We start from the raw sequence: 113,791 nt of genomic DNA, 5'->3' as shown, positions 1-113,791 counted from the left end.
GAGTCTTTTATGAATTATCTGCCACTGGCACTGACACTGCTGCTCAGCCCCGTCTTCGCCGCCGAGGCACCTTCAGCATCGAACGCCTCACCCGATGACACGCCGCTGATCCTCAACGGCTGCGTCCTCGCCCCTCACAGCAAATGCCCGAACGCCCAACTGCGCGGCGCCGACCTGAGCAATCAGGACCTGCGCAAGATCGACCTGTCGGGCGCCGACCTGCGCGAGGCCAATCTGCGCCACGCCCAACTGGACCTCGCCAACCTGGAGAAGGCCGACTTGCGCGGCGCCAATCTGACCCGTGCCAGCCTGCAACAAAGCAACCTGCGCCTTGCCCAGTTGCAGGGCGCGACGCTGATCGCCGCGCAAGGCTGGGGCTTGTTCGCCCAGGGCGCGAATTTCGAGAAGGCCGACTTGTCAGGCGCTTACCTGGAATTTGCGCGGCTGTCAGGGGCCCAGCTGCATGGCGCCTCGCTCAAGGCGGCGGATCTTGAAATGAGCTGGTTGAGCAAGGCCGACCTCAAAGGCGCGTCACTGGCCGATGCCAATCTGCAAGAAGCCAAGCTGGGCGAAAGCAACCTGGAAAACGCCGACCTGCGCGGCAGCCGCCAGCATTACGCGAATTTCCAGGACAGCAACATGCAGGGGTGCAAGGGTTGTCCGACGACGTGGAAGTGAGCGGCGGCTGCGCAGCCATCGCGAGCAAGCTCGCGCCTACCTGCCCCATCAAGCGGCCCAGCGAACTCGCTCGCGATGGGCGGCAACGCCGCCCAACACCTGCTCGCCCTACCGCCTGGTCGAGCGGACCACGTTCTGCTGAAACCCACCCGCTGCGGCGCTGACTTCAAGCAGGCACACAACAGGCTCAGCGCGCGACCTTGAGCAGCCCCAGGGCAATCGCCAGGTGCACCAGTTCAGCCTGGCAGCTCACCTGCAGTTTGCTCTTGAGCAAGGTCAGGTGGTTGGCTACGGTCTTGCGGCTGATGCACAGCTGCTCGGCGATCAGCCCTGCGGCGCTGCCCCTGGCCAGCATCAGGAAGATTTCCGTCTCGCGCTGGGTCAGGCCCTGCAGACGCCGGTCGGCCGATCGCACGGGCTCGCAGGCCAGCGCCGTGGCCAGGGACTGCTCGATGTAGGGGTGCCCGGCCAAGGTGCGCCCCACGGCCTCCACCAGCACCGCAGGCTGCACCTGCTTGGACAGAAACCCACACGCCCCCGCCGCCAGCGCCTGACGCACCAGGCCCAACGCGCAGTGCTCGCTGAAAAACAGCACGCGCACCTGGGGCAGGCGCTGGCGCAGGCGGCGAGTGGTTTCCAGGCCGCTGATGCCAGGCAGGTCGAAATCCATGATCACCAGGCCCGGCACCTGAACCTGCACCTCGGCCAGCGCCGCCTCGCCGCTGCCTACTTGCAACACGGGCAGGTCCGGCCAGGCCTGGGCCAAGGTCTGGACCAGGCCCACACGCAGCAACGGATGATCGTCGACCAGCAAGATACTCATGGGCGTGCTCCGCCTGCGCCAGGACCTTCAGTGTGAAAGCGCCTGCGCCGCAGCCCTGTACGACTTTGGTAGCGGTTTTCATCTCGATGGTCGCATTCACAAATGCGTTGTCTGAAGGTCCTGATAGGCTCATAACTCAGGCGAGAACGCGCGGCATACAGGCGTTCCGACCTTGCGCGCCAGTACACTCCAATAAAAACAAGGTGCACAGCCATGTACAAAATTCTCATTGCCGACGATCACCCGCTGTTTCGCGAAGCCATCCACAACGTCATCGCCGACGGTTTTCCCGGCAGCGAAGTCATGGAAACGGCCGATCTGGACAGTGCCCTGGTCGTGACCCAGTGCCACGACGACCTCGACCTGATCCTGCTCGACCTCAACATGCCCGGCATGCATGGCCTGGGCGGGCTGATGAACCTGCGTAACGAAGCACCCACCATCCCTGTGGTGATCGTGTCGGCCGAGCAGGACAAGCACGTGGTGCTGCAAGCCATCACCTATGGGGCGGTGGGCTTCATTACCAAGTCCTCACCGCGCGCGCAGATGACCGAGGCCATCGAGCAGATTCTCAATGGCAACGTCTACCTGCCGCCCGACATCATCCGCACGCAAAAGCCCGGCACACGCCGCGCGGTCAACGAGCACCCGACATTCGCACCGCAGCTGCTGCAGGCGCTGACGCGCAAGCAACTGCTGGTGCTGGAGCGCATGACCAAGGGCGAATCGAACAAGCAGATCGCTTACAACCTCGACATCGCCGAGACCACGGTCAAGGCACATGTGTCGGCGATCTTGCGCAAACTCAACGTGCACAATCGGGTTCAGGCCATTCTCAGCGCAGGCGATATCGACTTCAGCGCCTACCTTCGCCGTTGAAAGAGGTAGGAAAAACTCCGCCAAAGCCATTGAATACGCTTCGCAAGGTGCAGTAAGCTCGGACCCCATCACGGAGAGCATCATGCAGACACCTTCACACATTCACAGCCTTGCCAGCGACCGCGTTCAGCGTTCGGCGGCGATCGGCTGCGTGTCTGTCTCCAGCTATTACTTCGGGTATTGGTTTAGCCACTAGGCGCCGCTGATACCCACACGGCGCCCACTTTCGAGGGCCGCCGAACATGAGAATACTCAAACCCCCGGTCGGCTTCCCGACCGGGGGTTTTGCGTTTCAAGGCTCTGGTTTTCCACTCAATCACTCAGGACACCGACATGAACCACTTCAACTATTACCGCACCTGCACTGCTGCCTGGCGATTTAGCCAATGCCGTTCGGGCCAGCCTGCCGCCTCCGATCGGTTCTGCTCCGGTGGCACGCCTGCGCCCTTGACGACGCTGCGTCGATCATCGCGAACAACCTGTCGAACACCCATCTAGTGCCGACGCCGCGGGCTTGACCCCGCCGTCCGCCGAAGGAAGCTCATCATGCACAGTGCCACCCTTGCCCTGCCCCTGAACCCCGTTCACGCCCAGCCTCAGCCACCGGCCGCCAACACCGCCCTCAGCCGCCGCCTGCCCAGCACCCATCAGCTCAAGCAGCAACTGCCCTTGCGCAGTGCCCTCGCCGTGCAGGTCAGCCAGCACCGCAGCGCCGTGCGCGCCATCCTCGACGGCCGCGACCCGCGCCTGCTGGTGATCGTCGGCCCATGCTCGCTGCACGATCCGCGCGCCGCGCTGGAATACGCCGACCGCTTGCAGGCGTTGGCCGCCGAGGTCGATGACCACCTGCTGCTGGTGATGCGCGCCTACGTTGAAAAACCGCGCACCACCGTCGGCTGGAAGGGCCTGGCCTACGACCCGCACCTGGACGGCAGTGATGACATGCAGGCCGGCCTGAGCCTGTGCCGCGCGCTGATGCTGGGCCTGCTGGAACGCGGCCTGCCACTGGCCACCGAGGTGCTGCAGCCACTGGCCGCGGGCTACTTCGATGACCTGTTGAGCTGGGCAGCCGTTGGTGCGCGCACCACCGAGTCGCAGATTCACCGCGAGCTGGTCAGCGGCCTTGGCCTGCCAGTGGGCTTCAAGAACGGCACCGACGGCGGCGTGGCGATCGCCTGCGACGCCATGCGCAGCGCCGCCCACAGCCATCGGCACTTCGGCATCGACGCCCAGGGCCACCCGGCGATCGTGGAAACCCTCGGCAACCCTGACACCCACCTGGTGCTGCGCGGCGGCCACAGCGGTCCCAACTACAGCGCCGAACACCTGGTCCAGGCGCGCCAGGGCCTGAACAAAGCCGGGCTGGCGGCTCGGCTGGTGGTTGATTGCAGCCATGCCAACAGCAGCAAGGACCCGGCGCGCCAGCCGGCGGTGTTCGATGACGTGCTGCGCCAACGCCTGGAGGGTGACCGCTCGGTGGTAGGGATGATGCTCGAGGGGCATCTGTTCGACGGCGCCCAGGCGCTGGGCAAGGGGCCGCTGGACTACGGCGTGTCGATTACCGATGGTTGTCTGGGTTGGGCAGCCACCGAGCGGCTGCTGCGCACGGCGGCTGAACGTCTGGCAGGGTGAGGCTGCGCTGTTTTCGTCGCAGCCCGTGGCGCGGCTGAAGCCAATACAGACGTCGTGCGCACGCCCCCCAGTCGCGAGGGTCGCAATCGCGTCAGACCGCGCGATACGCGGTGCATGGAGTGGGGCGGCGCTGCCGCCCTTCGCGACCGAAGTCGCTTTTACAGGACCCTGTGAATCTCAGGCAACACGCAGCCCACAATGCAGGAGCGAGCTTGCTCGCGATGGCCGGCGCAGCCGGCCCGGAGAAACCACGGCGCTGCTGAAGCCCTGGGACCGTGAACCTCACCCACCCCCGACCAGCTTGCTGACACTGGTAATCGCGCCATTCCAGACCATTTCGTAATGGTGCGACTGCACGATCGAGCGCACCGGGCGTGGCGTCAGCAGCGCCCAGCAGGTGCGGCCCGGCGCGCGCACCGAGTGGTAGCGCAGGCCCGGGGCCCCTGCCTTCAGCGCGTCCTTGCCGAGCAGCCGTGAGGCGCTGTAGTCATCGCCTGCGTAAATCGCGTGTGTCATCGGCAACGCCGTGGCGTCGAGCATGTGCGTCTCGATGAACTGGCACACCAGCCCCCGAAACACGAAGCGCTCATAGTTCAGCCCATGGACCTTGCTCCAATAGGCCTGCTGGTGATGGCGCACCTCGGCAACCGCCGTGTCCATGGTGTCGGCCAGGTAAAGGATGCCGAAGCTGCCGTCACCGAAGCGCGAGCCATTCGGGTTGACGTGGGTGAAGGGCGCCGTGGCATATGCACAGCCTTGAATCCCGAACGGAATCTGCTCACGTGCAATCAGCGCCAGGCTGCCCACTTCGGCCTGCAAACGCGGATTGGTCAGCGCCTGGACCGCATACAGCACCTCGAACTCATGGGCACTGGCCACATCGTCGAACAGGGCGATGGGCGGAAACTTCGAGTTGACCAGCCGGTGGGCCTTGAGGCATTCATCGCCCGCCCGCGGCTGCAACTGGCTCGCCCTCACCACTGCGCACCGCGCAGCCCGTCGATGTGGCGAAAGGTTTCATAGAGGTGGATGAACGAGCCTTCGGCCATGACCTGCAGCGGTGTGCGGCCGGCAAAGAAAAGGTTGTCATTGGCCATACGCGCGAAACCGTAAACGTTGTCGGGGTTATCGAACAGCGTGCGCAGGCTGGCATGGATGTTGAGGACCAGGCTAGTGCGCGCGAGCTGGTCGTCATCCAGGCTGACCGCACGCTGGGGATCCTTGGCGCGGCTGCAGGTGCTGCGGGAAATGCGCAGGATGCTTTCGATCTGGCGTGGGCTGGCCTGCCATTTTTCCAGGATGTTGACGGCCGCGCGCAGTGCGATGGCGTGGGTATTGTTCGATGCGCTAAGCGGTGCGCTGACGGCATGGCCCATGGACGCTCACTCCCGATGCTTGATCTCAAGAGTAGAAACTATCCAGGTTTAGTCTTGAGATCAACCGGCTTCAGACAGACGCAACCGATGGATGAGGGTACGCACGGCCCATCGGGCGTGCCCCCGCATGGGAAGACAATCCCCCCGAAACTGGGTTAGGCTTGCCCTTTATCAAAAGGAGTCTCCCCCATGGCCAAAGCCACCGCCCGCCACATCCTCGTCTCCAGCGAAGAAAAATGTAACGAGCTGAAGGCTCAGATCGAAGCTGGTGCCGATTTCGCGCAGGTTGCCAAAGACAACTCCAGCTGCCCGTCCAGCCGCCAAGGCGGTGACCTGGGCTCGTTCGGCCCAGGCCAGATGGTCAAGGAATTCGACACCGTGGTCTTCAGCGCCCCGGTGAACACCGTTCAGGGCCCGGTGAAAACCCAGTTCGGCTACCACCTGCTGGAAGTGACCAGCCGCCAGGACTGAACCTGAATTGGCCCGCCGCTTTTCTTAACGGCGGGCCTGGCAGCGTTGCAAGCGTCCGCTTGCAGCCTGCCTGTTCAGCGCAGTGGCCCTGCCCGCCTACGCTGACCACCAGCCACGCCCTCACCGTCTACGGCCAAGCGCCGCGCCACCCCGCCTCCTTCAGCCATTTCGACTACGCCAACACTGAAGCCCCAAGGGCGGCAGCCTGCGGCGTTCCGCGCCGAGTCTCGGTCGGTTCGACCCTATCCTTCAATGTGTGGCTGGGCTTTACCGCTTTTTTGCCCTGGCGCTGACTCTCGCGCTACCGGTGTTCATCGGCGATGGGTTGCGCGATCCGCGCGATGCGCGGCGGGTGTGGGCGCTGCGCATCGCGGGGCTCCGGCATTGACGGACGCTGCGATGGCCTGCTCATGGGTAGAGGTCCAGGCCATGCTCGACCGTGCGCTGAAAGCGGCTCAATCCTCCAGCGGTTTGGGCGGCGCCGAAGGTTTGCCTGGTTTGGCCGGCTTGGCCTGTTTTGCGCCGGGTTTGTCAGGCGTCGGCGCCGCGGCAGCGGCAGCCGGCTCAGGCGCGGTGATGGCTTTCTCGCTGGCAGGCAGTTCGTCCACGGCCTTGAAGATGGCCTGCGGCTCGAGCGGTTCGGCACTGTCGCCGTCCTTGAGGACATGCCGCTCGCCGTCCTTGCCCACCAGAATCACCCGTGTGCCCTTGCTGGCACCCAGCTTGAGTTCGCGGATCAGCGCCATGGTCGCTTGTTGTTCAAGGTTCTTGTCGTCACGCATGCCGATCATGTTGGCCACGCTGTAGAGCACCAGCGCGCGTTCCTTGAAACCGGCCTCGGTGGCCGGGTCCTTGATGGCCTGGCTCAGACCGCGCAGCGTCGGGTCGGCCGAGCTGGGCGCGATCACCACCAACGGTCGCGCCTTGCCCAACTCCCTGGCCAAGGGCGCGTCGCTGTCGGCGGCGAACAACGGGCTGGCAGCGCAGAGCAAGGTGGCGAGGGTCAGGGACCTGACAAGCATGAGCATCTCCTTGTTGAATCGAGTCACGACGGATCGCCTGGGCAGTCCGGATCGGTGAACCTGCACTGCCCGCAGCGACCACGAATGCCATCAGGGTAACGTCCGCTATCCACTCGGGCCTACAAAAAAATCAGGAAAATTCCGTACTCAACAGCAGCATAGCCCAAGGTGCCTGCATGCAGGTCCCCCGGGCCGGGCTGCGGTGGGTCTATTGCGGGGGCTGCGCGGCGAGGATTTCTTCGGTGAGGGTGGTGAACATGCTCAGGCGCCCCGCCTCACGTTCATCGCGCACCGTGTTCATCTGCCTGAGGTAATCGCCCTCGGCACTGGCGCCCGCTTCGGCCTGATCCATCAGTGCTTCCATGCGCGCCTGGAATGGGGCATCGAAGGCCTGCAAACGGTCGCCATAACGCTGCTCCAGCCAGGTCCGCCAGAAGTCGCGTTGCGCCAGCGACCGCGCCAAGGTGCCGGGTTGTTCAGCGGCAAGCACCGCTGCATGGGCTTGTGCAAGCCGCGCATTGTCGACGCCGGCCACCGCGCGAAAGAGCATGTCCTGGGGCTGCGCAGGCAGGTCCAGGTCTTCGCGCAAGCCTACGCGATACGCCAGCAACACTTCGATCTGATCGGGGTCGGCGCCCTGGGCGCGGCGCGCGGCGATGTCCGCCAAAGCAATGCGCTCCACCTCGTCCAGCCGCCATAATTGGCGCCCCAGGTGGATCAACGCCAGTTGCTCGGAGCCGGCGCCGGCGCGCGCCGTCAGCCGCGCTTTCCAGACCAGCATGTGCAGTTCCAGGCTACTGAAGCACAGCGTTGCGCTGTCTTGACAGGTCAGCGGCAGATTGGCCAGCTCGAACAGCGCTTCGCCCAGATCCGGATGGGCGTGGATCATTTCGAGCATCGTCCTTACCCGCTGCCCTAATGCGGCCTCAGGGTGTTGAAAGTCAGCGCTGCGTTGTAGCCGCTGCAGCAGGTCGAACAGGCCCGCAGCGCCGTCGCGCCCCCTGACCTCCTCCCAGAGCGCCGTGTGCCGCACCTCGGCGCCGGCGGTCTGCGTGGCCAGCCAGGCATCACGCACCTCGATCGGCGAGGTGCCTGGAGTACGGGTTGGCGTGCGAGAGGGATGGTCGACGAAGGCGTCCAGGCGTGCCCAGGTCTCTGCGTCGAAGGGGTTGCCATCGAGCCGGATAGCGCGGGCGAGGTACCGGGGGGTATGGAAAAACCGCTGCGGCAGCGTGGCGATGCGGTTGCCCCGTAGGTCAGCGCTCATCAGGTCAAGCCGGTCCAGCAGCTCTGTGGGGAAACTGGGCAGCTCAGTGTTGCGCAGGTCGAGCAGGCGCAAACGGCTGATGCCCTCGAACGAGAGGCTTCTGCCCAGCGGATTGTTCGACAAGTCGAGCACGCGCACCCGCTCGAGCCGCGACAGCACGCTCGCCTGCTCGGCGTCGAGCATGATCGAGTTGTCATTGAGTGCCAGCTCTTGGAGCCGCGCAAGCCGGTCGAGGTCCTGCGGCAAACGGCGCAGCGCGTTGCGGCCAAGCTCCAGCACGCGCAGGTTGGGAAAGCGCACGAGGAACTCGGCACCGACTTCCGTCAAGCCGACACCGCACAGCGAAAGGATGTCGATATGGTCGAAATGAATACTCTCGGGAAGCGTCGGCAAGCTTGGCAAGTGGATGCCTTGCAAGCGCAAGCGGTACACCGGAGCCTGCAAGGTGCCTTGAAAGGCGCGCGGGGTCATGCGTCGCCAGGCCCGCAGCAGGTGCTCCGCGAAGCGGCTGCGGTCGGTACGCGACAACAGCCCGTTGCCTGCATTGGTCCAGCGCCGCAAGTGGCTTTCCAGCTGGCGCATTTCATTGCGCAGCTCCAGCACAACCTGCTCCACCTCCCGGCCACTGGTACGAATCTGCTGGGCCCACTGTTCGACCTCTTCATCGCGCATCAACGGGTAGAGGCGGCGCATCTGCGCGCCCAGGCTGCGCGGTGCCCGGCCCCGGCTGCGGCCACTGAGCGGGTAGCCAAGACGGCCGTCGGCCAGACGTGTCGGCACACGGAACCAGCCTTGGTCCGGGCGCTGCCCCAGCCACTGCGCCAGGTGTTGGCGGTCAACCGCAGCCTGCCGTGCGACCAGCACGCGCAGGTTGTGCGCAAACGGCTCGCCTACTCCGAGCGCCGCTCGGTCAGCGTCTCGATAGCCTGCAGCGAGGGTTTCGAACAACGCCCCAGGCGCCGCCGTGAGGCGTGCGCCTTGCCCATCGAACAGCTCGAAGCCGGCGGTGCCGCATACCAGGTCGAGCTGGCGCGCCCCGGCCGCCTGCTCGCTGACCCACACAGGCGCCGAACTGCGGCTGAGCTCGAACAGCCGCCAGGCCCACGGCTGGCCAGCGCCTGGCAAGCGTCCACCCAGGAGGATGGCCAGCCGCGCCTGATCGATGCCTTGTACGGTGTCGATGAACAGACCTTCATAGGCCCTGGCCACGCGCTGGCGGCGCAGGGTTCGCTGTGCTGCAGTGGACAGCGCCTGCGGAACGCGCCCAGTGGCCAGCCACTGCTCACGGCCGGACGGGCTACTGGCCTCGACCAGCGCCTCGGCGCAGCGACGGCTGAGCCCTGGAAAGTCACGCAGCAGCAGCCGCGCATGGGCCGACTCGCCACCGTGCAGTGCCCGGTCTACGTGTTCGAGTAACGTACGGCGGTGGCTCCACACCTGCTCGGCCAGCGCTTGGTCAGTCAGGCCGACCGCCTCGGGCACGGCGCGCACCTGCTGCAGCAAAGGGGTGTCAGTGACCGTCTGGCCGCCGCGCAGTTGCCTCACCAAGCGGCGAACCCTCGCCTCGAGCGCCACCCGCTGAGCGGTATCGAGCAGCAACGCATCGGCAGCGATACCGTGCACATGCAGGGCGCGCAGTTCATCCGCATCGGTGTCGGTGGCCTGCAAGACCAGGTCGATGGCCTCATCGTCCAATGCCGTGGTGGTCAGCGACAGGCGCCGGAACAGGTAATAAGAGTCCTGCCACTGCCCGGGGTCCTCGTACCACAGCCGCCAGGCGCCCGCGCCGTTGTGGGTCAGTGGATGCAGCACGCCATCCGCGCTGCGCAGCTGCCAGGGCTGGCTGTCGTCGACGCGGCTCACGGCATAATGCGCGCCGTCCAGCTCGATCCAGCGCTGCTCGCCGAGCCGGTAGAGGCCTTCAGCATCGCGCACCGCCTGGGCTGGCAGTGCAACGCGCAACGTGTCAAGCGCCGGCAGGCCGAGGCGCACCTGACCGTTGGGCAAGGTCAGCGGTACCAGCTCATCGACCACCCGCGAACGGTTCCAGGCGTTGGCCACCGCCACGCTACCCGCGCCCACCACGGCCAGCGTGGCGATTTGCGCGGCCACATTGAACAGATGCTCCAGGGCCTCGCCGTGTTCACCTTCGCGCCAGGCCTGCACGCCCTGGAAGGTCTCATCGAGAATGTCCCAAGCGGTGACCGCCAGCAGCGCCGCACCGACCGCCGGCACGAACAGTGCGGCCAGGTTCAGCAAGGTCCAGCCTTCGGTTGCCAGGCGTCGAGCGTGTTCGCGCTGTACCTGCTGGTCGATGACGGCCACGGGTGTGGCGATCAGGCTGGCATCGTCCTTGATCTGCGCGATCTGCATCCGGGCCAGGCAGTCGAACACCGGGGCCTCGCAGGCCAGCAAACGCTCGTCGAGGCTGATGTTGCCCAGGTCTCCGATCCCCTCATAGCCGTCGATCACTGCGCTAAAGAAGCCCTGCGCATCACGACGCCGCACGAAACGGCTGAAGAAGCGCTGGTAATCGGCGGTGCGCAGCCGGCGACCGAGATCGTTGGCGAAACGGCGCAAGCTGGGGTAGCTGCGCAGCGGACTGTGCGGGTCATCGGGGATGTAGACCACCACGGTGTGCAATGACGAGCCATCGGACTGCACGGGGGTGTTGCGGCTGTCGATCACCAGGATGCGCTCGAGGGTGTAGCCCAGCAGACGCAATCGCCCGGCCTGTGGATCGCCCTCGGTGCGAGGTGAACTGCGCAGTTCGCAGAAACGTTCGAGCAGGTGCAGCGTCGGTGCGTCCAATACCCCTTTGATCGCGGCGCGATGGGCGTCTGCGAGCAAGGCGCAACGCAGGTGGTTGGCCAGCACCGAGCACGGCGTTCGGCCTTGCGGTAGCACAGGTTCGAGCACGGCGCTCAGGTGCTGCTGATAGCGAGCGCCCAGATCCAACCTGCGGCAAAAGGCCGCAAAAGCGGCCGGCGTCGGCAAGGGTGCGTCACTGCGGGGCGTGCGCTCCAGGCGATTGCCCACCAGCATGCCACCCGGCTCGGCTTGCTCAGCCGTGAAATTGGTCAGTGCTGCTTCCAGCAGGGGGCGGTTGCGATAGACCGGCACAGTGACCGGGTAGCCAATGGGCTGCGAGGTCACGACCGGCTCGCGCTCGCCCTTGCGCCAACTCACGGTGATCTCGTCCACCGTGGGCAGATGTGTCTGCAGCGCCTGCTGCAGCAACGGCCGGCAATAGGCGTCGATGCCTTGCACCTGCGCCAGCACCTGCTGGCAACGCTCGCGCCAGTACAGGCTTTGCGAACACGCCTCATGCAGCGCGTGCAGTTGTACTGTGCTGGCCGCGCGCAGCCACTGCGGCATGGCCGCACTGATCAGTTGATCGTGGTAGGCCGCGAGCTGGGTGCTGTTGGGGTGGGTGTCGTCGTGCATGGTCCTGCCTCGTCTGGGAAAGAGCGGCAGGGTAAAGGCGGCGCCTGGCGGCCTGGGGGTGCTTATATACGGTTAGAAGAGCGGCATCTGCCGATCAATCAAGGCGGCAAAATTACCATTGACGAAGGGCAGGATGGCATCGGCCACCGGCTGCAGCTGGCGGTCGAGGTAATGGTCGTAATCGATGGGTGATTGCCGGTTCTCCAACGGCTCGGGGCCAGCCACGGTCATCACATAGCTGATCCAGCCCCCGCCCTTGTAGTACTGGCGTGGCCGCCGAAGGCTGGCGCTGTGCTCATCGGCCAGGCGCGCGGCGCGGACATGCGGCGGGACGTTGCGCTGGTAGTCGCCGAGCGGCCTGCGCAGGCGCTTGCGATACACCAGCAAAGCATCCTGCTCGCCCGCCAACGTGCTGCGCACGTACTCGCGCACATAATCGCGATAGGGCTCATCGCGGAAAATCCGTCCGTACAAGCCCTGCTGGAACTGCTGGGCCAGCGGTGACCAGTCGGTGCGTACCGACTCCAGGCCCTTGTAGATCACTTCGAACTGGCCATCGTCGCGCTGCACGAGGCCGGCGTAGCGCTTTTTGCTGCCCTCGTCGGCGCCGCGGATGGTGGGCATCAGGAAACGCTGGTAATGGGTTTCGAACTGCAGTTCCAGGGCACTGTCCAGGCCTTGAGTCTCGGCCAGGTGCTGGCGCCACCATTGGTTGACCTCGCCCGCCAGCGAGCGCCCGATGGCGGCGGCCGCTTCCTGGCTGTGCGCACGTTTGAGCCAGACGAAGGTAGAGTCGGTGTCGCCGTAGATCACGTCATAGCCACGCGCTTCGACCAACGTGCGGGTCTGGCGCATGATCTGGTGCCCGCGCAGGGTGATCGAGGAGGCCAGGCGTGCATCGAAGAAGCGACAGCCATTGGCGCCGAGCACGCCATAAAAGGCGTTCATGATGATCTTCAGCGCCTGCGACAACGGCGCGTTGCCCTCGCGCTTGGCCTGTTCGCGGCCCTGCCATACCCGTTCGACCATGGCCGGCAGGCAGTGCCGGGTGCGCGAGAAGCGCGCGCCGCAAAACCCCTCCACCGAGTGCTCGTCATCAGGCTGGCGCAAACCTTCGATCAGCCCCACCGGGTCGATGAAGAAGGTGCGGATGATCGAGGGGTACAGGCTCTTGTAGTCCAGCACCAGCACCGAGCTGTACAGCCCCGGGCGCGAGTCCATGACGAAACCGCCGGGGCTGGCGTCGTCGGGGCGGCTGCCCTGATTCGGTGCGACGAACCCCTGGCGGTGCATCAGCGGCAGATACAAGTGCGAGAACGCGGCCACCGAACCACCACTGCGGTCAGCCGGCAAGCCCGTGACGCTGGCCCGTTCCAGCAGAAACGCCAGCAGCCCGGTGTGGGCAAAGATCCGCGTGACCAGCTCGCAGTCCTTGAGGTTGTAGCGGGCCAGCGCCGGTTTGTCTTCGGCGAACATGCGGTTGATTTCGCCCATGCGCTGGTAGGGCGTGGCAATCGCCTTGCCTTCGCCCAGCAAGGTCTGGGCGACGTTTTCCAAGCTGAAAGATGGGAAATTCCAGGTCGCCGAGCGCAGCCCTTCGATGCCATCGATCAGCAAGCGCCCGGCAGCGGCAGCAAAGAAATGACTACGGCTGTCGTGCTCGCGCAAGGTCATCGGCTGGCCGTCGCGGCCCAGGTACAGCGGCACCTGATGCTTGGCCGCCTGCACATGCAGCACGCGCAGGTCGAACTGCACCACGTTCCAGCCAATGATCGCATCGGGGTCGTGGCGGGCCAGCCAGTCGTTGAGGCAGGTGATCAGTTCGCCACGGCTGGCGCAGTACTGCAGGTCGAAATCCTGCTGTTGCGCCGGCCCGTTGACCGGGCCGAGCATGTACACCTGGCGCTGACCGCAGCCCTCCACGGCGATGCTGTATAGCTCGCCGCGCTCGGTGGTTTCGATGTCGAGCGAGGCCAGGCGCAAGGTTGGGCGATACTCGGGGGCGGGCTTGAGCTGGGCGTTGCACAGCACACCGTCAGCGTTGGCCTCGCCGCTGAAGGACACGCCGGCGGTGATGAAACGCTCCATCAGGTAACGGTCCGGCGGCTTGATGTCGGCCTCGAACACCTCGACCCCCGCCGCGCGCAAGCGCTTTTCCAGTTGCAGCAACTGACGGTAATGCAAGCAGTACAGACCCAGCACCGGCCGCTGCTCGAAGTCGCGCAGCGCCAGGGCACGCAACTCGACCCCCGCCTCCCCGGCGATCACCGCCAGGGCCGGCTCGCGCGCCACCTCGGCGATGAACGCCACCGCCGGCTGTGGCGCCAGGCGCAGGCAGCGTGGACCATGGTCGGTCGCGACCCAGAACTCGACCACGGTGCCGTGCGCGCCGTCGTACCAGTGCCGGGTGAGGAGAAAGCCTTGCTGTAACGCCAAGGTGTGGGCCTCGATAAATGGGGTGCAGCGCGAAGGGCGAGCGGCGCCTGAACAGCGCGCTCCGTTGTGCAAGCCGCCGGGCTGGCGCAACGGGGCCGACTGTGCCGACCGCGCGAGCTGTGTAGCGCGCTTGCGCTTGCGCAGTCAGCGGCAACAGGACGACACCAGCCTGGTCCAGCCTGGTCGCTCGAGCAAAGGTTGCCGGCCGCCCTAGCGCTTGGCACTGCGCACGCCTGCAGGGAAAAGCTGCCAGTGTACAGCGCTGCAGCGCCTCACTGCACCGGCAGGAAGTTCATCAGCAGCAGGCTCTGCGCATAGTTCAGGCCAATGCGCCGGTAACGTTCGTCGAGCATCTGCGCCAGCAGGTCGAGCCGGGCGACGATCTTGCCGAACTCCACGGCGAAGCTGAGGTTGCTGCCCGCCTCGGAAATCTCGTTGGAGAACAGCAGCAGGACGCCGTTGGCATCCTGGCGCTGGCTGAGCATCCAGGTGGCCTTTTCGATGTTGCGCGCCGCGTTGTTGACGAACAGCGGGTCGATGGCATCGGTGATGTAGAACTCGGTGCGCCCGCCGTGGGCGGTGACCAGCATGCTGCCGATGGCATAGATGAAGGCGCCGACCCGATCCCCGCGAAACGCCGGGTCCAGGGCGTAGCTAAGCGCTGCCAAGTCCCGCCGCTGACCCAGTTGCGGCAGCGGCTGGCGCTGCTCGATGGCGAGGCGGATCTGCCGTTCGGCGGTGGCGGCGTCGAGGTAGCCCGACTGCTTCCACTGGTTCGGGTTGCGCTGGTAGAGCTTGTTCATCAGCAGGTAGAGGCTTTCCAGGTTGTCATGCATCGACAAGGTGGCCATGCGGTCGACACTGGTCTGGAACAGTTCGCTGGGCTTGCCGTCGCCGAGCTGCTGAACGATGTCGCGACCCTGCTCATGGGTGCAACCGGCCATCACTGACAAGACGCCCAACAGCAGCAGGCGTGAAAGGGAAAAGGGTCTGCGAGCAACCATCGGCACCGGGTCGAAGTCTGGCGGCCGCGCCGGGGGTGGCGTGGCCTGGCCAGACATAGAGCCTGAATCTTGAAAAAAGTGCAGCGCGCCATCCATCGGCCCCAGGCCGCTCGCCAGTTCTGCAAGGCGCCCCTCCTCCATCGCGGCGGGCTTGAGCGCCGGAGCGGCCGTTTGCACGGGGGCGTGTGCGACCTGAGATGCGCAGGGGTCCGTGCTGGCCGATTGTGATAGCCGATTGTGCTGGCCGATTGTGCGCAGCGTTGCGTCGGTCAGCGGCCAGGCCTGCAGAGTGGCCGGCGGGCCCTCACAGTGGAGGCTGCATGGGCGCTTCACGTGCAACCCTGCTCTTACCGGCCCTCCCCGCCAGCTCGCGCTACTCGCCCTGCAGATCCCATCCTGGCGCCACGCGATCGGCGTGCTGCAACAGCGCCAGCACCTGCGCATGCAACGCTGGATCACCACAGGCCACCACACAGCCGCCGTGCTGCGCCGAGCCGCCGTCCCAGGCGGTCATCACCCCGCCCGCGCCTTCGATGATCGGCATCAAGGCCTGCACGTCATACGGTTGCAGGCTGGCCTCGACGATCACGTCGACAAAGCCGCTGGCCAGCATGCAGTAGGCGTAGCAGTCGCCTCCATAGCGCAGCATCCGCGCCTTGCCGGCGACCCGCTCGAATGCCGCTTTCTGCTTGGCGTTCTCGAACATGTCGGGGGTGGTGCACATCAGCGAGGCGGCGCCGAGATCAGCGCAGGCACGGGTTTTCAATGGGCGGTCACCGAGCCAGGCGGCGTCACCGGTGCCGATGAAGCGCTCGCCGGTGAACGGCTGGTTCATCACCCCGAGCACCGGGCGCTCACCGTCGTTCAGCGCGATCAGCGTGCCCCACAGCGGCAGACCGGTAATGAAGGCGCGAGTGCCATCGATGGGGTCGAGCACCCACGTCAATGGGCTGCTGCCTCTGGCCACGCCATGTTCTTCACCGAGAATGCCGTGGGACGGGTAGCGCGCCTGGATCAGCGTACGCATGGCATCTTCGGCGGCTTTGTCCGCGACGGTGACCGGGTCGTAGATTCGCCCGCCCTTGTCCTCGACCGACAGGCTGGCGCGGAAGTACGGCTCGATTGCCGCGGCAGCCGCATCGGCCAGGGTCAGGGCAAAGGCGCGGAATTCGCCCATCTGTTCGGCGTTCAAGGGCATGGCGGCGGGGCCTCAGGTGCAGGAAAGGGGCTGGCATGATACCGCACGCCCTGCCCCCACGCAGCCACGCTGCGGTCAGCGAATCTGGTGCTTGTGCAGCAGCCGGTAGAAGGTCGGTCGCGACACGCCGAGCACCTTCGCGGCAACGCTGAGGTTGTCACTGTGGCGGTTGAGCACATCGCACAGAGCCTGGCGTTCTGCGCGGTGCTTGTAGTCTTCCAATGTGCCGAACAGCTGCACGTCCTGCTCAGCGGCTTCCAGGCCGAGGTCCTGCGCCTCGATCTGCCGCCCTTCGGCCAGCACCAGTCCGCGGCGTACCCGATTGGCCAGCTCGCGCACGTTGCCTGGCCAATCGTGGTGGCCCATGGCCGACAGCGCGCTGTCGCTGAACGAGCGCGGTCGGCGGCCGGTTTCCAGGCTGTAGAAGTGGGCAAAGTGGCTGGCCAGCATCGACAGGTCGCCATGCCGGTCGCGCAGCGGCGCGGTTGCGACCTGCAGCACGTTCAGGCGGTAATAGAGGTCTTCACGAAAGCGCCCGCGCTCGATGGCCTTTTCCAGATCAACGTGGGTGGCTGCCAGGACCCGCACATCCACCGCAATCGGCTGGCTGCCGCCGACCCGTTCGATGTGTTTCTCCTGTAGAAAGCGCAGCAGATTGGCCTGCAGTTCGAGCGGCAGGTCGCCAATTTCATCGAGAAACAGCGTGCCGCCATGGGCCGCTTCGATGCGCCCGACCTTGCGCTGGTGCGCGCCGGTGAAAGCGCCCTTTTCATGGCCGAACAGTTCGGATTGGATCAGGTGCTCCGGAATCGCCCCACAGTTGATGGCCACGAACGGTTTGTCGCTGCGCTGCGACTGCCGATGCAGGGTTTTGGCCACCAGCTCCTTGCCGGTGCCGCTTTCGCCGCGGATCAGCACCGGTGACTCGGTGGGCGCCAGTTTGCCGAGCAGCTTGCGCAGCTCACGAATCGGGCGGCTATCCCCGAGCAGCTCATGGTCAGGCAGGTCTAAGGTCGGCGCGCCCTTGCCGCGCAGCCGCGCCATGCCGAACGCGCGGCCCAGGGTGACCTGCACGCGCGACACATCGAAGGGCAGCGTGTGGAAATCGAAAAACCACTCGCAAACGAAGTCGCCGACGTTCTGTGTGCGCAGCTCCTCGGCGCTGAGCACGGCGATCCATTCAGTGTTGCTACGCTTGATGAGGTCTTTCACCGCGTCCGGATGGCGCAGGTGCGAGCCCTGCAGGCGCAGCACGCCAATGTCGCAAGGGTGTTCCAGGGCCGTGGCCAGGGTCGAGCTGCTCACCTCCCACCCTGCGCTGCGCAGGCCAGGGAGCAGGCGGTGACAGTCATCACAGGGGTCAACGATGAGCAAGCGGCGCAGCGGCGCAGGTTCTGACATGACTGTTCCTTGGCGTCAAATAATAGTTTTCCGAATGGAAACAGATAGTTGCGACGCCGGAAGTAAAGGTAGCAACTGGTGTGCAAACACCCATGACCGTCTGTCTGCCAATTTCCCGTCGATTTCACTTGTTCCGGAATTTTATAGCGCAACTGACGTCACACGGCCGTGCTTATAAAACGCCGCCCATTACAGGCAAAAAAAGTTTTCACAAATGTGTGACTCATTCACTACCGGCGGGCATCAGTACAAGTAACCCCGCGTGGCAGCGTCTTTTACTGGACTGCCGTGCGGACCTACTTTCGCAGTACAGGAATCTAGAGAGAGCTACCCATGAACGCCCCGCTCCGTGTCAACGAAGCACTGCTGATCGCCGACCACGCTTTCGAGCCCTTCCAGTGTGTAGCCTGGGATGCGCCAAATGGAACTGGAGAGCTGAGCCTGGCGGTGATCGACCGGACCAACACGCGTATCGGCAGCAAACAAGTGTCGTCGCGTACCTATTCCGACCCTGCCCAATGGGCCAGCCTGATCGAAGAAGTACGTGCTGAACTGAACGACAAGGGTTATGACCTGCAGCCATGGTCGATGCCTAAGTAACGGTTTCTGTTGGCCGTTAAGCAATTATCAAATCCGCCCGCTCGAGCATTGATGCACGCGGGTGGATTTTTTATCGAAGCCTCCCTTTCTTTATTTGAACCTTACATGACGCATGTATAAGCGCCGTGCGAGGTTTCCATCACGTCTGCTATGCACCGCAAGAGTGATGAACATCACGGTATGGAGTTTTACAACATGGACGCTATTACCTGCACGTGCCTTGAAGAGGTTCGCCAACATATCGACCGCATCGACTGCGACCTAGTGGCACTGCTGGCCGAACGGGGCGGCTTTGTTACTCAAGCCGCCGCTTTCAAGAAGACCACCGACGATGTACGCGCCCCGGCGCGGGTCGAGCAGGTGATTGCCAAGGTGCGGGCGCTGGCCGAGGCCAGTGGTGCATCGCCGACGGTGGTCGAGGCCGTGTACCGGGCGATGATCGCCGCGTTCATCGAGGATGAGCTGAACACCCACGCCGCGCTGAGCACCACCGCCTGAGGATGTGACAGCTTCAGCAGCCCCAGCCCAGCGACCTGCGCTGCGACTGACGTCACGCTGCCGGCGCCGTCGGGGCTAGCCGGAGGGCCGGGCAGCGACGCGTACCGCCCGATAAAAACGCGTTTTCAGCCCCCGACCCCCGGCAGCATCAGGCCTCATTCGTGTCGCCCATCGACCTTTCCGGGCCTTGTGACAGAATTTTTCCATTCCCTTCCAGTCCATTAGACTCACCTCCACGCCTCAACGACCCGCGCAGACCACGTCATGGACAAGTACGCCCCCCGCCAGTGGCAAGAGCATGAACGACCGGTGCTGCCCGGCTCGCCGTCCACGCCGTTGCACGCACCGAGCAAGCGGCTGGCCTATGGCATCGTCGGCCTGCTGGTGGCAATCACCGGCGGGCTGGGCAATGCGCTGGTCACCGCCAACCTGGTGTTTCTGCAAGGCGCGCTGGGCGCAACCACCGCCGAGATGGCCTGGCTGCCGGCCGCCTATGTGATGACCAACGTGTCGATGAACCTGCTGCTGGTGAAATTTCGTCAGGAGTTCGGCCTGCGTGCGTTCACCGAAGTGTTCCTGGTGCTCTACGCGCTGGTGACCTTCGCCCACCTGTTCGTCAATGACCTGAATTCCGCCGTGGCGGTGCGTGCGGCCCACGGCATGGTGGGTGCGGCGCTGAGCTCGCTGGGGCTGTACTACATGATCCAGGCGTTTCCGGCCAAATGGCGGTTGCGTGCCATGGTGCTGGGCCTGGGCGCTTCACAGCTGGCCTTGCCGCTGGCGCGGGTGTTCTCCGAAGACCTGCTGCAGATCGCCGAATGGCGCGGTCTGTACCTGTTTGAGCTGGGGCTGGCGGTCACCGCACTGGGCTGCGTGCTGATGCTGAAGTTGCCGCCCGGCGACCGCTTCAAGACTTTCGAGCCACTGGACTTTCTGACGTTCTCGCTGATGGCCGGCGGCACCGCGCTGCTCTGCGCCGCGCTGTCGCTGGGGCGCATCGAGTGGTGGCTGGAAACGCCATGGATCGGCATCGCTCTGGCCGCCTCCATTGCGCTGATCTGCAGTGGCCTGGCGATCGAGCACAACCGCCGCAACCCGTTGCTGATGACCCGCTGGCTGGGCAGCGCGGCGGTGATCCGCCTGGCGCTGTGCGTGATCCTGATTCGCATGGTCACCTCCGAGCAGTCCACCGGCGCGGTGGGCTTTTTGCAGGCGCTGAACATGGGCAGTGAGCAGATGCGCTCGCTGTACGCAATCATGCTGCTCGGCGCAGTGGCGGGGCTGGCCACCAGCGCGCTGACCATCAACCCCTCGCACCTGATCTGGCCGTTGTTCATCTCGGTCGCGGCCATGGCGGCGGGCGCCTTCATGGACAGTACTTCAAGCAACCTCACGCGCCCGGCGCAGATGTACGTCAGCCAGTTCCTGCTGGCCTTTGGCGGCACCTTCTTCCTCGGCCCGTGCATGGTCTTGGGCATCAGCCACGTGCGCGCCAACCCGCGCAACCTGGTGAGCTTTTCCGTGCTGTTCGGGATCTGCAACAACCTCGGCGGGCTGATCGGCGCGGCGCTGCTGGGCACGTTTCAGATCTGGCGCGAGAAATTCCATTCCAGCCAGATCACCGAGCGCCTCAGCGCCTTCGACCCGCTGGTGGCGGCACGTGTGCAAAGTGGCGGTGCCAGTTATGCCGGGCAGCTCGCCGATCCGGGGCTGCGCACCGAGATCGGTACGCGCTTGCTGGCCAACGCCGCCACCCGCGAAGCCAATGTGCTGGCCTACAACGATGTGTTCATGCTGATCGGGGGCATCGCCCTGTTGACCATGGCGTGGATTTTCCTGCGCAGCCTGTGGGTCTGGTACTCGGCCCGCCGCACGCCTTCCTCCTCTTCCACTGCCGGTGCCTCGACCCAATGACCCAGGAAACCCCTTCGACCACCACCACCGCCCTGGCCGAAACCCCGGAGGGCAAAGCGCCGCCCAGCGAGCCGGAAAACCCCTCCGGCACGCGCCGCGTGCGCCTGCTGTCGACCCTGGTGTTCGCCGCCATCGCCTTGGCCGGTGTGCTGCTGGTGCTCTATGCCTGGCGCCTGCCGCCGTTCAGCAGCCCTATCGAGAGCACCGAGAACGCGTTGGTCAAGGGTCAGGTGACGACCATTGGCCCACAACTGGCCGGCTACATCGTCGAGGTGCCGGTGCACGACTTCCAGTTCGTCAAGGCCGGCGATCTGCTGGTGCGTCTGGACGACCGCATCTACCGTCAGCGCCTGGCCCAGGCCATTGCCCAACAGCAGCAACAGGAAGCGGCCCTGGCCAACAACCTGCAGCAGCGCCACAGCGCCGAAGCCACCATCGCCCAGCGCCAGGCAGCGATCAACGACGCCGCCGCCCAGCGCGACAAGGCCAAGGCCGACCTGCGCCGCAATCAGGCTCTGGTCAGCGATGGCTCGGTGTCGCGCCGTGAGTTCGACATCACCCGCGCCGCCGCCGCGCAGGCGCAGGCCAGTGTGGCCCAGGCCCAGGCAGCCCTGGAAATCGCCCGGCAAGACCTGCAATCGGTGATCGTCAACCGAGGTTCCTTGGAAGCGGCCGTGGAGAACGCCAAGGCCAGCGTCAACCTGGCGCGCATCGATCTGGACAATACCCGCGTCATAGCCCCGCGCGACGGCCAGCTGGGCCAGATCGGCACGCGCCTGGGTGCGTACGTGAATTCCGGTGCGCAACTGATGGCGCTGGTGCCTGACACTCTGTGGGTGATCGCCAACCTGAAGGAAACGCAGATGGCCGATGTGCGCATTGGCCAGAAGGTCAGCTTCACCGTCGATGCCCTCAACCACCGCAAGCTGACGGGCCATGTCGAGCAGATCGCCCCAGCCACTGGCTCGGAATTCGCACTGCTGCAGGCCGACAACGCCACCGGCAACTTCGTCAAGATCGCCCAGCGCATTCCGGTGCGCATCACGGTCGACGCCGACCAGGCCGACGCCAAGCGCCTGCGCCCCGGCATGTCGGTGGTGGTGAGCATCGACACGGCGCAGTAACGGGTGGGTCTCGCGTCAAAGGAATGACTATAATGCGAGCCCTTTTTCTGACCCCATTGTGACCATGATCAAGCTGTTATCTGCGTTAACCCTTACGTTTGCTGTCGCTTTCCCCACTTTCGCCAGCCCGCCCGATACGTTCACCCAAGCCAAGGTGGTGGCCAAGGAAAAGGTCTACCTCGACCAGGCCAGCAGCGCCACGGGTGATTTGTACTGCGGCTGCAAGTGGCAATGGGTGGGCAAGTCCGGCGGACGGATCGACCCGGCTTCGTGCGGCTACACCACCCGTAAACAGGCCAATCGCGCCGAGCGCACCGAGTGGGAACATATCGTCCCGGCCTGGACCTTCGGCCACCAGCGCCAATGCTGGCAGAACGGCGGACGCAAGCAATGTGTCGATAACGACCCGGTGTTCCGCGCCATGGAAGCCGACCTGTTCAACCTCTACCCTGCGGTAGGCGAAGTGAACGGCGACCGCAGCAACTTCAACTACGGCATGACCTCGGGCGTGGCCCCGCAGTACGGTCAGTGCAAGACCCGCATCGACTTTCAGCAGCGCACCGCAGAGCCGCGCGACGAGGTCAAAGGCCTGGTGGCGCGCACCACGTTCTACATGTTCGATCGCTACAAACTGAACATGTCCAACCAGCAGCAACGCCTGCTGATGGCCTGGGACAAACAGTTCCCGGTCAATGCCTGGGAGAAGGAGCGTGACCGCCGCATCAGCGCGATCATGGGCCACGGCAACCCGTTCGTGAGCGGTGCGCGGCAGTGGAGCCAGGGTTACAAGCCGGTGGGCGATGGCGTGGGGGCAACGGTTGCCAGCACAGCGAAAGCCTCGGCCAGCGCCGTTGCCGGCAAACCCTCGGGTTCAGCCGGTGGCACCATCGTCGGCAACCGCAACAGCCACGTGTATCACCTGCCCACTGGCTGCCCGAGCTACTCGCAGGTCGGCGCCAAGAACCGCATCAGCTTCGAGTCCGAAGCGCAGGCGCAGGCCGAGGGTTATCGCAAGGCCGGTAACTGCCGCTGATCGAGGTATCCGGAAGTCGTTGACCCCTACACCCTGTGGAGCGGCTATTGCCGCGATGGGCGGCAAAGCCGCCCAGGGCTGCGACCCCTGTTTACCCGTAATCTTGGGTGCCTGAATCAGGCCGGCTGCGCCGGCCATCGCGGCAATAGCCGCCTGCAGGACCGTGTGCGTTCCAGGTGATACGCACGTGCGAGCGGCCAGCCCGGCGTTTCGGTCAATCGCAATGGGCTCATAGGACGCCCGAAGGAGTGCAACGGGCATCAACGGACTGGCGTTACCTCTGAAGCGCCGCGTCCTTGCCAAGGGACTGCACCTGCCAGGCGGCCAGTGGCAGCGGCGGCCGCTGATCGAAGATCCGCTGCCATAACAGCCCCAGCATTTGCCGGTCGAACATGGCGCGGGCACTGTTGCCCGGCCAGCGCGACGGCTGCACTGGCTGCCACTGGCCCTGCGCATCACGCCGGGCCATGAGGAAGCGGAAGTTGTAGTCGCTCGGCATGCCCATGCGCAGGTCGCTGACCACCAGCGCATCGCCAATGATGTCGTAGCGCAGCCAGTCGCCAGTAAACCAGCGCAAACGTTCGTGCAGCGGCACGCCCGCCAGGGGTTGCGCGGCGTCCAGGTGCAAGGCCTGGCGCTGCATTTCCGGGGGCGCCGTGTCCAGCAGGCTGCTCACCCCTTCGTAGTAGTGGCCGTCCGGGGTCTTGGCCATCACCCGCCAGAGCAGGGTATTGAACGCCATCGGCACGGCGCGCACGTGGCTGTGGGCAATCCCTTGGGCGTCCAGGGCTGCGGCAAAGCGCTGCTCACTCACCAGGCGCCCGGCAATCCCGCAACCCAGGTACAAGGTGCTGAACACCAGCGCGGCGGCGAGCCAGCGCCGCGCACCCTCGCCCACCCCGCGCACGCCGGCATAGACCACCGTCAGCAGCAGCGGCACGCTGTACAGCGGATCGATGATGAACACCCCCGCCCAACTCTGCGGCGTGACCTGCAGCGGCCAGAGCAGCTGGGTCCCGTAGACGGTGAAGGCATCGAGCAATGGATGGGTCACCAGCACCAGCCAGAACGTCAACATCAGCCGTGGCCAGCGATAGCCGTGGTCGGGCCAACGCCATCGGGCCAGCGCCGTGACCAGGGTCGAGAGCGCCAACCCCAGCGCGGTCAGCACGAACAGTGAGTGGGAAAAACCGCGGTGGTAGGTCATTTGCGACACGGGGTCGGCGTAGTGCACGAACACATCGAGGTCCGGCACGGTGGCCAGCACGGCGCCATAGACCAGCGCGCGGCGGCCCTGAATACGGCCCAGCAGCGAGCCTTGCAATGCAGCGCCCAGCAGGGCTTGGGTGATCGAATCCATGGAGCGACAGTTCCTGAAGAGACGGCGGGCACGCTACTGGGATCAGGCGCCGATGGCAAAATTCCACGCCAAGTGCGGGATCGGTGAATCGGCGCGCCTGCCCAAGCAGGCGAGGTGCAGAGCACAGCAGGGGCGGCACGCAACGCACTGAGGCGCTGCCTCGAGGGATGCACATCCCGGTCCCCGCACCCGTACAGGGCGTAATGTGCGGTGCCTGGTGCCTGGTGCCTGGTGCCTGGTGCATCCGAGCGTCGAGGGCCACGGGCTCGCCGTACGGCGGTGAACAGGCACAGGGCAATCTCGCGGTCTTGGCGCAGTTGCCGCGGCCCCGGCCAGCGCTGCGGTGGAACTCCCAGGCGAGCCGCGTCCTCTGAACCCACGACACCTTGATGAGTTCTGGCGACCCGCCCTTGCGCACACCTCTGCGCCAGCGCGCGCGCCGCCTGCCTGGGAGCTTCGCCCTGATGAACGACGCCAACCTGATCCAAGCCAGCCATGGCACTCCCTGGCACCAATGGCAGCACTGCGCGCACCTGGCCCGCGCCGCGTGGATCGACCCGCAGCAACTGTGCCCGCCAGGCCGGCGTCTGGTGCTGGTGGCGCCGCATCCGGACGATGAAGTGCTGATGGCTGGCGGGCTGCTGACCAGCTTCCATGGCCGTGAAGACGACCTGCTGCTGATCTCGGCCACTGACGGCGAAGGCAGCCACCCGGGGTCCGAGGCGTGGAGCGAGCGACGCCTGCGCCATCAGCGGCCACTGGAAAGCCGGCATGCCCTGCAGGCGCTGAACCTTGACCTCAACCGCCTCGACTGGCGACGCCTGAACCTCAAGGACGGCGGCGTGCAACGCGATGAAGCCTACCTGGTCAACCACTTGAGCCAGTTGCTCAAGCCCGATGACATCCTGATGGTGCCGTGGCGCGGCGACGGCCACACCGATCACGAAGCTGTCGGCCGCGCCGGCGCGCAAGCCGCCCAGGCCCGTGGTGCGCAGCTGCTCGAAGTGCCGGTCTGGGCCTGGCATTGGGCTGGCCCAGACGATACCCGCCTGCCGTGGGAACGCGCCCGGCGCATCCCGCTCGACGAAGCAAGCCTGGCGCGCAAACGCCAAGCCATTCAGGCCCACACCAGCCAGCTCAGCGAAGACGACGGCCGCCCGCCCGTCGTGCCGGCGCATTTGTTGGAGTGTGTGTTGCAGCCGTTCGAGTTGGTCTTTGTGTGAAGTGCCTGGCTCAGCCCGGGACGACGCAGGCCAATCCAGTCAATCAAGCCGAATGAAATCCGCTGGGGGCGCCTTGCGGCGCATCGCGGCTAACCGGCGCCCCGCCCCCCGCTAGCGTTCACGGCGCTTTACCCACCCCTCGCATCGCGCGCTTGATCCGGCATCACCACCTGATTCAGGTCGATAGGGCGGAAATCCGGCTTGGCCCCCAGCCGGGCATTGAAACGTGCATTGAAGGTAAACGGGTCCTGGGTCGGGACATCCAGCGGCTGGCCGTACATCGCCGTCACCCCCGTGCGCTCGTAGCCCATCAGCAACAGCAGCGTGGGGAAGATGTTGTAGTGGCTCGAAGCGTTACGGTTCTGTGCCAGGTGGGCTTTCCAGTCGAGCGTGTGCAGGCCCTCTCCTTGCAGCACCAGCAGCGGCACCAGGCCTTCCTCGGCCATGGGGTCGCTGTCGCAGTGCGTGTTCAGGCCGGGATTGCCGCGCTCGTGCAGGTCCTGGCCGTGATCGGAGGTGTAGATCAGCACGGTATTGCTCAGGTCGCCCTGGCTGAGCAGCCGGTTGAAGAATTCCCCCACGTTCCACAGCAGCGTGTTGCGGTAGGCGTTGCGATAGCGCAGCCAGTCTTGCGTGCCGCCGTCGAAGCCCGTGCGATCGCCCGTGTCGCCGACGTTGGCGAACTGTCCACGCGGCAACGCCGGGGTGTAATGCATGAAGGCGTCCGGGTATTTGTCATGCACCGGGAAATGCGCCCCCACCTTGTTGATGACGATCAGTTGCGGCGTCGGGCTCTTCAGTAGCGCCACCAGTTGCGCGACGCCGGCCATGTCGCGCTGCTGTACCGGGGCGTCATCGAATTGCACGAACTGGTCGATGTCGCGCTGCTCGGTGGCGGTCATCAGGTTCTGCAGGGCGCCGCCCGTGCGCTGCCCATCGATGTAGACGGTGCGCAAGCCGGCGGCCTTGGCGTACTGCCAGATCGACGGCTGGGTACTGTTGATGCGCAGGTAATCGGCGCGGGTGCCGCCATAGCGCAGGGTTACGTTGGTGTCGGCGCTACAGTTGGCCACCGAGGCCGCATAGCCGAAATTGATCAGTTGCACACCGGGCAGGCGCCCGGCCAAGTGGCTGCTGATACCGCCTGGGGTGTTGATGTCCAGGTAGTTGCCGGCAATGCTTTCGTCGATCACCAGCACGATGTGCTGCGCTGCCGGTGCCTGCGGCCGCGCCAGGCTCACCGCCTGGCGCGGGCCGACGCTGTCGTGCAGGCTCTCGTAGCCGAACAGCGTGAGGTAGGCCAGCGGCGTGTACATCACTGGCAAGCCGCGCGCGCCCTCCCCGGCGCGCACGAACAGCACCCCGATCAGCAGCAACAGCGCCAGCGCCGGTGCCAGTGCCGGCAACCCGCGCGGCAGGCGCGGCGCCAACGGCGGGCGCAGGCCGATACCGACCACCAGCAGCAGCGCCTTGCCCAGCGCCACGCCAATGGCCGCCCCGTACTGCTGCAGCGCCTCCTCGATGAAGCCACCGGCATACACCATCGACACGAAAGCGCTGTAGGTCAGGTAGCTGTCGGTGATCCGCCCATAGGCATCGAACATCGCCGCACTGGCGCCGAAGGTCAGGGCCAGCGCCCAGCGCAGCGGCGCCGGCCGGGTCCAGGCGCCCAGCAGCAACGCTAGCGTCAACACCATGAACAGGCCCGCGTACAGCAGCAGTGGCACCCCTGCGCCCAACCCCTCCAGACGCTCGCGGTAGTCACTGTGAAACGACGCCAGATACACCACCAACAACAGCCATTTGATCCATGTACGCATGATGTCGAGCACTCCGGTCACAGGTTTTCACTGCAACCGTAGCACCGTTGAAACAATTCACAAGGTGGAAAACGTCAAGATACCGGCGATATCACATCGCCTTATTCTGGCGTTCCCAAAACCACTTAGCGGGCCTGTCTATCAGGCGGTACCGCGCATAATCAATCACTTACGACCGTTCATCCGATTGGATTCCGATGACCGCCATTCAGTTGTCGCGCTAAGTCACGGATACAAAAGGGATTGATGGCCAAGTGCCAAACGGCCAGGCGATGTAACTGCGACGAAACATGCCATTGCTTTGACGCATTCTCCGCGGCCTGCGCTATAAACCTTCCACGTCGCTGTTTCATCTTTCTTACTCAACCCTGAGGCACGCCGGCATGGACGTGAGCGTTTTTGGTAGTGGTTACGTGGGCCTGGTCCAAGCGGTGGCCCTGGCGGATGTGGGTCACCGGGTACTGTGCGTCGATGTCGACACGCACAAGATTTCGCAACTGAGCCAAGGCGTGCCGCCGATCAGCGAGCCAGGGCTGTCGGAGTTGCTCGAAGACAACCTGCAGGCCGGACGCCTGTCGTTCAGCACCCAGGCCAGCGATGCGGTGGCCCACGCCGAGCTGCTGTTCATCGCGGTTGGCACCCCGCCCGATGAAGACGGCTCGGCCGACCTCAGTCACGTGCTGGAAGTCACCCGGCAGATCGCCGCGCTGATGACCAGCAACCGCACCGTGATCATCAAGTCCACCGTGCCGGTGGGTACCGCCGACCAGGTCAAGGCACTGGCGCTCGACGAACTGCGCCGCCTGGGCAAAGGCGAGCTGAGCGTGAGCGTGGTCTCCAACCCCGAGTTTCTCAAGGAAGGCAGCGCCCTGGCTGACTGCATGCGCCCCGACCGGATCATCGTTGGCAGCGACGACGACCGGGCCGGCGACCTGCTGGGCGAGCTGTATGCGCCGTTCAGCCGCAGCCGGGAAAAACTGATGTTCATGGACAACCGTAGCGCCGAGCTGACCAAGTACGCCGCCAACGCCATGCTCGCCACCCGCATCAGCTTCATGAACGAGCTGGCCAACCTCAGCGAACGCCTGGGGGCTGACATCGAAGCGGTGCGCCGAGGTATCGGCTCGGACCCACGCATCGGCTACCACTTCATCTACCCCGGCTGCGGCTTTGGCGGCTCGTGCTTCCCCAAGGACATCCGCGCCCTGCTGCACAGCGCCACCCAGAGCGGCATGCCGCTGCAGCTGCTGCAAAGCGTCAGCGACGTCAACGACCAGCAACGCCGGCTGCTCTTCGCCAAGCTCGCCAGGCACCTGGGCAAGCCCCTGGAGGGGGCGTCGATCGCGGTCTGGGGCCTGGCCTTCAAGCCCAACACCGACGACATGCGCGAAGCGCCCAGCCGCTACCTGATCGAAGCGCTATGGGCCGAGGGCGCCAACGTGCGCGCCTATGACCCGCAAGCCATGGACGAATGCCGCCGTTTGTACGGTTACCGCGCCGACCTGCACCTGTGCGCCACCCGCGACGACACCCTGCAGGACGCCGACGCTCTGGTGATCTGCACCGAATGGAAGCATTTTCGTGTCATCGACTTCGCCCTGTTGGCGAGCAAGCTGCGCAGCCGTCTGGTCATCGACGGGCGCAACCTCTATGACCCTGAGCAGATGGCTGCCCATGGCCTGCGCTACAGCGGCATCGGCCTGCGCCACGTCGCCCCGGTCAACGCATCATGAAAGTGCTGGTCACCGGCGTGGCCGGGTTCATCGGCGCCCACACCTGCCGCCGCTTGCTGCTCGACGGCCACGACGTGCACGGTGTGGACAATTTCAACGACTACTACGACCCGGCCCTCAAGCATGCCCGCGTGCAGTGGGTACGGCGCGATGCCAGCACCAATGTGCTCAACGGTGTGTCGATCGGCCGCCTGACCCTCGACAGCCTGAACCTGGCCGACCGCAACGGCGTGGCCGGGCTGTTCGCCACCCAGCGCCCGGACGTGGTGGTGCACCTGGCCGCCCAGGCCGGGGTGCGTTACTCGCTGCAGAACCCGCACGCCTACCTGGACAGCAATCTGGCGGGCTTTCTCAATGTGCTCGAAGGCTGCCGGCGCAACCCGGTCAGCCACTTGCTCTATGCCTCGTCCAGTTCGGTGTATGGCGCCAACCAGCGCACGCCCTACCGCGTGCAGGAAGGCGCCGACCATCCGCTGTCGCTGTACGCCGCCACCAAGAAAGCCAACGAGGCCATGGCCCACAGCTACAGCCACCTGTACGGCGTGCCGTGCAGCGGTCTGCGTTTCTTCACCGTGTATGGGCCATGGGGCCGGCCTGACATGTCGCCGATGCTGTTCGCCCGCGCCATCAGCGAAGGCCGGCCGATCCAGCTGTTCAACGAGGGTCGACACCAGCGCGACTTCACCTACATCGACGACATCGTGGAAAGCCTGGTGCGCCTGATCCCACTGCCGCCACAGGCCAACCCCAGCTGGAACGCGCACACCCCGGACCCGGCCAGCAGCCAGGCGCCGTGGCGGCTGTACAACATCGGCGGGCAGCGACCGGTGCAACTGCTCGACTATGTCGCGCTGCTGGAAAAACACCTGCAGCGCGTTGCCCACATCGAGCTGCTGCCGCTGCAACCAGGCGACGTCCTGAGCACCTGCGCCGATGCCAGCGACCTGGCTCAGATCACCGGTTTCACCCCGCACACCTCACTCGACCAAGGGCTCGGGCGCTTCGTTGCCTGGTTCAAGAACCATTACTCACACAGCCCCTCGCCGAGCCCGGTACGCGAGCAGGCGGACCGCCGGAGGGTGTCATGAACAGCCAAACCCAGCGCATTGCCACCGAGCCACGCAAGCACGACAAGCGCCTGGACCCGGTCCACCGCCAGCGTATCGATGCGGCGATCCACAAGCAGGGCCGCGGTTGGTTCAGCGGGCGCCTGGGCGGGCGGCCCTGGACCTTGTCACGCACCAACCGCGTGCTCTCGTGCGGCGCCGCCCTGCTGCTGCTGACGCTGCTGTCGCCGCTGTTTCTGCTGTTGGCGGTGCTGATCAAGCGCTCCAGCGCCGGCCCGGTGTTTTTCGTGCAGCGGCGCACCGGTTACCGCGGACGCACCTTCGGCATGTACAAGTTCCGCACCATGGTGGCCAACGCCGAAGACCTGAAAGAGTCCTTGCGTCACCTCAACAAGCACGGCGCCGACTCCATCGACTTCAAGCTCGACCAGGACCCGCGCATCACCTCGGTGGGCGGCTGGCTGCGGCGCAGCAGCCTCGACGAGTTGCCCAACCTGATCAATGTGGTGATTGGCGACATGCGCCTGGTCGGCCCCCGGCCGACGTCGTTCAACGCCTACCGCTACCACGACAGCCACCTCGCGCGGCTGTCGATCCACCCCGGCATGACCGGCCTCTGGCAGATCTCCGGGCGCAGCAACATCGATTTCGACCAGCGCGTCGCACTCGACCTCAGTTACATCAACGAACAGAGCCTGATGCTGGACCTGAAGATCCTGCTCAAGACTCCTTTCACAGTCTTCACTGGCCACGGAGCAAGTTGAGATGGACGGTTCGACATCATCGAGAAGCCTGAGCATCGCCACCCCCAGCGAAACCAACCTGACCGCCACCGTGCTCGACCTGGAGCAGCGAACGCTGCTGCTGACCGCCGCCAACAGCGGCGGCGGCACCAGCACCAGTGCACTGGCGTTTGCCAGCCAGTTGGCACTGATGAGTGCTGGCAACGTGTTGCTGGTCGACGGCAGCCCGAGCACCAACAACCTCAGCCAGCAATTGGGCCTGGGCAAGCTGCGCGGCTTCAGCGACCTGCTGTTCGACCACGACACACCACCGCTGCTGCAAGACAGCCTGGTGCGCTTGTCCGACCAGCCCTTCGACCTGCTGCCGGCAGGCAACTACCGCCGCGGCCGCGAGCGCCTGGACCCGGAGCAGTTGCGCGCGCTGTTGGCCCAGCTGAGCCGGCGTTACCGCTTCGTGGTGATCGACGGCGAGGCCGTCTACGCCAGCGCCGACAGCCTGGTGCTGGGCAGCCTGGTGGACGGTGTGATCCTGGTGGTCACCGCTGAACAGACCCGCCAGGAAGTGGCCCAGGCCGCGTTGCAGCGCCTGGCCCAGGCCGGCGCGACGGTCATTGGCAGCGTGTTCAACAAGCGCAAGTACTACATGCCCAAGTGGCTCTACGACCACCTCTAGGCCCGTACCCAGGAGCTTTCCATGAAACATTCACTGATTGCCCTGTGCCTGCTGACCCTCGCCGGTTGCGCCAGCCAGGAGGCCCGGCAGATGCCGGTGCAGATCATGACCGCGACCCCGGCCCAGGCCCAGGACAGCGAACTGCCGCGCCGCGAACAGGTGCTGCGGCCACAGGATGTGCTCGATGTGATCTTCCACATCAGCAACAGCGGCTCGCAGGCCTACCGCATCCAGCCCGGCGACAACCTCGGCCTGGGTTTTCTCTCGGCCAGCTCGCTCAATGGCAACCAGCTGGTACTGCCTGACGGCAGCATCGAGCTGCCCCGGGCCAACACCACGGTGAACGTCGCCGGGCAGACTGCCGACCAAGCGCGCCGCACCATTCAACAGGCCTACCGCAACAAGAGCCTGTTCCAGCCCAACCGCGACCAGCTCACGGTGCAGGTGCTCAGCGCCATGAGCAACGAGCAGAACCTGCGCAGCTCGCTCACCCACCCCGGCACCGGCCTGAGCCGCGAGATCACCGTGGGCACCGATGGCATGGCCAGCTTTCCGGAAATCGGCGCGGTGGCGTTGCAAGGCATGACCGTGCAGCAGTTGCAGACCTTCCTCAACAAACGCTACGCCGACCTGCCCGGGCGCATGACCGTGGACGTGATGCTCAAGTCCACCGCCGCCAACGAGATCTTCGTGCTCGGTGAGGTGGCCGCCCCCGGCGCCTACCCGATTCGCCGGCCGATCTCGGTGCTCGAAGCGCTGACCCTGGCGCGCGGCCCGAACCTCAAGGCACGCCTGGATTCGGTGATGATCCTGCGACGCAACGGCAACCAGGTGCAGGCCTTCCCCTACAACATCGACCGTGCCCTGGACGCCAGCGCCGCACAAGTGGCCTACCTGCAGCCCGACGACATGCTCTACGTGCCCAAGACCAAGCTGGCCAGCGCCGGCGAACTGGCCCGGCAACTGGCCGATGTGGTGCTGTTCCAGGGCTTTGGCTTCAGCTTCAGCTACCGCGTCGACAACAAGAACAGCAACTCTGACTGACCACTCCGGGACCTCGACATGAACAGTAAAGAAAACTATGTGCATGAGTTCTTCCGGGTGCTTTTCGCCAACCGGCAGATGGTCAAGCGGGTGTTTCTGCTCTTTGCGCTGACGGCGCTGCTGCTGCCGCTGCTGCTCAAGCAGACCTTCGAGATCAACGCCGAAGTGATCGTGCAGTCGAAGAAACTCTCGCAAAGCGACAGCAACAGCTCACTGTCCCAGGAAAGCGACAAGTTCGTGCCGCCGACCCTTTCGGACATGGAAACCGAGAGCAATATCCTGCGCTCGCCAACGCTGATCCGCGAAACCATCACCCAGCTGCGCGATGAGGGCCGCTATAACATCCCGCCCAGCCTGCTCAACCGATTTGTGCTGACGCCGCTGCGTGAAGGGGTGATCCACCCTCTGCGCGAACGGGTGATCAACCCGCTGCGCAGTTGGGTGGGGCTAGACGTCGACCCGGTGCGCGACAACCCGCTCGACGCCCTCACCGAGGATGCCATCAAGCACCTGAAGGTCGAGACCTTGCCCGGCTCCAACGTGGTATCGGTGAACTACGCATCGCCTGACCCTGCGCTGGGCACCCTGTTCGTCCAGCGCCTGCTCGACAATTACCTGCGCAACCGCCAGGACCTGCAGTCGAACGAGCTGCCCGAGACGTTCTACGAGCAGAAGAAACAGCACTACCAGACCCGCATCAGCGACCTGGAGCAACGCCGTCTGGGCATGCTGGAACACATCGGCTCGGCTGATCCGCGCGAGGAAATCACCTTCCGCCTCAACGCGATCAATACCGAAGAGCAGGCGCTGAACCAGTACGGCGACCGCCTGCTGCAAGGCAGCCAGTGGCTGGCCTACCTCAAGACCAGCCTGGCCACGGCGCGCAGCGCCAACCTGCGTGACTACGCCTTCCCCTACACCTTCACCAGCGGCAACAACAATGAGGGCGTGAGCTTCGAGGACCGTGAGGTCAAGCTGCTGGGCGACCAGTTGACCAACCAGGTGCTGACCTACGGCAACGATCTCTCGGTGTTCCAGGCCGACAGCGAACAGATGCTCTTGCAGCGCGAGCAGATCGGCAAGACCCGCCAGCAGTTCCTCAAAGTGGTGGCCAACCGTGTGCAGGAGCGCGAGAAAGACCTGGCGGTGATCCAGGGCGTGATCGAACAGAAAACCCAACGCATCGCCGAGTACAAGACCCGCGTGCATCAACTGCAACAGACGCAGAGCCAGTCGCGCCAGCTCGACACCGAGATCGAAGCGTTGCACAAGGCCTTCTTCACCTACACCCAGCGCTATGAAGAAAGCCGTGGCGAGCGTCAGCTCAACGGCGATCAATCCAATGCGCGGATTCTCAGCGCGCCCTACGAGCCGACCGAACCGGCCTTCCCGAAACCCGGTCTGATCATTCCGTTCGGCCTGCTCACCGGTCTGCTGCTGGCCGTGGCGCTGGTGTACATGCGCGAGTTCTTCGACCGCCGCTTCAAGCACCCGGCGCAGCTTACCCAGCAGCTCGACCTGCCGGTACTGCTGGTGCTCAACGACCAGACCCCGACACTGGCCAACCCCTACCGCCGCTGGTCGCTGCCGCGCCTGGTGCATTGGGTGCGCAATTGAACAGCCCCGCCGCCCTCGCCCGCCCGGTGCTGCACCTGCTTGGCAGCGGTGGTTTCTATGGCGCCGAGCGCATGCTCCTGGACCACTGCCTGAGCGCGCCGGGGCAGCATCAGGTGCTGTTCCTCGGCGCGCCGAGCGAGCTGCTGGCGCGCTTTCGCAGCGCCGGCGTGCGCTGCAGCAACCGCCCAGGGCTGGCCGCGGCGCTGGCCTTCATCGGCGAGCGCCGCAGCCAGCGGCCGTTGCTCAACAGCCACAACTTTCGCGGTTTGCTGGTGGCGTGGCTGGCGGCAGCGATCTGGCGCCTGGCGCTGGTCAGCACGCAGCACGGCTTTACCCCCAGCAGCCGCAAACAGCGGCTGTACGCCTGGCTGACGGTGCAGTTGTGCCGCACCGCGGTGGTCGACCAGGTGGTGTGCGTGGCGCGCAGCATCGCGGCGCTGCTGCAGGCCGCCGGGGTGCGCCGCAGCAAGCTGGCGGTGATTCCCAATGGCTTGCCGGAGGCGGCCCCAGGCGCGGCCCGTGAACGCAGTGGCACGCAGTGGCGGGTGGGCTATGTGGGGCGTCTGAGCGCGGAAAAAGGCCCGGACCTGTTTCTCGACACGCTGATTCCACTGTGTGCGCGCCAGCCCCGACTCACTGCGGTGATGATCGGCGATGGCCCGCAGCGCGTGGCCTTGCAGGCACGCATCGAGGCCGCCGGCCTGGGCGAGCGTATTGCCCTGGTGGGCTTTCAAGTCGACATGGCCGGCTGGATGAACCAGCTCGACGCCCTGGTGATCAGCTCGCGCACCGAGGGTACGCCGATGATCCTGCTCGAAGCCATGCAGCAGCGGGTGCCGGTGGTGGCTTTTGCCGTGGGCGGCATCCCGGATGTGATCGAGCACGGTCGCAGCGGCCTGCTGGCCGCGCCGCTGGCTGTGGCCGAGCTCGCCGGCCACCTCGAAGCGCTGCTGCTCGACCCGGCCCAAGCCGCCGAGCTCAGCGCCCAGGCCCGGCAGCGCCAACGCCAGCACCACCATCTGCCGAGCCTGGCCCAGCACTGGGCGCGGGTGTACCTGGATGCGACCCTGGAGACCTCCCCATGATCCTGCCTCTGTCGTTGATCAGCCTGTTGGGCCTGCTCAGCGTGGGCCTGCTCGCCAGCCCCTGGCCGTACCTGGCGCCCGGCACCGTGGTGGGCCTGGCCGGGCTGTTGGTGCTGTACCGCAAGCCGGCCTGGGGCTTGCTCGCGATCGTGGCGCTGGTGCCCTTCGAGGGCCTGTTCAAGGACAGCGAACTGACGGGCGCCAAACTGATCGGGGCATCGCTGGCGCTGGTGCTGGTGCTGCAGCTGATGGTCGGCCAACGCGCCGCCGAGCGGCTGCGCAGCAACCAATGGCGGCTGTTGCTGCCGTTTCTGGGGCTGTACCTGCTGAGCCTGCTGGTGAGCGACGACACCGGGGTGTCGATGGCGCACCTGCGCATGATGGCCGTGGGCTTCTTATTGTTCGCCATCACCCTGCTGGTGGGCCGCGAACTGGACCTCAGCCTGTTGTGCAAGGTCGTCAGCCTGAGCGTGGCGGTGACCTGTGGCCTGGCCGTGTTTTCCGCGAGATTCCAGGAGCGCGGCCGCGCCCTGGGCCTGCTCGAGGACGCCAACGTGTTCGCGTTGCTGATCGCCTTCGCCGTGCCACTGGCACTGTGGGCCCTGCTGCACAGCCGCGGCGCCTTGCAACGGCTGCTGTGGCTGGGCTGTCTGGGCCTGTTGCTGGTGGGCATGACCAAAACCGAATCGCGCTCGGGCCTGGTGGTGTTGCTGATCAGCTTGGGCATTGCGTTGGTGCACTACCGCACCTGGCTCACCCGCATCCGCCCACGCCACTTGGGTTTCGCCCTGCTCGGCCTGGCGATCTTGCTGCCCACCACCGTGGCCGTGATGCCGGCCAGCTATGTGCAGCGCATCGAGTCGCTGGTGCTGCTCAAATCCGGCGCCAGCGGCAACAAGGACGAGTCCCTCGGCCGCCGCGCCTCGTACATCGTCGTTGGCAGCGGCTTGATCCGCAGCAACCCGCTGCTGGGCGCAGGCCCCGGCACCTTCCCGCTGCACTACGCCACCACCGGCTACGCCAATGGGTTCGCGCCCAACGCCAAGGCCTCGAACTTCTACCGCCAGGCGCACAACACCTACCTGGAGCTGTTCAGTGAACTCGGCATTCCGGCCGGGCTGCTGTTCTGCGCCATGATCGCCCTGGCCCTGCGCAACCTGTGGGTGGCGCGGCGGCTGTGGCTGCACGCCGGGCAGCAGTCGCGCGCCGACCTGCTGACCCACCTGACCATGAGCATGCTCGCCATCGGCCTGTTCCTGGTCTTCCTCAGCGCGTCCAACCACAAGTACCTGTGGATCATGCTGGCACTGTCCAGCGTGCTGCGCCTGCAGGCCGAACAGCCTCGCCTGGAGCGTGCCGCATGAGCCAGGTGAGCATCGTCATTCCCATGTTCAACGAAGCCCGGCACATCGCCCGCACCCTCGCCTCGGCGCAGCGGGCGGCGGCCCGTGCGGGGCTGGCCTGCGAGCTCATCGTGGTCGACAACGGCTCGACCGATGACGGCCCGGCCATTGCCCGCCAGTTCGGCGCGCAGGTGCTGAGCTTGCCGGGCCTGACCATCGGCGCCCTGCGCAATCGCGGCGCCGCCCTTGGCAACGGCCACTGGCTGGCCTTTCTCGACGCCGACATCGAAGTGCCGGCGCAGTGGCTGGCGCAGCTGCTGCGGCTGCATGGCGAGCAGCGCGCCGACGTGTTTGCACTGGACTGCGACACTCCGGCGGCCGCGCCCTGGTACGCCCGCGCCTGGCAACGCCGCACGCTGCGCACCGGCGCCGTACAGCACCGCGCGCAGTGGCTGCCCACGCCCAATCTGCTGATGCCGCGGAGCTGGTTCGCGCGGGTCGGCGGCTTCAACGAACAGCTCACCACCGGCGAAGACAAGGACCTCACCTGGCGCCTGACCCAGGCCGGCGCGCGTCTGCTGGCCGTGCGCGACCCGGTGGCACTGCACTGGGGCTTCGAGGGGCGCTGGGGGGAATGGCTGGGCAAGGAGCTGTGGCGCCAGGGCAGCCACCTGCACCTGCTGCGCAACCACGGCCGTAGCCTGCGCCTGCTGCGCTTCCCGCTGCTGTCGCTGGGCGCCTGGGCGGTGGATGTTGCCGCCCTGCTGGCCCTGAGCTATGGCCAGGTGCCGCTGGCGTTGCTGCTGCTACTGGTCGGCGCCCTGCCGGCGCTGGGCCTGAGCGCCCGGCAGAGCCTGCGCCACCGCGACCTGCTGTTCACCCTGCAACTGTGGGGCCTGCACTGGGTGCGCTTGCGCCTGGCCGGTGCGGCCCTGGTATTGAGCCTGCTCAATCGCCCGTCAAGGAGACCCGCCCGTGGCTGAATTGATCTTCTGGACCTGCTTGCTGCTGCCCTTGTTCGCCTGGCTGGGTTACCCCCTGCTGCTGGCGCTGATCAGCCCTTGGCTGCCGCGCCCGCCCGTGCTGAGCGGCCCACCGCTGCACGTCAGTGTGGTCGTGGCGGCGCACAACGAACAACGCCACATCGAAGCCAAGCTGCGCAACCTGCTGGAGCAGCAGGTGACGCTGGCCAGCCTGCAGATCGTGGTTGCCAGCGATGGTTCCAGCGATGACACCGTGGCCTTGGCGCGCCGCCTGGATGACCCACGCGTGGTCGTGCTCGACCTGCCGCGCCAAGGCAAGAACGCCACCCTCAACAGCGCCGTGACCCACTGCACCGGCGACATTCTGGTGTTCACCGACGCCGACGTGCAGTGGCTCGACGGCACCTTCGCGGCGCTGATCGCGCCCTTCGCCGACCCTGGCGTAGGCGCCAGCGGCGGCAACATGGTCATTCCCCTGACCGGCAAGGGCATGAGCTACGGCGAGGCGCTGTACCGGCGCCAGGAAGCCTGGCTGCGCGGGCTGGAGAACCGCGCCGGCTGCTGCGTCTCGGCCGACGGCGCCCTGCAGGCGCTGCGCCGGGCGCTGTACCAAGCGATTCCACCGCGGGTCAACGACGACTTCTTCATCAGTACCTGCGCGCCGGTCGCTGGCCTGCGCGTGGCCTATGTCGACCATGCCCGCGCCTACGACTTCGGCACCGATGAAGCCGAACGCCAGTTCAGCCGGCGCCAGCGCGTCACCGTGGGCGGGCTGATCAGTCTCAAGGCGCGCCGCGAACTGCTCGATCCGCGCCGTCATGGCCTGTATGCGTTGGCCCTGATCAGCCACAAGCTGATCCGCCGCCTGGCACCGGTGCTGTTGCTGCCGCTGCTGCTGAGCAACCTGCTGCTGCTCGAGCAGGCCAGCTTCTATGGCGTGGCGCTGGTTGCCCAAGGGCTGGGCTACGGCGTGGCGGTGGTCGGCTTGCTGGATGCGCAGCGGCGTTTGCCCAGGCCGTTCCGCTTGGCCGCCTTCGTTCTGGTCACGGTGGCCGGCATGAGCCTGGGCCTGTGGCAGTTCCTGCGCGGGCATGGCTACAACCAATGGACCCCCAATCAAACCCGGTGAATACCCGCCATGTCGATCAAGAACGATCTTAAACGCGCCAGCGGTTGGCTGTACCTCAATTCCCCCGTCGGCCGTCGGCAGCTGCGCGGCGGTGGGGTCATCCTGATGCTGCACCGGGTGCTGGCCGACGACGCCAGTGCCGAGCTGGCGCACCGCAACGAGCTGTGCGTGGGCCCCGAGGCCTTTGACCGGCTGCTGCACTGGTTGCGTCAGCACTTCGATTGCGTGCCGCTGATGACCCTGCTCGAACAGCAGCGCCAGCCGCGCAGCGGGCAGCGCCCGCAGGTGGCACTGACCTTCGACGACGGCTGGCGTGACAACGCGCTGCACGCCCTGCCGCTGCTCAAGCACCATCAGGTGCCGGCGAGCATCTTCCTGTCCACCGACTACATCGGCAGCCGCCAGTGTTTCTGGTGGGAAAGCCTGGGTGAAACGTTATGGGGCAGCCATGGCCAGGCGGCCATTGCGCCGCTGCTCGAGCGCCTGCGTGAACACGGCCACCCGGTGCCTGCACAGGTCCTCGAGCACGCACCCGACCGCTTGCGCAGCCTGGCCCTGGCGCATTACCTGCAAAGCCTCAAGGCGCTGCCGGCGCACAGCCTGCGCCAACTCACCGAGGCCTGCCCGCAGGAATCGCTGCCGCAGGCCCTGAATTGGCATCAAGTTCGGCAGATGGAAGTCTCCGGGCTGATCACCTTCGGCCCCCACGGCGCTAGCCATGCGCTGCTGCCCGAGCTGGACGACGAGGCACTCGACGCCGAGCTGGGGCGCAGCGCCAATGCCCTGCAGCGTGGCTGCCTGCAACCGCTGCCGGTGTACTGCTACCCCAACGGCGACCACGATGCGCGGGTGCGCCAACACGTCGCCTCACACCACTACCCGTTCGCGCTCAGCACGCGCGCGGCGGTGTACAAGAGCGGCGACGACCCGCTGGCCCTGCCGCGCATCGGCGTCAGCCAACGCAGCGCCCGCCAGCCTGGCTTGCTGGCCTGGCGCATCAGCCGCGGGGCACGCGCATGAAGCGCAATGGTTACCTGCGGCACATGGTCCTGAGCATGGGCACCAACGTCGCCATGCTGGTGTTGCGGCTGATGCGCAACGTGCTCCTGGCACGGATTCTCGGGCCCAGCGAGCGCGGCGTGTTCGCCCTGCTCAATACCCTGCCCGACCTGATCAGCGCTTTCACCAGCGGCGGCCTGAACACCGCCCTTGGCTACCAGGCGGCCAAACAGCGCAACATGGGCCTGCTGCTGACCCAAGTGCTGGTCTATGGCTGCCTGCTGGCGACCCTGCTGACGCTGCTGTGCATCGTCCTGGCGCGCGAACTGGGCACGCATCTGGAAGCCACCGAGCAACTGGGTTTGCTGGTCTGGCTGTTGCTGGCGGCCGTGCCGCTGTCGGTGCTCAAGGTGGCGCTCCTGACCCTGCACAACGCCTCGGGCGCCACCGGCACCTACAACGCCCTGCGCCTGCTCGAATCGCTGGTGCCACTGCTGCTGTTCGCCGGGCTGTTCTTCATGTGGCGCGATAACGCCCTGGATGCGGCGGTGATCAGCTGGCTGTGCGGGCTGGGGCTGTTCGCCAGCCTGGGTCTCTACTGGCTGGGCCGCGATCACCACATCGCCCTGCGCTGGGACCGCAACGGCCAGCGCGAACTGCTCAGCTACAGCGCCAAGAGCCACCCCGACGTGCTGTTTCGCCAGGCCATGCTGCGCGGCGACTACCTGCTGATCAGCGCCATGCTCGGCAGCGCGCAGCTGGGCCATTACGCCATGGCCACCGCCGCGGCCGAGCTGCTGTTCATCGTGCCGGAGGCGGTGACCACGCCGCTGATGAAGCGCCTGCTGCAACAGGAAAAGGAAATGAGCCGGCTGACCCCGCTGGCCCTGCGCCTGACCTCGACCATCATGTTCCTTGCCTGCCTGAGCATGGCGGTGATCGGTGAATGGCTGATCGTCACGCTGTTCGGCGCCGAGTACCAAGCGGCTTATCCCGCGCTGCTCGGCCTGTTGCCAGGGCTGCTCGGCATGAGCCACGTGAGCATCCTGCGCCTGGACCTGCTCGGCAAGCAGCGCCCTGGCAGCGTGTCGTGGATCATGGGTATCGGCGCGGTAATGAACCTGGTGCTGAGCCTGCTGTTGATTCCGCACTATGGCATTCTCGGCGCGGCCATCAGCTCGTCGGTAGCGTACTTCAGCGTAGCGGTCATGATGCTGACGCTGTACTGCCGGCTCAGCGGTGTGTCGGTCTGGAGCACGCTGGTGATTCTGCCCAGCGATGTGCGTCCGCTGCTGCAGATGCTGCAACGGGGTGCGGCATGAATCGCGGCGTCCCGGCACTGCTGCTGGCCGGCGCGCTGTTGGCCGGTGCTGCGCAGGCCACGCCGTTGAGCTGGGGCGATATCCGCGATGGCAGCCTGTACCTGCAGCCGACCCAGCCGGACACCATCGCCATCACCTGGCAACCCGCCTGGCAGGCCGACGCCAACGAGGAATACCTGTACCTGCTCGATGGCCATGGCCAGCTGCAAGGCGAGCGGCACATCCTCCCTGAGCAGACCTGCGGAGAGCAACGCTGGCCCTTGGCGGCCAGTGCGCACGCCTATCAGCTGGACGTGCCGGGCTACAGCTTTCGTCGCTACCGCATCAGCAGCGATGCCAGCACGCGCACCCAGTTCGCCCCGGCCAAGGTGCATTTCAGCCTGCAGGCCCCGGCCAATACCGTGCTGTACTTTCGCGTCGCCGCCGGCGAGCAGGCGACCCTGGCCGGCAAGTACCACGGCGGCGTGCGAGCGTTGCAGGTCGAGCGCCTGGGCGATGGGCAGCGGCTGGACCTGGTGCTCAAGCCGCATGCGGCCTATTGGCAGTTCGACCGCCTGGCACTACCGGTCGTCGACCACGCGCAGACCTTCCGCCTGCGCCTGCACGGCCAGGGCAAGGCGGCGTTCTGGCTGGACGGCACGGCCAACCTGTTCGCCCGCCGCGAAGACCATCTCGGGTCGCTGGCGCTGGCTGACGGCCAAGTCATGCTGAACGTCGGCCAGGCCCGGCTCGGCCACACGCCCAGCCTGGGCGTGAGCGTGCCTTATCAAATGCCGCCGCCGGCCAGCCATGCCGCCATCGATGGGTTGCAACCGCGCGCCACCGGCGGGTACAGCTTCGTCGACGTGCTACAACGAAAGCCCGGCTATGAAGCTGATTTTCGCCGCTTCTACCTGGGCCGCTACCCCATCGCCCAAGACCTCACCCTGCTGTCTGCCACCGAGCGCCGCGCGGTGCTGGCGCTGGACCGCACCACCTTCGCCGGCCTCGATGACTGGCTCAGGACCACCCGCGAGCTGGGCGGCAAGGCGCTGCATTACCTGGCCTTCACCGACGAGCCGAACCTCAACTACCCCGACTTCGACAGCTATGCGCGCTACTTCGAGGCCATGCTGGCCCACGTGCGGCGCGTGCCCGGCACACGTGAGGCCGGGGTGCGCATCGCCATGCCGGCCAGCTCCAACCTGGTCAACGGTCCGATGAGCGAACACAGCGCCGAGCGCATCGGCCTGGACTGGGCGCGGCGCCTGCTGGCCCGGCACGCTGAGCAGATCGACGCGCTGGCCTGGCACCAATGGATGGTCCGCGACCTGCTGGCCACGCGCATCTACCGCGCCCACGTGCGCCAGGCGGCCGAGCTGGTGGGGCTGGACGCCGAGGGCCGGCCACGCAAGGCGCTGCTGATCGACCAGACCAATATTTCCAGCGGTTCGAGCCTCAGCCCCTACGACCAGGACACCCAATACGCCGGTCTGTGGTGGGCCTCGGTGGCGATCAACGCCTCGGCCGACGGCCTGCTGGACATGCTCAACTGGTTCCACCTGGGCGATGAAGAAGGCTGGCCCAAAGGCATGATCGAGGTGCGCGACGGCGAGCGGCGCTTCACACCCAAACCCGTGGCACTGACCCACCGCTTCATCCAGCAGCACTGGCGGCGCCACGTGCTGGCGCTGGACAACGACGCCTTCGAGGTCGATGCCCTGGCCATGGCCGATGGCCCGCAGCGCAGCCTGCTCGGGGTGAACAAAGCCACCCGTACCCAACAGGTCACCGTGGCGGGTCTGGCCAACGCCTGCGGTGCTGCCCGATTACAGCTGTACGGCGCCGATCAGCGATCGCGCGCCGCTGCGCTCACCTGCAACGACGGTCACGTGCGCTTCTCGCTACCCGGGCAGACGTTGTTCGCCCTGACCTGGAGTGCCCACTGATGACCCGCGTCCTGACCCCGTACTCAACCTGCCCCAGACAGGAGGCACCATGAACCATGCACTGAGCACCCTGCAGCAGTATTTCAAGCGCAAAGGCCTGCGCGGAACGTTCAACGGCGTCATTCGCCGCTTCGTCTACCGCCACGAGGAGCTGCTGTGGATGGAGCGCGACCTGGTCACCCCGCCGCCGCCGCACCAGCTCAAAGCTTACCCACCGCTGCGCATGGAGCGTATCAACGTGCACAACGTGCAGGCCTTTGCGCGGTATTTCGGTGACCGCATTCAGACCATGCGCGATCTGGCGGCCGAGGGCCACACGGGGCTGATGTGGCTCGACGAGCGCGACGACTGCTGCGTGTTCCTCTGGGCCAGCACCCGCGACTATCACGACCGGCACTACTACGGCTGCTGGTTTGCGGTGCAGCCTGGTGAGTATTTTCAGTTCGGCGGCGAATCGGCGCGCCGCTATTGGGGCACGCAGATCTCCACGGATGCCCAACTGCGGATGTTCCAGGAAATGACCGCGCAAGGTTTCGTGAAGGTGGTGGACGTGTGTGAATCCCACAACATCCCTGCGCTGCGTCTGCACCTGCGCATGGGCTATCACGAGCAAGGTCGAGTGGTACACATCCATCACCTGTTCGGGCGCTGGAAGCTGTTTCGCGAAACCCGCTACAGCGGTTCGCGCCTGGCGCCGCTGCGCAAGGCCGCGGCGCCTTCAGCCGCGGCGGCCTGACGCATGGCCGTCGAACTGCGCTGGTGCCACTCGCTGAGCGAGGCGAGCTTTCCTGCCCAGGCCTACGAGGCACTGCGTCAGCGCCTGGCCGGCAGCACCCCGTTCAACCACCTGGGCTGGCTGCGCGCCGCCGAGCAGGCGCTGTTGCCGGGGCAGCAACTGGCGGTGCTCATGGGTTACGAGCACGGGGAGTTGCGCCTGTGCCTGCCGCTGGTGCGCAGCCGCGAGCGCTTCGGGCCGTTGCGCGTGGCGGTGGTACGCCACCTCGGCTATCCACTGAGCGACCGCATCGCCCTGCTCATCGAGCTACCGGTGGATGCCGCCGGCCAGGTGCTGCGCAGCATTCGCCGGCACCTGCCACATGCGCTGCTGCAACTGAGCGAAGTGCCGTCGGCGGTGGCCAGTGACCCGTGGTTGAACTGCTGGGCGCGGCGCAGTTCGACCTTCGAGCAGCGCCTGAGCTGCCGGGTGCCGGTACACCGCATCAGCGCCGCCGACCGCCAGGAAATCAGCGGCGACCCGCGCTACAAGCTGCGCCGCGCGCGCAAACGCATCGCCGCCTGCGGCGCCGTCGAACGGCGCGTGCTGGCCGATGCGGCCACTATCACAGCGCTACTCGATGCGGTCAGCGCAGTGGAAACGGCCAGCTGGAAAGGTGACGACGCAGTGGGCATCTTTTCCGGGTCCCAGCGTCGCCAATGGATGTACCAAGGCTTTACCGACCTCGCTGGCCAGGGCCTGGTGTGCCTGGTCCTGCTGGAGCTGGACGGGCGCTGCATCAGCTACCGGCTGGGCCTGCTGGAGCGTGGGCGCTTCTATGATTACAACCTGGCCTTCCTGCCGGCCTACCGCGACCTGGGCAGCGGCCGTGTGCTGCTGGAGTCAGTGATTCACTGGGGGCTGGACAGCGGCTGGGAGTGGGTCGATGCCTCGCGGGTCAGCCTGGACAATTCCAGCCACCAGTTGCACGAACGCCACACCGGTTTCATCGAACACTGGCGCTTGAGCTGCTTCAGCTGGCGGCCCAGTGGCTTCACCCTGGGGCTTGCCTTGCGCGGTTGGCACTGGCTCAAGCCCTTGGTGCGCAAACGCGCCACGCCTGCCGCCAGCGAAGCGGCTCACACCACACAGGAGCATGCCCATGCCAACGAAGGCCATCGTCAACGCGGATGATTTCGGCCTGAGCGCCCGCACCAACGCCATCATCCTGCGCGGATTCCAGGCGCGCTTGCTCAGTTCGGCAACCATCATGGCCAACATGCCCGGCTTTGCCGGGGCCTGTGCCATGAGCCAGCACGGTGCGCTCAAGGGCCACATCGGCCTGCATTTCAACCTCACCCATGGCCGCCCGCTGAGCCAGGCCATTCTGCGCGAGCCGCGGTTCTGCAATGCTTCCGGGCACTTCGCGCTGCGCTTGAAGCCGTACAGCCTGTTCCTGCGCCGCCGCGAACGGCAAGCCGTCATCGAAGAACTGGCGGCGCAATGGGCGCGCTGCGTGGCCCATGGCGTGGTGCCGAGCCATCTGGATTCGCACCAGCACGTGCACAACATCTGGCCGATTGGCGACCTGCTCGCGCGTTTTGCCCGCGATCACGGGGTGCCGGTGCGCCTGGCGCGCAATATCGGGCTGAACATCGGTCCGTTGAAATGGCTGTTCAAGACGGCGCTGAACAAACGCCTGCGTCAGCTGTGTGGGGCCACGGCCGACCACGTCTGTACTCCGGCCGACCTCAAAGCCGGGCTGGCGCCGCGCAGCGGCGTGCTGGAGGTGGTGGTGCACCCCAGCGCGCTGGGCAGCAAGGATTTTGGCGATGCCTACCTGGCGCGGGGGGAATCGTTGCAGTCGTTGATCGATCAGTACCTGGCAGATACGCCGCGGGTGGGGTACAGGCGGTGTCAGATGGATTGAGGTTGTGCGTTCAGACCGACGCTGGCGCCTCTCACGGCCCATCGGTCATGGAGCCCCAGCGTTTTCGCCGCGCCCTATCGAGCTAAACATTCCCCTCCCCGCTGCTGTCACACGTTTGAGGCGGCCAGACACCCGCAGGGCAAAAATGCAGGTGTGTGTTGCAGATTTGCCCGTTGTCCGCCCCGCTGGCCAGTGCCAGCATCGGCCACGCTCGTGACACAGTGGCGCCGCTCCCTGGAAATCCATCAACAACGCAAGGACATCGCGATGACTGCACAGGCTCGAACACGAGAGGCCAGCCACGTGCTGGCGACGGTTCGCAACCACACCGGCCACCTCACCCTGAACCGCCCCGAAGGCCTCAATGCCCTGACCCTGGGCATGGTCCGCAGCCTGCAACGCCAGCTCGACACCTGGCGTGACGATGACCAGGTCAAGGCCGTGGTGTTGCGTGGCGAAGGGCCCAAGGGTTTTTGCGCAGGCGGCGACATCCGCGCGTTGTACGACAGCTATCACGCCGGCAGCACCCTGTGCGAGGTGTTCTTCGAAGAGGAATATGCGCTCGACCTGTGCCTGCACCGCTACCCCAAGCCGGTGGTGGTGCTGATGGACGGTTTTACCCTCGGCGGCGGCATGGGCCTGGCGCAAGGCTGTGACCTGCGCGTGGTCACCGAACGCAGCCGGCTGGCCATGCCAGAGGTGGGTATTGGTTATTTCCCCGACGTTGGCGCCAGCTATTTTCTCTCCCGCGTGCCGGGTGAGCTGGGGGTGTACCTGGGGGTGACCGGCAAGCACATCCAGGCCGCCGACGCGCTGTACTGCGGCCTGGCCAACTGGTACCTGCCCAGCGCTGCGCTGAGCGCGTTCGACGCCGGCCTCGACTGCCTGCGGTTCGGGCCCTACCCGCTCAAGGACCTGCAAAGCCTGCTCGCGGGCCTCGGCCAGCAGATGCTCGCAAGCGCCCCCCTGGCCGCGCTGCGCCCGGCCATCGATCACTATTTCAGCCAGCCCGACCTGCCCGCGATCATCGAGCAGCTGCGCGCTGTCAACCTCGGTGACAGCCACGCCTGGGCGCTGGCCACCGCCGACCTGCTCGAGACCCGTTCGCCGCTCGCCATGGCGGTGACCTTGCAGATGCTGCGGCGCGGCCGCGGCTTGAACCTGGAGCAGTGTTTCGCCCAGGAGCTGCACGTGGACCGGCAGTGGTTCGAGCACGGCGACCTGGTCGAGGGGGTACGTGCACTGCTGATCGACAAGGACAAGCAACCGCGCTGGAATCCGCTCACCCCCCGCGAGGTGACCCCCGCGCAGGTCAATCGCTTCTTCGACGGCCTGTGAACCGGAGCTGCCCATGCAAGACCTCGAGCTGAATGACGAACAGATCATGATCCGTGACATGGCCCGCGAATTCGCCCGCCACGAGATCGCGCCACACGCCCAGGCCTGGGAAAAGGCCGCCTGGATCGACGACGCCGTGGTACGCCAGATGGGCGAACTGGGCCTGCTTGGCATGGTGGTGCCCGACAGCCATGGCGGCAGTTACACCGATTACGTCGCCTATGCCCTGGCCGTGGAGGAAATTTCCGCCGCCGACGGCGCGACCGGGGCGCTGATGAGCATCCACAACTCGGTGGGCTGTGGCCCGCTGCTCGCCCATGGCAACACCCAGCAGCAACAGGCATGGTTAGCGCGCCTGGCCAGCGGCGAGGTGATCGGTTGCTTCTGCCTGACCGAGCCGCAGGCCGGCTCCGAGGCGCACAACCTGCGCACCCGCGCCGAGCAGGTGGGCGATCAGTGGGTGCTCAATGGCGCCAAACAGTTCGTCAGCAACGCGCGCCGCGCCGGGCTGGCCATCGTCTTTGCCGTCACTGACCCGGCGCTGGGCAAAAAAGGCTTGTCGGCGTTTCTGGTGCCGACCGACACCCCCGGGTTCTGCGTCGAGCGCAGCGAACACAAGATGGGCATCCGCGCCAGCGACACCTGCGCGGTGAGCCTGACCGACTGCCGCATTCCGGCCGCCAACCTGCTCGGCGAGCGCGGCAAGGGCCTGGCCATCGCCCTGTCCAACCTCGAAGGCGGACGCATCGGCATTGCTGCCCAGGCCCTGGGTATCGCCCGCGCCGCCTTCGAGGCCGCGCTGGGGTATGCCCGCGAGCGGGTGCAGTTCGGCAAACCGATCAACGAACACCAGAGCATTGCCAACCTGCTCGCCGACATGCAGGTGCAGGTGAATGCCGCGCGCCTGCTGATCCTCCATGCTGCACGCCTGCGCAGCGCCGGCAGGCCGTGCCTGTCAGAAGCCTCGCAAGCCAAGCTGTTCGCCTCGGAAATGGCCGAACGGGTGTGCTCGATGGCGATCCAGGTGCACGGCGGCTACGGCTATCTGGAGGATTACCCGGTCGAGCGCTACTACCGCGATGCACGCATCACCCAGATCTACGAAGGCTCCAGCGAGATCCAGCGGCTGCTCATTGCGCGGGAGTTGAAGCACTATGCGCTGTAGCGGCTTCGGCTGATCGCCAGCGCTGATCCATCTCCCGGCCTGCTGCACGCCTCAGCTTGACTGCACGATGATCTGGCTCTGCAGGTCGCGGACCATGCCGTCGATGGCCGGCTGCAGGCGTTTGAAATCCTCTGGGGAGCACACTGCGCGGGGGTGGTGCACACGCATGCGGCGCTCGATCAGCACGGTGTTGCCCTCGCGGCGGTAGTGGGCGCTGTAGTCGAGGCTGGGGTCTTGCAAGGCCACCGGTTTCGGCAGTGCCAGCACGTTGACCTCGGGCGGGAACTCGAAGCGTGCGCGCTCGACGGTAGTGCCGGAAAAACACTGGAACCCTTGGCGGCGCTGCTTCTCGAGGGTGAAGCCGTACACCGTCTGGGCGATCCCACCGCCCAGCGCGCTCAAGGCCATCACCCCGACCGGACCAGGCAGGTTGACGAGGTTTTCAGAGTGACCGGTAAAACGGGTGCGAAAGACGCCGTCGCCCTGAAGCGGCTCCACGCTCAAGGCGCCGCTGCCGCGCTGGCCGTAGGCTGCCAGCACCTGCTGGATCAACGCCTCGCGCTGCCCTGCGTTCAGTGCGGCGACGTGATAGCGGGTAAACTCGCTGGCCCAACCGCGCACGCGGGCGTCGTGCTGGAAATCCGCTGCGCCGACCTTGTCGACCTTGAACGACAGCTCCCCCTCTGCCTCGCTCATCTGCGTGGCCGGGGTGCGTGCCAGGGTACCGCTGGCGGTCAGCAGCACCGGTTTGTCGAGCACCCCTAGCGGTAGATAGCCCGCCGCAATGCCGGCGTCGGTCGAGTCAAGGTACAGGTCCAGGCTCGGCACATAGGTGAGCACGTGGTTGAACACACCCAGGGTCGGCACACTGGGCAGGGTGTAGGCATTGCCCAGGTTGACCAGCGCTGGCGTGCTGTCGATACCGACAGCCTTGAGCAGTGCTTCGAGCAGCGCAACATGGTCCTTGCAGTCGCCGTAGCGGTTGTCGAGCACGGTTTGCGCCGGGTGCGGCACCACCCCGCCTGCGCCCACATACACCGCCACATAGCGAATATGGGCACGCACCCAGTCGCTCAGGACCAGCACCTTGTCGCGGGCCGTGGGCAGCGTGGCCGTCAGTTGCCGAGCCATCTCGCGAATGGCCGGCGTGACCTCGACCTGCGCGCGGACCTGGTAGGCCTCGGCGAACTGCTTGAAGCCGGCAAAGGTCGATACCGCCAGGTACTGGCCGTGGTCCAGGTACGACACAGCGCCCGACTCGATACGCGCGCGCTCGATGACTTGATAGTCCCAGCGGTAGACCGTCCGGCCGTTGGCAGTGTGCGGTGCCACCGCCTTGAAGCCGCGTGCTTCGGCATGCAAGGGCAACCCTTCGGGCAGGTCGTAGGTGATGCTGAACTCACCGATGGGGTGCATCGCGGCAGCGCTGAGGTCTTCGAACTGGTTCGGGAACAGCGGCGTGCTGCGCGTGCGCTGGTAGCGCAGTACCAACCGGTCACCGACCGCCACTTCGGGGAAGATCACCACCTTGTTCAGCGCATCCCGAAACATGGGCGCCTCGCTGGAGGCCGCCTCTTGCTGTTCGCGGATCTGCTCGGGGCTGACTGGGACTTTGCGGCCATCGGCCTTCAGCGTGTATGCCTCGACCACATCGAGGGTTTCCATCGCGCGGTTGTAGCTCAAGGGCTGTTGCGCACGGGCCTGCACAGCGCTTGGCTGATTGATCAGCACCACCGACTCGACCGCCAGCACGAAGCTGCCGTCAGCTTGCACGGTGAAGTGCTGCAGGTCTTTTTCCAGTGTGACGGAGGGGTCGGTACCGTCGGCGTGGGCCCAGGAGGGCATGAACAAAAGCAGCGCGCAGACCAATGCTGCGCGCACGCAGGCAAAACGGGGCGTCGGGAACATGGAGATCCTTCTCGTGCGACGGTTTGGCGAGAGCGCCAGTCGGCAATGATACGCATTTTCACCGGCAATTGCAGGCGAATTGATATCACGGAGGATCGCACAGGGATGGGAGGTCCACGTGGATAGGCACGCGGTAGCAAAGTAGCAGGCCGATCAGCCCAGGCAGTTGCGCCGGCTGCATTCGGCCTCGGCATCAGGCCTGCTCTGCAGGCTCAGCGGCAAGCGTTGTTTCTCCTGATTGTCATACAGGTCGAAGCGCGCACAGAACGCGCCCGCCCATGACCGGGCCTTACGCATTGACAATTCCTTTTCAACCGGCAGTGCTGGAACGATGACAAATCGTTGTTGCATGACTGAGCCTCCCCCTGGCAGTGCGTCCACTATTAGCCAGACTATGTGAAACCTTCAAGCTCGCTCATGGGTAAGCGACGAGCGGAATGTTGCCTGTGTGCTAACCGCAGCCTTGATTTCAGCGGCGCGCCGGCCCCCACGCGTTGCGCTGGGCAAACGCATGACCTGTCAGCGTTGACTGCCCTGGGGCTGCTCTGCGCCGAGCCTGCCCACGCCTTCAGCGCGGCGCCGCATAGCCTGTCATCTCCAGATACCCGCGTCCGCTGGTGCTGCCCTGCACCTTCACCGGGCCTTCCCAGTAGGGAAAACGCGTGTGCATCCAGGCCTGCGGCTCCAGCGCCTGCACCTCGACATCGAGCTGCTTGCCTGGCACCTGCACGCGCCAGCGCGTCGGCACTGACTGGCCGTCGTGCTGGCGCGTCGAGGCCAGCGCGCTGAGCTGAATCTGCTCCTCCTGCAACGCCTCGCTGACGCCGTCTGCGGTGATCCAGGTGCCGGCGCGATAGGGCTGCGCGTCCTCTTGGCGCACCTGGAACAGCATCAGCTTGGCGCCGCTGGCCAGGTGCAGGGAAAACCAGTCCCAGCCCGACTGCCCGGCGGCGAGCGGCTGGCTGCTCCATTCGCGGTCGAGCCAGGCATTGCCACTGACCGGTACGCGTTGGCCATCGCGCTCGACCACGCCGCTGACCCGGTAGAACGGCTGGCTGTAGTAGTACGACGCCTGCCCATGGCCGGACTTTTCGCTGTAGCCCTGATCGCCATGCAGCACCAATGGCCGCTGACTCGTGAGGTTCAGGTCATACGCGAAGCCGGCGCCGTTGGCGCGCATGCGCAACCCGCGAAGCTGCGCGTCGCCCGCCAAGGACCAGTCGTCGATCCAGGCGCGAAACGGCGCGCCCTCGACCCCCGCCTGGCCGATGCCACCGCGGGCCAGGCGCTCGCTGGACTGGTGCCCACCCGGCCCGGTCAGCGCGGCATGGGCCATCCACAGGTTGGCGCTGCTCCAGCCGGCACCGGCCTCGCCGGGGCGCAGCGCGGAGCGGAACAGCGTCCACTGCGTGCCCCAGTCGCGGCCCTGGTCATCGCGCAGGTTGGCAGTGACGTACCACCACTCGATGCGATAGCCATCGTGGGCGCCATGGTCGCGCGGGAACACCAGCGGCACGCCGCGTTTGACCTGGGCGAAGGCGGCCGCGTCCTGGCCGAGGCCTGCGTAACTGCGCGGCGTGGGGTCGGGTTTGTCGCAGCCAGTCAGGGCCAACAGGCCAATGAGCAGCGCGCAGCGGTCAAGCCTCATGGGTGAAGGTCCTCAGCAGGTCGACCGGTTGTCGGCGGGCCAGTTGCCACAGCGGCCAGGCGCTGGCAGCCAGGCTGGTGAACAGGCCGAGCCCGGCCAATTGCAGCAGTTGCGCCGGGAACACCATCAGCGGCAGACGCCAGCCGAAGGCCTGCACATTGACCACCGCCACCAGGCACCAGGCCAGCAACAGCCCCAGGGGCATGGCCAGCAGCACGGTGAGGCTGGCCAGCAACAGGGTCTGGCCGAGGGACAGGCCGATCAGGCCACGCCGCGTCACCCCTAGCGCCCACAGCGGCGCCAGTTGGCCGAGGCGGCTGTGCCCGAGGGTCAGCAAGCTGATGAACAACGCCAGCCCGGCGATCCCCAGCGTCAGGGTATTGAGCGCAGCCGTGGCGGCGAAGGTGCGACTGAAGACCTCGGTGGACCAGGCCTTCAACGTGCTCTGGTCAACCAGCCGACTCGGGTCCAGGCCATAGCGCTGGTGCAACGCCGCTTGTAACGTGGCGCGCTGCCCTGGCGCCACGTTCAGGGCGATCCCGCTCAGGCTTGCCTGCGGCACGTGGGCGCGCAGCCAGGCATCGTTGACCAGTACATGGCCTTTGGGGTTGCCGTAGTCGGCATAGAGCCCGACGACCGTCAGCGCCTGATGGCCATTGCCAGTGGCCACCGGCATCTCGACGCGATCGCCCAGCGCCACGTGCAGGCGCCTTGCCAATTGCTCACTGAGCATCACCCCACGGCCGGCGGCGAGCTGCGCCCAGGCATCGCTGCGCTGCGCCAGCAGCGGCCAGTGCGTGCGGTACCACGGTGCATCGACCACGCCCTGCACCTGCGTGGGCCATTGCTGCAGCCGCAGTTCGGTGCGCCAAGTGGGCAGGCGTACGGTGACGGCCGGCTGATCAGCCAGCCAGCGGTCGATGAGTGCCGCTTGCTCGCTGTCGCGTGGGGTCACGTACAGGTCGGCAGACAACCGTTGGTCCAGCCAGCCGGTGAAGGTGCGCCGGAACCCCTCGGTCATGCTGCCCACCCCAACGCTGGCGGCCAGGGCCAGCAGCAGCGCCATCAGCGCCAGGCTCAGGGCGGGCAATTGCTGACGGCTGTCAGCGATGAACCACTGCGGCAACGGCCGCCGGTATAAGCGCGCCAAGCCTGCCAACAGGGCGTCGAGCAGCAAGGGCAGCAGCAACGCCGCCGCCAGCAGCAGGCACGCCAGCAGGGTGAAAGCGCTGGGCAAGCCTTGGCCCCACCCCCAGCAGCCCGCCGCCACCACTGCCAAGCCCAGCGCGGCCAACGCCTGACGCCGCAGCCACGGGCCCTGGGCTGCGCGCCACGCCTGCGCCTGGGCCAAGGCCAGCAGCGGCAGGTGCGCCGCACGCCACACCGCACTGATGCCTGCGAGCAAGGCACCGGCCACGCTGACCAGTACACCACTGGCCCACCACGCCGGGGCCAGGCTCAACTGCCCGGCCACCTGCGCGCCGTACAGCCCGCGCATGCTGGCAGCCACATCGGGCAGCAGCAGGGCCGCCAACACATAGCCGCCAGCCACCCCCGCCAAGCCGCCCAGCATGGCAAACAGCCCCAACTCGATGGCCAATGCCGTGAGGACCGTGCGCAGGTTGACGCCACAGGCGCGCAGCGTGCGAATCAACCCACGGCGCTGTTCCAGCGCAAGGCCGATGGCGGCATGGGCAATGAACAAGCCGACCACGAATGCCAGCAGGCCCAGCGCGCTGAGGTTCAGGTGGAAGCTCTCGGTGAGGCGCTGCAGGTCGCCGTCATCTTCACTGGGCACGACCCTCAACTGCCGCGCCAGATCATCCGGCAACGGCCGTGGCGACCCCTCCAGCAATAGCCGCGACACCTGCCCCGGCGCCTGCAACAGGCGTTGTGCCTGACCGATGTCGACGATCACCACGCCAGGGGCCAGCCCCTCTTGTACCTGCAACGGCGGCAACGGCTGGCCCTCGCGGGTGCTGGTCACATCCCCCGCGCGCACGCCGAGCCGGCGCAGGGTATCGGGGCCTATCCAGGCCTGCCCGGGCGGGCTGACGAAGGCCGGCAGGTCGAAGCCTTCGGCGCGGGTACCGGCCACGGCGAAGCCGCTGGGCAGGCTGAGCGGTTCGATACCGATCAGGCGCACGTTCAGCGCCGTGTCACCCGCCAGCGCCAGGCGCCCTTCGAGCACCGGGCTGACCGGCCAACCGAGCAGGCGCAGACGCACATACAGGGCTTGGTCGAAATGCTCATGCTCGCGCCCCAGCACCTGCACCTGCGTGCCCGTCACCAGCACTGCGCTGGCCCGGGCATAGTCGCTGCGCGCCTGGGCATTCAAGGCCTGCACACCGGTCCACAAGGTGGTTGCCAGACACAGCCCGAGAAAGATGCTCACCCCTTGCAACCGGTGTCGGCGCCAGTGGCTGAGCAACGTGTGCAAGGTGATGCGCAAGGTGCTCATGGGCGCCTGCCCGGCAAAGGTCGAGGCATTTGCTGGCAGCGAGGCAAGCATGGCCGGAGCTCACCCGAAGAACACGCCATCCGCCAGCCAGTCATCGAGCCACCTGCGCCATCACCCGCCCCGCCTGCAACCGGCGGCGCACTTGCAGCCGCTCGGCCAGGCGCTCGCTGTGGGTGACCATCAGCACGCTGCTGCCAGCTTCTTCGATCAATTGCAGCATCAGCGCCAACACTTCTTCGCTGCTGCCCTCGTCAAGGCTGCCCGTCGGCTCGTCGGCCAGCAGCAACGAAGGCCGCCCGGCCAAAGCACGGGCAATCGCCACGCGCTGCTGCTGACCGCCCGAGAGCTGCTCGGGGTAACGTGCCAGCAAGTTGCCCAGCCCCAGGCGCTCGGCCAGGTAGGCGGCCCATAGCGGGTCATGCCGCTCGGCCAGGCGCGCCTGGAAGCTCAGGTTACTGGCCACATCCAGGCTAGGGATCAGGTTGAACTGTTGAAAGACCAAGCCAATCGATTCGCGTCGCCACTGTGCAAGGCCCGCCTCGGAGCGTCCGTCCAGGGCCTGACCGTGGATCAGAATGCGCCCGCTGTCGGCCCGGTCGAGACCCGCGATCAGGTGCAGCAGCGTGCTTTTGCCGCTGCCCGACTCGCCCATCAGCGCCAGGCTGCTGTGGGCGTCGAGCTGCAGGTCGACGCCCTGCAGCACCGGCAGCGGGCCTTGGGCAGTGACGTACTGCTTGTGCAGGTTTTCGATGAGCAGCATGGGCGTCCTTGGGGTCGGGCAACGGCGCGTGGCAGCCTTCGGATCAGTCGCGTACCAGCTTGAACATGCCGTTGTCGTACCACCTCAGTGCCAGCGTGCCATCCACGCTTTTGAAGAACGTCGCCGTGTCGGCATCGGACGGTCCCCAGGACCCGGACTTGCAGACCACGCTATACGCTGTCGCCTGATCGACACCCAGCTTGCGCAGCTGCGCCGACGTATCGGCATCGCTGGTTGATGCCACCGCTTTGAAGGTCGGTTGGGTGCAGGTGTCGTTCACCAAGCCTTGACGCGGGTCTGCCTCAAGACGGTCCCGGTTGAACCTCAGGCGCCAGCCCATCACCTGAGGGTCGTCGTCAGCCAGCGCCTGCACGCCTGTGTCAGGGACGGCGACCGCAGCGACGTGCCAGTTGCCGGAGAAGGCTTGCTCCACCGTCGATGCTGCTGATTGGGCGGGTTCTTTGCCGCAGGCTGCGAGAAGGCACAAGGCGATTGCTGACGTGGCAAATTTGACCGGTATGTTCATGGATACTCCTTGCAAGCGCTGGGTCGAACCGTAGGCCAGCGCCGGTGTGGGGGATTTCTCTGTGACAACGCACGCACCTGTCGGTGCCGGCCGATCAGCCAGGCTGCATCTCCAGCAACGCACTCAGTACCTCGGCCAGCGCCCTGACCGTGCCATCGGCCGTGGGCCGGTGGACGATGATGATCTCGTAGCTGTCCACCTCCGCTAGTCCCTGTGGCGCGCCAAGCACGCGGTGTGCGGCGCTGGCCGCCCGCGGCGGCAGCAAGCTGATGCCCATGCCGTCGGCCACCGCCGCCTGCAGGCCACTCAGGCTGGAGCTGGTGAAACTGATGCGCCACGCGCGGCCCATCGCTTCCAACGCCTGGATCATGTCGTCGCGGTACAGCCCGCGCGGCGGGAAGGTCACCAGGGGAACCGGGTCGAGGTCGAAGGTCGGCGCGTGGGCGCTGTCGATCCACTGCAACCGTTCAGGCCAGCGCGCAATCCCTTCACGGGCATTGCGCCGCTGCTTGAGCAGAATCAGGTCGAGCTCGCCATTGTCGTAGGCCTGGCTGATGTCGCGACACAGACCGCTGGTGACCTCAAGCTTCACTTGCGGGTGCGCGCGGCTGAAGGCGGCCAGGGCCGTGGTGGTGCGCCCGCCAACGAAATCTTCCGGTACGCCCAGGCGTACCGTGACGCCTACCCGCGCGCCAGCCAGGGCTTCGAGCATCTGATCGTTGAGCGCGAGCATGTGCCGTGCATAGCCCAGCAAGGTCTGCCCGGCGTCGGTGGGCAACACGTCGCGGTTGCCGCGCACCAGCAGGCGGTGGCCGACCATGTCTTCGAGCCGGCGCACTTTCTGGCTGATCGTCGACTGCGTGGAGTGCAGGCGCGCCGCCGCCGTGGTGAAGCTGCCGCAGTCGGCGACCACGACGATGGCGCGCAACAGGTCGAGGTCGAACAGGGCTCTATTGGCTTTGGTGATGGCGGGCATGGAGTCATTCAGCAGGCAAATGGCAGTGTGCGGTTCTACCACGCCGGTGCTGGCGCAGCAACGCCAGTGGAACTCGTTCCCCGCTTGAGCCTCTTACAGCTGAGTGCCGCGCCCTCAGGCACCCCATTCCTTCCGGAGGTTTCGCCATGCGTCAGCTAATTCTCATTCCTGCTCTCATGCTTCTGCTGCCTGCGGGCGCAGCCTTCGCCCGCGTGGATGGTCGTGATGTCGCCACCTCTGCCGGCGTGTCCGCCTCGCTCTACTCCACCTTCAAGGATGACAAGCGCATCCTGCCGGCCCGTGACGAGCTGTCGGCCTTCGTCGCCAGCGGTGGCGAGATCCGCGGCGCCTACGTTGAATCGGCACTGCAGCAAGTGCGCCAGGCCAACCCTGGCCTGCGGATCAGCGACGAGGCCCTGGCCCAGGCCATCCTCACCCAGGATGATCCGCTGGCCGCCAACTGAGCCAGCCAGGCACGAAAAAGCCCGGGCCACCGCAGTGGACCCGGGCTTTTTCATGCCCGCGTGATCAGGCCTTGAGGGTGGCCATGTCGATCACGAAGCGGTACTTCACATCGCCCTTGATCATGCGCTCGTACGCTTCGTTGATGTGGCGGATGTCGAGCATCTCGATGTCGCAGCTGACGTTGTGTTCGGCGCAGAAGTCGAGCACTTCCTGGGTCTCGGCAACGCCGCCGATCAGCGAACCTGCGATCACACGGCGCTTGAGTATCAGGTTGGCAGCATGAATCGGTGGGTCGATCGGCTCTACCAGGCCGACCAGGATGTGCACGCCATCGTAGGTGAGTGTTTCCAGGTAGGGATTGAGGTCGTGCTGCACCGGGATGGTGTCGAGCAGGAAGTCGAAGTGACCGGCAGCGGCCTGCATCTGCGCCTGATCGGTGGACACGATCACATGGTCGGCACCTTGACGGCGGGCCTCAGCAGCCTTGGCCGCCGAGCGGGTGAACAGCGTGACTTCGGCGCCCAGCGCCTTGGCCAGCTTGATGCCCATGTGGCCCAGGCCGCCCATGCCGAGGATGCCGACCTTGTGCCCAGGGCCTACACCGTGGTGCTTGAGCGGCGAGTAGGTGGTGATGCCAGCGCAGAGAATCGGCGCCGCAGCGGCCGGGTCGAGGCCTTCGGGGACGCGCACCACGAAATGCTCGCTGACCACGATGCTGCTGGAGTAGCCGCCCATGGTATTGCTGCCATCGACCCGGTCCGGCGTGGCGTAGGTCATGGTCGGACCCTCTTCGCAGTACTGCTCCAGGTCGGCCTGACAGGCTTTGCACGAGCGGCAGGAGTCAACCATGCAGCCAACGCCGACCATGTCGCCCACCTGATAGCGAGTCACATCGCTGCCCACGGCCGTGACGCGGCCGATGATTTCGTGGCCAGGCATCAGCGGGTAGACGGCAATGCCCCACTCGTTGCGGGCCTGGTGGATGTCGGAATGGCACACGCCGCAGTACAGGATGTCGAGGGCGACGTCGTCCGGGCGTGGGCTGCGGCGCTGGAACTGCATGGGCGCCAGGGGGCTGGTGGCGGTTTGAGCGGCGTAACCGATGGCGGTGTACATACGTGACCTCGCGGGCAAAGTTAAACGATTCAGTTAGCGCCATTTTGCCAAGGCTGTGCACGATGGCCCACCGCAGATTCTCCGGCAGACATGCCTGATTCTCCGAACCTCGCCAAACGGTGCTGGCGCAAAAGGTTCAATCTGCGATCATGCAATTGTCTGATTCTCTACCCTGCCCCTTTACTGAAGCCCCTTCATGCACCTGACCCGCCACGTCGACGCCAATGCCACCCTGTGCACCCTGATCAGCGCCCTGGCCACGCGCCCAGGTTTTGTGCCCACCCACCTGCCTCAGGTGCAGGTGCTGAGCTGGGATCATTATGTGGCCAGCAGCCCGCAGATCTATGAGCCGAGCCTGATGATCCTTGCCCAGGGCAGCAAACTGGCGCGCCTGGGCCCGCGCACCCTCGAATATGGCGCCGGGCATTACCTGGTGCAGGCGCTGTCGGTGCCGTTCATGTGCGAGACCTTCGCCACTGCCGAGGCGCCCCTGCTGGGCGTGGCAGTGGACATCGACCGTAATGTGCTGGCCGAACTGGTGCAGCACCTGCCAGCGGCCGCCGAGGTACAGGCGCAGACCCCGCAATCGATGACCTCCGCTGCCCTCGATGCGCCCATGCGCGCCAGCGTCGAGCGCTTGCTCGAATGCCTGCAAGACCCGCTCGACGCCCAGGTGCTAGGCCCGGCGCGCGTGCGCGAGGTGCTCTACACCGCCCTGCGTGGCCCACAGGCCAGCGTACTGCGAGCCCTGATGGAACAGCAGGGGCACTTTGCCCGGATCGGCGCGGCGTTGAGTTTTCTGCGTGAGCACTACCCCGAACCGCTCGGCGTAGAAAGCCTGGCCGAGCGCGCCAACATGAGCGTGTCGACCTTCCACGAGCACTTCAAGCGCTGCACCGAGCTTGCGCCCATGCAATACCTCAAGCGCTTGCGCCTGCTCAAGGCGCAGCAGATGTTGCTGGGTGAAGGTGTGGGCGTGGCGCAGGCCGCGCATCGGGTGGGCTACCAGAGCACCTCGCAGTTCAGCCGCGAGTACAAGCGCCAGTTCGCCCGCAGCCCCGGCGAAGAGCAGCCCTACCAGAGCCTGCCCGTGTGAGGATCAATGACTGCGCTGCTGCTGGCGCTTCCAGCGGGCCAGGTTGCGCGTCACCCATTGCTCGGCCATGTCGCTGCTGACCAAGGCCTTCATCAAGTGCGCCAAGCGCTCGCGCAGCGCCGCGGTATTGCACGGCGAGGCCTTGGACAGCGCCAGGTACAGGCCTTCACTGGAAATCGGCGGATCAAGCACGCGCAATGCAGCGTCGATGCCCAGTGATTGCGCCATTGCCGCGCCCGGGTAACGCTCGTAGATCAGGTAGTCGGTGCGCTTGTGCAGCAGCTTTTCGAAGGCCTGACTGGCCGTTGGAACGGCTTCCAGGTCGAGGTTGGCCTCGGCGTAGTCGTCAAAGCCCTGGCCATAGCTGTTGTTCACCAGCGTGCCGCCTTTGTGGCCCTTGAGGTCAGCCCAGGAGGTGTACGTGAACGACGCCTCCTGGCGCACCCAGACCACGCTGCGGGTGGTGGTAAAGGCCGGGCTGATGAAATCGGTGGTCTGTTCGCGGTGTTCAGTCCGAAAGTAGCCGGCCATGCCATCGACGCGGCCCAGGCGGACTTCTTCCTGGGCCCGCGGCCAGGGCCCGGTGTAACGCACCTGCACCCTCAGCCCCAACTGAGTGGCCACGTAGTCGATCAGGTCAGCATTGGCGCCGATCAGCCGGCTGGGGTCGTCGGGGTCGCGCCACAGGTAGGGCGGGTATTCCGGGTTGCCAGTGACGGTGAGCTGGGTGCAGTCCTCGTGTGCCTGGCCGAGCGAAACACCGAGCAACGAGCAGAGAAGCAGGCACGCGCAGCGCTTGAGCATTGACGACTTCCCGGCAAAAGGTTTGCAGATGGCATTGATGCTAGTACAGAGTGACTCGCTGGAACGTTGCTTTCGGACAGTTCTGCGAGCGATTTCCCACAATTGCTTGATCGACCGCTTGGGCCTGATCAGCCCAATGGCGCTGATCGCCCGCGCCGGCTGTCGCGCGCCGCCACACCGGCCTGGTTAGCCTGCACGACACTGCAAAGGATTCGCCAACAAACCGCGCTCGAACACCTGCTCGTGGCGCTGCGCAACGCCAGCCCTCAAGGCCGCCGGAATTGGGCATAATGCCCGCCCTTTTTTCCGCACACTGCACAGGTCAGCCATGAAAGCCCAAGCCCGCCACATCCTGGTCAAGACCGCCGCCGAGGCCGAACAGCTCAAGCAGCGTATCGACAAGGGCGAGGCGTTCGATGTCCTGGCCCGCAAATACTCCACGTGCCCGTCCGGCAAACGCGGCGGTGACCTCGGCGAAATCCGCCCGGGGCAGATGGTCGGCGCCATCGACCAGGTGATTTTCAAGAAGCCACTGCGCGTGGTGCATGGGCCGATCAAGAGCAAGTTTGGCTACCACCTGGTGCAGGTGTTCTACCGCGACTGATTCGTTGCAGCGCGCCGCGTACCTGGTATTTTTGTCAGTTGTCACCCTCGTACCAGGCGCGCACCATCGCAGGCGACCACCCGTCCTGGAGTCGCCCCATGCGTGCCTTCTTCGTCGCTACCGGTGTCACCCTCGCATCGCTCATCTCCACCGACCTGCAGGCCGCCTGCACCTTCAGCCCAGGACTGGGTGATGACGCCTATACCTGCGACAGCGCGAGCGCGCCAGGGCTGGTCGACGTGCAGGGCAACAACAGCCTGGCCCTGCCTGCCGGCGGCACCGGGGTGATCGCCGGCAACGTCCTCTTCGGGCCCGGCCAGGATACGCTGGACATGGCCTCGGGGCGCATCGAGGGGTCGGTCAACCAGGGGGCGGGCATCGACACCTTCAGCATGACAGGCGGGGTCATTACCGGCGGCGTCAACCAAGGCGACGGGCTTGACCGTTTCTTCATGCGCGATGGCTGGATCGTTGGCACGTTCGACAGCGGCGACTACGCCGAGATGGACGGCGGACGTATCGGCACCGTGAACATGCGCCTGGACCAGAACACCTTTCTGATGCGCGGCGGCACCATCGACCGCAACCTGGTGACCGGTTTCGATCGCGACTACGTCGAGCTGTTCGCCGGCACCATCGGCGGCAACATCAGCGTCAGCGGCGGCGATGACCGAGTGCTGATCCACGGTGGCAGGTTGGGTGGCGACGTACTGATGAGCACCGGCAACGACCAGTTCAGCTGGGACGGTGGCAGCATCGGCGGCCTGGTGCAGATGGGCCCGGGCGATGACCGGGCACTGCTGCGCCAGCTCGGACCTGAGCAGTTGACCATCACCGTGGATGGCGGCGACGGCCAGGACGCCTTGCGCTTCGAGCAGAGCAACGCCAGCCAGGGCAGCCTGTACCCGAACTGGGAGCAGGTCGAGCTGGCCGACAACAGCCGCTTCACCCTCGACGACACCTGGGTGCTGGGCGATGCTGCCAGCAGCACCGGCACTGTCGCAATCGACGCCAGCAGCCAGTTGCGCTCGCGCAGCGGCGTGATTCGCGCCTTCGCCGCCGACCCGCCAGCCACCTTGAACAACGCCGGGCTGATCGACCTGAGCAGCAGCGATGGCATGGGCCGCCTGACGGTGCAAGGCAACTACGTCGGCAGCGACGGCACCCTGAAACTCGCCAGCGTGCTGGCCGGCGACAACGCGCCGTCCGACCGCCTGGTGGTCAATCAAGGCAGCATCGACGGCCGCACGCTGCTGGTGATCAACAACCTCGGCGGTGTGGGCGCAGCGACTACGGTCAATGGCATTCAGGTGGTCGAGGCAGGTGCGGGAACCACCAGTTCCGCAACGGCCTTCGTGCAGACCCAGGTGCTCTCGGCCGGGGCCTATGACTATCGGCTGTTCAAGGGTGGGCTGACGGCAGGCAGTGAAAACAGCTGGTACCTGCGCTCGACGCTGGCCGCACCGGTGGTGCCACCGCCCCCTGCAGAGCCGCCGGTGGTGACACCTCCGACCGAAACGCCGGTCGAGCCGCCAGTGGTGACGCCACCGATCGAAACACCGGTCGAGCCGCCATTGGTCACCCCGTCCCCTGAGACTCCCGTCGTGCAAGCCCCGGCGGTGACACCGCCGGTCGCTGCCCCGGCGCTGGGCCAGTCCGACCTGCCCGTCGCCGCACCTGGCAACAGCGTGCCGCTGTATCGCCCGGAAGTGCCGGTCTATAGCGTGGCCCCGCGCGCGGCTGCCCTCACCGCTCGGCAAGCACTGGGCACCTTTCACCAGCGCCAGGGCGATCAGCGTTTGCTGACCGGCAACGGCGCACTGCCAGCCAGCTGGGGCCAGGCGTATGGTGGGCGCACCCGCCAGCAATGGAGCGGCACCGTCAACCCAAGCTTCGACGGCGACATCGCCGGCTGGCGCGTGGGCCAGGACCTGTTCGCCTTCACCACCGATGGCGGCTATCGGCAGCAGGTCGGCTTCTATGTCGGCCATAGCCGACTGGACGGTGACGTCAAAGGCTCTGCCCTGGCCCAGAAAAATCGTGAAGTCGGCGACCTGCGCCTGGACGCCGACAGTGTCGCGGCGTATTGGACGGTGATCAGCCCGCAGCAGGCGTACCTCGATAGCGTGGTGCAATACAGCCGCCTCGACGGCCGCGCCCGCTCTGATCGCGGTGGGCGTCTGGACCTCGATGGCGATGTCTGGACAGCCTCGCTCGAGGCAGGCTATCCCATCCCGCTTTCTCCACACTGGCGCCTGGAGCCGCAGGCGCAGGTCATTGCGCAACGCACCGCACTGGATGGCGCGCGCGATCAGGTGTCGCGGGTCGACTTCGAGCAACAGACCGAACTCACCGCCCGCCTTGGCGCCCGCCTGGAAGCCGACCTGCCGCTGGACGGTGCCGCGCTGCTGCAACCCTATGTGCAGGTCAACCTGTGGCACGGCGACGGTGGGCGCGACACCGTGGTGTTCGATCAGCGTGATCGGCTCAGGACCGATTACCGGCACACCTCGATGCAGGTGGAGACCGGCGTGGTGGCGGTGTTGAGCGACCGTTTCAGCGTCCACGGCGGGGTACAGTACAGCCAGGACCTGGACGGGCGCGAGCACCGTGGGGTGGGGGCGAATGTGGGGCTGCGCTGGAGTTATTGAGGCACTGGACTTTCCGCTCTAGCGCCGTGCTGCGAGCAGCCCCATGCCTGCACACCCCAGCAGCCCCGCACTGACGCGATTGAAGATTCGTCGCGGTCGGGGCTGCTCGAACCAGCGCTGCAGGTAGGCACCAAGCCCGGCGTACAAGGCGATCGCCACCCATTCCAGAAGCAGAAACAGCGACCCCAGCCAGAGAAACTGCTCGCCCACCGGCGTAGCGCTGCCGACTGTGACGAACTGCGGCAGGAACGCGGTGAAGATCAGGATGGCCTTGGGGTTGCCTGCTGCCACGAAAAACTCCTGGCGCGCCAACTGCCAACCGCCGCGCGCGGGCTCTGCAGCATGGGCCTCGGTGTCTACGGGTGCGCGCCACAGTTGCCAGGCGATGTAGAACAAGTAGCCCGCGCCGGCCACCTTGATCAGCAGAAACAGGTACTCACTGGTGTGCAGCACCACCGCCAGGCCCATGGCCGCCAAGGCGATCATGCCGCTGAAGGCAAGCAGCCGGCCGCCCCCGGCGAGGCACGCGCGGCGCAAACCGTAGCGGCTGGCGTTGTGCAGCGACAGCAAGTTGTTGGGGCCGGGGGCCATGTTCAGGGCGAAGCAGGCGGGCAGGAACAGTAGCAGGATGGACAGGTCCATGTTTCGTCTCCTCAGGTGCCTGAACAGTCTCGGCGGCGTCCCTTGATCGCGTTAGATACAGTGACACGAGAAATGACCGGCACAGTGCGCAGCGGGTAGACTCCCCTCGCCTCCCATCCCAGGTGCTGCTACCGATGCCCGACCGTCAACACTGGCACGACCCTGCCCTGCCCTTTGTCGAAGCGCGTCGCGCCTGCGACAGTCGCGCCTGCTACAAGGCGCACAGCCATCCCACCTTCTCGATTGGCGCGGTCGATGCCGGCGTCAGCCATTTTCGCGGCGCGGCGCCCGGCACTCAGCGGCTGACGCCGGGGACGCTGGTGCTGGTGCCAGCGCAACGGGTGCATGCCTGCAACCCCGAGCCAGGCGGGGCCTGGAGCTACCAAATGCTGCACGTGGATGCCGACTGGCTGCAGCGCCTGCGCGAGGAGTCTGGCGTCGCGCAGCAAACACCGGGCACGGCGGCGTGCGTCAGCCACGATGAGCCGCTGTACCGGCAGTTCTGCCAACTGACCGCGCTGCTGTTTTCCAGGGCCTGCGCGCTGGAGAAGGAAACCGCTCTGGTGAACTTCATCGGCACCTTTGACGAACATGCCTTCGCCCCGCTGGCCATGGCCCCGGCCGAAGACCACGCCGCATTGGCGCTGGTCGCCCGCCTGAGCGCGCTGGCAGACGAACAACTGGCCCGCCTGAGCCTGCACGCCATGGCCGGTTGGGCCGGGCTCGGCCGGTATGCGCTGATTCGCGCCTTTCACCGCGCCACTGGCCTGACCCCACATGCCTGGCTGCTGAACGCACGGGTGAACCGCGCGCGTGAGCTGCTGCGCCAAGGCACTGAGCTGGCCGAGGTGGCGTATCGCTTGGGCTTTGCCGACCAGAGCCACTTTCAGCGGGTGTTCAAAGCCCACGCAGGGACCACGCCGGGGGCGTATCGCCGTCGGGGATGAGAAGTGAGTACTGTGCCTCGTCGGATTGAGGACTGGCGCCATCGCTGCAGCGGCGGCGCCGACCCTTGCCGCTGACGGTCCGACGGGTGCGTGTGGGACCTGATGTTCACACGGTTCATGGAGGCGCGACGTCAGCCACGAGGGACCGCGCAGCGGCCCCACTAAAGTCACCCGTTTCCAGGGGTCAACTGAACGACACTCGGCGCCCACAAAAATGCGCGCTCTTCGCCTGTGCGCCTACCGCCCGCTGATCTCCGACACCGCTGCAATCGCACTATTGTTCAATACACCGCCCTGCACGCCACGCCACCCTGCGGCCTCCTCCATTCACGAGTCCGCCCCAATGGAACAGTTTCTGCTCATCGCCCTCGCTCATTTCCTCGCACTGCTGTCGCCCGGACCGGATTTCTTTCTGGTGGTGCGCAACGCAGCCACCAGCGGCTGGAAGGTCGCCAGCGGCGCCTGCCTGGGGATCGCGCTGGCCAACGGCGTGTTCATCACCCTGGCGTTTGCCGGGCTGGCGCTGCTGCGCGAAGGCAGCCTGCTGTTCATTGCCCTGCAACTGGCCGGTTGCGCCTATTTGCTGTACGTCGGTGTGCTGTTTCTGCGGCACGCTGGCGAGCAGCCGTTCCTTGCACCAGAGGCCGACGGGGCGCGGCGCCGGGGTTGGCTGAACAACCTGCTGGCGGGGTTCGTCTGCGCGATTCTCAATCCGAAGAACGCGCTGTTCTATGCCAGCTTGGCGAGCACGGTCAGCGCCGCCAGTCTGGGCTGGAAGCTGGCGTATTCGGCGTGGATGTTCAGCATCGTGCTGCTATGGGACCTGCTGGTGGCAGGGCTCATCGGCCATCGGCACATCATGCAACGCTTCGCCCGCGCGTTGCCCGCGTTGCAACGAGGATCGGGGGCGATGCTGATCCTGCTGGCGCTGGGGGTGCTGGTGCACTTGGCGATGGGATGATCGGCGGTTGCAGCGACGCTGCGGACGGCTTCAGGCCGCGTCTGCCACCTCTTGCGCCAAGCGTGGCAAGGCGAAACCAAAGGGGATGGTCCTGGGCCCCGTACGAAAAGCCTTGATACCGGGTGATGCTGCGTTGGAACAGGCTGGGACGCCAGCCCGGTCGACATGCCCACCTACCGCAGTACGCTCGAGCGCGACCCCGGCCGTTGCTCAGCTGTTTTTGCGGGGCCGCCATCGGCCTTGCCTGAGCGGCGCCTCAAGCATTTTCATACAGGCCCTAGAACAGCTGCGCCGCCTGCCCACCTTCAAGCTTCAACAGCAACTGCTTGGCCGGCAGGCCACCGGCAAAACCGGTCAAGCGACCGCACGCGCCAATGACGCGATGACACGGCGCGATGATCGAGATCGGGTTACGCCCGTTGGCGGCGCCCACCGCGCGCACGGCCTGGGGCTTGCCAATCTGCCGGGCGATGTCGCCGTAACTGCGCGTTTCGCCAAAGGGGATAGTCAGCAATGCGGCCCAGACGTCGCGCTGGAAATCGGTACCGGTGAAGGCCAGCGGCAGGTCGAACGTCTGTCGGCTGCCGGCAAAGTAGTCGCCCAACTGGCGCGCGGTTTCCTGCAACACCGGGTGCTGGTCATCCCGTTGCAGCTCGCCCAGACGCACGCGGTTTTCCCGCTCGTTCTCCCACAGCACCGCGGCCAGGTGCTGATCACGAGCCACCAAGGTGAGCACGCCCACAGGGGAATCCATCAAGGTATAGACGCAGGACATAACCGACTCCGATTGAATGATTGATCGCCCGCACGCAGCTGCACGGGCGGATCTGGCCCAAGGCTTACCCCATCAGACTGCACCCAGCACACGGCAGACCGCCCTGCTGCAGACCAACGGTCAGTCCCTCATGAACGCCGTTGCCCCCCACAGATGAAAGACCTCACCAGCACCGTCACCCAGAACCCCATTAGCGCTGCAGAGACATAGCTGGGCACTTTGTCCAGCAGCATGAAGTACAAAACGGCCACGGCCAGCGCGAGCAACCGCACTGGTCGATGGCTGAAGCGCTGGCCGAACCGCTCGGCGGCCCGATTGAATGAGCCACTCCACTGGATCATCCGAGTACGTTCCTTGTTCCGCTAAACGTCGAGGCCCAGTCAATCGCGGCCGAATTTACTGCGCACCACCCAGGCCGAGGCCCAACCGGCGAACGTATAGAACGCATCGAGATAGAACCGCCCAAGGTAGTTTGGCAGTACCAGGCCACGAGCCTGAAGCTCGCCGCTGTCGACCATCGACGGCAGCAGCGCATAAAGCCCGTTCGGCACGATGGCCAAAGCCAGCAGCAGCACGTAGGTCAACGCCTGCACGGCCGAACCCGGTTGCCCGCAGCGCCCGGCAATGCGCAGCCCGAAATAGGCGATTAGCCCCGCCATCGGCAAGATCCACACCTGCGTTGGCAGCGCCATGAACATTTCGGCAACCAGGCTTCGGGTGGGCATGGGGAATGGCTCCGGGTAAAGCGGGCGATTATCCGGAGGTGATCGGATGGATGCAAACAAAGCCGCGTGCGTCGAACCCTGCGCGGTGTCTGAGGCAGAGGGGGCGTGCCCAGTGGGCCGGCATCGCCGCGTTGAACGGCGACGCTGGCCCTTGCGTTCAGCCGAGCACCTTGTCCACGGTCAACGGGAAGTCCCTGATACGCCGGCCGGTGGCGTGATACACGGCGTTGGCGATCGCTGCGGCGACACCCACCACCCCAATCTCCCCGACACCCTTGGAGCCCAGCTCGTTGACGATATCGTCCGGCTCGTCGACGAACACGACCTCCACCTCACCCATGTCGGCATTCACCGGGATGTGGTACTCGGCCAGGTTATGGTTCATGCAGCGGCCCAGGCCGTGGTCGATCTCGGCCTGCTCGTGCAACGCCATGCCCACGCCCCACACCACGCCGCCCAAAATCTGGCTGCGCGCGGTTTTCGGGTTGATCACTCGCCCTGCCGCGATCGCACTGACCACGCGGCTGACGCGCACGGTGCCCAGCGCTTCATCCACACGCACCTCGACGAATACCGCCGAGTGGGTCGCGCAGGCAAAGCCCTGGCGCTTGGAGCCTGGCTCAGCGGTGATCTGCACCTCGAGCGCGGTGTCCTCGGCACCTTGCAGCAGGTCGCTGAGCGCGAAGCGCTGTTCGCCCACGTGCAGTTGCCCCTCGCGCACCTGGAAGTCTTCTGCCGCCATGCCGGCCAGCGCCGGGAAACGCGACTTGGCCAGTTCCACCAGCTTGCCGCGCAACAGCTGACACGCCTGGCGGACCGCCGAACCCACCGACGACACGGTGAACGAGCCGCCCTGGAGCGGCGCCGTTGGCAGTGAGCTGTCGCCGAGCTGGAAGGTGACGTCGTCCATGGCCATGGCGGCGGCATCGGCCGCGATCTGGGTCATCACGGTGTAGGTGCCGGTGCCGATATCGGTGGTGGCACTGCTGACCCACAATCTACCTTGGGCATCGAGCCGCGCCTTGGCACTGGCTTTCATCTGCATCGACTCCCACACACCGCCCGCCATGCCCCAACCAATCAGTTCATGGCCATCCTGCTGACTACGCGGGGCCGGGTTGCGCTGCTCCCAGCCAAAACGCCGGGCGCCCTGCTCATAGCAGTCCATCAGCGCCTTGCTCGAATACGGCTTGCCTTCGTTGCCATTGGTGTCGGTGAAGTTGACGCGGCGCAGCGCAACCGGATCGATGCCCACCTGCTCGGCCAGTTCGTCCATGGCGCATTCCAGCCCGATCAGGCCCAGGGCGGCGCCCGGCGCACGCATGTCCAGCGGCGTGTAGACGTCCAGAGGCACCAGTTGGTAGGCCATGGCGACGTTATCGCAGCGGTACAGCATGCCGCTCCACTGCACCACGTTTTCACTGAAAGCCTCGAAACGTGAGGTCTGTCCGGTGGCCTCATGACGGATGGCGAGCAAGCGGCCCTCACCGTCCGCGCCCAGTTGCAAACGCTGCAAGGTGCGCGGACGGTAGCCGAAGGTGAACATCTGCTGCCGGGTCAGGGTGACGCGCACCGAGCGCTTGAGCTTCAGCGCGCCCATCACGGCCAACACCAACTGATACTGCGGGCGCAGCCCGGAACCGAACGCACCGCCGACATAGGCCGCGCAAACGCGCACCTGCTCTTTGTCCAGCTTGAAGATCTCTTGCACGAAGGCCTGGCTGTTCTGCGTGCCTTGGGTCTTGTCGTGGACCAACAGGCTGCCGTCGTCCTGGTAGATCACCGTCGAGGCATGCGGCTCCATCGGGTTGTGGTGCTCGTTGGGCGTGCTGTAGGCCGAATCCATCGTGAACGCCGCGCTCGCATAAGCCTTGGCGAAATCGCCACGGGGCTCGGGCAGCTCGGACGGCGAGTCGTAGGCATCGGCCAAGGCGTCGCGCAGGTCGGTCTGGTGCGGCTCGGGGTCGATGTCGATCTGCACCAGGCTACCGGCATAGCGCGCCAGCTCCAGGCTTTCGGCAATCACCAGCGCCAGGGGTTGGCCGCTGTACAACACGCGGTCGTTGAACAAGGGCCGGAACGGGTGGCCGTCAGCGGCGTCCTGATCCTGGTAGGCATCGTCGTCACCGGCCATGGGCGGGCGATTGAGGTGGTGCAGCACCTCGATGACGCCGGGCAGCTCAAGGGCTGCGCTGCAGTCGATATGGCGGATGCGGCCGTGGGCGACGTTGCCGCTCACCACGCTGCCGTAAAGCAGGCCTTCATCGGGGTACTCACCGGCGTAGCGAGCCTGGCCGGTGACCTTGGCCGGGCCGTCGGTGCGGTCCAGCGGTTGTCCGCTGACGGGTTGCGCGCTCATGAGGTGGCTCCTGACTGACGCTGCTGGGCGGTGCCCAATGCGCGGATGATGGCATTGTGCGCGAGGGTGACCTTGAAGGCGTTGTGCGCCAAGGGTTGGGCACCGCTCATCATGACGCGGGCGATCTCGGCATAGGTATCGGCGGTGGCAGGCTGGCCTTGGAAGCGGGCTTCCAGGTCTGGCTGGCGCCACGGCTTGTGGGCGACCCCGCCGAGGGCCAGGCGCAGCTCGCCGATGCGATCGCCGTCCAGTGTCAGTGCGGCGGCCACTGACACCAAGGCAAAGGCGTAGGACGCACGATCGCGCACTTTCAGATAATGCACATGCTCGGCAAAACGCGGTGCGGGCAATTCAATGCCGGTGATGAGTTCGTCATCGCTCAGGCAGTTGTCGCGCTCAGGCTCATTGCCGGGCAGGCGATGAAAGTCAGCGAAGGCAATCTGCCGCGTGCCCTGCCGGCCCTGGACATGCACGGTCGCGGCCAGCGCGGCCAGCGCCACACACATGTCCGAAGGGTGCGTGGCCACACAGTGCTCGCTGGCGCCAAAGATCGCGTGGTTGCGGTTCAGGCCGGTGCGCGCCGAACAGCCGCTGCCGGGTTCGCGTTTGTTGCACGGGGTGCCGGTGTCGTAGAAATACGGGCAACGGGTGCGTTGCAGCAGGTTGCCGCCACTGCTGGCCATGTTGCGCAGCTGCGGCGAAGCACCGGCCAGAATGGCCTGGGACAACAGCGGATAATCGGCCTCGATGCGCGGGTGGCGGGCCAGTTCGGCATTGCCCACCAAGGCGCCGACCAACAGACCACCGGCAGCCGTTTCACTCACCTCGCGCAGCGGCAGGCCGGTGATATCGATCAGGCGGCGCGGTTGTGCAACGTTCTCTTTCATCAGGTCGAGCAGGTTGGTGCCGCCGGCGATGAAGCGAGCATCCGGGCCGGCAAGGCGCACGGCAGCCTCGATGTCGGCGGGTTTGCTATAGGCAAAAGGCATCATGGGCGTGCCCCTCCCTGATCGCTGCCGATCAAGGCAGGCAGCACCTCTTCCACGGCCGCGATGATATTGCCGTAGGCGCCGCAGCGGCACAGGTTGCCGCTCATGCCCTCTTTGATCTCGTCGCGGCTCAGGGCCTTGCCTTCACTGGCCAGGGCCACGGCCGAACAGATCTGCCCGGGCGTGCAGTAACCACATTGAAATGCGTCGTGGCGGATGAAAGCGTCTTGCACCGCGTGCAGGCGGCCGTCTTCGTCCAGGCCCTCGATGGTGGTGATGCTGTCGCCGTCGCACATGATCGCCAAGGTCAGGCAGGCGTTGACGCGCTGGCCGTTGCGCAGCACGGTGCAGGCGCCGCATTGGCCGTGGTCGCAGCCTTTCTTGGAGCCGGTCAGGTCGAGCTGCTCGCGCAGCAGGTCAAGCAGGGTCAGCCAGGGCGGCACTTGCAGCGTGTGCTGCTGGCCGTTGATGGTCAGCGCCAGCGGCTGGCTGGCCGGAATGCACTCGGAATCGCTCATTTCTGAAGCCTCACGGTCGGAATACTGTCGTTATGCGCAGCGCAGCTGCTTATTCAGGTCCGACCGGGTGTGATCCTCATGCGTTCAAAGCAACTGAAACCTTCCAGCTCAGAGGTTGCAGCCACAGCGCCCGCGCCCTGTGCGGCGCTGGTGCTGGCCGCCGGCCGCGGGCGCCGCTTCGGCAGTGACAAGCGCGTGGCGCCAATGGCCGATGGCCAGACGTTGCTGGCCGCGACGCTGGCCCGGGTGCAGGCCCAGTTCGATCAGGTGTGGGTGGTCATCGCCGGGCATGACGATGCCCAGGCGCTGGGTGTGCCGCCCGCGGTCAAGGTGGTGCGGGCCCAGCAGGCCGAGAGTGGCATGGGGGCGAGCCTCGCTGCCGGTATCGCTGCGCTGGCAGACAGCCCTTGCGAAGTGGCGGCGGTGCTGCTGGGCGACATGCCCTGGCTGGCCGAAGGCACACTCGCCCGCCTGCGTGAAGCGGCGACGGCGCAGCACATCGTGGTGCCCGAGTGCCAGGGCCGACGCGGACATCCGGTGCTGTTCGGGCAGGCATTCTGGCCCGAGCTGGCCCAGCTGCAGGGCGACCAGGGCGGCCGCGTGGTGCTGCTTGCCCACCCTCCGGCGTTGCGGGTGATCGAGGTCGAGGATCCAGGCGTCTGGCGAGACGTCGACACCCCGGCCGACCTGCTCGGCCGTTGAGCTCGACCGCCGGCCAACGGTCGCCTGCGGCATTTGCCGTGGCAGCGTTTCCGAACCCACACGGTTTGTATTATGGTGGCGTGTGCGCATCATCTGCACGGACAAGACAATCGAGGGTGTCATGAGCAACGAAAGCATTAATTGGGACAAGCTGGGCTTCGACTACATCAAGACCGACAAGCGCTACCTGTCCGTGTGGCGCAACGGCGAGTGGGACAACGGCACCCTGACCGACGACAACGTGCTGCACATCAGTGAAGGCTCCACGGCCCTGCACTATGGCCAGCAATGCTTCGAGGGCTTGAAGGCCTACCGTTGCAAGGATGGCTCGATCAACCTGTTCCGTCCTGAACAGAACGCCGCGCGCATGGCCCGCAGCTGCGCCCGCCTGCTGATGCCGCAGGTATCGGCCGAGGTATTCATCGACGCCTGCAAACAAGTGGTCAAGGCCAACGAAAAATTCATCCCACCGCACGGCAAAGGCGCGCTGTACCTGCGCCCGTTCGTGATCGGCACCGGTGACAACATCGGCGTGCGCACCGCGCCGGAGTTCATCTTCTCGGTGTTCGCCATCCCGGTCGGCTCGTACTTCAAGGGCGGCATGAAGCCGCACAACTTCCAGATTTCCAGCTTCGACCGTGCCGCCCCACAAGGCACCGGCGCGGCCAAGGTCGGTGGCAACTACGCCGCCAGCCTGCAGCCCGGCGCGCAAGCCAAGAAGGCCAACTTCGCCGACGCCATCTACCTCGACCCGCTGACCCACAGCAAGATCGAGGAAGTCGGCTCGGCCAACTTCTTCGGCATTACCGCCAACAACGAATTCGTCACGCCGAAGTCACCGTCTGTGCTGCCGGGTATCACCCGCCTGTCGCTGATGGAGTTGGCGGCCTCGCGCCTGGGCCTGACGGTCATTGAAGGCGACGTCGAGATCAACGCCCTGGACCGTTTCATCGAAGCCGGTGCCTGCGGCACCGCTGCGGTCATTACTCCCATTGGCGGTATCGAGTACAACGGCGAGCTGCACGTTTTCCACGATCTGGAGAAGGTCGGCCCGGTCACGCAGAAGCTGTACAACGAACTCACCGGCATTCAGAGCGGTGACGTCGAGGCGCCGGCTGGCTGGATCGTCAAAGTCGCCTGATCCGCTTGCGTCAGTGCGCGGGGTGCACCTGCGGTGATCGGTCCATCAGGCTGACACCGCCGGTCGCACCCCGCGTTGCGTTTGGCCAGATGAATTTTTCTTAAATCGCCCAACGACTATTCTTTGGCACAATTCCCGCTCAACCCGCCGCCCAGGACTAAGCATGCCCCGCGTACTGACCATCGAAGATGACGCCGTCACCGCCCAGGAAATCGTCGCCGAGCTGTCCAGCCACGGCCTCGAAGTGGACTGGGCCGACAATGGTCGCGAAGGGCTGTCCAAGGCCATCGGCGGCGGCTATGACCTGATTACCCTCGACCGCATGCTGCCCGAGGTCGACGGCCTGACCATCGTCACCACCCTGCGCAGCCTGAAGATCACCACGCCCATTCTGATGATCAGCGCACTGTCGGACGTCGATGAACGCGTGCGCGGCCTGCGCGCCGGCGGTGACGACTACCTGACCAAACCCTTCGCCTCGGACGAAATGGCCGCGCGCGTCGAAGTGCTGCTGCGGCGCAACAGCGTGCCGGTGACCCAGACCCGCTTGCAGGTCTGCGACCTTGAGCTGGACTTGATCAGCCACGAGGCACGCCGCGGCCAGCAGACGCTCAACCTGCTGCCCACCGAGTACAAGCTGCTGGAATTCCTCATGCGCCACGCCGGCCAGGTCATCACCCGCATGATGATCTTCGAGGAAGTCTGGGGCTATCACTTCGACCCGGGCACCAACCTGATCGATGTGCACATCGGTCGCCTGCGCAAGAAGATCGATTGCCCCGGCCAGACGCCGCTGATCCGCACGGTACGGGGTTCGGGCTATGCCATTGCCGAACCCGTCTAAGGGCTGGAGTTCGTCCACCAGCCGCTTGCTGGCGCTGTACAGTTTTCTGTTCGTGGCCTGGAGCAGCATCCTCATGGGAGTGCTGTATTTCGAGGTCTCGAACTACCTGAACAAACTGACCCGCCACTCGATGCTGCAGCGTCAGCACCTGTTCGCGCACATGAGCGGCAAGCAACTGGACGACGCCCTGGTCGCCAGCCAGGCCTTCGAGCAGCGCGCCTTCGATGCCTATGGGCTGTTCGATGCCCAGCTCAACCCGCTGGGTGGGCGTATCCGCGCCTTCCCGCCAGGGCTCGAGCTCGACGGCAACATGCACGAGCTCAAGCAGTGCCTGGAGGTCGGCACGCCGCACCTGCCGCAAGACAGCTGCGACGCTGTGGCCATCCACATCAACGACGGCCGCTGGCTGGTGCTGCTGCGCGACAACGGTTCGCTGTTCGTGGTCACGCGGATCATTCTCGATGCTTTGCTGTGGGGGATTTCCCTGACCTTGATCCCGGGGTTTGCCGGTTGGTACTGGCTGCGCCGACGCCCCCTCAAGCGCATCCGCGCGGTGCAGGCCAGCGCCGAGCTGATCGTGGCCGGAGACCTCACCCACCGCTTGCCGCTGTCCACGCGTCGCGACGAGCTGGACATGCTCGCCGCCATCGTCAACGCCATGCTCGATCGCATCGAGCGGCTGATGCACGAAGTCAAAGGCGTGTGCGACAACATTGCCCACGACCTGCGCACGCCCTTGACGCGCCTGCGTGCCCAGCTTTACCGCATCCGCCAGCAAAGCCCGGAACAAGACCCGCTGGCCGAGGCGCTGGACCAGGCCATCGGAGAAACCGACACGCTGATGGCGCGCTTTCGTGGGCTGCTGCGCATCAGTGAGCTGGAAGACCGCCGCCGCCGCGCAGGCTTCGTCGAACTCGACCCGCACAGCCTGCTGCTGGAACTGCACGACTTCTACCTGCCCCTGGCCGAAGACGGCGCCATTCGCCTGAACCTGCAACAGCCTGCGCACCTGCCGCCGCTCAATGGCGACCGGGAACTGCTGTTCGAGGCCCTGGCCAACCTAGTGGGCAACGCCATCAAGTTCACCCCCGAAGGCGGCCAGGTGCGCATCGTCGCGACCGCCGATGAGCACGCACTGCGGGTGGCTGTGGAAGACAGCGGGCCCGGCATTCCAAGGGATGAGCGCCAGGCCGTGCTCAAGCGTTTCTACCGCAGCGAGGAAGGCCATCGGCATGCCGGATTCGGCTTGGGGTTGTCGATCGTGGCGGCCATCGTCGATTTGCACGGGTTCAGCCTGGAGGTCGACGACAGTGAGCTGGGCGGCGCGCGGTTGGTGCTCAAGTGCCCGCGCCAGAGCGCCTGAAGATGCTGCCCAAGGGCAAACGGTAGAGGTCCGCCCGCCGCAAGGCGCCGTGCTGTGGCTCAAAGCACTGGGCCGCGCAGATTTCCGACACTGCGCAAAATGGCAGGCGCGTAGGTCCGGCGCTCCCGTCAGCCGCGATGGGCGGCGCAGCCGGCCTGACCCACTCCCTCACCCCAACGCCTGGCGCACTTTTTCAAGCAGGTCAGCGATCTGGAACGGTTTGGTCAGCAGGTCCATGTCTTCGCCCAGAAACGCCTGCCTGTCGAGCGCCGTCTCCGCGTAGCCGGTCATCAGCAGCACCGGCAGGCCCGGCCGGTAAGTGCGGGCCATGTCGGCCAGCTCGCGGCCGCTCATGTCCGGCAGCCCGACATCCGAGAGCAACAGCTCGATACTGGTGTCTTCGCGAAGCAGGTCGAGGGCCTGCTCGATGGTTTCGGCCAGGCTGCAGCGATAGCCGGCATCGATCAGCACCTCGACCACCGACAGGCGCACCGAGGCCATGTCTTCGACCACCAGCACATGCTCGCCCTGGCCCGGTTGCTCGAGCCGCGGCGGCGGTACGGCGCAGTCGGCCGCTTCACCACTGGCTGGCAGCATGAGGGTCACTTCGGTACCGCGCCCTACCCCACTGCGCAGCGCCACATGGCCGCCCGACTGCAGCGCGAAGCCATAGATCGTCGACAGGCCAAGCCCGGTGCCCTGCCCCAGCGGCTTGGTGGTGAAGAACGGATCGAACACCTTGTCCAGCACCGCCGGTTCGATCCCGGCGCCGTTGTCGCGCACGGTCAACGACACGTAAGGCCCATCCTTGAGATTCGGGTCACCGCTGGACCACACCGCCGAGGTGGTGACCTCGATGGTGCCGCCCTTGGGCAGCGCATCGCGCGCGTTGATCACCAGGTTGAGCACCGCGCTTTCCAGCTGCACCGGGTCGACCAAGGCAATGGCTGGGCGGCTGGACAGCGACAGCCCCAGACGGATGCGCTCGCCGATGGTCCGGGTCAGCAGGTCCTGCAGCGACAGCACATGGCGATTGACGTCGACCGGACGCGTGTCCAGCGGCTGCTGCCGGGCGAAAGCGAGCAGGCGATGGGTCAGCGAGGCGGCGCTCATGGCCGAGCTCAAGGCCGCATCGGCATAGGTCGGAATCTTTTCCAGACGCCCCTCGCCCACCCGCTTGCGGATCAGCTCCAAGCTGGTGATGATCCCGGTCAGCAAGTTGTTGAAGTCATGCGCAATGCCGCCGGTGAGCCGCCCCAGCCCCTCCATCTTCTGCAGCTGCAGCAGTTGCGCCTCGGTGCGCACGCGCTCGGCCACTTCCTTGGCCAATTGGCTGTTGGCATCGTCCAGGCGCGCCAGGTGCGAGCGCTCGCGGTGGCGGTGTTCGGTGACGTCTTCGACGAACGCCAGGCACAGCCCAGGCGCGCGGTAGGGTGACAGCTGCCATTCGGTTTCACGCGGCTGGCCGTGCTGGGTCATGCCCAGCATGCCGCGCCAGCGTGTGCCTTCGGCCAGGTGCGCGCCCAAGGCCTGAAGCACCGCTTCCTGGCCTTGCGCGAAACACTCGCGCAGATAGCCTGGGGTGCGGTTGTCCTGCATCAGTGTGGTGAACGCATGGTTGCATTCATGCACCTTGAGCTCGGCATCGAGCACGGCGATCGGCGCCGAAACGTTGTCGAAGATTTCGCGGAACTGCGCCTCGCTTTCGCGTAGCGCACGCTCGCTGTCACGCACCCGCAGCAGCGTACGCAGGGTCGCCAGCAACACATCCGGGTCGACCGGGTGGATCAGATAGGCATCGGCGCCGTTGTCCAGGCCCGTGATGATGTCGCCGGTCTGAATGGCCGCCGCCGACACGTGAATGATCGGCAGCAACGCCGTGCGGCTGTCCTGACGCAACACGCGAACCACATCGAAGCCGCTCATGTCGGGCAGATTGACGTCCAGAATCAGCGCATCGACCACGGTCTCGCCGAGCAGCGTCAGGCCCTCACCGCCCGTACCCGCCTCAAGCACCTCGAAACCATGCATGGCAAGCCTGCGCCGCAGTGCATAGCGGGTCACCAGGTTGTCGTCGACAATCAGCAGGCGAGCATCATTGTGCATCTGCACGCTCCTGAGTCAGCGCCAGCGGAATCACCACCCAGAACGTCGAGCCCTGGCTCGGCTCGCTCTGCACGCCGACCTCGCCACCGAGCAGCTCGGCGAAGCGCTTGCACAGCGACAGCCCAAGGCCGGTGCCGCGCAGGCGCTTCTGCAAGGGCGAATCGACCTGGCTGAAGTCCTCGAACAGCGTGCCCAGCAGCTCAGGTGCAATGCCGATACCGGTGTCGCTCACGGCGAACCGAATGCGGTCTTCAGGCAAGAGCTGCGCAGAGATGCGGACTTCGCCGCGCACAGTGAACTTCAGCGCGTTGGCGATGAAATTGCGCAGAATCTGTGTGAGTTTCTTGTCATCGGTATACAACTTAGGCAAACCTTCGGGGGCCTCGAAGATCAGGTCCACTTCGGTGCTGTTGACGATCGGCCGGAACATCCCGCGCAAGGCGGTGAACAGGTCAAGCATGTCGAACCAGGCCGGTGAGATGGTGATGCGCCCGGCCTCGATCTTGGCCAGGTCGAGCAAGTCGCTGACCATGTCAGAGAGCTCTTGGGTGGCTGTACTGACGAACGCCACTTGCTTGTGCTGTTCCGAAGAGAGCGGGCCATCCAGTTCATCGGCCAGCAAGCCGGTGATGCTCAGGATCGAGCCCAAGGGGGTGCGGAACTCGTGGCTCATGTAGGCCAGGAAACGGCTTTTCAGCTCAGAGGCCTGGCGCAACTGCTCAGCCTGGTTGTCCAGCTCGGCATACAGCGCCAGCACACCTTGGTTGGTTTCATCGAGCTCGGCACGCAGGGCCGTGCTTTCGGCCTGCAGGCGGGTGATCAACGCCGCCTGCTGGGCAACGTCGGGGGAAGTCGTGTCAGGCATGGCTGAGCTCCAGGTCGATGACCAGCACGGTTACATCATCGCGGCCGCGACAGAAGTCGCGGTGCAGTACAGCGGCGATCACTGCCGGATGGCGGTGAATCAGGCCAGGGTAGTGATTCAGGTTCCAGCGCGACTGCAGCCCGTCGCTGTAGAGGATAAGCAAGTGGCCATCAACCTGCTGGTAGTCGAACACCTGCGCCTTGCGGTATTGCCCGCCGACGATCCCCGCCATCGACGCCAGGCCGCGGGTGCGTTCGCCCTTGATCAGCGTGGCGCCGATGTTGCCGATACCGACGAAGTGCAGCGCCTGCGAGGTTGCGTCGCACTGGGCGATGGCCACGGCGCCGCCACGGGTGCCGTTCATGTCCACATGAAGGCGTTCGAGCAGCGCCTGCGGCGCCTCGAACGGTGCATCGGCAAATGCCCTGGCCCCGGCCTTGGCGGCCTTCTCGGCCTCCTCGCCATGGCCCAGGCCATCGATCACCAACGCGCTGAGCAGCGGCCCACGCACAGCGATGTGCCAGGTGTCACCACAGGCCGGATCGTCGTGAAGCGAATGCTGGCTGACTCCTATGCGCAAGTCGGCGCTGCCGTCATCACCCGGATAAAGCCGCGCCAGCACCACCGAGCCTTTGGCATCGGTGTGCACATCGAACACCTGAGCACTGCGCGACACGCTGCCCAGACCAATGCCCTGGGTGCCGCCGGTGGAAAAACCATCGGCCATGCAGCGCAGCGGGTCGAAGCCTTGGGCGCTGTCCACGCTGAGCAGCTCGATCCCCGATTTGCCGTTGGCACGTGGCAAGTGGCGCAGGTGCAGCGCGCCATGTTGGGCATGCTTGAGCACGTTGCTGGCCAGTTCCGTGGCCACCAGCGCGACACGCCCGGCATCACCCTCGTCAAAGCCGACCTCCTGTGCCAGCTTCAGCGCCATGCGCCGGGCGTGCCCGACCTGGCTGGGATCATCGAGGGCCAGGACCTGGGTCAGGCTGGCGCAAAGGGTCATATCCATCGCGTGATCGTGATCCTCGTACCCGCACCCGGAGCGGTATCCAGGTCGAACTCGTCCACCAGCCGGCGCGCGCCGGTCAAGCCCAGACCCAGGCCACCCCCCGAGGTCCAGCCGTCGGTCAGTGCCAGGCGGGTATCGGCGATACCCGGGCCTTCGTCGCGAAACAGCAGGCGCAGGCCGACACGGCCCACTTGCTCGACCACGGCCCAGTCCATGTCACCGCCACCGCCGTAGACCACGGTATTGCGTGCCAACTCACTGACGGCGGTCACCAGCTTGGTCAGGTCGACCAGACGCATGCCCTGCTCGGTGGCTAACTTGCGCGCGAACTGGCGCGCCAGCACCACATCTTGTTCGATCCGCACCGGCAAGCTGCCGCTCTGCGAGACGTTCATCGATGGGCCACTCGCTGGCGCAGCACCTGCATACCGCGCTCGACATTGAGCGCAGTGCTGACGCCCGGCAGGGTCAGGCCCAGCTCGACCAAGGTAATGGCCACGGCCGGCTGCATGCCCACCAGCATGGTTTCGGCGTCCATGATCCGCGACAAGCCGGAAATGCTGGCGATCATGCGGCCAATGAAGGAATCGACCATGTCCAACGCCGAAATGTCGATCAACACGCCGCGTGCCGACGTGCGGCTGATGCGGTCGGTCAGGTCTTCCTGCAGGGTCAGCGCGAGCTGGTCGTGCATGTCGACCTGGATGGTCACCAGGAGAAATTCGCCCATCTGCAGAATAGGAATGCGATCCATGGCTCAGCCCCGTGCGTCAACGCCGAGATCCAGGCGTTTGATCGCCAGTTTCAGCGCATCGGCCAGGTTGGCCTTGGTGGTGATGGTGCTCAGGTCCAGGCCCAGGTGGACGATGGTCTGGGCGATCTGCGGACGCACACCGCTGATGATGCAGTCGGCGCCCATCAGACGAATGGCGGTCACGGTCTTCAGCAGGTGCTGGGCCACCAGGGTATCGACGGTCGGCACGCCTGTGATGTCGATAATGGCGATTTCCGAGCCGGTGTCGACGATGCGCTGGAGCAACGACTCCATCACGGTCTGGCTGCGCTGCGAGTCGAGCGTGCCGATCAGCGGCAGGGCCAGCACGCCATCCCAGAGCTTGACCACCGGGGTGGACAGTTCGAGCAGCTCATCCTGCTGACGTCGAATCACCGCCTCGCGGGTGACCTGATACGTGCGCACGGTGTGCATGCCGAGGCTGTCGAGCAACTCGGAAATGATCAGCAATTGTTCAGCGAGCGCCCCCGGCTGGTCTTTGTATTGTTGCTGCAGCAGCCTGAACAGCGGGCCTTTGAGGGCGAAAATGAAATACGCGGTCTGGTGCGAGTCGTGGCCAAGCTGGGCACGCGAAGACGAGAGCTTTTCCAGAAAACGCCGAAGCTCTTCGGAGCCTGCGCCCGTTGCGTCGGCATCTTGCAGACTGGCGAGGAGTAATTGCAGAAAACCACTGGTCTGCTGGCGCAGATCCTGCTCCTTCAGGTTACGCGTCGCGCCATTGGCTTCCAGACCAACGATCCACTCATCCAGCAGTTGGCTCTGATTGTTGTTGATCGCATCCAACGTACTGCCCTGCAATGCTGCCATATACCGAGTGCTCCAGAGGGGGAGGAAAGCCGAAATGACTGGCCTGCAGTCAGTGACCGTGGCCAGTGCGAATAGTTTGTGTGGATTACAGCAGAAGCTAGCAACGCGCCACTATCGCGGGGTGCAGGTTCGGACAACCCGCGAGCGAGCCTCTACCGGCACCTGCACGGCGCCTGAAGAGCGCTCGCGGGCGCGGCGCGCGGAGTGTGCCGCCTTCGCGCACGCCTGCCAAGCGATGTTTGACGGGGGGACCGTCAGCGAGCTGGCAGAAAGCCAGAATCGTTCGCGCGGGGCAACTCAATGGGGCCTGTCTGCTCGATGGGCTGCGCACTTGGCGATCGCAGTACCGCTCAGCCCAACCGGGCGGCCCCATCGCTCGACTGAATCGCCTGGCCGTAGCGCTGGAATGATTGCACCGCCGTTTGCGGGCAGTTCGCCTGCGCAAGTGCGCGCGTGCCGGCTTAAAGCGCCAGGCGCCTGATCAGCACCGGGGCCCCGCCGCTGGCAGCGGCACAGTGCCTTGCCAGCCTGAGGAATGCGGGCCCAGCACACTCCGCCAGGCTCAGAACGCGACGGTAGTCGACAGCAACCAAGTGCGTGGCGAGGACAGCGTCAGGCCCGCCTCGCTGTCATCCGAGGCGCCGGCCGAGGCCCAGTAGCGGTCGTTGAGCACGTTTTCGACATTGGCGCGCACGGTGACGTCGCGGCCCTCGACCTTGAAGGCATAGCGCGCGCCGAGGTCGAAACGCTCCCAACCATCGATTTCCTTGCTGTTGGCCTGGTCGAGGTACTGCGAGCTGGAATGAATGCCGCGCGCGGTCAAGGTCAGGCCGCTCAACTGCGGCACGTCCCATTCGGCGCCGAGGTTGACGTTGTAGCTGGGCGTGGCCGGCGCGCGGTTGCCGTCAAAACGGCCATCGACCGTATCGCGCAGCTCGCTGTGGATGTACATCACCCCGCCCAGCAGGCGCACGCCGGGTGTCGGTTCCCCGAACATGTTCAGCTCAAGCCCGCTGTTCTGGCGCTTGCCGTTGGCGCCGAACACGCGGGTGGCGGTGTTGGTTTCATACGCCGGCTGCTTGATGCGGAACGCGCTTGCAGTGACCGCGTAGCGGCCGAAATCGTACTTGGCGCCGACCTCGATCTGGCGGCTGATGAAGGGCGCAAAGATCTCATCTTCATTGACCGATGTGCTCGGCGCAATCTTGCCTTGGCTCAGGCCCTCCATGTAGTTGGCGTACAGCGACAACTGCTCAGTGGCCTTGAACACCACGCCGGCAGAGGGCGACAGCTTCTCCTCGTCATAGGCGGTATCGCCCTTGATGCCATTGCTCCAGTCATCGACCTGTACCCGCTGCCAGCGAGCCCCGAGGGTCAGCAGCAGGCGCTCCTCGAAAAAGCCCAGGGTGTCGGACAACGCCACGCCGGTGAAGCGGTTTTCCGTGTAGACCTTGTCGTCCAGCCGCGTTGGCGTGCCGGGGGTGGGGGTCGCAACCGGGCTGTAGAGGTTGCTTGGCGCACTGGCGTACCGCGCGCCGCCATTTTCGAAGTCCATGTAGAAGTAGCTGGCGGCCAGGTTCACCTCATGGCTCACGGCCCCCGTGTGAAACCAGTTGCGCAGCCCTGCCTGCGCGGTGCGCACGGTCTCGTCGCGGGTGAAATCGCGCGGCTGCACGGTGAAGGCGCCCGCGTCATTGGAAATCGGCACGTTGTGGCGCAGGAAATCATGCTCGCTCTTGCGCGCCCCGACCCCGCCGTAGAGCATCAGCGAGTCGCTCACATCGAACTCGCCATTGACCATGCCGAAGGTGTCCTGGGTGCGCGCCTGGCTCCACTTCTGCGCGTAATTGTGGCGCACCTTGTTGGCGTCCGGCACCTTAGCCAGCGCGCCGACGATCACTCGCTCCTGGGGCGCATCGGTGTCGCGCTCGGTGTGGCCGAAGTCGGTCGACAGGCGCAGGCGGTCCCCGCGAAAGTCCAGGCCCAGCACCGCCATCTGCCGGTCGACGCTCTGATGGTCCCACGGGGTATCGCCCGACTGTTTCACGCCGTTGAAGCGCACGCCGAACTGGTCGCCTTCGCCAAAGCGCCGGGCCACGTCAAGCGCGCCGCCGAGCTGGCTGTCGGAGGCATAGCTGGCGGTGAACTCGGTAAGCGGGTCTTCGCCGGCATGCTTGGGCACGATGTTGATGCTGCCGCCCACGCTGCCGCGGGGCGAAATGCCATTGATCAGCTGGCTGGGGCCTTTGACGATATCGACCCGGTCGGCCATGGCCATGTCGATGCTGTAGGTCGGCAGGATGCCGTACAGGCCGCCGTAGGACACGTCGCTGTTGAACAGGCTCAGGCCGCGGATGGTGAACTGCTCGAAGCGCCCGCCCGAGGGGTTGGTGACCCGCACTGACGGGTCGCTGGCAACCATGTCGCCGAGGGTGCGCGCTTGCTGGGCCTTGATTCCCTCGCTGCTGTAGGTGGTCATGCTGAAGGGCGTGTCCATGAAGTCACGCGAGCCCAGCAGGCCCTGCGAACCGCGCCGGGTAACCTGGCCACCGGCATAGCGCTCGGCATCGAGGGCCGCGCTGTTCTGCACGCCTTCGATGGTGGTGGGCGCCAGTTCGAGGGCGCCGGAGTCGCTGGGGGCCGGCACCAGCGTATAGCTGTCGGTACCCACGCTGCGCAGTTGCAGGCCAGTGCCTTGCAGCAGGCGGGCGAAGCCTTCCTGCACACTGAACGGCCCTGACAGCGCCGGGCTTTGCCGGCCGGCCACCAGCGCGGGCTCCACCGACAGGCTGACGCCGGCCTGGCCGGCAAAGCGGGTCAGCGCAGCGCCGAGGCTACCGGCCGGAATCTGAAAACTGCGCGGCGCGCTGTCGGCCAGCGCCAGTTCAGGCACGGCGCCCAAGCCGAGCACAAGGCACAAGGTAGGCGCGGAAATCGAAGACGCCAGGCGCGGGCGTTGGCGCGGGAATGCGGACATGGTGCGGCTCTCTCGTAGGGCTCATTTGCCCTGAATGACAGCCGAGGCGGAAAAAGGGGACAGGTGGCGGGAACATTTTTTCCCTGACCGTACGGCCGCTAGCCGAGTGCCGGCACGCCAGCGCGCGCGAAGTGTTGTGAAGCCCCCAAAGGCTGCAAGCTGCGCGATCGGGCGGTTACCTGCCGCTCGCATTGCCACGGCACCGCCGCCCTTTCGCACTGCCGCTAACGCCGGTCGTCCAGGCTTTCTTTGTTCTTGACCGCCAGCGCCCGGTGCTGCAGCAGGCAGATGTAACCCAGACCCGCCAAGGTCAACAGCAGCCAGACCAGGGCAATCAGCAGCTCGGTCGCGTAATGCGCCACGGTTGCCTGGTTCCCGGCAAAGGACTCGTACACCAGTACCCGCGCTTCGCCGCCGTCATGGCCGATGCGCACGCCGGCCTGGGCGATCTGTGTGTAGTCGCCATCGAAGTAGATCCACACCCGCGCCTGGGCATCGGCGCCGATGGCGGTGATGTCGACGCTGCTGGTGGCGGTTTCCAGCAGCGTGTCGTTGCCAGCTTCGTCTCGGACCTGCACCAGGCCCTTGGCGGGCAGGCGTATGTGCACATTGCGTACCGGCGTGTCGCCAGTGTTGCGCAAGGTGATGAACAGCCCGGTGCGGTGATCCACCAACCCTGCTTCGAAGGGCTTGGCGAACAGTTTGCGGTAGGGCGCCTGGGCCAGGTCGACCAGCTTGTCGAGCTGTTCGTGGCCGATCACGCCCCCGCTGATACTGCGGGCATGCTCGTACAGCTGCTCGTATTTCAACGCATCGCTGGTCTGGCTGATGCGTTCGCTGAACTGGCTCGGGTAGGTCAGAGATTGGTAGGTGACATCGGCCTCGAGCCGCGCGTTATCCCTGAGCATCAGGTACAGCGCACTGACGCAGACCAGCGCGATCAAGACGCCCGCAAGGGACTTACCGACTTTTTCCCAGTTCAACCTGGTGGTTCCTTGTGTGGTGACGTGGCGCGTGCCATGGCTTGGAAGGCGCGAGCAAGCGTGCCAACTTCGGTCGGCCGGCGCAACACGCGCGTGCGCGAACCGCTCGCATGCAAGCCCGGACGAACGTACCGCGCGCCACGCCGTCAGAGAGGGATACCCCGGAACTGCGCACATAGAGGACGCCCGATGTCTCACCCTGATCCGTCGTACGTGAAATGGCTCGAAGAGCAGTCCATGCTCAAGGCTTCCCAGGACCGCGCCCGGCTCTACTCCGGCCAGTCGCGCCTGTGGCTCAACCCCTTTGCCGAAGCCCAGCCGCGCCGCGCCACACAAATCGCCTCGGTATGGCTGACCGTGTACCCCGACGCCATCATCGCCCCCGAAGGCTGCTCGGTGCTCGGCGCCCTGGGCCACGAAGCGCTGTGGAAGCGCTTGTCCGAGATGGGCGTGCAAGGCATCCACACCGGCCCGATCAAGCGGTCCGGTGGTGTGCGCGAACGCAGTTTCACCCCCAGTGTGGATGGCAACTTCGACCGCATCAGCTTCGACATCGACCCGCTCTACGGCACCGAGCAGGAACTGGTGCAGATGAGCCGCCTGGCCGCCGCGCACAACGCGGTCACCATCGATGACCTGATCCCCTCGCACACGGGCAAGGGCGCGGATTTTCGGCTGGCGGAAATGGCCCATGGCGCCTACCCGGGCCTGTACCACATGGTCGAGGTACGCGAGGAAGACTGGAACCTGCTGCCAGAGGTGCCCGCCGGTCGCGACGCGGTCAACTTGCTGCCGGCCCAGTGTGACGAACTCAAGGCGCGCCACTACATCGTCGGCCAGCTGCAACGGGTGATCTTCTTCGAGCCCGGCGTGAAGGAAACCGACTGGAGCGCCACCGCGCCGGTGACCGGCGTGGACGGCGTGACCCGGCGCTGGGTGTACCTGCACTACTTCAAGGAAGGCCAGCCGTCGCTGAACTGGCTCGACCCGAGCTTCACCGCGCAGCAGATGATCATCGGCGACGCCCTGCACGCGCTCGATTGCCTCGGCGCGCGTGGACTGCGGCTCGATGCCAACGGCTTTCTCGGCGTCGAGACCAGCGCCGAAGGCACTGCCTGGTCCGAGAGCCATCCGCTGTCGCTGGTGGGCAACCAGATCATTGGCGGCATGGTGCGCAAGGCCGGAGGCTTCAGCTTCCAGGAGCTGAACCTGACGCTGGACGATATCGCACAGATGTCCAAGGGCGGCGCAGACCTGTCGTACGACTTCATCACCCGCCCGGCCTATCAGCACGCCCTGCTCACCGGCGACACCGAATTCCTGCGCCTGATGTTCAAGGAAATGCAGGCCTTCGAGATCGACCCCGCGTCCCTGATCCACGCCTTGCAGAACCACGACGAACTGACCGTCGAGCTGGTGCACTTCTGGACCTTGCACGCCCACGACATGTACCACTTCAAGGGCCAGACCCTGCCGGGCAGCATCTTGCGCGAGCACATCCGCGAAGAGATCTACGAGCGGCTGTCCGGCGAGCATGCGCCGTACAACCTGCGCTTCGTCACCAATGGCATTTCCTGCACCACGGCCAGCCTGATCACCGCTGCATTGGGCATGCGTGACCTGGAGCAGATCACTGATGCCGATATCGAACAGATCCAGAAAGTGCACTTGCTGCTGGTGATGTACAACGCCATGCAGCCCGGCGTGGTGGCGTTGTCGGGGTGGGACATGGTGGGCGCCCTGCCCTTGCCTGCCGAGGCGGTCGCCGAGCGCATGCTCGATGGCGATACCCGTTGGATCCATCGCGGCGGCTACGACCTGGCGGGCCTGGCCCCGGACCACCACACTTCGGTACGCGGCATGCCGCGGGCCCGTGCACTGTACGGCAGCCTCGACGAACAGCTCGAGCGCAGCGATTCGTTCGCCAGCAAGGTGAAGAAGCTGCTGGCCGTGCGTCAAGCCTATGGCATCGCCACGGCGCGGCAGATCCTCGTGCCGGACGTCACCAGCCCAGGCTTGCTGGTGATGGTGCATGAGCTGCCGGCCGGGCGCGGCACGCAGATCAGCGCGCTGAACTTCGGCCAGACCGTGATCGCAGAAGAGCTGCAACTGACTGGATTCACGCCAGGCACAGTGGTGGACATGATCAACGAGACGGTCGAGGGTGACCTCACCGAAGACGGCCGGCTGATGATCAATCTGGACCCTTACGAGGCGTTGTGCCTGCGCATCGTCAACAGCAGCGGGCACTTGTGATGCCGCTGGTCGGGTTTAGCACACGATCCGTTTGAATCCCTGACAGCCAGGACAGTCAACAACTTAGAGAGGACACACAAAGCAAAGGAGCTTTCCATGAGCCTGGCGATGACCCTTTTAAGTTTGTTGAGTGCCTGGGTGGCAGTGGCGCTGGCGCTGCTGTGGGGCGTGCTGCGAGTGGCGCGCCGCCACCACGGGGAACCTGCTGTGAAACCGGCGCCGGTGCGCCATCAGCAGTTGGTGTGGAGCAAGTTTGCGGGTTGAAAGGGGGCGCAGGTCCCCTGTTCGGATGTCGGCCCGCCGCCCGCCGCTGCTGTCCACCCAGTAAAACCTGGACCCTGTTGGAGCGGCCCTAGGCGCTCCGCTGGTTCGCCAAGCATCGCAAGGCCGCGCCATTGGTTGTGGCCGGCGGTTGCGGATGGGTTGTTTGTATCGGAGCGACACGGTTGGCTGGAGCGCCAATCGGCGGCTGCGATCCAGGCCCTATACTTCGCACGACCCATCGCACCTGATTGCGGCGATTTTCGTCGCGAAGGTCTGCGCTGCGGTCCCACCCTATGGCTTCAAGGGCCCAAGCATGAACCGCATCCCTGCGTTGAACCCATGGCGCCTGTTACAGCCTCACGCCACTGGCTGGTGATAACGAGGCGATCAGCAACCCTAGGTGCCTTGTACAATCGCTTACTCAAGGCCTCCGTCCTACACACCAGAGCCTGCGCTACAGCCCGCCTCACCCCATAAAAAACCCATCACCCACCCCGCCGCTGCCGCAGGATCCTCCTGCATGAAACAATGCCCGCCGGCAACCTTTCGCTCAAAGACCGCGCCATTCAACCGCGCCAGCCGTCGTACAGATGGCCCCACAAACGGATAGCTGCGTTCCCCATGCAGAATCAGCGTTGGCGTCACGATGTGCTGTAGGCTCGGCCATAGCCGCTGCGGCATCGAGCTAAAAATCTCCGCCTCCCGCGACGGCCGGCATTTCAGCGAGACGCCTCCCGGGCTTGGGCTCAGGGCATGTTCGAGGTAGGCGTCGAGCGCATCTGCGCTCCAACCCTTGAAGGTGCCACGCCCTTGCAATGACGCCTGCGCCACTTGCCGATCCGGCCATTCGCTGCGCCGTGCGGCGGCTTTGCGCGCCAGCCCATGCCGGCCATGCAGACGCAGCCACCGCGCCAGCCGCATCAGCGCGATCATGCGCCGGCTGAACAGCACCGGATCAAGCAGCACGGCGCGTGCGAACAATCCCGGCCGCTGTGCCAGTATCAGGCCAGTCAGCACCCCACCAAAGCTGTGCCCCATCGCATGACACACGACCTCCCCATAGACCCCGCGCCCCGCCTCGAACGCCGCCAGGGCCAGCTCTGCGCTGCGATTCCAACCCCGGAATGCTCCGCCATGATCACTCTCGCCGTGGCCTTGCACATCGCTCAACCACAGATCGAAATGCTCGCTGAGCTGCACCAGCATTGGCCGGTACACGAGGGCGCAAAAACCATTGCCATGCAGCAGATGAAGCAACGGCTTGCCGCTGGCTGGCGAACGCCAGCCGCGCAAGGTGAAACCGTCAGGGGTGAGGTAGGACCAAGGAATCAGTTGCATCAGACATCTCAACGCGTGCCGTCAGGAGAACGATGATTCTACAAACAGCAGCGGGTACAGCGACATCACCAGTAACAGGGCCATCAGGACATTGAACAGCATCAACCAGCGCGGCGTGCGCAGCAGGTTGCGCAGGGCACTGCCAAACATCACCCAGACGCCCACGCTGGGCAGGTTCACCAGCGCGAACAGCAGCCCGATCACCACCACGTTGTGCAGATAGCCTTCGACCGGCACATAGGTGGTGATGGCGCCCACGGCCATCACCCACGCCTTGGGATTGACCCACTGGAACGCCGCCGCACCGAGAAAGCTCATGGGCTTGCGCTCGCTACCGGTGCTCTCGGACATCGGCCCCGAGGTGGCGATCTTCCAAGCCAGGTACAGCAGGTAGGTCGCCCCGACGTAGCGCAACACGGTGTAAAGCACGGGCCAGGCCTTGAACACTTCACCGAGCCCAAAGCCCACCGCCATGACCATGACCATGAATCCCACACTCACACCGAGCGCGTGCGGCACGCTGCGACGCACACCGAAGTTCACCCCGGAGGCCAGCAACAGGGTGTTGTTGGGCCCTGGAGTGATGGAAGATACGAACGCGAAGAGTACGAAGGCGGTAAGCAGGTCATAGGAACCGAGCATGGTCTGGTATCCAGAAGGGTGATATCGAGGCACTACAGTAGCGAAGGGCCTGCACTTGCAGACCTGTACAGTTACCTCATATTTTGCCCATACACCTTTCTGTACCCATTATTCCGGCTGGAATATCGTTTCGATGGGCTGCGCGAACAGCCGCGCCAAGCTGAAGGCCAGCGGCAGGCTGGGATCGTAACGGCCGGTTTCAATGGCATTGACCGTTTGCCGCGACACACCCAGGCGCGCGGCCAGCTCTGCCTGGGACCACCCCTGTTCAGCGCGCAGCTCGCGCACACGGTTGTTCATCGGTAGCGCCTGGCACCGAACACGGTACCGGCTGCCCACAGCGCCCCCATGAGCGGCCAGACCATGAACATCGACAAGCGCGGCAGGCCCGCCGTTTCCAGAAAGCCATAGCTGGAGGTCATTAGCACCGTGACCACGAACGCCATCCCCAGCGCTTCAAGCTGAATCCGCCGATGCAGTTCATCGAGGCTGCGGATCTGGCGAATCACCGCCCAAGCCATGGCCAGCATGGCGGGCACCGGCGTGAGTGCCACCAGGGCTCTGCTCACCGGCGACTGGAGAAACGGCAGGTAGTAACTGCTGATCAGCACGGACAGTGCGTAGGCGCTCATCGCCAGGGCAAACGCCAATCCAAAACGCTTGGGCGGCATAGGGAGATCCTCTATGTAAAGTGTGCTTGACATTGAAAGCGCTGAAACCCTCAATGTCAAGCTCGCTTTACACTGCCATTTCCCTGTGCCTTGTGGCTAGAATACGACCCTTTGACCTGGAAGCCTTGCCATGCCCGTCTCCATCCGCCCGGCACAACGCGCCGACGCCGCGCAAATTCTCGCGTTCATCACTGAGCTTGCCGACTACGAGCGTGCGCGCCACGAGGTCATCGCCTCGGTCGCCGACGTCGAGCGCACCTTGTTCGATGAGCCGAGCAATGTCAGCAGCCTGATGTGCGAGCGCGACGGCGTCGCCATAGGCTTTGCCGTGTACTTCACCAGCTACTCCACCTGGCTCGGCAAGCACGGCATCTACCTCGAAGACCTGTACATCACCCCCGAGCAGCGTGGTGGTGGCGCCGGTCGCCAACTGCTGCAGCACATCGCCCTCGAAGCGTTGAACAAGGGCTACGGCCGCCTGGAATGGAGCGTGCTGGACTGGAACACCCCGGCCATCGGCTTCTATGAAGCGTTGGGCGCCGAAGCACAGAGCGAGTGGATCAAGTATCGCCTGGAAGGCGAGCGCCTGCGCAATTTCGCCCAAGGCACACAGCCAGCCTCGCACTGAGCCTCATCCCATCGCGCGGGGTCAAACACCCCGCCACAGCGCCAAAGGACCCGCCGCATGCCCTACCCGATCGAAGCAAAACTGGTGGTCGGCGTCGCGTCCAGCGCGCTGTTCGACCTCAGCGAATCCGACGCCATCTACGCCACCCACGGCGTTGAAGCCTACCGCCAGCACCACGAACAGAACATCGACCAGCCCTTTGCACGCGGCGTGGCGTTCCCGTTCATTCGACGATTCTTGAGCATCAATCAGGCTTTTCCGGCGCAATTGCCCGTGGAAGTGGTGCTGCTCTCACGCAACTCCCCCGAGACCGGCCTGCGGGTGTTCCGCTCCATCGAGCACTACGGGCTGGACATCAGCCGCGCTGCGTTCATGTCCGGCCGCTCGCCCTACGAGTACATCCCCGCCTTCAACGCCTCGCTGTTTCTCAGCGCCAACGAAAGCGACGTGCAACGGGCCATCGATGCCAGCTACCCGGCCGGCCTAGTGCTGCCAAGCACCGTCTACGACGACGAAATCGACCAGGAACTGCGCGTGGCCTTCGACTTCGACGGTGTGATCGCCGACGACGAAGCCGAGACCGTCTACAAGCAGGCCCTGGACCTCAACGCCTTCCAGGCCTACGAGCACACCCGCAAGGCCATCCCACACCAGCCTGGCCCGTTGGCCGATCTGTTTCGCAAGCTGTCGCTGATCCGCACGCTGGAAGACCAGCGCCTCAGCGAAGACCCCGACTACCGACGCATCCTGCGCATCGCCATCGTCACCGCCCGCAACGCGCCGTCCCACGAACGGGTGGTGACCACGCTGAAGGACTGGGGCGTGTCGCCGGATGAGTCGTTCTTCCTCGGCGGCATGGAAAAGGCACGCGTGCTGTCGATCCTGAGGCCGCACATGTTCTTCGATGATCAGCGCAGCCACCTGGACTTCCCGGCCGGTGGGTTGCCGATGGTGCATGTACCGTTTGGGGTAGCGAACCGGCGCGAGGGCTAAACCACGAATGCGTTGGGCTCGGGCCTGGCAGGCGAGCGATTTCAAACGCCCGGCTTCCAGGGAATCAGCGTCTGTGGGCACACTCGCGAACGCTGCAACGCAGCCCCGGCCGCGCCGACGCGAGACATCGCCCACCACGAGCACATGGCCGTGCCCGCCAGCTCCGGCCTATCTCCCCTCGCGCACCGATTCCAGCAGCTGATCCAGCTGCTCGAACCAGTCAGCCCAGTCCAGCGTCCCCGCTCCCGCATCCACCAGCCACAGCCCCTCCCCGCCTTGCCGAGCCGCCAGAAGCAACCGCCCCCCGGAGTCGTCCCCCACCGCGACCCACCCAGGGAAATAGCGGGCGACTTCATAGGTGTGGTTGCGTTCCTCGATGTCGGCGGCCGCATAGATCTGCACTTGATCCTCCAGCATTGCGCCGTCACTTCTCTGCTGCCAGAACAGCACGGGCCAAGCCTCTGCTGACAAGCCAAGGGCGGTACACACGCGGGTGATGTGGCTGGCGGTCGAGGGGGGTTGATCGATGCGGTGGTTTGGCATGTCGAGTGGCTCCTGAGGCGCATCTGGATGCGCCATGGCATGAAATGAAAGGATAACAGCGCTGCGCTATCGTCCGCCCCCGCAGCGAGCATCGCGCCCACGAGCGATGGCGCCTGTTCTTTCGTGTTGACGTGTATCATTTTCCTGGCAAATAAAGCGTGGCACTTGCGTGGTCCTGGGCGAAGTCTCCGATAGCACTCAGTTTTGGCTCAAAGGCATGAGATTGATTCAAGCCCGGTCGTCGCTGGTCCAGATAGGCGGGTGCCCTCGGACCACGCCACATGTCCAGAAAGGCGAGCACGTTGATACCGCCGGCGGCGGCAGAAATTCGAGTCATTCATTCTCTCCAGTCGTGAAAAAGCCCACACTGGGCGGGCTGTGAAACAGATGCGCTATGATCAGGCCCTCACACAAGGAGTTGGCTGATGAAAAGGCTATGGATGGGCGCGGCGTTTATGGCAGCGCTAAGCGGATGCGGCACCATCGAGACGGTGTCCGACGAATCTAAAGCGGTAGATAAACTGGCCCGTTGGGGATCGGACTGCCATTCGATTCCGCGCGCCTACAGTGGATTGATGTACCAGTTCTGCACCCTGAACGGGCCTGCTCGGTCGGGTAGTCACTGGTCAGCGGAAACGGTGTTCGTGGACATGGGGCTATCGGCCGTTGCTGACACCGTGATCCTGCCCTACACAGGCGTTCAGCAGCTTCGCAAGGGTAGCGTCCCAGTTCGAAGGCTGGCGTATTGATCCAGGCATCAGAAAATCACGCGACCTGGATTACCTTCAGCGCCAGGCAATCCTGCAACTCGCCTGCATGATTACAAATGGCACGGTAAGGCATCTCTGTTCGCCGTTCTGGATGTAGCAACTGGCGAGGTCATCGGCTGCTTGAAACGACAGCATCGCAGCGTAGGGTTTCTTGCATTTTTGAGAGAGATCGATGCGTCGGTACCTGCTGCAATGCCGATCCATTTGATGATGGACAACCACGCAACATACAAGACCGACAAAATCGCAGCGTGGCTTGCAGCGCATCCCCGCTACAGCATCCACTTTACGCCGACCTCCGCATCTTCGTTGAATTTGGTCGAGCGCTTTTTCTCAACGTCGAGCGAGAAAAGGATAAAGCGGCAAGCGCACATTAGCGTCACAGATCTGGAAGCATCGATTGATGCACTGCTTGGAAACGTACAACCAAAATGCGAGGCCATTCCGGTGGTATAAGAAGGCCGATGACATCCTCGCTTCAATCGCTCGAGCAGCACTAGCGCTGGGGAAATGATTTTTCCATGGTACTTCTAAAAAGCCACACTAGAGCTGAAAAGCTCGCCTAAACGTACCCCGCACCAGATCTGACTAAAACATGGGCAGACAACACTGCGGTAGAGGCCAACCGTACACCAGGCGAAACACACCCAAGCCCTGGGGCATTGTTTCAGGTCCCGCGATGAGCTTCACGGACCGATTCACATTGCGCCACGCACATAAAAAAACCCGCACTTGGCGGGTTTTCTTGCAGCGTCTGGACTCAGATCGGGTGGCTGTAGAACAGCGCATACGATTCGATGCCATCGTTTGGCTGCTTGATGCCGGCATTGGAATAATGCGTCGCACGGATACCCACGCGCTGATTGTCGCCGAACTTCAAGCCCGCGCCGATGCGGTCTTCAAAGTTGAAGGCGCTGCCAAATTCTTTGTCACCGGCCGAGGTGCCGGAGAACACCGCTACCCCGATACCCGCCTCGATGAAAGGCTTGATATCGCCATTGCCGAACTCGTAGACGAACACCGGTGCGAACGACAGCGAGTGCGTGCCACCTGCGGCGTCGCCGGCTTCCCAGTAGGTGTAGCCGGCATCCCAGTAGCCGGTCAGGTGGCCGACACTGGACTCAAGCCAGCGCTTGTCCCAGTCGAAGCCAACGCCCACTCGGGCAGTCAGGCCACCTTGGCTGGTTGCGCCAATGGCGCCGGACAGTTCTGTCGCATTGACAGAGACAGCAAACAGCGAAAACACCGCAGCGGCGATGACTGTTTTCATTATTCCAATTTCCTGAGTTATTACTTAGCAAGCTATCTTAGTCACAGTGATATCACACTGCACAGTCCTTGCACATAGAGGGTGAAAGATTTTGAAAAATTCCGTGAACGCTCAAGGGCTATTCGGCCATTGTCAGGTACCAAAGTACCCTTGCCGAGCCGCTGGGTAGTCAGCCGCCGTCAGACACCACCCGGTGAGTCAAGCACCTGCCGAACTTTACGGGCCAGGTCGGAAGGCAAGTAGGGCTTGGCAATCACCTCGAATTCCGAACCGCCGACATCCGTGCGCTCAATCGAGCTCTCGGCATAGCCGGTCGTCAGCAACACCTTGATGGCGGGTTTGAGCGACTGCACTTTACGCGCGAGGGACACGCCGTTCATGCCACCCGGCATGATCAGGTCGGTGAATAGCAAATCGAAACCCGGATGCTGGTCGATCAGCGTCAACGCTTGCTTGGCATCTGTGGCGATGGTCGGGCTGTAGCCGTACTCTTCCAGGATGGTCCGGGCCAATTCGGCCACGTCACTGCGGTCTTCCACCACCAATACCCGCTCATGCCCAGACTTCGGGGACGTGGCCTGGCGTTTGTCGAGCGGCTGCACGTCACTGTCATCGGCGGGAAAGTACAGGCGCAGGGTGGTACCGACGCCTTGCTCCGAGTAGATGCGCGCAATGCCGCGCGATTGCTTGGCGAAGCCATACACCATGGACAGTCCAAGACCGGTGCCCTTGCCCTCTTCCTTGGTGGTGAAAAACGGGTCCATGGCGCGCGCCAACACCTCTTCGGGCATGCCCTCCCCGGTGTCGGTAATCGCCACGCACACGTAATTACCTGGCAATAGGCCCTCATACGAAGACCGAGCTTCCTGCGCCACCGTCACATTACGAGTCTGGATATGCAATTGCGGGTGCGTACTGCCGGCCATGGCGTCTCGCGCATTGATCAGCACATTCAACAAGGCGCTCTCTGCCTGCGCTGGATCGATACGGCAGTGGTGTAATTGCGAGTCAAGATCCAACCTGACCTCGACACCTTCGCCCATCGTGCGATTGATCAACACTTGAGCGTCTTTGACCAGTTGATTGAGGCTGATCACCCGCCCCTGCAGTTTCTGCTTGCGGGAAAAGGCCAACAGCTGCTTGGTGAGGGTCGTGGCTTTTTCCACCGCATCGTTGGCATAGCCCAGGTTGCGCGAGATCTTGCCCAGGTCAGGCGAGGCTCTCTCGGCAACCGCCTTGGACAGCGAGAGATAACCGCCGATGACCTGTAGAAGATTGTTGAAGTCATGCGCGATGCCGCCGGTCAACTGCCCCAGCGCTTCCATCTTCTGCGACTGACGCAACGCTTCCTCAGCATCGCGTCGGCGGCTCACGTCCAGCTGCGAGGCAAAGAAGTACGTCAGGTGTCCAGCTTCGTTATAGATCGGCGAAATGAACAGCGCATTCCAGAACGAGCTGCCATCTTTCTTGTAGTTGAGCACTTCAGTCGAGAAGTCATGGCGCTGTTTCACTGCCTCACGGATCGAGGCAATGGCATCGGGATCGGTGTCCTCACCCTGCAAGAAGCGGCAGTTACGCCCCAGTATCTCTGCGCCCGCGTAGCCAGTCATTTCCAGGAAGGCCTGGTTGGCAAAGATGATCGGGTTATCGGCCCGGTTGGGATCAGTCACGATCATCGGCATGCGGGTGCTTTCGACAGCGGCGAAGAAGATGTCTTTCGGGTGCCCAAGTACATCGGCGGTGAAGCGGTTATCGACACGAAGATCACTGTTGGACACTGCCGAAACTCCTGTTGATTCACTGCCTTGCAGTGGCGGCATCACGCCGCAGATAGAGTTCGGAGTGGTTTGGAAAACAAACGTTCAACGCGGATCAGGCAACGCAGCCAAGCCTGGTAGGGGATCAATGAAGAGTGGGATCACGGGTCGCCTGAGCGACCCGTGGAACATTCAGCGCTGACCGTCATCGACAATGCTGAGTCGTCATTCAGAAGTCGACCGATGCACTGACCGAGAAAGTGCGCGGCGCCCCCAGCACCAGGTACGAAGCGCCGGGGTAGCCACCGGCCGAGGCCCAATAATCCCGGCCTGCGACGTTGTCCAGCCGTGCGCGCAGGGTGACATCCTTGTCCTCGACCTTGAAGCCGTAGCGTGCGCCCAGGTCAAGGCGGGTCCAGGACGGGATGTCGAGGGTGTTGCTGTTGTTCACGTACTGACGGCTGGTGTACACCACGCGGCTGGTCAGGGTCAGGCCATCGAGGCCGGGAACGTCCCACTCACCGCCAAGGTTGGCCTGGGTTTTCGGCACACCGATCGCCCGATTGCCATCGTCGGCGCCGTTCTGCGTCTTGCTCAGCTCGGCATCCAGCAGCGTGACGCCGCCCAGCAGCCGCACGCCCTGGGTGGGCTCGCCGAACATCGACAGCTCGATACCGCGGTTGCGCTGTTCGCCACCGTCCTTGAACACCTGGTTTTCGACGATGCTGGTGGGTTTGCGCGTCTCGAACACGGCGAGACTACCGCCCAGGCCGCCGCCGTCGTACTTGAGACCGAGTTCGGTTTGCTTGGCGATGTAGGGGGCGAGGGAGGCGCCGGCGTTGACGATTGGCGCTCGGCTGCCGTCCGGCAATGTAGTGGTGGCGCCGGCGGTATCGCCTTTGGTCAAGCCTTCGATGTAGTTGGCATACACCGAGAACTGCTCAGTGAGCTGGTAGACGGCGCCGACGACGGGCGTTGTTTCGTAACGATTGTATTGGGAGGTCTTGTCACCGCTGTTGTAGTCATAACCGCTGACATCCAGCCCCTGACGACGTGCGCCCAAGGTCACTTGCAACTGGTCGTCGAAAAAGCCCAGGGTGTCGGCGATTGCCAAGCTTTGCGTGTGCGTGCGAGCGGTGATGTGTGGGTCGGACATCGAGCCACTGAAGCTCACATTGTCCGGCTTGGCAAAACCCACGGGGTGGTAAAGGTCATCCGCGAAGCCGCCGAAGTTGCCAGCCCAGGCGTTGCGGTCCTTGGTGTCATACATTGCACCGGATACGACCCACTGATGAGAAACCGGACCGGTGTTCACACTCCAGCGCATGCCGACCTCGCCGGTGGTCACCGTCTCTTCGCGGTAGTTGTCGAAACGATTCGCGGTGGTGACTCCGCCGGCGGTGGACGACGGGTTGGCCAGCACGTTCTTCTCTTCACCCTGACGCATGCCGATGGCGGCCCAGGTGGTTACGGCATCGCTCAGGTCGTACTCGGCGCGAAACGTCCCGAACGTCTGTTTCTCTTTGGAGTAGGTCCAGGACTGCCCATAGTGCTTGTCGGCATCCGGCGCGTTAGGCACGCCACCCACAGGCGTCACACTCGGCAACGGATCATCAATGAAGTGATACTGATTACCCAGGTCAGCCGACAACCGCAGGCGCTCGCCCTGGTAATCCAGCCCCAACGCAAACATGTCCAACGACCGGTCCTGATCTTCAACCGCCGTTTCCCCGGCACGCTTGGCCACGTTCACCCGCACACCCCACTCATCCTGCTCGCCAAAGCGCCGCGCCACATCGGCAGCCACGGTGCCGAAGCCCCTGTTTTCCACCCCGGCCGTCAGCCGGGTCAGCGGTTCGTTGGGCGCGCGCTTGGGCAGGATGTTGATCGCCCCGCCGATCCCGGTGCCCCCCGGTGCTGCGCCATTGAGGAACGCACTGGCACCGCGGAACACCTCTACCCGCTCGATGAACTCGGACGCGACGTACTGGCGCGGCAGAAGACCGTACAAACCGTTGTAGGAAATGTCGTCCGAGTACAGTGGGAAACCACGCACCATGTACAACTCCTGGAAGTTGCCAAAGCCTCGCGCAACACGCACCGAAGGATCGTTCTGCAGGATGTCCGCAACGCTGTGCGCCTGCTGGTCCTGAATCAGCTGATTGGTGTAGGACGTAGAGGTAAACGGCGTCTCCATATAATCCTTGTTACCCAGGATCCCTACCCGTCCGCCGCGTGCCACCTGGCCGCCTTCGTACCCGGACGTCAGCCCGTCGCGAGAGGCATCGGCGCTTGCGGTGATGGCGGTTTCGCCCAACTCCAGAACAGGCGCCGGACGATCAGCAGCGACTGACTGGGAGGTTTCAAGCGGATCTTCACGTTCGGGCTGTGCCCATGCGGACGGGGACGCGACCGTGGCGACCAGCCCTATTGGTAGCCAGACAGCATTCAATACGCGCTTGCGAGGGACGTCAGAGGTAGACATAGGGACCTGCTGTGGGCGGCTGATCAGGTGGCACCTGACCGGAGACTAAAGAAATGGAAAGCGACAATATAGCAAATGGTAATTGTTATTTGTCGCATTCGCACCCAAAGCCTTGTTATTGAGCATGGTCCACTCCCCCTCTGCGACCTTCCACGGAACCTGGCCGTTGAAATGTCCCTCATGCAAAAGAAGCGCGCTAGCGCGCTGAGCCAGGCAGTAAAAAGCTCACGTTCGACCGACGGTTGCTGAACGTCAGTGAGTTCCCAGATCGAGTTTCCACCGTCTCAAGCTTCCTCAATCCAGAAACCTGTACGCCTTATCGAGCGTATAGACCTGTATCGGGACTTCCACTGGAGGTCGCTAGCATTCGCGCGATACACCTGGCTGTCACAGGTCGAAACAGGGGTGGTAGCACCACGCTCTTTGCCCGAGGGACCCATTCTGCGTATCACTGCTCTAACCGCATGCCTCGCCTCGGCGACGCTGTCACTCTGCGCGCACGCTGGCGCTGTCTACGATGGCGTGGACGCATCCACGGGCCTGAGAACGGTCGCCTGGGCCACCGTAGCTGCATCGCCCAAGCGGTTTAGCTTCAATGTGTCTGCATTGACTCCGCAAGGCGGCACAGCGTCTTATGTTGCGGAGTTGCTGACATGGAGCGATTCAAATCGTTTTAAGCAATGCCAGTCGATTGACTGGCTATTAGACGGCAAGAAAGACGGCAGCCTGAAGGCCGAATACAAGTCCTCGTATCAAAAAAACGCTGTGTTCGAGCACTTCATCTTGCGGCCCGACAGACAGACACTTCAGCGATTTGCGTCGGCAAAGCAGGTGGAATACCGAATTTGTGATGAACGAGGCGCGGTCAGCAGTCAAGCTCTGGACGGACTTCGTGAGGTGCTTGCCGCCACTCGATGACTGTCCAGCGAGCAGTGCCAGAGGATCATGGCAATCATCGAACGTCTTTAAAAAGCGTGTCTGTAGCCTATGTTATTCGCCTGACGAATAGAAAAGGTGCTTTTTCTCGATTTCCATTCAGACTTAGCATGGCTCACCCTCCTGTTGTCATCACTTGAACAACAGAGGTTGTCACCATGCCCGCAAAGCTCTCCGTACTTGCCAGCGTTCCCTTCAGCCTGGCGCTGCTGGCAGGCTCACTGGTACCACTTCAGGCCGCCAGCAATGCCGCACTAGGCCGAGCGCTCGGCCATCCGCTATGGGCTGCGCTGACGTCGCTGATCGTCAGTCTTGTCGTGCTGAGCGCAACCATTCTTGTGCTACGCGTGGCTCAGCCAAACGTCGCAGGCGCATTGCAAAGTGCCTGGTGGCTCTGGATTGGCGGGGTATGCGGCGCGGTCTATGTGGCCATGGCAACGTTCTTGCCAGCCAGGCTCGGCGTGGCCAACTTCATCCTGTTCGTCATGGTGGGCCAAGTCGTTGCAGCGCTGCTGATCGATCATTTCGGCTTGCTGGGCCTAACGGCCAAACCCGTCAATCTGCCCAGAGTGGCAGGCGTACTGATCATCGTGTGCGGGCTGGTGGTGACGCAATGGGGAGCCGGCCGCACGCCCATCAGCGCGCAACCCAACCATAACGCGGCGCCGGCGGAGGCCATCAAGTAGATCGCAGTGGCCGAGTGCAGGCAGCCGCCTTCTTCTTTGAGGTGGATTCAGGTGGCTGCACTGCACCTCAGAATCGCTGCGCGCAGCCACTGCTGTGCCGGGTCCGCCTGATTGCGGGTGTGCCAGGCCTGCAGGTAGGCCAACTCAGCAAGTTCGAGCGGCGCCTCGAAGCTACGCAGTGTCGGATGGCGACCCATGTCTTTCACCGCCCAGCGCGCCACCGTCAGTACCAGATCCGTACCTGCGACAAGTTCAAGCGCCGCGCTCCAATGCGGCAGCGCCAGGGCAATGCGCCGACGCAAACCCATGCGGCTCAGTACACGCTCGATTTCGTCGTGCGCATCAGGGCGCATGGCGAGCATCACATGCGGGCGTTCCAACCAGTCTTTCAGCTCCAGTCGACCGCAGGCCGGTAGCGCATCGACGTCGGCCACGCTGACAAACTGCTCAGCAAACAGCGTCTGTACCACGATTCCGTCAAGCGGTTGCGCAAATACACCCAAGGCCACATCCACCTCGCCATCGGCCAACTGAGCCATCATCGTTTCGCGGCTGGCCTGGCTAACCGCTAGATCGACTCCTGGCGCGTACTCCCGGACATGCCTGATCAGGCCGGGCAGGATACGGTGCGCCGCGTAGTCGGACATCGACAGCCGAAACCGCGCACTGGACTGAGCAGGGTCGAACGCTGAGGTGCCGAGCAGGTCATTGAGGTGCCTGAGTGCCTGCTCCAGCGGCTCCAGCAAGGCTTGTGCCCTGGCCGTCAGGGCCATCTGCCCGCCACGACGAATCAGCAACGGGTCATCGAAATGTGCGCGCAATTGTGCGAGTGCGTGGCTCACCGCCGGCTGACTTTTGTGCAGGCGAATCGCGGCGCGGGTGACGTGACGCTCCATCAGTAGTGCGTGGAGGGTAAGTAACAGGTTGAGGTCGATTCGGCGCAGGGCGTGCAACATGGGATTGGGTCTTTGTAGGTTGTGGGGGCCGGGTTCGCGGTCATCCATGCCGTCATCATGAACGGCACGCTGACGACCCAAACCATTAGCAGGCATAGCGTACGCCTGACCGCGTGCAGACGGCGACGTAGCATGAGGGGGCCATTGGAAACTCCATCAGGAAGGTCTGTGCCAACGGCAGAGAGCGTGCCGAATGGCTTCATTTGATCGCGGCTGAACACTAGACTGAGGAGGAAATTCATCCTCAGCACAAGGGCAAATGCATGACAGTCTTCAATCACCAGGACGGTGAATATCTTCAGATCGACAGCGCGAGGATTTACTACGAGCAGCAAGGCAACGAAGGTGGCTCTGCACTTGTTTTTCTACATGGGGGTCTTGGTGATATCGAGACCTTCAATCTTCTTACACCACACCTGGGCAAACACTATCGATTGATTGGCGTTGACAGTCGAGGACAAGGGAAGTCAACGCTTGGCACCTCCCCCCTCACTTACAAACGCATCCAGCAGGATGTTGAAGCCGTGGTACACCATCTTGGATTGGTTAACGCCGGCATTATTGGCCACAGCGATGGCGGTATCGCGGCCCTGCGCTTAGCCGCGAAAGGCCACAACTGGATCAACACGCTGGTGACGATTGGCGCACACTGGGACCTATCGGCGGATGACCCGACGCGTAAGATGTATGCCGGCGTCACCGCCGCACGCTGGCGCGAACTCTTTCCTGAACAGGTCAATCGCTACCTTGCGCTGAACCCGGAGCCAGATTTCGACAGGCTGATGACTGCCGTGCAAGCACTCTGGCTGGACGAAAGCGAGGATGCCTATCCGGGCGAAACGGTGAGCGCTATCAGTACCGATACTCTGATCGTTCGGGGTGATGACGACCGGCTCGTATCACGCGCTAACGCCATGGAGCTTGCTGAGCGAGTCACTGGGGCAAAACTATTGAACATCCCGTTTGCCGACCACTGCGTGCAGGAAAGCCAACCTAAGTGGCTGCTCTGTGTGCTGGATGAGTTCCTGAAGCGTTAATAGCTAGCGGGAATTCGCACTTGCAGGCTTGCGTCATAACTTGAGTATCGCCAAAAACTGAAAAGCCCCGGTTCTCAGGGCCAGGGCTTTGCTGGGTCGTGCTGTTTCAAGCTGGACACGCTGCTCTGAAAATCAGGGGTTTATCCGCGCGGAAAGCTTTTCATGCAGCCTCGCGCAGTTGTTCCAGCGCACAGTCGATCCATCCTACACCAGTGTTGAACGGCAGGTGCGCCGCGAAACAAAGCGCCAGGCCCGCGACGAAGCGCCCGACGCCCTGCTCCAGCAGATCCGCGTCCATGCCCACACCAGCCCCAGTCGCGGCGCCGTGGCCATGGTGCTCGCCATCAGCCCGCAGCGCCCGACCCAGCGGGTCGATGAACACCGTATCGATTCCTCCCGATGGCGCAGGAACGAATGACGTGGCTGCCGTACACATGTCGTCAAGCGTTTCATTGACCAGTGGCAGTTGGATTCACATGCAACCGCAAGTGCAGCCAAGCGGTCAACGTCTACATCTGCACGACCGGAGCTCACGCCATGTTGAACCGTCAGACCGTTGGTGGCACTGACCACGAGCTAGCGCAAATGCGCCGACTTAACAAAATCTTGGCTCGGCTGCCGCGCTTTCGCATTCCCCATAGACTTATCCTGCGAAGCATTCAAGGGCTGCTCAAACTGAGCCAGATGCGCAGCGCTAAACTCGTTCGGCATGGGGTACGTGCTGAGCGCAAAATAGTCAGCGTAGAAGACGCGACGGCTTCGGTACGCGTCCTGTACCCCAAGGGTGCGCCCAAGGCCGTAGTGCTCGACATCCACGGTGGCGGCTGGGTGATCGGTAGCCCAAGCATGAATGATGCTCTGAACCTTGGGCTTATCAATGCCTGCGACGCGGCGGTGGTGTCTGTTGACTACCGTCTTGCGCCAGGTGCGTCCCTCGACGCACAGATACAAGACTGCCTCGTAGCTGCACGCTGGTTGCTCGATCCTTGCAACCCCACCTTCCGGGGGCTGCCGGTGATCGTGGTGGGTGAGTCGGCCGGGGGGCACCTTTGCGCCGCGTGCTTACTAGGCCTCAAGGCATGGCCCGAGCTGCTGCGACGCATCCAGGGTGCGGTGCTCTACTACGGTGTGTACGACCTCACCGGTACGCCAAGCGTGCACGCTGCAGGTCCCGATACTTTAGTGTTGGATGGGCCAGGGATGGTGAAGGCGATGCGTCGATTAACCCCGGGGCTGAGCGATGAACAACGTCGGACGCCGCTACTGTCGCCGCTGTACGCGGATCTAAATGGCCTGCCACCCGCATTACTGATAGTGGGGGAACGCGACCCTTTGCTAGACGACACGCTACAGATGGCGACGCGCTGGGGAGAGGTCGCGGCGGTTGATTTATGGGTGGTCCGAGAGGCCCCGCATGGCTTCGTGCATTTTGGGGTAGGTCAGACCGTTATCGAGGGGGTATGGCGGTGGGTGCTTTCTAGGCAAACGAACTGCCGTTGACTTGCCACGCTATTTGCTCGAAGTGAGGATCAGCCATCCATTCACCTGACGGCGCTTTGCTGCGAAGAAGACGAACGGAGCGCTTGGCTCTGCCGGACCTGGCACGTAGCGACGGGAATCATCACCCAGGGTGGTTACCTCGATATCTCGGGGTACTGGCTTCAAGATCAACTTCACTTTTCACTTCCTCGCGCCACGAAACGACGCATGTCTATTATATGGCGCGCTAGGGCGACACCCTACTCAGGAAATTCGGCCCACTCATTCCGCCCCTCTTTGCGCTTGTCGTCGTAGACGAATGCGGGTATTGATTGCAGTTTTCGTAGCTTCTTGTTGGAAATAATGGAAACGTTGCTCAAGACATTTGCATCCGGGGTCATGCCAATACTGGCAATCATATTGTTGGGTCTGGCATACCGACATAACAGGAATAAGTGGCGATCAAAGATCGACGCTGAGCTGCAGACAGCTTTAAGCCGATTGGGCGTTGATTGCTACACGTTGATCGTAGACAAACTCACCTCGCCAAGCCCCAGCAGAACAGCCGACGTCTACCGTATCCTGCATGACGATCGAGACCGCTATTACCTGTTCATCAAAGCCGGTCAGCACCCGGGAGTACTGAAGCTCCTTCCCAAGGAGCAGGCACTCCTGGCAGCTCGAATGAACGGATAGAGCGACTGAGTCAGTCAAAAGGCTTACCTTAAGCTTGTGATGCGTTCAGCCCCGCTTGCACAGGTCTCAGTCAAGGCGCCGGCAGATACAGCGTTTCACCCGCGGCCAGTAGATGATGACGAACATGTGACGGATATCGGCCAGGGCCAATGCGACGTGCACAGTCACGCCAACAGTGTTAGGCGTGAAGAACATACGATCCGACCGGGCGAGAATGGCGTAGCCGCTCAGGGCGATGACCGCATACAGGATCTTGCCGACTACCCCCTCGCGCACCCGCCCGCTCAGTACGCCCAGGATGCTCATAGCGCGATGACGCCGGCGGCGCTTGCGTTGACGTACTCGATGATCATCGGTTGGGCCCTCCGAACTTCGACCTGATGACAGACCAGAGGTCGGCGGCCTTGATGGCGCGGGTACCCAATGTCGTGGGAGGAGCAGTCGCTGTTGTTCGCGGAGTTGCCTGGGCACCTGCAAACAATGGCGCTTTTCAAGGTGAACACGGGCTGCCGGGAGCAGGAAGTCTGCAAACTGAGGTGGGATTGGGAAATTGCGGTGCCGGAACTTGGGACCAGTGTTTTCCTGATCCCCGCTGACTTCGGCGGGAGACACGCCCGGTCGGGCGTAAAGAACGGCGACGAGCGCCTGGTGGTGCTGAACGGCGTGGCCAAGTCGATCATCGAGAGGCAGCGCGGCATCAGCAAAGAATGGGTGTTCCCGTACAACGGCACGGCGATGCACAGGATGAATGACTCGGCCTGGAAGAAGGCTCGGGTGAGAGCGGCGAAACTCTGGCAGGAGGAAAACCTTCGCCCCGCTCACCCTGGATACGCTTCGATTCGCATCCACGACCTCAAGCACACGTTTGGTCGTCGGCTGCGCGCCGCGGGCGTGACGGAAGAGGATCGGAAGTCACTGCTCGGGCACAAGAACGGCAGCATCACCAGTCACTACTCCGGCGCAGAGCTGGGCAAGCTGATTGAGGCTGCAAACATGGTATCAACAACGGACTCGCGCGGGCCGGTGTTGACGATCTTGAAGAGGAAAGTCGGATGATGTCCCGAAAAAGTCCCCACACGCGAAAATGAAAAAGCCACCCGAAGGTGGCTAAGTCATTGAGGTATATGGTCGGGACGGAGTGATTCGAACACTCGACCCCTTGCACCCCATGCGTGGCAAGCAGTGCTATCTGCTTGATAACACGGGTTTTTCCGCCAGTCGCTCGCTGCAACGAAGCTTAACGGCGCATAACCGGTTTCAACGAAGTCACTCGAAAGTCACTGGGCCTTTTCGGCCCGTCTCCGGCGTTCTGCCGAACCGAATCCCCCCTCATTTCCGCTGCACGTGATCCCTGATGCTGTGCTTCACCACACCCCAGACCTCAAAGGCGTCACCTTCGACGAGTAGCCTGGGCTGATACCGTGGGTTCTCCGAATGCAGGCTCGGCACGCCGTCTTCAATGACCAGCCGCTTGCACATGGCACCGCCGTTGATGCAGGCGATCACCACGTCTCCGTGCTTGGGGTCTGGCTCCCTGTCGACTATCAGCAGGTCACCGTCGTAGATGCCCGCGCCCTGCATGCTGTCGCCGGTCACCTTGACCAAGTACGTGGCCGGCGCGCCAATGCGCAGCAGCTCGTCCAGTTGAACCTGTTTCAGGTCTTGGACCTGCTGGTTGAATACGTCCATGGCTTGCTCATACTGTATAAATTAACAGTATGGTATTGCCCGGGATTGATGCCGGCAACTGCCGGCCAGCGGCTCGACCTGACCCCGCCTGCTACCACCTCACACGCCAGACCGGCTACTCGGCTTCGCTCAAGCGCTGCCGCAACGCTTGCCGCTTGGTCGCCGCATCGTTTATTCCCTAATCGCGGCAACATCAGACTCTGCCACGGTTGCTGCCAGCCCTCATGGCGGGCATAGTTGTTGATTTCCAAAGGAGAGCACTCATGTCGCAGAGCGAAATAGACCATCAGGTGTCAGAGGCAGAGTATTGGTTCAAAGTCGAGTTACAGACGCCAGGGGCATTGTCAGACAGACTCAAAATCTCAATATGCCGTGAAATTTTGAAGTGCGGCAGAGACTCAAATCGTTTAGAAATCAAAATTGCGCTGCTGGGCCTGGTTCTAGCTGGGCAGGTGTCCAATCCACTCTCTTTTTCCGCAACGGATATAGAGAATGCACTCTGGCTTGTTCGAAATAATAAGTTCGGCTTTGATCCACAAGCGCCCATCAGTTTGGTGTAAGCAGACAGCCTCAGCGGCATGCGTCGGCGGCTGCGGCCAGTTCCTTCTCGTAGCCAATGCGCTGCCTGCGTTCGGCCAGCAAGGCGCGCACCTTCACCTCGAGGCTGTCGGCTTTTAGTAGGCCGGCGGCCGCCCAAGCCGGTACAGCGACGTCGGGCGCGCGGCACGGCACCTGCACCGGCACCTCGACGCGCACAGTGCGAATCTCTGGTTCGACATGCGCTGCACAGCCGGTCAGCAGCAGAAAACCTGCGAGCACCCCCACCCCGTGCACGGATCGCCTTGCAATGCTCATAGGCCAAGCTCCTCGTTAATGATCGAGGTCGCGGCCGCGCATTGGTCGCCACCGGTGCGCTCCTGCTGCAGCCGGTTGGCGGCCTGGTAGTCGGGCTGGGCGCTGGCACGAGCATCAGCTACCGCCTTTTCGGCAGCGGCCTGGCGCTGCTGGGCGGCCAGCTGCAGGTCGCCCAGCGCCTTGCCCTGTTCGCCGGCCAGCGTCTTCAGATTGTCGCGAGCCAGCTTACACTGCCCGGCCTGCCGCTCTTGCTCGGCGGCTTCGGCACGGGCCTTGCCGACCTGCCCGCTCTGCCACCAGATGACCCCGGCAGCGGCCAGGGCCAGCACCAGCCACAAGGGGATAGCCTTGAGTACCGCCAGTGCGCCGCTCACGCCGTCATCTCGCCGCGGCAGGCCGAGAACATCGCAAGCAGCTGATCCTGCGGCTTGGCCTCGGCCGCCCGCTCCGCTTCAAAGATACCGAGTAGCGCCGCCAGCTTGTGCTCGCGCTGCCCGTAGCCGGCACCAGGCAGGCTGGCCCAGATCGGCGCCGCTTTGGCGATCGCGTCGGCGATGCGCCCAGCCTTGATCAGCGGCAGCGCGCCGCACTCCGTCAGCAACTTGATCGCGGCCAGGTCCTGAGCTTCGGGGATAAAGCGCCCCTTGAAACCGTAGTTCTTGACGATGGCGGCCCAGGTCCCGGCGAGGAACTGGTACCGGCCGGCTGCGGTGCTGTGGATGCCGTAACGCGGCAGCCAAACCTTCACGCTGGGGTGCCGGCTGTAGTCAGTGAACAACGCCCCGCCCACCTGCACGTTGTAGCCGTCGTCGCTGGCCTTGATAGTTGAGGTGCCTTCGGACCAGGCCAGCATGTCCAGGAAAGCGAGCACGTTGATGCCGCCGGCGTCGGCGGCAGAGATTCGAGCCATATGTGTTCTCCAGAAATGGAAAAGCCCGCACGGAGCGGGCTTGGATTGGATGCGAGGGATCAGGCGGCCGGCGCTTCAGGCTCCGGCGCAGGGGCTGCAGGCTCTTTCGCCGTGATCGAGACCTTTGCGCTGTAGTCCTTGAGGACCTGGGCCACACAAACCTGGGCAGTCGGGAACTGATTCAAGATCTCGCGAGCTCGGGCGTCCGCCTCTTCCTGGGTGGCATGGCGGGTTTTGTTGGCTGCGTCGTAGTCGTTGGCCAGGTTGATTGCTACGTATGGCATGTATTTCTCCAAAAAAAACCGCTCGAAGGCGGCAGGGATGGTGGGTCGTTTCATGTAATCAGCATGGTATGCGGCAAAAGTCGCATCAGCTCATCTGAGGCATAGAAAGATGGTAGATGGATACTGTCTAGCGTTATCAAAACGCCAGCTCAGCGTGTTTGTATTCTTGTCGATCGAGACTAGAGGTGTGAAAAAAGAAGCCGTGTTCCCAGAAGAGTCAGGGTTTACTGTTACAAAGAAAAATGGATCACCTGAGGCCATTTCCTGAACGACCACGCTGCCCGAAGCAGATCCCGTCTGATAAGAGTTTAGAATCCTCCCAATTCTGGAGGTCATGGACAGCTGAAGATTTCCCGCTGCGTCGTAAACCTCAAAACCGTGCATTCAATACCCTTTCACGTCAGCCACAACTAAATTTTGCCCCTGATAGTTATATGAGGAGCTCCCGACCTGCGTCCAACTGGGTTCTTCGGAGACCGCATAGACACGGCTACCTAGGTAGCGTATGCCGTCACTCTGGCACTGGTATTTAGGGCCGGACAACGTGGTGACGATGGTCCACCTGCTGCCGCCTGTACCGCCTCCGGTGCCCTCCCTAGTCGACGTCATAACAGTCCCGAAGAAGCACGGTGCCATAACGGCATATTCTCGGGATGACGTTAGGGAGTATTTCCCCGAACCTTCCGCAGGCATGGAGCCAGCTATCCGCGCAAACTTTGAAAGCCCATCGAATACCAACGCGCCGAATTCATTGAACAGCTGAATACCAGACCTAGACGCTGTAGGAGCCTGCGGTTTAAATAGGTACATCTTGATGGGAATGCCTGTGATCCCAGTCGCTACGGCGGTAATACGCTTACCGTTGCGCCAGCCAGCCGACCAAATACTGAACTCTGACTCGCACTTGATGAAAACCAAGCTCGTCACATCGTCAGTCTCGAAAACGAAGCCATTGAACGTAAAGTTTCCGACACTTGTAAAGCTTGAGACTTGTGACTGAACATCGACCAGTTCGTAGTTGAACCAGGTGGCATTGACGACAACATTGAAATCATCACCAATGACCTCAAAGCCGGTTGGCACTATTCACCTCCAAATTCAAATTTTACTAGTCAGAGTTAATGCATCATTACCAAACACCCATTCTCACGCGCAGGACTCCATCTACGACGACTTGAGTCCCATTGACGTCCATCACGGTGTAGGTATTGGCGCGGGTTGGATGACGAATGATGAGTTGGGCTGTTCGCGTGATCATTTGCATGACCGGAAGGCCCTGTGCAGTCACCCACGAAGAGTTGATGTCAGCAGACACCAAGGCGTTCTGGACTGAAAGCTTGGACACAAACAATTCATTGATGAACACCTGTCCGCCTTGGATTGAAAACGGATTCACGAAGCCGTTACCGCTTGGGTTCAGAATCGCAAACTTGTCCGCCATCACGGCGAAGGTCGATTGCAGCACCCCCCCGCTATTCTCAGCACCGAGGCCGAAGCCGGCCGCTACGTATTGCCCGCCTGCCGTGACCTGGAGCCTCACTGAATACGAGGCGTTGACCTTCCCATCCAAGTTGCTCTGGGCCGTGCTGATCTGCTGCACAGCGGCATTGGTACTACCCAAGCTGCTCTGCACGCCATCAACGCGTTTGCTCAGCGCACTGTCGGCATCGGCTCGCGCCGTGACCTCGCTCTGGACTGCCGCCGCCGCGTCATTTGCTTTCGCCTGGGCGGTGGTAATGCGCGTGCTCAGCGCCGAGTCGGCATCAGACCTGGCTTTCGTCTCGGTCTGCACGGCTGCGTTGGTGTTGCCTACCGAGGTGTACAGCCCGTCCGTGCGCTTGGCCTCCGACTCGATCTTGGCCCCTTGCTGCGTGACCTTCGTGTCCAGCGCCGCCACTGCGAGCGCCTGGCCAGCGGCCTGCCGCGTCGAAGTGCCTGGCGTGAAGGCCGACGGCGCCGTAGCCTCGCCGATCCTCTCCTCGAACATGAAGCCATCGAACCAGGTGATGCCTGCATTGCCCGCCGACTGCGTGAACAGCACGATGCACGCAGGTCCGGCCAGCGCCGCGGGTGCCGTGAACGTCAGGCTCAGTCGCGCCATATCGGTGGCCACGTTGACGTTCGCTGTCGCAATCTCCGTCTCGCCCCCTGCGGTGCTCTGGTACCGCAGGCGTACCGCCACGATGTGCGCAGTGCTGCCTTTGGCCCAGAAGGAGACGATGTACTGCCGCCCGGCCACCAGCCGAAGGTTGAAGTCCGAGGGGCTGGCCGCCAGCCACATCCAGCCGGACCCTGAGCTGGAATCGACTTTCAGCAAGCTACCGGAATAAGCCGTGCTGTCCGCCTGGGCAGTGATACCGAGGCCGCCTTGGGCACGGAATGCCGGTAGCGTGTCGGTAAACGTCGAATACTCAGCCGGGATCAGGTTGCTGCCAGTGCCACCGACCGCTCCGATCTGACTGCTCAAGCGGTTGACGCTGTTGCTGGCCGCCGTCAGGCCGGTCTCGGTCGCAGTAACCCGGCCCGACAGTGTGTTCATCGCCGCCGTGCTGGCCTTGGTCGCCAGCCCACTGGACGTGCTGTTGACGGTGTTCTCCAGCGCGGTGGTACGGCTGCTGGCGCTGTCGATCTTTCCGGCCTGCTGGCTCACCACTGAGCTCAGCGAATCCACTGCACTAGAGGTGGCACTCTGGTCAGCAATCACCACCTGCCCGTTGTCGCGCCAGCCCGTCATCACCGAGCTCTGCTCGAACTGGGCTCGATCCACTTCCATGAAGGCGGTGCTGATCGAGCTGGTGCCGTAGCAGGTCACGAAGAAGTTGCACTCCACGGCACCGTCCGGCACCACAGCGCTCAACGAGATGCGTGCAAAATTGCCAGACGCGACGGTGAAGCTCGCCGTTGGCCCAGGAATGCCCGACCCTGAGCTGTTCAGGAACTGAATTTCAGGTCGAGCGTTGAGCCCTGCCGTGCCGCGCATGTAGGCCGACAACGTGACTGGCATCCCAGGCTTCAACGCAATGCGCCGATTGCCAGGGTTACCGATGCGCGCCCAGACGCTGGCGCTCATACCGGTCATGTCGATGCGCTGGGTCGACTCCTTCGGATTCAGCGCAGAAGCAACCACAGACGGCGACACCGAGGCGCCCGAGCCGCTGGCAATCGCCCAGCCGTCAGCCAAACCATTCGCGCCCGGCTTCTCGAAGGACGGGTTGTAGATCAGGTTCTCGCCGCCCACATCGCCGAGGCTGTTGCGCAGCTCTGTGATTTGACCCGATGCGCTGGTGATCGCGCCTTCGGTAACGGCCACCTTGGCGTCCAGCGCGGCCGTGGCAGCGGCGTTTGCCAGACTTTGATCGAAGCTGTTACCGGTCACAAACGCCGACGGCTCGGTCATGTTGTTCACCGCGACTTCGATCATGAAACGGTCGTAGTACACGACCCGGCCGGCGATGGCATCCCGGTTCGGCTGGATGGCGATCTGGAACTGTTCGCCGCTGTAATCCGCCGAGGTCAGATCCATTACCACCGAGTAACGCTTCCATTCCTTGCTCAGCGTCACGATGGTTGCAGGCCCGGTCTTGAAGCTGGCGCCGTCTGCCAGCAGGACCCGGGCATAAGCAGACACCTGCTGCCCCTCGACCTCGGCGCGCGCCCAATACGAGAGGATGTACTTCTGACGCTTGAAGGACATGTTGCAGCCTTCGCGCGTCAGGCTGGTGGCCAGGCCGAAAGCATTGGACGACGCTTGGGTCGAGGTCACCTTGAGGGCGTAGCCCCGCAGTGCTAGCGGGTCGGCAATCGTTGCCAAGTTCACGGGCTGGTTGCTGTACATGTTGTCAGGCAGCTTCGCGCCAAACACGCTGTACTCGGCAGGCAGCAGGTTGACGCCGCTGGCGCCGAGATTGCCCACGCTTGCGGTCAGGGCAGTGATGCTCTGGCCCTGGGCCGTCAAACTCTGTCCCTGCTGATCGACGGTGCTCTTCAAGCTGGAGAGCGCCGAAGCATCGGCCTTCTTGGCGACCTCACTCAAGGCGGTCGCTGCGGACGCGGCCGCATCGGTAGCCACCTTATCTGTAACGGCCACCCAGGCTGAGCCGGTCCAGCGCTTAGGCGTGTTGGCGTTGCCGGTGGTGTCGATCCAGAGGTTCTGCGGCAGGCGGTCAGCGGCGGCAGGTGCTGCATTCTGGACAATGACCTTGCCCTTGCCGCCAGCCAAGTCGTTCGCATCCTGCGCAGCCTTCTGGGCCTTGTCGACATTGCCGATGGTGGTCATTAGGCTGCTGTCCAGCTTGCTCGCCAGCTCGCTGGTGGACTTGATACCCTCTGCGTTTTTCGACACCTGCCCGGACAGCAGCGTGACCGCCGACGCGGTGGCCTGGACCTGGTCGAGGCTGTTGCCCGGCACATAGGTCGACGGTTCGGTTGCACCATTCACCACCGGCTCGACCATGATGCGATCAAGCCAGATCGAGCGGTCGCCTACACCAGATCTGTTCTGCTGGATCGCAAGCGTCATCTGCGACCCAGTGAACGCGGCAGCGCTCATGTCGGCGACGTACGAGTACCTGGCCCACTCAGTGGTCAGCGGCTGCTGCGCCGCGCCCGGCGTGTTGTAGGTGCTGCCATCGCTCTGGAACCCTCGCAGGTAGAGTGCGATGACGTGCCCGGCCACGCTGGCCTTGGCATAGTACGAGATGATGTATTTCTGCCGCTTGGCGCCCAGGTTTGCAGCAACATTTGAAGAACCTGGTGCTGCAAAGGCCGTCAGCAGTGCCGACGTGGTGCTCCAGTCGAATTTCAGTGCATAGCCGCGAAATGCCGCTGCGTCGGCCACGGTGGCGTAGGTGAAGCTGGTACCGGAGAAGTTGGGCGCTGTTGCGCCGAACGAGCTGTACTCGGCGGGCAGGAGGTTCACCCCGCTGGCACCGAGGTTTCCCAGGCTGGTATCGATTCGGGTCAGCGATTGGCCCTGGGCCGTCAGGCTCTGCCCCTGCTGGGCAACGGTGTTGCTCAGCGACTGCACGGTCGAAGCGTCGGCTTTCTTGCTCACGCTGTCGGTCAGCGAGGTGAGCGCCTGGCTCTGCGAGGTCAGTTGCTGGTCTTGGGCCTTGTCCTTATCTTCGGTCGCCGTTACCCGGCTGGTGACCTGCTGCAGCGCCTGCGAGCTGGCCTTGCCGTCAATGCTGGTCTGCATACCGTCCAGGCGGGTGGCCTGGGACGACAGCTTTCCCTCAGCGTCAGTGACGCGTGTCGAAATGCTGCTGACCACCGAAGCATCGGCCTTGGTCTGCGCAAGGGCCAGGGCGCCAGCTGCAGCGGTGGCGGCGTCGGTAGCGGCCTTGTCGGTCACCGCCGACCAGGCTGAGCCGGTCCAGCGCTTGGGCGTGTTGGCATTGCCAGTGGTGTCGATCCACAGGTTTTGCGCCAGGCGATCGGCGACGCCCGGGGCCGCTGCCTGGATGATCACCTTGCCCTTCCCGCCCGCCAGAGAGTTCGCCGCATCGGCAGCCGTTTGCGCGGCAGCCACGTTGCCGTTGGTGGTGGTGAGGCTCGTTTGCAGACCGGTGATCTGCGAGGCCTGGGCGGAACTGGATCCCTCCAGAGTTTCCACCTTGGTTTCCACCGTCTGCACCCGTGCAGCGGTGCCCGCGGCGGTGACGACGGCCTGGCCAACATCCGTCCAGTACGTCGCGTTCGGCGGCGGCGTGTTCAGCGGTACCGCCTTGACGGCCTGGTACAGCTTGCCGTCACTGCCAAGGGCGCTCTGGTTGACGCTGTAGGCTTTGTCCTTGCGGTACGGCAGCGAACCGGCCAGCGCCGAAACGTTGGCAATCTGCTGCTGCAGGTCAGTCCTGGCAGCCGTGACGTCGGCACTCACCGCAGTGATCTGCTGCTGCAAATTGGTCTTGGTGGTGCCAAGGGCGTTGTTGACGTCGCTGATCTGCTTGGCCAGCTCGGTCTTGGCGCTGCCGACCCGCTCGTTGACCGAGCCCGGGCCGTTGCCATCGATGAGCGCGATCTTCTCGATTTTGCTGGTGAGCTCCTTGCCCAGCTCGCTCTCGGTGATCTGGCCTTTGATCTGCTCGAGGACCGGCCCGG

The 113,791-nt window shown here is 64.5% G+C and carries 102 protein-coding genes and 2 pseudogenes (1 of these 104 cut by a window edge); 50 read left to right on the top strand and 54 right to left on the bottom strand.

Annotated elements, in window-relative coordinates; all coding sequences use genetic code 11:
* Positions 1–9 precede the first annotated feature (9 nt).
* Entirely contained in the window at positions 10–678 is a 669-nt protein-coding gene (locus SJI00_RS08015; protein WP_322461192.1) for a pentapeptide repeat-containing protein, read from the top strand.
* A 187-nt stretch (positions 679–865) separates the two neighbouring features.
* On the opposite strand, the gene SJI00_RS08010 is transcribed toward SJI00_RS08015, so the two are convergent.
* A complete protein-coding gene (locus SJI00_RS08010) occupies positions 866–1,501 on the bottom strand; it encodes a response regulator transcription factor (RefSeq protein ID WP_322461191.1) in 636 nt (211 codons plus the stop codon).
* Between the two features lie 213 nt (positions 1,502–1,714).
* Between SJI00_RS08010 and SJI00_RS08005 the strand changes: the two genes are divergently transcribed.
* Together SJI00_RS08005 and SJI00_RS08000 are read left to right on the top strand one after the other, a co-directional pair.
* Positions 1,715–2,380: a response regulator transcription factor gene (locus SJI00_RS08005; protein ID WP_322461190.1), complete on the top strand. Its 666-nt coding sequence runs from the start codon at positions 1,715–1,717 to the stop codon at positions 2,378–2,380.
* 546 nt (positions 2,381–2,926) lie between these two features.
* Positions 2,927–4,012: a 3-deoxy-7-phosphoheptulonate synthase gene (locus SJI00_RS08000; RefSeq protein WP_322461189.1), complete on the top strand. Its 1,086-nt coding sequence runs from the start codon at positions 2,927–2,929 to the stop codon at positions 4,010–4,012.
* Between the two features lie 282 nt (positions 4,013–4,294).
* Here the strand turns inward: SJI00_RS08000 and SJI00_RS07995 are convergent, their stop codons facing one another.
* Positions 4,295–4,993 carry an RES family NAD+ phosphorylase gene (locus tag SJI00_RS07995; RefSeq protein ID WP_322461188.1) on the bottom strand — a complete coding sequence of 233 codons (699 nt, stop codon included), beginning with the start codon at positions 4,991–4,993 and terminating at the stop codon, positions 4,295–4,297.
* On the bottom strand, positions 4,987–5,388 hold the full coding sequence (locus tag SJI00_RS07990; protein WP_322461187.1) for an antitoxin Xre-like helix-turn-helix domain-containing protein: 402 nt from the start codon (positions 5,386–5,388) through the stop codon (positions 4,987–4,989). The genes SJI00_RS07995 and SJI00_RS07990 overlap by 7 nt, the downstream gene beginning before the upstream one ends.
* Positions 5,389–5,577: 189 nt before the next feature.
* Between SJI00_RS07990 and SJI00_RS07985 the strand changes: the two genes are divergently transcribed.
* A complete protein-coding gene (locus SJI00_RS07985; protein WP_322461186.1) occupies positions 5,578–5,859 on the top strand; it encodes a peptidylprolyl isomerase in 282 nt (93 codons plus the stop codon).
* A 455-nt stretch (positions 5,860–6,314) separates the two neighbouring features.
* Here SJI00_RS07985 and SJI00_RS07980 read toward each other — a convergent pair whose 3' ends face one another.
* The 6 genes from SJI00_RS07980 to SJI00_RS07955 form a co-directional block, all read right to left on the bottom strand.
* Positions 6,315–6,881: a DUF4174 domain-containing protein gene (locus SJI00_RS07980; protein WP_322461185.1), complete on the bottom strand. Its 567-nt coding sequence runs from the start codon at positions 6,879–6,881 to the stop codon at positions 6,315–6,317.
* A gap of 208 nt (positions 6,882–7,089) precedes the next feature.
* Positions 7,090–11,595 carry an NEL-type E3 ubiquitin ligase domain-containing protein gene (locus SJI00_RS07975; RefSeq protein ID WP_322461184.1) on the bottom strand — a complete coding sequence of 1,502 codons (4,506 nt, stop codon included), beginning with the start codon at positions 11,593–11,595 and terminating at the stop codon, positions 7,090–7,092.
* Positions 11,596–11,667: 72 nt separating this feature from the next.
* A complete protein-coding gene (locus SJI00_RS07970) occupies positions 11,668–14,031 on the bottom strand; it encodes a DNA polymerase II (RefSeq protein ID WP_322461183.1) in 2,364 nt (787 codons plus the stop codon).
* 272 nt (positions 14,032–14,303) lie between these two features.
* On the bottom strand, positions 14,304–15,035 hold the full coding sequence (locus SJI00_RS07965; protein WP_322461373.1) for a hypothetical protein: 732 nt from the start codon (positions 15,033–15,035) through the stop codon (positions 14,304–14,306).
* 373 nt (positions 15,036–15,408) lie between these two features.
* Positions 15,409–16,233, bottom strand: coding sequence for a histidinol-phosphatase (gene hisN, locus SJI00_RS07960; RefSeq protein ID WP_322461182.1), 825 nt, complete (start codon positions 16,231–16,233; stop codon positions 15,409–15,411).
* Positions 16,234–16,308: 75 nt separating this feature from the next.
* Positions 16,309–17,634: a sigma-54 dependent transcriptional regulator gene (locus SJI00_RS07955; protein WP_322461181.1), complete on the bottom strand. Its 1,326-nt coding sequence runs from the start codon at positions 17,632–17,634 to the stop codon at positions 16,309–16,311.
* A gap of 333 nt (positions 17,635–17,967) precedes the next feature.
* Here SJI00_RS07955 and SJI00_RS07950 point away from each other — a divergent pair, with 333 nt between their 5' ends.
* The 5 genes from SJI00_RS07950 to SJI00_RS07930 all read left to right on the top strand — a co-directional run bounded on the left by SJI00_RS07950 (position 17,968) and on the right by SJI00_RS07930 (position 22,803).
* Positions 17,968–18,234, top strand: a complete 267-nt coding sequence (locus SJI00_RS07950) for a hypothetical protein (protein WP_322461180.1) — start codon at positions 17,968–17,970, stop codon at positions 18,232–18,234.
* A gap of 195 nt (positions 18,235–18,429) precedes the next feature.
* Complete coding sequence (locus SJI00_RS07945; protein WP_322461179.1) at positions 18,430–18,732, top strand: chorismate mutase; 303 nt, start codon at positions 18,430–18,432, stop codon at positions 18,730–18,732.
* A 264-nt stretch (positions 18,733–18,996) separates the two neighbouring features.
* Positions 18,997–20,646, top strand: coding sequence for an MFS transporter (locus SJI00_RS07940; protein ID WP_322461178.1), 1,650 nt, complete (start codon positions 18,997–18,999; stop codon positions 20,644–20,646).
* Complete coding sequence (locus tag SJI00_RS07935) at positions 20,643–21,770, top strand: HlyD family secretion protein (RefSeq protein WP_322461177.1); 1,128 nt, start codon at positions 20,643–20,645, stop codon at positions 21,768–21,770. Before SJI00_RS07940 ends, SJI00_RS07935 begins: the two co-directional genes overlap by 4 nt.
* A gap of 64 nt (positions 21,771–21,834) precedes the next feature.
* Positions 21,835–22,803, top strand: a complete 969-nt coding sequence (locus SJI00_RS07930; protein WP_322461372.1) for an endonuclease — start codon at positions 21,835–21,837, stop codon at positions 22,801–22,803.
* Positions 22,804–23,077: 274 nt separating this feature from the next.
* On the opposite strand, the gene SJI00_RS07925 is transcribed toward SJI00_RS07930, so the two are convergent.
* A complete protein-coding gene (locus SJI00_RS07925; protein WP_322461176.1) occupies positions 23,078–24,163 on the bottom strand; it encodes a metal-dependent hydrolase in 1,086 nt (361 codons plus the stop codon).
* Between the two features lie 464 nt (positions 24,164–24,627).
* Here SJI00_RS07925 and SJI00_RS07920 point away from each other — a divergent pair, with 464 nt between their 5' ends.
* On the top strand, positions 24,628–25,386 hold the full coding sequence (locus tag SJI00_RS07920; protein ID WP_322461371.1) for a PIG-L deacetylase family protein: 759 nt from the start codon (positions 24,628–24,630) through the stop codon (positions 25,384–25,386).
* Positions 25,387–25,514: 128 nt separating this feature from the next.
* On the opposite strand, the gene SJI00_RS07915 is transcribed toward SJI00_RS07920, so the two are convergent.
* On the bottom strand, positions 25,515–27,206 hold the full coding sequence (locus SJI00_RS07915) for a sulfatase-like hydrolase/transferase (RefSeq protein ID WP_322461175.1): 1,692 nt from the start codon (positions 27,204–27,206) through the stop codon (positions 25,515–25,517).
* Positions 27,207–27,589: 383 nt separating this feature from the next.
* Here SJI00_RS07915 and SJI00_RS07910 point away from each other — a divergent pair, with 383 nt between their 5' ends.
* The 18 genes from SJI00_RS07910 (at position 27,590) to SJI00_RS07825 (ending at position 48,020) form a co-directional block, all read left to right on the top strand.
* A complete protein-coding gene (locus tag SJI00_RS07910; protein ID WP_322461174.1) occupies positions 27,590–28,939 on the top strand; it encodes a UDP-glucose dehydrogenase family protein in 1,350 nt (449 codons plus the stop codon).
* Positions 28,936–30,027, top strand: a complete 1,092-nt coding sequence (locus tag SJI00_RS07905; protein ID WP_322461173.1) for an NAD-dependent epimerase — start codon at positions 28,936–28,938, stop codon at positions 30,025–30,027. Before SJI00_RS07910 ends, SJI00_RS07905 begins: the two co-directional genes overlap by 4 nt.
* Positions 30,024–30,770 (top strand): sugar transferase, encoded by a 747-nt coding sequence (locus SJI00_RS07900; RefSeq protein ID WP_322461172.1) that lies wholly within the window; start codon positions 30,024–30,026, stop codon positions 30,768–30,770. The genes SJI00_RS07905 and SJI00_RS07900 overlap by 4 nt, the downstream gene beginning before the upstream one ends.
* A gap of 1 nt (position 30,771) precedes the next feature.
* On the top strand, positions 30,772–31,422 hold the full coding sequence (locus tag SJI00_RS07895; RefSeq protein WP_322461171.1) for a CpsD/CapB family tyrosine-protein kinase: 651 nt from the start codon (positions 30,772–30,774) through the stop codon (positions 31,420–31,422).
* A 21-nt stretch (positions 31,423–31,443) separates the two neighbouring features.
* Positions 31,444–32,466 (top strand): polysaccharide biosynthesis/export family protein, encoded by a 1,023-nt coding sequence (locus tag SJI00_RS07890; RefSeq protein WP_322461170.1) that lies wholly within the window; start codon positions 31,444–31,446, stop codon positions 32,464–32,466.
* A gap of 18 nt (positions 32,467–32,484) precedes the next feature.
* A complete protein-coding gene (locus SJI00_RS07885; protein ID WP_322461169.1) occupies positions 32,485–34,083 on the top strand; it encodes a GumC family protein in 1,599 nt (532 codons plus the stop codon).
* Positions 34,080–35,168: a glycosyltransferase family 4 protein gene (locus tag SJI00_RS07880; RefSeq protein ID WP_322461168.1), complete on the top strand. Its 1,089-nt coding sequence runs from the start codon at positions 34,080–34,082 to the stop codon at positions 35,166–35,168. The genes SJI00_RS07885 and SJI00_RS07880 overlap by 4 nt, the downstream gene beginning before the upstream one ends.
* The gene (locus SJI00_RS07875; protein ID WP_322461167.1) at positions 35,165–36,532 is read left to right on the top strand and encodes an O-antigen ligase family protein; all 1,368 of its coding nucleotides are present in this window, start codon (positions 35,165–35,167) and stop codon (positions 36,530–36,532) included. Before SJI00_RS07880 ends, SJI00_RS07875 begins: the two co-directional genes overlap by 4 nt.
* Complete coding sequence (locus SJI00_RS07870; protein ID WP_322461166.1) at positions 36,529–37,494, top strand: glycosyltransferase; 966 nt, start codon at positions 36,529–36,531, stop codon at positions 37,492–37,494. Before SJI00_RS07875 ends, SJI00_RS07870 begins: the two co-directional genes overlap by 4 nt.
* Positions 37,487–38,623, top strand: a complete 1,137-nt coding sequence (locus tag SJI00_RS07865; protein ID WP_322461165.1) for a glycosyltransferase — start codon at positions 37,487–37,489, stop codon at positions 38,621–38,623. Before SJI00_RS07870 ends, SJI00_RS07865 begins: the two co-directional genes overlap by 8 nt.
* Positions 38,624–38,632: 9 nt before the next feature.
* Positions 38,633–39,643 (top strand): polysaccharide deacetylase family protein, encoded by a 1,011-nt coding sequence (locus tag SJI00_RS07860; RefSeq protein WP_322461164.1) that lies wholly within the window; start codon positions 38,633–38,635, stop codon positions 39,641–39,643.
* Positions 39,640–40,944, top strand: a complete 1,305-nt coding sequence (locus tag SJI00_RS07855) for an oligosaccharide flippase family protein (protein ID WP_322461163.1) — start codon at positions 39,640–39,642, stop codon at positions 40,942–40,944. Before SJI00_RS07860 ends, SJI00_RS07855 begins: the two co-directional genes overlap by 4 nt.
* Positions 40,941–42,872 carry a hypothetical protein gene (locus tag SJI00_RS07850; protein WP_322461162.1) on the top strand — a complete coding sequence of 644 codons (1,932 nt, stop codon included), beginning with the start codon at positions 40,941–40,943 and terminating at the stop codon, positions 42,870–42,872. Before SJI00_RS07855 ends, SJI00_RS07850 begins: the two co-directional genes overlap by 4 nt.
* Positions 42,873–42,921: 49 nt before the next feature.
* Positions 42,922–43,608 carry a GNAT family protein gene (locus SJI00_RS07845; protein WP_322461161.1) on the top strand — a complete coding sequence of 229 codons (687 nt, stop codon included), beginning with the start codon at positions 42,922–42,924 and terminating at the stop codon, positions 43,606–43,608.
* 3 nt (positions 43,609–43,611) lie between these two features.
* Entirely contained in the window at positions 43,612–44,781 is a 1,170-nt protein-coding gene (locus SJI00_RS07840) for a GNAT family N-acetyltransferase (protein WP_322461160.1), read from the top strand.
* On the top strand, positions 44,750–45,517 hold the full coding sequence (locus tag SJI00_RS07835; protein WP_322461159.1) for a ChbG/HpnK family deacetylase: 768 nt from the start codon (positions 44,750–44,752) through the stop codon (positions 45,515–45,517). The genes SJI00_RS07840 and SJI00_RS07835 overlap by 32 nt, the downstream gene beginning before the upstream one ends.
* A gap of 267 nt (positions 45,518–45,784) precedes the next feature.
* A complete protein-coding gene (locus SJI00_RS07830; RefSeq protein ID WP_322461158.1) occupies positions 45,785–46,855 on the top strand; it encodes an enoyl-CoA hydratase/isomerase family protein in 1,071 nt (356 codons plus the stop codon).
* 13 nt (positions 46,856–46,868) lie between these two features.
* Positions 46,869–48,020: an acyl-CoA dehydrogenase family protein gene (locus tag SJI00_RS07825; RefSeq protein WP_322461157.1), complete on the top strand. Its 1,152-nt coding sequence runs from the start codon at positions 46,869–46,871 to the stop codon at positions 48,018–48,020.
* Positions 48,021–48,071: 51 nt separating this feature from the next.
* On the opposite strand, the gene SJI00_RS07820 is transcribed toward SJI00_RS07825, so the two are convergent.
* The 7 genes from SJI00_RS07820 to SJI00_RS07790 form a co-directional block, all read right to left on the bottom strand.
* Complete coding sequence (locus SJI00_RS07820; protein ID WP_322461156.1) at positions 48,072–49,928, bottom strand: DUF3857 domain-containing transglutaminase family protein; 1,857 nt, start codon at positions 49,926–49,928, stop codon at positions 48,072–48,074.
* A gap of 153 nt (positions 49,929–50,081) precedes the next feature.
* Positions 50,082–50,225 carry a hypothetical protein gene (locus SJI00_RS07815; RefSeq protein WP_322461155.1) on the bottom strand — a complete coding sequence of 48 codons (144 nt, stop codon included), beginning with the start codon at positions 50,223–50,225 and terminating at the stop codon, positions 50,082–50,084.
* Positions 50,226–50,496: 271 nt separating this feature from the next.
* A complete protein-coding gene (locus tag SJI00_RS07810) occupies positions 50,497–51,576 on the bottom strand; it encodes a lipocalin-like domain-containing protein (RefSeq protein ID WP_322461154.1) in 1,080 nt (359 codons plus the stop codon).
* Entirely contained in the window at positions 51,566–54,037 is a 2,472-nt protein-coding gene (locus tag SJI00_RS07805; RefSeq protein ID WP_322461370.1) for an FtsX-like permease family protein, read from the bottom strand. The genes SJI00_RS07810 and SJI00_RS07805 overlap by 11 nt, the downstream gene beginning before the upstream one ends.
* 91 nt (positions 54,038–54,128) lie before the next feature.
* The gene (locus SJI00_RS07800; RefSeq protein WP_322461153.1) at positions 54,129–54,797 is read right to left on the bottom strand and encodes an ABC transporter ATP-binding protein; all 669 of its coding nucleotides are present in this window, start codon (positions 54,795–54,797) and stop codon (positions 54,129–54,131) included.
* A 43-nt stretch (positions 54,798–54,840) separates the two neighbouring features.
* Positions 54,841–55,323 (bottom strand): hypothetical protein, encoded by a 483-nt coding sequence (locus SJI00_RS07795; protein WP_322461152.1) that lies wholly within the window; start codon positions 55,321–55,323, stop codon positions 54,841–54,843.
* A gap of 94 nt (positions 55,324–55,417) precedes the next feature.
* The gene (locus SJI00_RS07790; RefSeq protein ID WP_322461151.1) at positions 55,418–56,299 is read right to left on the bottom strand and encodes a LysR substrate-binding domain-containing protein; all 882 of its coding nucleotides are present in this window, start codon (positions 56,297–56,299) and stop codon (positions 55,418–55,420) included.
* A 146-nt stretch (positions 56,300–56,445) separates the two neighbouring features.
* Here SJI00_RS07790 and SJI00_RS07785 point away from each other — a divergent pair, with 146 nt between their 5' ends.
* Positions 56,446–56,763 (top strand): DUF2388 domain-containing protein, encoded by a 318-nt coding sequence (locus SJI00_RS07785; protein WP_322461150.1) that lies wholly within the window; start codon positions 56,446–56,448, stop codon positions 56,761–56,763.
* A 64-nt stretch (positions 56,764–56,827) separates the two neighbouring features.
* On the opposite strand, the gene SJI00_RS07780 is transcribed toward SJI00_RS07785, so the two are convergent.
* Positions 56,828–57,880, bottom strand: a complete 1,053-nt coding sequence (locus tag SJI00_RS07780) for an NAD(P)-dependent alcohol dehydrogenase (protein ID WP_322461149.1) — start codon at positions 57,878–57,880, stop codon at positions 56,828–56,830.
* 196 nt (positions 57,881–58,076) lie between these two features.
* Here SJI00_RS07780 and SJI00_RS07775 point away from each other — a divergent pair, with 196 nt between their 5' ends.
* Positions 58,077–58,976: an AraC family transcriptional regulator gene (locus tag SJI00_RS07775; protein ID WP_322461148.1), complete on the top strand. Its 900-nt coding sequence runs from the start codon at positions 58,077–58,079 to the stop codon at positions 58,974–58,976.
* Positions 58,977–58,979: 3 nt separating this feature from the next.
* Here SJI00_RS07775 and SJI00_RS07770 read toward each other — a convergent pair whose 3' ends face one another.
* The gene (locus SJI00_RS07770; protein WP_322461147.1) at positions 58,980–59,780 is read right to left on the bottom strand and encodes a substrate-binding periplasmic protein; all 801 of its coding nucleotides are present in this window, start codon (positions 59,778–59,780) and stop codon (positions 58,980–58,982) included.
* 328 nt (positions 59,781–60,108) lie between these two features.
* Between SJI00_RS07770 and SJI00_RS07765 the strand changes: the two genes are divergently transcribed.
* Together SJI00_RS07765 and SJI00_RS07760 are read left to right on the top strand one after the other, a co-directional pair.
* Positions 60,109–60,384 (top strand): peptidylprolyl isomerase, encoded by a 276-nt coding sequence (locus SJI00_RS07765; protein ID WP_312936271.1) that lies wholly within the window; start codon positions 60,109–60,111, stop codon positions 60,382–60,384.
* A gap of 98 nt (positions 60,385–60,482) precedes the next feature.
* On the top strand, positions 60,483–63,035 hold the full coding sequence (locus SJI00_RS07760) for an autotransporter family protein (protein WP_322461146.1): 2,553 nt from the start codon (positions 60,483–60,485) through the stop codon (positions 63,033–63,035).
* Positions 63,036–63,053: 18 nt separating this feature from the next.
* Here the strand turns inward: SJI00_RS07760 and SJI00_RS07755 are convergent, their stop codons facing one another.
* A complete protein-coding gene (locus tag SJI00_RS07755) occupies positions 63,054–63,677 on the bottom strand; it encodes a LysE family translocator (protein WP_322461145.1) in 624 nt (207 codons plus the stop codon).
* Between the two features lie 134 nt (positions 63,678–63,811).
* On the opposite strand from SJI00_RS07755, the gene SJI00_RS07750 reads away from it, so the two are divergent.
* Together SJI00_RS07750 and SJI00_RS07745 are read left to right on the top strand one after the other, a co-directional pair.
* Complete coding sequence (locus SJI00_RS07750; RefSeq protein ID WP_322461144.1) at positions 63,812–64,624, top strand: AraC family transcriptional regulator; 813 nt, start codon at positions 63,812–63,814, stop codon at positions 64,622–64,624.
* A gap of 343 nt (positions 64,625–64,967) precedes the next feature.
* Positions 64,968–65,585, top strand: coding sequence for a LysE family translocator (locus SJI00_RS07745; protein WP_322461143.1), 618 nt, complete (start codon positions 64,968–64,970; stop codon positions 65,583–65,585).
* Positions 65,586–65,862: 277 nt separating this feature from the next.
* Here SJI00_RS07745 and SJI00_RS07740 read toward each other — a convergent pair whose 3' ends face one another.
* The 6 genes from SJI00_RS07740 to SJI00_RS07715 all read right to left on the bottom strand — a co-directional run bounded on the left by SJI00_RS07740 (position 65,863) and on the right by SJI00_RS07715 (position 70,951).
* A complete protein-coding gene (locus SJI00_RS07740) occupies positions 65,863–66,360 on the bottom strand; it encodes a methylated-DNA--[protein]-cysteine S-methyltransferase (RefSeq protein ID WP_322461142.1) in 498 nt (165 codons plus the stop codon).
* Between the two features lie 128 nt (positions 66,361–66,488).
* Positions 66,489–66,701 (bottom strand): hypothetical protein, encoded by a 213-nt coding sequence (locus SJI00_RS07735; protein WP_322461141.1) that lies wholly within the window; start codon positions 66,699–66,701, stop codon positions 66,489–66,491.
* Positions 66,702–66,740: 39 nt separating this feature from the next.
* Entirely contained in the window at positions 66,741–67,058 is a 318-nt protein-coding gene (locus SJI00_RS07730; protein ID WP_322461140.1) for a hypothetical protein, read from the bottom strand.
* Between the two features lie 184 nt (positions 67,059–67,242).
* On the bottom strand, positions 67,243–69,444 hold the full coding sequence (locus SJI00_RS07725; RefSeq protein ID WP_322461139.1) for a xanthine dehydrogenase family protein molybdopterin-binding subunit: 2,202 nt from the start codon (positions 69,442–69,444) through the stop codon (positions 67,243–67,245).
* A complete protein-coding gene (locus SJI00_RS07720) occupies positions 69,441–70,436 on the bottom strand; it encodes an FAD binding domain-containing protein (protein WP_322461138.1) in 996 nt (331 codons plus the stop codon). The genes SJI00_RS07725 and SJI00_RS07720 overlap by 4 nt, the downstream gene beginning before the upstream one ends.
* On the bottom strand, positions 70,433–70,951 hold the full coding sequence (locus SJI00_RS07715) for a (2Fe-2S)-binding protein (protein ID WP_322461137.1): 519 nt from the start codon (positions 70,949–70,951) through the stop codon (positions 70,433–70,435). Before SJI00_RS07715 ends, SJI00_RS07720 begins: the two co-directional genes overlap by 4 nt.
* A gap of 78 nt (positions 70,952–71,029) precedes the next feature.
* Here SJI00_RS07715 and SJI00_RS07710 point away from each other — a divergent pair, with 78 nt between their 5' ends.
* The 4 genes from SJI00_RS07710 to SJI00_RS07695 all read left to right on the top strand — a co-directional run bounded on the left by SJI00_RS07710 (position 71,030) and on the right by SJI00_RS07695 (position 75,001).
* Complete coding sequence (locus SJI00_RS07710) at positions 71,030–71,653, top strand: nucleotidyltransferase family protein (RefSeq protein ID WP_322461136.1); 624 nt, start codon at positions 71,030–71,032, stop codon at positions 71,651–71,653.
* A gap of 121 nt (positions 71,654–71,774) precedes the next feature.
* A complete protein-coding gene (locus SJI00_RS07705; RefSeq protein ID WP_322461135.1) occupies positions 71,775–72,794 on the top strand; it encodes a branched-chain amino acid aminotransferase in 1,020 nt (339 codons plus the stop codon).
* Between the two features lie 163 nt (positions 72,795–72,957).
* Positions 72,958–73,638, top strand: a complete 681-nt coding sequence (locus SJI00_RS07700; RefSeq protein WP_312935133.1) for a response regulator transcription factor — start codon at positions 72,958–72,960, stop codon at positions 73,636–73,638.
* Positions 73,616–75,001: a sensor histidine kinase gene (locus tag SJI00_RS07695; RefSeq protein ID WP_322461134.1), complete on the top strand. Its 1,386-nt coding sequence runs from the start codon at positions 73,616–73,618 to the stop codon at positions 74,999–75,001. Before SJI00_RS07700 ends, SJI00_RS07695 begins: the two co-directional genes overlap by 23 nt.
* Before the next feature lie 168 nt (positions 75,002–75,169).
* Here the strand turns inward: SJI00_RS07695 and SJI00_RS07690 are convergent, their stop codons facing one another.
* The 8 genes from SJI00_RS07690 to SJI00_RS07655 all read right to left on the bottom strand — a co-directional run bounded on the left by SJI00_RS07690 (position 75,170) and on the right by SJI00_RS07655 (position 84,544).
* Complete coding sequence (locus SJI00_RS07690) at positions 75,170–77,107, bottom strand: response regulator (protein ID WP_322461133.1); 1,938 nt, start codon at positions 77,105–77,107, stop codon at positions 75,170–75,172.
* Positions 77,097–77,972 (bottom strand): sensor histidine kinase, encoded by an 876-nt coding sequence (locus SJI00_RS07685; protein ID WP_322461132.1) that lies wholly within the window; start codon positions 77,970–77,972, stop codon positions 77,097–77,099. Before SJI00_RS07685 ends, SJI00_RS07690 begins: the two co-directional genes overlap by 11 nt.
* Positions 77,965–78,978, bottom strand: a complete 1,014-nt coding sequence (locus tag SJI00_RS07680; protein ID WP_322461369.1) for an ATP-binding protein — start codon at positions 78,976–78,978, stop codon at positions 77,965–77,967. Before SJI00_RS07680 ends, SJI00_RS07685 begins: the two co-directional genes overlap by 8 nt.
* On the bottom strand, positions 78,975–79,379 hold the full coding sequence (locus SJI00_RS07675) for an anti-sigma regulatory factor (protein ID WP_322461131.1): 405 nt from the start codon (positions 79,377–79,379) through the stop codon (positions 78,975–78,977). Before SJI00_RS07675 ends, SJI00_RS07680 begins: the two co-directional genes overlap by 4 nt.
* On the bottom strand, positions 79,376–79,738 hold the full coding sequence (locus SJI00_RS07670) for an STAS domain-containing protein (RefSeq protein ID WP_322461130.1): 363 nt from the start codon (positions 79,736–79,738) through the stop codon (positions 79,376–79,378). Before SJI00_RS07670 ends, SJI00_RS07675 begins: the two co-directional genes overlap by 4 nt.
* A 3-nt stretch (positions 79,739–79,741) precedes the next feature.
* Positions 79,742–80,584 carry an STAS domain-containing protein gene (locus SJI00_RS07665; protein WP_322461129.1) on the bottom strand — a complete coding sequence of 281 codons (843 nt, stop codon included), beginning with the start codon at positions 80,582–80,584 and terminating at the stop codon, positions 79,742–79,744.
* Positions 80,585–81,146: 562 nt separating this feature from the next.
* Positions 81,147–83,561, bottom strand: a complete 2,415-nt coding sequence (locus tag SJI00_RS07660) for a TonB-dependent receptor (RefSeq protein ID WP_322461128.1) — start codon at positions 83,559–83,561, stop codon at positions 81,147–81,149.
* 224 nt (positions 83,562–83,785) lie between these two features.
* On the bottom strand, positions 83,786–84,544 hold the full coding sequence (locus tag SJI00_RS07655; protein ID WP_322461127.1) for a hypothetical protein: 759 nt from the start codon (positions 84,542–84,544) through the stop codon (positions 83,786–83,788).
* A gap of 189 nt (positions 84,545–84,733) precedes the next feature.
* Between SJI00_RS07655 and treS the strand changes: the two genes are divergently transcribed.
* On the top strand, positions 84,734–86,800 hold the full coding sequence (gene treS / locus SJI00_RS07650) for a maltose alpha-D-glucosyltransferase (RefSeq protein ID WP_322461126.1): 2,067 nt from the start codon (positions 84,734–84,736) through the stop codon (positions 86,798–86,800).
* A gap of 96 nt (positions 86,801–86,896) precedes the next feature.
* Positions 86,897–87,064, top strand: a complete 168-nt coding sequence (locus tag SJI00_RS07645; protein ID WP_322461125.1) for a hypothetical protein — start codon at positions 86,897–86,899, stop codon at positions 87,062–87,064.
* A gap of 435 nt (positions 87,065–87,499) precedes the next feature.
* Here the strand turns inward: SJI00_RS07645 and SJI00_RS07640 are convergent, their stop codons facing one another.
* The 4 genes from SJI00_RS07640 to SJI00_RS07625 all read right to left on the bottom strand — a co-directional run bounded on the left by SJI00_RS07640 (position 87,500) and on the right by SJI00_RS07625 (position 89,715).
* Positions 87,500–88,402, bottom strand: a complete 903-nt coding sequence (locus tag SJI00_RS07640) for an alpha/beta fold hydrolase (RefSeq protein ID WP_322461124.1) — start codon at positions 88,400–88,402, stop codon at positions 87,500–87,502.
* A gap of 21 nt (positions 88,403–88,423) precedes the next feature.
* On the bottom strand, positions 88,424–89,044 hold the full coding sequence (locus SJI00_RS07635) for a LysE family translocator (RefSeq protein ID WP_322461123.1): 621 nt from the start codon (positions 89,042–89,044) through the stop codon (positions 88,424–88,426).
* A gap of 108 nt (positions 89,045–89,152) precedes the next feature.
* Entirely contained in the window at positions 89,153–89,344 is a 192-nt protein-coding gene (locus SJI00_RS07630) for a helix-turn-helix transcriptional regulator (protein WP_322461122.1), read from the bottom strand.
* Positions 89,341–89,715 carry a hypothetical protein gene (locus SJI00_RS07625; RefSeq protein WP_322461121.1) on the bottom strand — a complete coding sequence of 125 codons (375 nt, stop codon included), beginning with the start codon at positions 89,713–89,715 and terminating at the stop codon, positions 89,341–89,343. Before SJI00_RS07625 ends, SJI00_RS07630 begins: the two co-directional genes overlap by 4 nt.
* Before the next feature lie 130 nt (positions 89,716–89,845).
* On the opposite strand from SJI00_RS07625, the gene SJI00_RS07620 reads away from it, so the two are divergent.
* Both SJI00_RS07620 and SJI00_RS07615 read left to right on the top strand, forming a co-directional pair.
* Complete coding sequence (locus SJI00_RS07620) at positions 89,846–90,343, top strand: GNAT family N-acetyltransferase (protein ID WP_322461120.1); 498 nt, start codon at positions 89,846–89,848, stop codon at positions 90,341–90,343.
* A 57-nt stretch (positions 90,344–90,400) separates the two neighbouring features.
* Positions 90,401–91,336 carry a 5'-nucleotidase gene (locus SJI00_RS07615; RefSeq protein WP_322461119.1) on the top strand — a complete coding sequence of 312 codons (936 nt, stop codon included), beginning with the start codon at positions 90,401–90,403 and terminating at the stop codon, positions 91,334–91,336.
* Positions 91,337–91,504: 168 nt separating this feature from the next.
* On the opposite strand, the gene SJI00_RS07610 is transcribed toward SJI00_RS07615, so the two are convergent.
* Positions 91,505–91,879: a hypothetical protein gene (locus tag SJI00_RS07610; RefSeq protein ID WP_322461118.1), complete on the bottom strand. Its 375-nt coding sequence runs from the start codon at positions 91,877–91,879 to the stop codon at positions 91,505–91,507.
* Positions 91,880–92,015: 136 nt separating this feature from the next.
* Positions 92,016–92,216 carry a hypothetical protein gene (locus SJI00_RS07605; protein WP_322461117.1) on the bottom strand — a complete coding sequence of 67 codons (201 nt, stop codon included), beginning with the start codon at positions 92,214–92,216 and terminating at the stop codon, positions 92,016–92,018.
* A gap of 88 nt (positions 92,217–92,304) precedes the next feature.
* Between SJI00_RS07605 and SJI00_RS07600 the strand changes: the two genes are divergently transcribed.
* Together SJI00_RS07600 and SJI00_RS07595 are read left to right on the top strand one after the other, a co-directional pair.
* Positions 92,305–92,628 carry a YceK/YidQ family lipoprotein gene (locus tag SJI00_RS07600; protein WP_322461116.1) on the top strand — a complete coding sequence of 108 codons (324 nt, stop codon included), beginning with the start codon at positions 92,305–92,307 and terminating at the stop codon, positions 92,626–92,628.
* Positions 92,629–92,646: 18 nt separating this feature from the next.
* A pseudogene (locus SJI00_RS07595) lies at positions 92,647–93,163 on the top strand (IS630 family transposase); the annotation flags it as partial.
* Between the two features lie 246 nt (positions 93,164–93,409).
* On the opposite strand, the gene SJI00_RS07590 reads toward SJI00_RS07595, so the two are convergent.
* The 3 genes from SJI00_RS07590 to SJI00_RS07580 form a co-directional block, all read right to left on the bottom strand.
* On the bottom strand, positions 93,410–93,919 hold the full coding sequence (locus SJI00_RS07590; protein ID WP_322461115.1) for an acyloxyacyl hydrolase: 510 nt from the start codon (positions 93,917–93,919) through the stop codon (positions 93,410–93,412).
* A gap of 179 nt (positions 93,920–94,098) precedes the next feature.
* A complete protein-coding gene (locus tag SJI00_RS07585) occupies positions 94,099–95,697 on the bottom strand; it encodes a histidine kinase famiy protein (RefSeq protein WP_322461114.1) in 1,599 nt (532 codons plus the stop codon).
* 208 nt (positions 95,698–95,905) lie between these two features.
* Positions 95,906–98,161 carry a TonB-dependent receptor gene (locus SJI00_RS07580; RefSeq protein WP_322461113.1) on the bottom strand — a complete coding sequence of 752 codons (2,256 nt, stop codon included), beginning with the start codon at positions 98,159–98,161 and terminating at the stop codon, positions 95,906–95,908.
* A gap of 522 nt (positions 98,162–98,683) precedes the next feature.
* On the opposite strand from SJI00_RS07580, the gene SJI00_RS07575 reads away from it, so the two are divergent.
* Positions 98,684–99,079, top strand: coding sequence for a hypothetical protein (locus SJI00_RS07575; protein ID WP_322461112.1), 396 nt, complete (start codon positions 98,684–98,686; stop codon positions 99,077–99,079).
* Between the two features lie 176 nt (positions 99,080–99,255).
* Positions 99,256–99,783 carry a DMT family transporter gene (locus SJI00_RS07570; RefSeq protein WP_322461111.1) on the top strand — a complete coding sequence of 176 codons (528 nt, stop codon included), beginning with the start codon at positions 99,256–99,258 and terminating at the stop codon, positions 99,781–99,783.
* A gap of 47 nt (positions 99,784–99,830) precedes the next feature.
* Here SJI00_RS07570 and SJI00_RS07565 read toward each other — a convergent pair whose 3' ends face one another.
* On the bottom strand, positions 99,831–100,736 hold the full coding sequence (locus tag SJI00_RS07565; protein WP_322461368.1) for a LysR family transcriptional regulator: 906 nt from the start codon (positions 100,734–100,736) through the stop codon (positions 99,831–99,833).
* A gap of 266 nt (positions 100,737–101,002) precedes the next feature.
* Between SJI00_RS07565 and SJI00_RS07560 the strand changes: the two genes are divergently transcribed.
* Positions 101,003–101,776 carry an alpha/beta fold hydrolase gene (locus SJI00_RS07560; RefSeq protein ID WP_322461110.1) on the top strand — a complete coding sequence of 258 codons (774 nt, stop codon included), beginning with the start codon at positions 101,003–101,005 and terminating at the stop codon, positions 101,774–101,776.
* Between the two features lie 160 nt (positions 101,777–101,936).
* On the opposite strand, the gene SJI00_RS07555 is transcribed toward SJI00_RS07560, so the two are convergent.
* Positions 101,937–102,158, bottom strand: a complete 222-nt coding sequence (locus SJI00_RS07555; protein ID WP_322461109.1) for a hypothetical protein — start codon at positions 102,156–102,158, stop codon at positions 101,937–101,939.
* 155 nt (positions 102,159–102,313) lie between these two features.
* Between SJI00_RS07555 and SJI00_RS07550 the strand changes: the two genes are divergently transcribed.
* On the top strand, positions 102,314–103,276 hold the full coding sequence (locus SJI00_RS07550; RefSeq protein ID WP_322461108.1) for an alpha/beta hydrolase: 963 nt from the start codon (positions 102,314–102,316) through the stop codon (positions 103,274–103,276).
* A gap of 741 nt (positions 103,277–104,017) precedes the next feature.
* Here SJI00_RS07550 and SJI00_RS07545 read toward each other — a convergent pair.
* On the bottom strand, positions 104,018–104,257 hold the full coding sequence (locus SJI00_RS07545; RefSeq protein ID WP_322461107.1) for a hypothetical protein: 240 nt from the start codon (positions 104,255–104,257) through the stop codon (positions 104,018–104,020).
* A 111-nt stretch (positions 104,258–104,368) separates the two neighbouring features.
* On the opposite strand from SJI00_RS07545, the pseudogene SJI00_RS07540 reads away from it, so the two are divergent.
* Positions 104,369–105,007, top strand: a pseudogene (locus SJI00_RS07540) (tyrosine-type recombinase/integrase); the annotation flags it as partial.
* Between the two features lie 273 nt (positions 105,008–105,280).
* Here the strand turns inward: SJI00_RS07540 and SJI00_RS07535 are convergent.
* Positions 105,281–105,640 carry a LexA family protein gene (locus tag SJI00_RS07535; RefSeq protein WP_322461106.1) on the bottom strand — a complete coding sequence of 120 codons (360 nt, stop codon included), beginning with the start codon at positions 105,638–105,640 and terminating at the stop codon, positions 105,281–105,283.
* A 263-nt stretch (positions 105,641–105,903) separates the two neighbouring features.
* On the opposite strand from SJI00_RS07535, the gene SJI00_RS07530 reads away from it, so the two are divergent.
* The gene (locus SJI00_RS07530) at positions 105,904–106,200 is read left to right on the top strand and encodes a hypothetical protein (RefSeq protein ID WP_322461105.1); all 297 of its coding nucleotides are present in this window, start codon (positions 105,904–105,906) and stop codon (positions 106,198–106,200) included.
* Positions 106,201–106,210: 10 nt separating this feature from the next.
* On the opposite strand, the gene SJI00_RS07525 is transcribed toward SJI00_RS07530, so the two are convergent.
* The 6 genes from SJI00_RS07525 to gpJ form a co-directional block, all read right to left on the bottom strand.
* Positions 106,211–106,495 (bottom strand): hypothetical protein, encoded by a 285-nt coding sequence (locus tag SJI00_RS07525; protein WP_322461104.1) that lies wholly within the window; start codon positions 106,493–106,495, stop codon positions 106,211–106,213.
* Complete coding sequence (locus SJI00_RS07520) at positions 106,492–106,869, bottom strand: hypothetical protein (RefSeq protein ID WP_416221011.1); 378 nt, start codon at positions 106,867–106,869, stop codon at positions 106,492–106,494. Before SJI00_RS07520 ends, SJI00_RS07525 begins: the two co-directional genes overlap by 4 nt.
* Positions 106,866–107,405: a glycoside hydrolase family 24 protein gene (locus SJI00_RS07515; protein ID WP_322461103.1), complete on the bottom strand. Its 540-nt coding sequence runs from the start codon at positions 107,403–107,405 to the stop codon at positions 106,866–106,868. Before SJI00_RS07515 ends, SJI00_RS07520 begins: the two co-directional genes overlap by 4 nt.
* A gap of 59 nt (positions 107,406–107,464) precedes the next feature.
* Entirely contained in the window at positions 107,465–107,689 is a 225-nt protein-coding gene (locus SJI00_RS07510; protein ID WP_322461102.1) for a hypothetical protein, read from the bottom strand.
* A 384-nt stretch (positions 107,690–108,073) separates the two neighbouring features.
* Positions 108,074–108,772 (bottom strand): hypothetical protein, encoded by a 699-nt coding sequence (locus SJI00_RS07505; protein WP_322461101.1) that lies wholly within the window; start codon positions 108,770–108,772, stop codon positions 108,074–108,076.
* Positions 108,773–108,818: 46 nt separating this feature from the next.
* Positions 108,819–113,791 carry the 3' portion of a TipJ family phage tail tip protein gene (gene gpJ, locus SJI00_RS22540; protein WP_416221010.1) on the bottom strand. It continues 2,461 nt past the right edge of the window, so 4,973 of the gene's 7,434 nt are visible here — the last part of the coding sequence; the start codon falls outside the window, past its right edge — the gene reads right to left on this strand; it ends in the stop codon at positions 108,819–108,821.

It is taken from the genome of Pseudomonas gebzensis (assembly GCF_034427815.1).
GTDB lineage: Bacteria > Pseudomonadota > Gammaproteobacteria > Pseudomonadales > Pseudomonadaceae > Aquipseudomonas.
The sequence above is the reverse complement of the archived record's forward strand: the minus strand, read 5'-3'. Positions and strand labels throughout refer to the sequence as shown.

Excerpts from the sequence above, each read along its gene's own strand:
- SJI00_RS07680 (WP_322461369.1), bottom strand. The coding sequence starts at position 78,978 with ATGACCCTTTGCGCCAGCCTGACCCAGGTCCTGGCCCTCGATGATCCC.
- SJI00_RS07915 (WP_322461175.1), bottom strand. The coding sequence starts at position 27,206 with ATGCGTACATGGATCAAATGGCTGTTGTTGGTGGTGTATCTGGCGTCG.
- SJI00_RS07755 (WP_322461145.1), bottom strand. The coding sequence starts at position 63,677 with ATGGACCTGTCCATCCTGCTACTGTTCCTGCCCGCCTGCTTCGCCCTG.
- SJI00_RS07685 (WP_322461132.1), bottom strand. The coding sequence starts at position 77,972 with ATGCCTGACACGACTTCCCCCGACGTTGCCCAGCAGGCGGCGTTGATC.
- SJI00_RS07560 (WP_322461110.1), top strand. The coding sequence starts at position 101,003 with ATGACAGTCTTCAATCACCAGGACGGTGAATATCTTCAGATCGACAGC.
- SJI00_RS07525 (WP_322461104.1), bottom strand. The coding sequence starts at position 106,495 with ATGAGCATTGCAAGGCGATCCGTGCACGGGGTGGGGGTGCTCGCAGGT.
- SJI00_RS07630 (WP_322461122.1), bottom strand. The coding sequence starts at position 89,344 with ATGAACAACCGTGTGCGCGAGCTGCGCGCTGAACAGGGGTGGTCCCAG.
- SJI00_RS07815 (WP_322461155.1), bottom strand. The coding sequence starts at position 50,225 with ATGCGTAAGGCCCGGTCATGGGCGGGCGCGTTCTGTGCGCGCTTCGAC.
- SJI00_RS07640 (WP_322461124.1), bottom strand. The coding sequence starts at position 88,402 with ATGCAACTGATTCCTTGGTCCTACCTCACCCCTGACGGTTTCACCTTG.
- SJI00_RS07820 (WP_322461156.1), bottom strand. The coding sequence starts at position 49,928 with ATGTTCCCGACGCCCCGTTTTGCCTGCGTGCGCGCAGCATTGGTCTGC.
- SJI00_RS07535 (WP_322461106.1), bottom strand. The coding sequence starts at position 105,640 with ATGGACGTATTCAACCAGCAGGTCCAAGACCTGAAACAGGTTCAACTG.
- SJI00_RS07875 (WP_322461167.1), top strand. The coding sequence starts at position 35,165 with ATGATCCTGCCTCTGTCGTTGATCAGCCTGTTGGGCCTGCTCAGCGTG.
- SJI00_RS07715 (WP_322461137.1), bottom strand. The coding sequence starts at position 70,951 with ATGAGCGATTCCGAGTGCATTCCGGCCAGCCAGCCGCTGGCGCTGACC.
- SJI00_RS07670 (WP_322461130.1), bottom strand. The coding sequence starts at position 79,738 with ATGGATCGCATTCCTATTCTGCAGATGGGCGAATTTCTCCTGGTGACC.
- SJI00_RS07830 (WP_322461158.1), top strand. The coding sequence starts at position 45,785 with ATGACTGCACAGGCTCGAACACGAGAGGCCAGCCACGTGCTGGCGACG.
- SJI00_RS07675 (WP_322461131.1), bottom strand. The coding sequence starts at position 79,379 with ATGAACGTCTCGCAGAGCGGCAGCTTGCCGGTGCGGATCGAACAAGAT.
- SJI00_RS07610 (WP_322461118.1), bottom strand. The coding sequence starts at position 91,879 with ATGCCAAACCACCGCATCGATCAACCCCCCTCGACCGCCAGCCACATC.
- SJI00_RS07745 (WP_322461143.1), top strand. The coding sequence starts at position 64,968 with ATGGAACAGTTTCTGCTCATCGCCCTCGCTCATTTCCTCGCACTGCTG.
- SJI00_RS07720 (WP_322461138.1), bottom strand. The coding sequence starts at position 70,436 with ATGATGCCTTTTGCCTATAGCAAACCCGCCGACATCGAGGCTGCCGTG.
- SJI00_RS07985 (WP_322461186.1), top strand. The coding sequence starts at position 5,578 with ATGGCCAAAGCCACCGCCCGCCACATCCTCGTCTCCAGCGAAGAAAAA.
- SJI00_RS07725 (WP_322461139.1), bottom strand. The coding sequence starts at position 69,444 with ATGAGCGCGCAACCCGTCAGCGGACAACCGCTGGACCGCACCGACGGC.
- SJI00_RS07515 (WP_322461103.1), bottom strand. The coding sequence starts at position 107,405 with ATGGCTCGAATCTCTGCCGCCGACGCCGGCGGCATCAACGTGCTCGCT.
- SJI00_RS07930 (WP_322461372.1), top strand. The coding sequence starts at position 21,835 with ATGATCAAGCTGTTATCTGCGTTAACCCTTACGTTTGCTGTCGCTTTC.
- SJI00_RS07860 (WP_322461164.1), top strand. The coding sequence starts at position 38,633 with ATGTCGATCAAGAACGATCTTAAACGCGCCAGCGGTTGGCTGTACCTC.
- SJI00_RS07950 (WP_322461180.1), top strand. The coding sequence starts at position 17,968 with ATGAACGCCCCGCTCCGTGTCAACGAAGCACTGCTGATCGCCGACCAC.
- SJI00_RS07935 (WP_322461177.1), top strand. The coding sequence starts at position 20,643 with ATGACCCAGGAAACCCCTTCGACCACCACCACCGCCCTGGCCGAAACC.
- SJI00_RS07695 (WP_322461134.1), top strand. The coding sequence starts at position 73,616 with ATGCCATTGCCGAACCCGTCTAAGGGCTGGAGTTCGTCCACCAGCCGC.
- SJI00_RS07940 (WP_322461178.1), top strand. The coding sequence starts at position 18,997 with ATGGACAAGTACGCCCCCCGCCAGTGGCAAGAGCATGAACGACCGGTG.
- SJI00_RS07810 (WP_322461154.1), bottom strand. The coding sequence starts at position 51,576 with ATGAGGCTTGACCGCTGCGCGCTGCTCATTGGCCTGTTGGCCCTGACT.
- SJI00_RS08000 (WP_322461189.1), top strand. The coding sequence starts at position 2,927 with ATGCACAGTGCCACCCTTGCCCTGCCCCTGAACCCCGTTCACGCCCAG.
- SJI00_RS07615 (WP_322461119.1), top strand. The coding sequence starts at position 90,401 with ATGCCCTACCCGATCGAAGCAAAACTGGTGGTCGGCGTCGCGTCCAGC.
- SJI00_RS07690 (WP_322461133.1), bottom strand. The coding sequence starts at position 77,107 with ATGCACAATGATGCTCGCCTGCTGATTGTCGACGACAACCTGGTGACC.
- SJI00_RS07885 (WP_322461169.1), top strand. The coding sequence starts at position 32,485 with ATGAACAGTAAAGAAAACTATGTGCATGAGTTCTTCCGGGTGCTTTTC.
- SJI00_RS07790 (WP_322461151.1), bottom strand. The coding sequence starts at position 56,299 with ATGCCCGCCATCACCAAAGCCAATAGAGCCCTGTTCGACCTCGACCTG.
- SJI00_RS07590 (WP_322461115.1), bottom strand. The coding sequence starts at position 93,919 with ATGAAAACAGTCATCGCCGCTGCGGTGTTTTCGCTGTTTGCTGTCTCT.
- SJI00_RS07835 (WP_322461159.1), top strand. The coding sequence starts at position 44,750 with ATGCCAACGAAGGCCATCGTCAACGCGGATGATTTCGGCCTGAGCGCC.
- SJI00_RS07965 (WP_322461373.1), bottom strand. The coding sequence starts at position 15,035 with ATGGTTGCTCGCAGACCCTTTTCCCTTTCACGCCTGCTGCTGTTGGGC.
- SJI00_RS07740 (WP_322461142.1), bottom strand. The coding sequence starts at position 66,360 with ATGTCCTGCGTCTATACCTTGATGGATTCCCCTGTGGGCGTGCTCACC.
- SJI00_RS07920 (WP_322461371.1), top strand. The coding sequence starts at position 24,628 with ATGAACGACGCCAACCTGATCCAAGCCAGCCATGGCACTCCCTGGCAC.
- SJI00_RS07635 (WP_322461123.1), bottom strand. The coding sequence starts at position 89,044 with ATGCTCGGTTCCTATGACCTGCTTACCGCCTTCGTACTCTTCGCGTTC.
- SJI00_RS08010 (WP_322461191.1), bottom strand. The coding sequence starts at position 1,501 with ATGAGTATCTTGCTGGTCGACGATCATCCGTTGCTGCGTGTGGGCCTG.
- SJI00_RS07760 (WP_322461146.1), top strand. The coding sequence starts at position 60,483 with ATGCGTGCCTTCTTCGTCGCTACCGGTGTCACCCTCGCATCGCTCATC.
- SJI00_RS07750 (WP_322461144.1), top strand. The coding sequence starts at position 63,812 with ATGCCCGACCGTCAACACTGGCACGACCCTGCCCTGCCCTTTGTCGAA.
- SJI00_RS07780 (WP_322461149.1), bottom strand. The coding sequence starts at position 57,880 with ATGTACACCGCCATCGGTTACGCCGCTCAAACCGCCACCAGCCCCCTG.
- SJI00_RS08015 (WP_322461192.1), top strand. The coding sequence starts at position 10 with ATGAATTATCTGCCACTGGCACTGACACTGCTGCTCAGCCCCGTCTTC.
- SJI00_RS07735 (WP_322461141.1), bottom strand. The coding sequence starts at position 66,701 with ATGATCCAGTGGAGTGGCTCATTCAATCGGGCCGCCGAGCGGTTCGGC.
- SJI00_RS07855 (WP_322461163.1), top strand. The coding sequence starts at position 39,640 with ATGAAGCGCAATGGTTACCTGCGGCACATGGTCCTGAGCATGGGCACC.
- SJI00_RS07700 (WP_312935133.1), top strand. The coding sequence starts at position 72,958 with ATGCCCCGCGTACTGACCATCGAAGATGACGCCGTCACCGCCCAGGAA.
- SJI00_RS07945 (WP_322461179.1), top strand. The coding sequence starts at position 18,430 with ATGGACGCTATTACCTGCACGTGCCTTGAAGAGGTTCGCCAACATATC.
- SJI00_RS07800 (WP_322461153.1), bottom strand. The coding sequence starts at position 54,797 with ATGCTGCTCATCGAAAACCTGCACAAGCAGTACGTCACTGCCCAAGGC.
- SJI00_RS07510 (WP_322461102.1), bottom strand. The coding sequence starts at position 107,689 with ATGCCATACGTAGCAATCAACCTGGCCAACGACTACGACGCAGCCAAC.
- SJI00_RS07825 (WP_322461157.1), top strand. The coding sequence starts at position 46,869 with ATGCAAGACCTCGAGCTGAATGACGAACAGATCATGATCCGTGACATG.
- SJI00_RS07545 (WP_322461107.1), bottom strand. The coding sequence starts at position 104,257 with ATGAGCATCCTGGGCGTACTGAGCGGGCGGGTGCGCGAGGGGGTAGTC.
- SJI00_RS07990 (WP_322461187.1), bottom strand. The coding sequence starts at position 5,388 with ATGGGCCATGCCGTCAGCGCACCGCTTAGCGCATCGAACAATACCCAC.
- SJI00_RS07665 (WP_322461129.1), bottom strand. The coding sequence starts at position 80,584 with ATGGCAGCATTGCAGGGCAGTACGTTGGATGCGATCAACAACAATCAG.
- SJI00_RS07620 (WP_322461120.1), top strand. The coding sequence starts at position 89,846 with ATGCCCGTCTCCATCCGCCCGGCACAACGCGCCGACGCCGCGCAAATT.
- SJI00_RS07645 (WP_322461125.1), top strand. The coding sequence starts at position 86,897 with ATGAGCCTGGCGATGACCCTTTTAAGTTTGTTGAGTGCCTGGGTGGCA.
- SJI00_RS07730 (WP_322461140.1), bottom strand. The coding sequence starts at position 67,058 with ATGTTCATGGCGCTGCCAACGCAGGTGTGGATCTTGCCGATGGCGGGG.
- SJI00_RS07850 (WP_322461162.1), top strand. The coding sequence starts at position 40,941 with ATGAATCGCGGCGTCCCGGCACTGCTGCTGGCCGGCGCGCTGTTGGCC.
- SJI00_RS07900 (WP_322461172.1), top strand. The coding sequence starts at position 30,024 with ATGAACAGCCAAACCCAGCGCATTGCCACCGAGCCACGCAAGCACGAC.
- SJI00_RS07550 (WP_322461108.1), top strand. The coding sequence starts at position 102,314 with ATGTTGAACCGTCAGACCGTTGGTGGCACTGACCACGAGCTAGCGCAA.
- SJI00_RS07660 (WP_322461128.1), bottom strand. The coding sequence starts at position 83,561 with ATGTCCGCATTCCCGCGCCAACGCCCGCGCCTGGCGTCTTCGATTTCC.
- SJI00_RS07605 (WP_322461117.1), bottom strand. The coding sequence starts at position 92,216 with ATGACTCGAATTTCTGCCGCCGCCGGCGGTATCAACGTGCTCGCCTTT.
- SJI00_RS07870 (WP_322461166.1), top strand. The coding sequence starts at position 36,529 with ATGAGCCAGGTGAGCATCGTCATTCCCATGTTCAACGAAGCCCGGCAC.
- SJI00_RS07785 (WP_322461150.1), top strand. The coding sequence starts at position 56,446 with ATGCGTCAGCTAATTCTCATTCCTGCTCTCATGCTTCTGCTGCCTGCG.
- SJI00_RS07840 (WP_322461160.1), top strand. The coding sequence starts at position 43,612 with ATGGCCGTCGAACTGCGCTGGTGCCACTCGCTGAGCGAGGCGAGCTTT.
- SJI00_RS07975 (WP_322461184.1), bottom strand. The coding sequence starts at position 11,595 with ATGCACGACGACACCCACCCCAACAGCACCCAGCTCGCGGCCTACCAC.
- treS (WP_322461126.1), top strand. The coding sequence starts at position 84,734 with ATGTCTCACCCTGATCCGTCGTACGTGAAATGGCTCGAAGAGCAGTCC.
- SJI00_RS07710 (WP_322461136.1), top strand. The coding sequence starts at position 71,030 with ATGCGTTCAAAGCAACTGAAACCTTCCAGCTCAGAGGTTGCAGCCACA.
- SJI00_RS07600 (WP_322461116.1), top strand. The coding sequence starts at position 92,305 with ATGAAAAGGCTATGGATGGGCGCGGCGTTTATGGCAGCGCTAAGCGGA.
- hisN (WP_322461182.1), bottom strand. The coding sequence starts at position 16,233 with ATGCCCTTGAACGCCGAACAGATGGGCGAATTCCGCGCCTTTGCCCTG.
- SJI00_RS07580 (WP_322461113.1), bottom strand. The coding sequence starts at position 98,161 with ATGTCTACCTCTGACGTCCCTCGCAAGCGCGTATTGAATGCTGTCTGG.
- SJI00_RS07845 (WP_322461161.1), top strand. The coding sequence starts at position 42,922 with ATGAACCATGCACTGAGCACCCTGCAGCAGTATTTCAAGCGCAAAGGC.
- SJI00_RS07570 (WP_322461111.1), top strand. The coding sequence starts at position 99,256 with ATGCCCGCAAAGCTCTCCGTACTTGCCAGCGTTCCCTTCAGCCTGGCG.
- SJI00_RS07910 (WP_322461174.1), top strand. The coding sequence starts at position 27,590 with ATGGACGTGAGCGTTTTTGGTAGTGGTTACGTGGGCCTGGTCCAAGCG.
- SJI00_RS07765 (WP_312936271.1), top strand. The coding sequence starts at position 60,109 with ATGAAAGCCCAAGCCCGCCACATCCTGGTCAAGACCGCCGCCGAGGCC.
- SJI00_RS07895 (WP_322461171.1), top strand. The coding sequence starts at position 30,772 with ATGGACGGTTCGACATCATCGAGAAGCCTGAGCATCGCCACCCCCAGC.
- SJI00_RS07530 (WP_322461105.1), top strand. The coding sequence starts at position 105,904 with ATGTCGCAGAGCGAAATAGACCATCAGGTGTCAGAGGCAGAGTATTGG.
- SJI00_RS07625 (WP_322461121.1), bottom strand. The coding sequence starts at position 89,715 with ATGCCGCCCAAGCGTTTTGGATTGGCGTTTGCCCTGGCGATGAGCGCC.
- SJI00_RS07775 (WP_322461148.1), top strand. The coding sequence starts at position 58,077 with ATGCACCTGACCCGCCACGTCGACGCCAATGCCACCCTGTGCACCCTG.
- SJI00_RS07770 (WP_322461147.1), bottom strand. The coding sequence starts at position 59,780 with ATGCTCAAGCGCTGCGCGTGCCTGCTTCTCTGCTCGTTGCTCGGTGTT.
- SJI00_RS07705 (WP_322461135.1), top strand. The coding sequence starts at position 71,775 with ATGAGCAACGAAAGCATTAATTGGGACAAGCTGGGCTTCGACTACATC.
- SJI00_RS07795 (WP_322461152.1), bottom strand. The coding sequence starts at position 55,323 with ATGAACATACCGGTCAAATTTGCCACGTCAGCAATCGCCTTGTGCCTT.
- SJI00_RS07980 (WP_322461185.1), bottom strand. The coding sequence starts at position 6,881 with ATGCTTGTCAGGTCCCTGACCCTCGCCACCTTGCTCTGCGCTGCCAGC.
- SJI00_RS07925 (WP_322461176.1), bottom strand. The coding sequence starts at position 24,163 with ATGGATTCGATCACCCAAGCCCTGCTGGGCGCTGCATTGCAAGGCTCG.
- SJI00_RS07905 (WP_322461173.1), top strand. The coding sequence starts at position 28,936 with ATGAAAGTGCTGGTCACCGGCGTGGCCGGGTTCATCGGCGCCCACACC.
- SJI00_RS08005 (WP_322461190.1), top strand. The coding sequence starts at position 1,715 with ATGTACAAAATTCTCATTGCCGACGATCACCCGCTGTTTCGCGAAGCC.
- SJI00_RS07955 (WP_322461181.1), bottom strand. The coding sequence starts at position 17,634 with ATGTCAGAACCTGCGCCGCTGCGCCGCTTGCTCATCGTTGACCCCTGT.
- SJI00_RS07805 (WP_322461370.1), bottom strand. The coding sequence starts at position 54,037 with ATGAGCACCTTGCGCATCACCTTGCACACGTTGCTCAGCCACTGGCGC.
- SJI00_RS07890 (WP_322461170.1), top strand. The coding sequence starts at position 31,444 with ATGAAACATTCACTGATTGCCCTGTGCCTGCTGACCCTCGCCGGTTGC.